Consider the following 112,488-nt stretch of genomic DNA (forward strand, 5'->3'; position numbering starts at 1 on the left):
GCCTGCGCCGAGGCTCAGAGGCGCTTCGCTTTGCCACATCGCCTCAGCGCAGGCCCCGCACACCATCTGGAGATTCGTCAGAGCTCATGGGCGCTTCGCTTGGCCTCATCACCCTGACACAGGCCCAGCCCCCAATTCTTCTCGGTCATTTTGGGGGCAACCCGGTACACAATCAGGGGATGAGCGAAAACACCTCCGAAACACCCAAACCAACCCTCTTGCTGGTCGACGGCTCCAGCTACCTGTACCGAGCCTTTCACGCCATGCCCGACCTGCGGGCCGTGCCCGGCGACCCGACGAGTGCCGCCACCGGCGCCATTCGCGGCATGATCAACATGATGGAGCGGCTGCGCAAAGACGTGCCCGCCGTCTATGCCGCCTGCGTGTTCGACGCCAAAGGCCCGACCTTCCGTGACGCGCTGTACCCCGAGTACAAGGCCAACCGCAGCCCCATGCCCGACGATTTGCGCAGCCAAATCGAGCCCATCCACGAGTTGGTGCGCCTGATGGGCTGGACCGTGCTGGACGTGCCCGGCGTGGAGGCCGACGACGTGATTGCCACGCTGGCCCATGTGGCCGCGCAGCAGGGCATCACCGTGACCGTGTCCAGCGGCGACAAGGATTTGAGCCAATTGGTGAACGAGCACATCACCATCATCGACACCATGAACGGCAAGGTGCGCGATGTGGCGGGCGTGACGGCCGAGTTTGGCGTGCCGCCTTCGCTCATGATCGACTACCAGACTTTGGTGGGCGACACGGTGGACAACGTGCCGGGCGTGGCCAAGGTGGGCCCCAAGACGGCCGCCAAGTGGCTGATGGAATACGGCTCGCTCGACAAGCTGATGGAAAACGCCCACGACATCAAAGGCGTGGCGGGCGAGAACCTTCGGCAAGCGGTGGATTGGCTGCCCAAGGGTCGTGCTCTGGTGTCCATGAAAACCGATTGCGACCTGATGGGCTGGGTACCCGATTTACCGTCGCTGGCCAGCTTGCACCTGCACGCGCCCGACAAGGACAAGTTGCTGAATTTCTATCAAACCTATGGTTTCAAGGGTCTGGTGCAGTCGCTGGGCGGGACCGTGCCTGCGCCTGTGGCCAAGGCCAAAGCGGTCAAGCCCAAAGACACGGGCATGGGGGATTTGTTTGGATCGGCACCTGACGAGGAACCTGCAGCTGCCCCTGTGCTCGACACCGCCGCCAGCGCCGTGCAGGGTGATTTGAAATACGACACGGTGCTCGATTGGGCGCTGTTCGACCAGTGGCTCGCCCGCATCGAGCAATCCCCGCTCACGGCCATTGACACCGAAACCACCTCGCTCGATGCCATGCGTGCCGAGATCGTGGGCATCTCGCTGAGCGTCAAGCCCGGCGAGGCGGCCTACATTCCACTGGCCCACAACGGCCCGGCTGCGCCCGAGCAGCTGCCTTTGGCACAGGTGTTGGCCAAACTCAAGCCCTGGCTGGAAAACCCGGCCCGCCACAAGCTGGGCCAGAACATCAAATACGACCGCCATGTGTTCGCCAACCACGGCATCGAGGTGCAGGGCTACGCGCACGACACCATGCTGGAGAGCTATGTGCTGGAAGTGCACAAGCCGCATGGCCTGTCCAGCTTGGCCGAGCGGCATGTGGGCCGCAAGGGCGTGACTTACGAAGACCTGTGCGGCAAAGGCGCCCACCAGATCCCGTTCGCGCAGGTGGACGTGGACAAGGCGGCGCACTATTCGTGCGAAGACTCGGACCAGTGCCTGGACGTGCATCTGGCTTTGTGGCCGCAGCTCCAAGCGCATGCGGGTCTCAAGTACGTTTACGAGTTGGAGATTCAAACCAGTGAAGCGCTGTACCGCATCGAACGCAATGGCGTGCTGATCGACGCGCCCACGCTGGCGACGCAAAGCCAAGCGCTGGGTGAGCGCATCGTGCAACTCGAAACCGAGGCCTACGACATCGCCGGCCAGCCCTTCAACCTGGCCAGCCCCAAGCAACTGGGCGAGATCTTTTTTGACAAGCTGGGCCTGCCGGTCATCAAGAAAACCGCAACTGGCGCACGCAGCACCGATGAAGAGGTGCTGGAAAAATTGGCCGAAGACTACCCGCTGCCCGCCCGCATCCTGGAGCACCGCAGCCTGTCCAAGCTCAAGGGCACTTACACCGACAAGTTGGCGCAACTGGCCTTGCCGCGCACGGGCCGGGTGCACACGCATTACGCCCAAGCCGTGGCGGTCACAGGCCGTTTGTCGAGCAACGAGCCGAACCTGCAAAACATCCCTGTGCGCACGACGGAGGGGCGCAAAGTGCGCGAGGCCTTTGTGGCACCTTCGGGTTGCGTGATCGCGAGTGCTGACTACAGCCAGATTGAGCTGCGCATCATGGCGCACCTCAGCGACGACCCGGCCTTGCTCAAGGCCTTTCACGAAGGCCTGGATGTGCACAAAGCCACAGCCGCCGAAGTGTTTGGCGCGACCCCCGACACCGTCAGCAGCGAGCAGCGCCGTTACGCCAAGACCATCAATTTCGGCCTGATTTATGGCATGAGCGCGTTTGGTCTGGCCAAGGCGCTGGGCATTGACAACACCGCCGCCAAAAATTACATCACCCGTTATTTTGAGCGCTTTGCAGGCGTCAAGCACTACATGGACGCCACGCGCGAACAGGCCAAGGCGCAGGGCTATGTCGAGACGGTGTTTGGCCGCCGCCTGATGCTGCCCGAGATCAACAGCCCCAACGGCCCGCGTCGCGCCGGAGCCGAACGCGCCGCCATCAACGCACCCATGCAGGGGACGGCCGCCGACCTGATCAAGCTGAGCATGGTCGCGGTGCAAAAAGCGCTGGACGAACAAGGCAAGGCGACCCAGGTCATCATGCAGGTGCACGATGAACTGGTGTTCGAGGTGCCACAGGCTGAGGTGGAATGGGTGCGCACCGAGATCCCGCGCATCATGGCCAGCGTGGCCAATTTGAAAGTGCCTTTGTTGGCCGAGGTTGGCTTTGGCCCGAATTGGGAGCAGGCGCACTGAGCGTCAAGTGGCTTGCCAAGGCGTGTGCTTGTGCATGATGGCCTCAAACAGCGCAGATCCCTCAAAAGCGGCCAGCCAAGTGGCCAAGGCAGCCCAGGGCTGCGCTGCAAACCATGCCGGGTCGGTGTGGGCGAATTGCCGCACAAAGGGGGCCACGCCCGCATCAGCCAAACCGAAGTGCTCGCCCGCCAAAAAAGGCTGGGCGCGAAGCCGTCCATCCAGCTTGTGTAACCAAAGCGCCGCCGCATCGCGGTCAGCAAGGCCGCTCTGCAAGCCCGATCTGTTGGGGTATTTGTAGCGGTCCAGTTGCTGCTTGAAAGGTCCGTCGTTGTGCGCGATCAAATCCAGCGCATCGGCCATGTCCGCATCTGCGCTTGGCAACCAGCCCAGCGGGTCGTGCTGGCGCAGGGCCCACAGCATGATGTCCAGACTTTGTTCCAGCACCTTTTCACCGTCTGGGCCGCGCAGCCACAAAACCGGCACCGTCCCTTTGGGCGACAGGGCCAGCAGGTGGACCGGTTTGTGTTTCAAAACCACTTCTCGGTGTTCAAAATCGATGCCACTGACCTGCAGCGCCAAGCGTGCCCGCATGGCGTAAGGGCAACGGCGAAATGAATAGAGAACGGGCAAAGTCGGGGGCATGCCGGCAGTTTAAATCGCCAAGCGCGTGCAAACCATAGGCGCCTGTGTCAAGATCAGCGTCCTCTGATATCTGGACCTGGAGACCTGCCTTGAACAACGACCTGATGAACGATGCACAAGCCCTTTTGGGAGGTCGGGTGGACGCCAGTGGCACCACCCGCCGAGTGGCTTTGAAAGCCGCATTGGGCGTGGGCTATGCCGCAGCGGCTGCCCCCATCATGGCCCAAACGGCCATCAAGACGCCCTCCACAGGCTTGGTTGCGGGGGAGGTGACCATTGACGTCAAGGGCTTCAAGATGCCGGCTTACCGGGCTGCGCCGGCGGGCAAGAAAGACTTGCCAGTGGTCTTGGTGATTTCTGAAATTTTCGGTGTGCACGAGTACATCGCGGACACCACCCACCGCCTCGCGCAAGCGGGCTATCTGGCCATTGCCCCCGAACTCTTTGTGCGCCAAGGGGACCCCAGTGAATACGGTGAATTGGCCAAACTCCAGTCCGAAATCATCGCCAAAGTGCCCGACGAACAGGTCATGGGTGACCTGGATGCGGCCGTTGCCTGGGCCGCGGCCAATGGCGGCAATGCCGACAAATTGGCCATCACCGGCTTTTGTTGGGGCGGGCGCATCACCTGGCTGTATGCCGCTCACCAACCCAGGCTCAAGGCTGGCGTGGCTTGGTACGGTCGCTTGGTGGGCAACACCACACCTCAGACCCCGAGGCACCCACTGGCATTGGCGGGCAGTTTGAAGGCGCCAGTGCTGGGTTTGTATGGCGGTGCAGACACAGGCATACCCCTGGAGACGGTGGATAAAATGAAAGCCGAACTGGTCAAAGGGCCGGCAGCTGCCAAGGCCAGTGAATTTGTGGTTTATCCTGATGCGCCACATGCTTTTCATGCCGACTACCGTTCCAGCTACCGCAAGCCTGCAGCAGACGATGGGTGGCAGCGCATGTTGGCTTGGTTCAAACGCTTCGGTGTGGCGTGATGTGTGAATGCTGAAAACGCCCTTCGGGGCGTGAGTTCTTTCAAACCGCCCATTGGGGCGCGAGTTTGGTAAAACCGCCCACAGGGGCGGTTTGTTTTGGGGTGCAGAGCACCCCGGGAAACATGATGACTTTATTGGCGATATTGGTGGGCACTTTGGTAGCTGGCATTGGCAGCGTTTGGGTGGCGGCATGGTTGAGTTTTGGCGTCTTGAGCCGCTACACCCAGCACATGTTGAGTTTGGCCGCCGGGGCCTTGATGGCCACCTCTTTCTTGCATTTATTGCCAGAGGCTTTTGAGAGCGGCGTGGGCCCACACGAACTCTTTTTGACTTTGCTGGTGGGTTTGGTGTTCTTCTTTTTGCTCGACAAGGCCGAGTTGTGGCACCACGGACACGAGCATGGACATGGGCACGATCACGCTCATGGGCATCACCACGGCCATTCAGACACGCCAAAGGGCCAATGGGCCATATTGGCCGGGGACAGTGTGCATTGCTTTGGAGACGGCATTTTGATTGCCTCGGCCTTCATGGCCGACATGCACCTGGGCATGATCGCTGCGCTGGCGGTGTTGGCCCATGAGATTCCTCACCACATGGGCGACTTGGCCGTTTTGCGGCAGGGCAGCAGCAGCCGCCGCGCTGCCATCGTCAAGGTGTCGATGGCCGGCGCCATCACTGCTTTGGGTGGTGCTGTGGGCTTTGTGCTGGTGGACGCCTTGCGCGAGGGCTTGCCCTTCTTTTTGGTGGTCGCCAGCAGCAGCTTTATTTATGTGGCTTTGGCCGACCTGATTCCGCAGCTGCAAAAGCGACTGTCAGCCCGCGAGACAGCGGCCCAGATCCTCTGGTTGGGCGTGGGCATCGGCATGGTGCTGCTGGTGAGTGCTTTGACAGGTCACCAGCACTGAACTTAGCCCTTGGCGCAGGGCAAGCCCGGTGTGTTGCACCACTCGCTCCAACTGCCTGCATACAGCGCAGTGACGCCCAAACCGGCCATTTCCATGGCCATCACATTGGGCACAGCCGTCACACCAGAACCGCAGTGGTGCACCACGCTGTTGGGCGTTCGGCCGGCGAGCACTTGGGACCACTCGGCGCGGAGCAACTCTGGGGATTTGAAGTGACCGTCTGCGTCAAAGTTCTCGGTGTAGGGCCGGTTCAAGGCGCCGGGAATGTGGCCCGCGACCGGGTCGAGCGGCTCCATCTCACCCCTGAAACGCGCCCCGGCTCTGGCATCGATGATGGTTTGATCGGGTCTGCCCAAGGCCGCTGACACCTCTGAGGTCAGCACCAACTGGCGCAGCGGTGCTTTCAACTCAAATGCAGCAGACGCAGGGGGCGAGAAAGGGCCTGATTCGGTGGCCCCGCCGGCGTCTTTCCAGGCTTGCAAGCCGCCGTCCAGCACAGCCACAGCCTCGTGGCCCAACCATTTGAGCATCCACCACAAGCGACCGCAGTAAGCGCTTTTGTTGCGGTCGTACACCACGATCTGCATGCCGTTGTGAACGCCCAGACTGCCCAGCCATTGGGCCACGGCTTCCCGGTGCGGCAAGGGGTGGCGTCCAGCGTTGACACCTGCCCCGGGCGTGTGCGTGCTCAGGTTTTTGTCCAGGTTGGCGGGCAAGGCACCTGCGATGCGCTCGTCTGCAAAAAAGCCACCCGCCAACTCGGGCTTCATCAGGTCAAAGCTGCAGTCGAAAATGGCGCAGGGGGTGCCTTGCGCCAGCAGGCTTTGCAATTGGTGGGGGGTGATCAGCAGGGTGTGCATGGGGGTCTCCAAGGTTCAATGGTCTTCAGCGGGGGCACTGGGCAGTGTACGGTTGCGCAGCACGGTGGAGGCGATACCGCTGGCCATGATGAGGGCCATGCCCACCCAGCCCATGAGCGGGATTTGGTCGCCAAACAGCATCAGGCCAAACAAGGCACCAAAGACAATGCCCGAATACTGCAGGTTGGCCACCACCAGGGTCGAGCCCCGGCTGTAGGCGTTGGTCATGCACAACTGCCCCAGTGCGGCCAGCACACCAATGGGCAGCAACCACAACACGCTGGGCCAAACCCATGGGCTCACACCGGTGACCAGCATGAGTGCGGCGCCCACCACAGCGGTGCCGATCGAGAAATAAAACACCGTGCGCGCTTCGGGTTCGTTGAGCTTCCCCAGCGCCGCGACCTGGATGTAGGCCAAAGCAGCGATCAGGCCCGAGAGCAGACCGACGAGGCCGGCAAACAACTGGTCTTGTTCGATGGTGGGGCGCAGCAACAAGATGACACCGCCAAAACCGGCGATCACCGTCAGCACGATGGGCCCTTGCCGGGTCGCCTCTTGCAGTTTGCCCATGACCAGGGTGCCACCCACCAGAAAAACCGCCACCCAGATGCCGCTCATGTAATTGAGCGTCATGGCGGTGGCCAACGGCAAGTGGGCAATGGCATAAAACCAGGCGGCCAGTGAAGTGACCCCCACCACCGAACGCCAGACATGCATCATGGGAATCGGGGTGCGCAAAGGGACACCTTGCATTTTGCAAAAGCTGGCCATGAACAACACGCCGATCAGACCCCTGAAAAAAACCAGTTCGGAAGTCTGGAAGTGGGCCGATGCGTATTTGATGCAAACCCCCATCAGCGAGAAGAACAAGGATGCCAGGATCATCCAAGAGGCTTGCATCGTCGCCTTCGCTTCAGAGGGCGCTCATCTGGCGGCGGTACCACTCGTGAAAGTGCTGCATGCCGTCTTCCATGGGGCTTTGGTAGGGGCCGACTTCGTTGTCACCGCGCGCCAGCAGTGCTTTGCGACCCGCATCCATGCGTTCGGCGATCTCGTCGTCCTCGAGGCAGGTTTCCATGTAGGCGGCTTGCTGGGCCTCGACGAATTCGCGCTCAAAGGCCACGATTTCCTCGGGGTAGTAGAACTCCACCATGTTCAGGGTTTTGTGGGGGCTGATCGGGTGCAGGGTCGACACCGTGAGCACATGGGGGTACCACTCGACCATGATGTGCGGGTAGTAGGTCAGCCAGATCGCGCCGCGATCGGGCAGTTGGCCGTTGCGGTATTTGAGCAGCACCTCGTGCCATTTTTTGTAGGTCTCCGAGCCGGGCTTGCCAAAGCCGCTCGACACACCCACGGTCTGCACCGAGAAGTGTTCCTTGAACTCCCAGCTCAGCTCGTCGCAGGTGACAAACTGGCCCAGACCCGGGTGGAAGGGGCCGACGTGGTAGTCCTCAAGGTAAACCTCGATGAAGGTCTTCCAGTTGTAGTGGCATTCGTGCAGCTCGACCCGGTCAAGCGCATAGCCATCAAAACTCAGCTGCGATCTGGGGCCCATGCCCGCCAGATCGGCGGCGATGTCGCGGCCATTGTCTTCAAAGAGCAGGCCGTTCCATTCCTGCAACTTGTAGTTGTTCAGGTTCAGGCAGGGGTCTTGGGCAAAGTGCGGAGCGCCGAGCAATTGGCCGTCCGGCGCGTAGGTCCAGCGGTGCAGCGGGCAGACGATGTTGCCGCCTGCGCTGCCTTTTTGCTGGGTTTGCAAATTGCCACGACCGTTCAGCATGATGGCTTGCCGGTGGCGGCAGACATTGGAGACGAGTTCGACCCCGCCCTGGGCGTTGCGCACCAAAGCGCGGCCTTCGGCCTCGTGGGGCAGGGCGCAGTAGTCGCCCGGGTGGGGCACCGCCAGCTGGTGGCCCACATACCGGGGGCCTTGCCGAAAGAGCGTGTTCAATTCGCGCTGAAACAGCGCCTCATCGAAATAAGTGGAAACTGGTAGTTGGCTTGCGGCCTGCTGCAGTTGAAGACTTAAATCAGACATGGGTGACCTGACCTAGAGACTCCCCCTATGAAGGGGCAGGGACAAAGCGCTGAATTCAAGGAAAACGGCGCAAAAAAATGACAGGGAATCCCTGCCGATGAGCCACGATTCTACCCTGTGCCACGTTGAATGGATGGGCGAGCCTGCTGCTTCTTGAGCGCTTGGACCCCATTGGCCGTCGGTGAAACTTGCCAGGACCTGTCGCGTCTTGTGGAGTTGACATGGCCAACTGTCAGCCAAGTCATGGCTTAAGGCCTAAAATCTGGTTTTTTCTCGGAATACCCCATGCCCAAGGCCGCTCCCCTCGACACCGCCGACACCGCTGCTGCGCCTTTGCCGCTCAGTTACGAAGCGGCTTTGGTGGAATTGGAGACTTTGGTGGCCCAGCTCGAATCGGGCCAGATGCCCTTGGACCAGCTCCTGACCGGTTACCAGCGTGGCGCTGCTTTGCTGGCCTTTTGCCGTGACAAACTCAAAGCCGTCGAAGACCAGATTCAGGTGCTGGACGGCGGACAACTCAAACCCTGGAGCGGTGCATGAGCCTGGACTTGAAAGCCTGGATGCTGCCGCATCTGGACCGCGTGGAACAGGCCTTGTCGTCGGGCATCGCGCACCATTCACCCGCCGATTTGGGTGCAGCCATGCGCTATGCCGTGCTGGATGGCGGCAAGCGATTGCGCCCCCTGCTGGTGCTGGCCACGGCCGAAGCGGTGGGCGTTGTGAGCAGCAGCCCCGCAGCCCTCAAGGCTGCCTGCGCCATCGAGCTGATCCACGCTTATTCATTGGTGCACGACGACATGCCGTGCATGGACAACGATGTATTGCGGCGCGGCAAACCCACGGTGCATGTGCAGTTTGGTCAAGCCCAGGCCTTGCTGGCAGGTGATGCCTTGCAAACCCTGGCTTTTGAGTTTTTAACCCCTCAGGACGCCAGCGTGCCTGTTGCGGTGCAAGCCGCTTGCGTGGGTTTGTTGGCGCGGGCTTCGGGTTACCAGGGCATGGCCGGAGGCCAAGCCATTGACTTGGCCAGCGTGGGCCAGCGCCTGACTGAAGACCAGCTGCGCCAGATGCACCGCCTCAAAACCGGGGCGCTGCTGCTGTGCAGCGTGCAGATGGGCGCGGCCTGCGTGCCCAGCGTTTCTGCATCGGTGCAAGAGGCGCTCAAGCGCTTTGGAGAAGCTTTGGGCCTGGCCTTTCAGGTGGTGGACGATGTCTTGGACGTGACGGCCGATTCGACCACCTTGGGCAAGACTGCAGGCAAAGACGAAGCGGCCGACAAACCCACGTATGTGGCCCTGATGGGACTGGACGCGGCCAAAGCTTTTGCCGATGCCTTGGCCGCTCAGGCCATGCAGGCCTTGGCCGATACCGGATTGCCCGATGACCGTTTGGCCGCTCTGCGTGCTCTGACCGCCATGGTGGTAGAAAGAAACAACTGACATGACCGATTTGCTCAAGAACATCGACTCCCCGGCCGATCTGCGCCGTTTGCAGCGCACCGACCTGCCCCAGTTGGCCGACGAACTGCGCCATTGCGTCCTTGACAACGTCTCCAAGACCGGCGGGCACCTCAGTTCCAACCTGGGCACCGTGGAGCTCACGGTGGCCTTGCACTATGTGTTCAACACCCCCGAAGACCGCATCGTTTGGGACGTGGGCCACCAGACTTACCCGCACAAAATCCTGACGGGGCGTCGTGACCGCATGCCCACGCTGCGCCAGTTCGGCGGCCTTTCTGGCTTTCCGCGCCGCGACGAGAGCGAATACGACACCTTTGGCACGGCGCACTCGTCCACCAGCATTTCGGCCGCTTTGGGCATGGCCGTGGCCGCACGCCAAAAAGGCGAGTCGCGCCACGCGATCGCGGTGATTGGCGACGGCGCCATGACCGCGGGCATGGCCTTTGAAGCCCTGAACAACGCGGGCGTCGAAGAATGCAGGCTGCTGGTGATCCTGAACGACAACGACATGTCGATCAGCCCGCCCGTGGGTGCGCTCAACCGTTATTTGGCCCAACTGATGAGCGGGCGTTTTTATTCGGCGGCCAAGGCCGGGGCGAAGAATGTGCTCAAAAACGCACCGCCCCTGTTTGAACTGGCCAAGCGCTTGGAAGAAACCGCCAAAGGCATGGTGGTGCCCGCCACTTTGTTTGAAAAATTCGGCTTCAACTACATCGGCCCGATCGACGGGCACGACTTGGAGTCGCTGATCCCGACGCTGGAGAACATCAAAAACCTGGACGGCCCGCAGTTTTTGCATGTGGTCACCAAAAAAGGCCAAGGCTATGAAAAGGCCGAAGCCGACCCGGTGGCTTATCACGGCCCCGGCAAGTTCGACCCGAATGTGGGCCTGGTGCCTGCGGCCACGCCCGCCAAAACCACCTTCACCCAGGTGTTTGGCCAGTGGCTGTGCGACATGGCCGACAAAGACATGCGCTTGGTCGGCATCACGCCCGCCATGCGCGAGGGCTCGGGCATGGTGGCGTTTCACCAGCGTTTCCCCAAGCGTTATTTCGACGTGGGCATTGCCGAGCAGCATGCCGTGACCTTTGCCGCCGGCATGGCCTGCGAGGGCCTGAAGCCTGTGGTGGCCATTTACTCCACTTTCTTGCAGCGCGGCTACGACCAGCTGATCCACGACGTGGCCTTGCAAAACCTGCCGGTGGTATTTGCTTTGGACCGTGCGGGTTTGGTGGGCGCCGATGGCGCCACCCACGCCGGGGTTTACGACATCGCTTACATCCGCTGCATCCCCAACATGAGCTTGGCCTGCCCGGCCGACGAGCGCGAGTGCCGCCAGTTGCTCAGCACGGCCTATGCGCAAAACCACCCGGTGGTGGTGCGCTACCCGCGCGGCTCGGGCGTGGGCGCCGAGCCCGGGCGCGATCTGGACACCTTGCCCTTTGGCAAAGGCGAAGTGCGCCGCCAGGGCGAAAAAGTGGCCATCTTGGCCTTTGGCACTTTGCTCGCCCCGGCTTTGCAGGCGGCTGAACAGCTCAACGCCACGGTGGTCAACATGCGCTGGGTCAAGCCGCTTGATGTGGAATTGCTCCAGCAAATCGCCCAAACCCATGAGCGCATCGTCACGGTGGAAGAGGGCTGCACCATGGGCGGCGCAGGCAGTGCCGTGGCCGAGGCTTTGCAGCAATTGCAGATCACCCGGCCCGTGTTGCACCTGGGTTTGCCAGACGAGTTCATCGAGCATGGTGACCCGGCCAAGTTGCTGGCCTTGCAGGGTTTGGATGCGGTGGGCATCGAGCGATCTGTGCGCCAACGTTGGAACGATTAAGCCGGTTTTCAAGCGGATTCGATTGAATTTCGTGGGATTGTTGGCTTTGCCAAACCCCTTTTTATTTAATGATTTAAAAAAGGGTAAACCCGCACGTCTTTGTGCATTTTGAATTCCTACAATACGGCATCCGACAATTCCAAAAATCCTGATCGTCGGGTGCATTTTTTTTCAACAAGGAGTCCTTCATGGATCGTCGTTCCGTCATTAAAAACGCCGGCATTGCTGGCGTTTTGGCTGCTGGTGCTGCACCTGCAGTCCAAGCACAGGCCGCCATTCGCTGGCGCCTCGCCTCCAGCTTCCCCAAAGCTTTGGACACCATTTTTGGTGCCGCTGAAGTGTTTGCCGAAAAGGTCAATGCCATGTCTGGCGGCAAGTTTGTCGTCACCGTGCACGCTGCCGGCGAATTGATGCCTGCTTTTGGCGTGGTGGATGGCGTTCAGCAAGGCACCGTTGAGGCTGCCCACACAGCCCCTTACTACTTCTTTGGCAAGGACGACACCTTCGCCCTGGGCACGGCCATTCCTTTTGGTCTGAACAGCCGCCAGCTCACTTCCTGGTTCTATGACGGCAACGGCATGAAGCTGTTCCGTGAGTTCTACGACAAGTACAACATCGTGAACTTCCCAGGCGGCAACACAGGCGCCCAAATGGGTGGCTGGTACCGCAAAGAAATCAAGACCTTGGACGACATCAAGGGCTTGAAGTTCCGCGTCGGCGGTTTCGCTGGCAAGGTTTTGACCCGCATGGGCGCTGTTCCACAGAACATCCCTGGCGGCGAGATTTACCAAGCCCTGGAAAAAGGCACGATCGACGCCGTCGAGTGGGTCGGTCCATACGATGACGAGAAGCTTGGCTTCCAAAAAGTGGCCAAAAACTACTACTACCCAGGCTTCTGGGAAGGCGGCGCACAGCTGGACTTCTACATCAACAAGACCGCTTTCAACGCCTTGTCTAAAGAGAACTAGGCCATCGTGGAAGCTGCTGCGTCTTATGCGCACACCGAAATGCAAGCGCGTTACGACAACCGCAACCCCGCAGCGCTGCGTCGCTTGGTGGCCGGTGGCGTCAAGCTTTTGCCTTTCCCCAAGGTGGTGATGGACGAGGCTTTCAAGCAGTCCATGGCCCTGTACGAAGAGCTGCGCCAGTCCAACCCGAACTGGAAAAAGATCTACGACGACTACTCCACGTTCCGCAGAGATCAAAACCAGTGGTTCCGTTTCACGGAAGCCACCTTCGATCGCTACATGCAAGCGGCCAAGCTGTAATCAGCAGGCATGCGTGCATGAAAAAAGGCCCTTCGGGGCCTTTTTTCATGGGGCGCTACGGTTCCACCCGTTGTCGTGCAAACTCGCCACCATGCAACACATCGAGCTTTCTTACCAATGGGCAATACCGGGCGCTGAACCGGTGCGCAACCGCCAAAGTCCGCTGCGCAACCCGCTCATGGACTTGTTGCAAGCGGTGCGCGATGCCGGGTCGATTGGCGGGGCGGCCAAGGCCATGGGCCTGTCTTACCGCCATGTCTGGGGTGAACTCAAACGCTGGGAGCAGCGGCTGGGCCAGCCCTTGATCCTTTGGGAAAAGGGCCAGGCGGCCCGGCTCACAGGCTTTGCCGACAAGTTGCTCTGGGCAGAGCGTCAAGCGCAGGCGCGGCTCTTGCCCCAAATCAGTGCCTTGCATGCCGACTTGGAAAAAACATTTGCGGTGGCATTTGACCCTGCCCACTTGGCCCTGCCGGTCTTTGCCAGCCATGACGCGGCCATGGACTTGCTGCGCGAAGAGGCCGCAGCCACCGCTTTGCACTTGGACTTGCGGTTTTGCGGCAGCGTGGACGCGATCCGCGCCTTGAACGAGGGGCGATGCCATGTGGCAGGTTTCCATGCCCCTTGGCAACCTGACGCCGAGTCCTTGGTTGCACGGACCTACAAGCCCTTGCTCAAAACGGGTCAGCACAAATTGATCGGTTTTGCCCAGCGGTCGCAGGGGCTGATGGTCGCCAAGGGGAACCCCCTGGGCTTGCACGGTTGGGCCGACCTTTACCAAACGGGCGTGCGCTTTGTCAACCGCAGCCCCGGTACCGGGACCCGCTTGTTGTTGGACCAATCTTTGCAAGAAAGAGGCCTGCTGGCCTCGGCGCTACAGGGTTATGGGCATGAGGAAAACTCCCATGCTGCTGTGGCCGCGCGCATCGCGGCGGGCCAGGCCGATGTGGGTCTGGGCATCGCCCACGCCGCCCATGTTCATGGCCTTGATTTTGTGCCCCTGCACCAAGAGCATTATTGGCTGGTGTGCTTGGCCTCGGCGCTCGACACCCCACCCGTGGTGCAGCTGCGGCGCTTGCTGGGCAGTTCGGCTTGGCAAGCCAGGCTGCAGGGTCTGGGCGGCTACAGCCCGACACCCCAGACCGGCCAGGTGCAGTCTTTGCGCAGCATGCTGCCTTGGTGGCAATTCAGGTCTTCAAGGTCCGGCGCAGCCGCTTGACCGGTGCCCGCTGGGCCGATTGAACGGCCTTCATGCCGAGCGTCAAAAATATCAACCTGAGTTTTTGGGGCTTGATCCCGGAACCTACCAACACAGACTTACAATCGCGCAAGTTTTTTGGAGTTCAGATGTCATCTTTATTGAAACTATCGAGCGGCATTGACCGTTTGAACAAGGGGGTGGGCAAATTCACCACCTGGCTGATCTTGATCGTGACGCTCATCAGCGCTGGCAACGCCATTGTCCGTAAGGCGTTCAATGTCAGCTCAAACGGTCTGCTGGAAATCCAGTGGTACCTGTTTGCAGCCGTGTTCTTGTTGGGTGCTGGCTATGGCTTCCTCAAAAATGCCCATGTGCGCATCGACTTCATCTCTGGCAAGTTGTCCGCCCGTGCCCGCAACTGGATCGATGTCGGCGGCATTGTGTTGGCGCTGTTTCCGTTTTGTTTCTTGTGCATTTATTTGTCTTGGCCCTTGTTCATGCAGGCCTTCAACAGCGGCGAGATGTCTTCCAATGCAGGCGGCCTGATCCGCTGGCCGGTGTACGCCTTGGTGCCCCTGGGTTTTGGCTTGCTGATGCTCCAAGGCGTGTCCGAGTTGATCAAGCGTCTTTCTTTCTTGACCGGCGCGGGTGAAGACCCCTTGTCGTCTGAAGACACCATGTCGGACGAAGAAAAAGAACTGCTGGAACTCGAAAAAATCGCGCTGCAAGCGCAGGGAGCACGTTGATGGAAGCGACTTTTTTGGCACAGAACTTTGTGCCCATCATGTTTGCCGGTTTGTTTGTGCTGCTGCTGACCGGTTTTCCGGTGGCTTTCGCGCTGGCCGCTTGCGGTTTGGGCTTTGGCTTCATTGGCATGGAGGCCGGGCTGTTTCCGCCCTCTTTGTTCCAGGCCTTGCCGCTGCGCATCTTTGGCATCATGCAAAACGACACCTTGCTGGCCATTCCGTTTTTCACCTTCATGGGCATCATCTTGCAAAAATCCGGCATGGCCGAGGACTTGCTTGAGACAGTGGGCCAGGTGTTTGGTCCGGTTCGCGGTGGCGTGGCCATCGCGGTGATTTTGGTGGGTGCCTTGCTGGCAGCCACCACCGGTGTGGTGGCTGCAGCCGTGATCTCGATGGGCTTGATCTCTTTGCCCATCATGTTGCGCTACGGCTACAGCCGTGTCATTGCCACCGGGGCCATCACGGCTTCGGGCACCTTGGCGCAAGCCATCCCACCTTCCTTGGTGTTGATTGTGCTGGCCGACCAATTGGGCCGTTCCGTGGGTGACATGTACGCCGGTGCTTTGGTGCCTGGCCTGATGCTGGTGGGTCTGTACATCTTGTTCATCGTGGTGGTGGCCATTTTCAAGCCGGCTTTGGTGCCGGCCCTGCCGCCCGAGGCCCGCATCTACCGCGAGGCCAATGGCAAATCAGGCCATGTGTCCTTGATGTTCCTGTTGATCGTGTGCACGGTGGTTGGTTTTTCATGGGCTTCGTCCCACGACGCCATCATGACCGCTTGGCTTGACCGCACCCAAGAGTCACCTGGCGATGAAATGGTCATCATGTCCCTGACTGTGGCGTCCTTGGTGGCTTTGGCCTTGGCCATTGTGAACCGGATCACCGGCATGGGCTTGCTGTCGCGTTTGGCCGAGCAAGTGACCTTTGTGCTGATGCCGCCCCTGATCCTGATCTTTTTGGTCTTGGGCACCATCTTCTTGGGCGTCGCGACACCCACAGAGGGCGGCGCGATGGGTGCTTTGGGGGCCTTGATTTTGGCGATCAGCCGAAAGCGCCTGGACAAGAAATTGATGAACCAGGCGCTGGAAAACACAGCCAAGCTGGCGTCGTTTGTGCTGTTCATTTTGATCGGCTCCACCGTTTTCAGCTTCACCTTCAATGCGGCCGACGGTCATATTTGGGTTGAGCACTTGTTCTTGGACATGCCTGGTGGCGCGATCGGTTTCTTGATCGTGGTGAACATCCTGATTTTCATCTTGGGCTGTTTCATCGATTTCTTTGAAATTGCCTTCATCGTGATCCCAATCCTGGCCCCTGTGGCTGAGAAAATCTTGCCCGGTTTGGTGCCCGGTATGACGGCAGACCAGGCCATGATCTGGTTTGGTGTGATCGTGGCGATGAACCTGCAGACCTCGTTCTTGACGCCGCCCTTTGGCTTTGCCCTGTTCTATTTGCGCAGCGTGGCACCCAAAAACGATTACAAGGACCGCATCACGGGGGAGAACATTCCATCGGTCAAGACCTCTGAAATCTACAAAGGCTCAATCGCGTTCATTGTTTTGCAGTTGATCATGGTGGCGGCCATCATCGTCTTCCCCAATTTGGTCACAGGTGGCCTCAAGGAGGGTGTCAAGATCGATGCCGATGCCGCATTCGAGCAAATGCTCAACCAAGCAGGTGAAGACGAAGACAAGGACAAGGACGACGCAGTCAACATGGACGACATGAAGCCCGCTGCAGACGCTCCGGCCGAGGACCCCGCCAAGGCCTTGGAAGCCGAGATGAAGGCGAACAAGAAGTAAATCCTGTCGCCCCACGAAGAGCCCGGTTCGCCGGGCTTTTTTCATGGCGATGGCCTATGCAAACTTGTTCATAGTGGACACCCCTCATGCCTTGGAGGGTGCTTGTGCCGTAGCATCCACAGCGCTGTATGAACACCTTCTCCGACAGCGTCTTGACGGCGCTGAATCTCGTCATTTCTCTCGATCCTGCCCTGTGGGTGGTGGTGAGCCGGTCTCTGGCCGTCAGTGCCACGGCCTGCCTGCTGGCATATGGCGTGGGCGTGGCCTTGGGGGCTTGGTTGGCGGTGTCGCGTTTTCGCGGCCGGGGCACGGTGTTGGTGGGCCTCAATACCTTGCTGGCGCTGCCCTCGGTGGTGGTGGGCTTGGTGGTGTATCTGATGCTCTCGCGCACCGGGCCCTTGGGTTTTCTGGGTTGGTTGTTCAGCTTCAAAGCCATGGTGTTGGCCCAGTTTATTTTGGTGGTCCCGGTGGTCACGGCCCTCACCCGTCAAGTGGTCGAGGACGTCGAGCGCCAGCACGGTGAGCAGTGGGCCTCATTGGGCGCAGGCCCTTGGGTGCGGGGTTTGCTCTTGGCTTGGGATGAGCGTTTGGCTTTGCTCATGATTGGCGTCACAGCCTTCGGCCGCGCCATCTCTGAGGTGGGCGCGGTCATGATCGTGGGCGGCAACATCGACGGCTTCACGCGTGTCATGACCACCGCCATTGCCTTGGAGACCAGCAAGGGCGATTTGCCGTTGGCGCTGGGGCTGGGCATGGTGCTGCTGGCGGTGGTGTTGCTGCTCAACGCCTTGGTGGCGGGTCTGCGGCGCTGGGGTGAGGTACACCATGCGCGGCCAGTGTCGGCCGATGGTCGGGTGGGTGCGCAGCCATGAGCGCCGTGCAGATCACGCTGGACACGGTGAGTGTGCAGCTGGGCGCGCAACAGGCCTTGAAGGGCGTGAGCTTGTGCATTGCGGCAGGCGAACGCGTGGCGCTGGTGGGTGCCAACGGCTCGGGCAAAAGCAGCTTGCTGCGCACACTGCATGGTTTGCTGCCGCCCACACAAGGTCAGGTGACTCAAACGCCAGGTGTGCGTCAGGCCATGCTGTTCCAAAGGCCGCACATGCTGCGCCTGTCGGCCTTGAACAATGTGGCGCTGGGTGTGTGGCTGGACCGTTCGCTGGCTTTGAACTGGCGCGCAGCGCAAATCTTGGCCCTGCAGGCTTTGCAGCGCGTGGGCTTGCAAGCGGTGGCAGGGCAAAGTGCGCGCCAGTTGTCGGGCGGGCAGCAGCAGCGCTTGGCCTTGGCCCGCGCCTGGGCGCGCCAGCCCGATGTCTTGCTGCTCGATGAGCCCACGGCCAGCCTGGACCCGCATGCCAAACGCGAAGTCGAAGCCTTGATGGCCGACTTTGCGAGCAACCAAGATCGCCCGCTGACCCTGGTCTGGGCCAGCCACAACCTGGGCCAAGTCAAACGCCTGGCCACCCGGGTGGTTTATTTGGAGTTCGGCCGCGTTTTGGCCGACATGCCTGTTTCTGATTTTTTCAATGCCGAACTGTTGGCCGCGCTCAGCCCTGCAGCCCATGCTTTTGTTCAAGGAGAGCTTTCATGACCTTTAAAACTTTCACCCGTCGCGCCTTGGTGTGTGCGGTTTTGGCCACCACCTCGGTCGCCTCGGTGTGGGCGCAGGCCCCATCGATCGTGATGTCGTCCACCACCTCGACCGAGCAATCGGGCTTGTTTGCACACTTGCTGCCAGCGTTCAAAAAAGCCAGCGGGCTGGATGTGAAAGTGGTGGCCTTGGGCACCGGTCAGGCGCTGGACATGGCGCGGCGCGGTGATGCCGATGTGGTGTTTGTGCACGACCAAGCGGCCGAAGAAAAGTTTGTGGCCGATGGCTTTGGCCTCAAGCGACTGCCTGTGATGTACAACGACTTTGTGCTGATTGGCCCCAAGGCCGACCCGGCTGCCACCAAAGGCAAAGACATTGTGGCGGCCTTGGCCAAATTGTCGGCAAGCAACGCGGCCTTTGTGTCGCGGGGTGACAAGAGCGGCACGCACGCGGCCGAGCTGCGCTTTTGGAAAACCGCCAACCTGGAGGCCGCCAAAGGCAAGGGATACCGTGAGTGCGGCTGCGGCATGGGCCCGGCTTTGAACATCGCGGCGTCTTCTGGCGCCTATGTGCTGGCCGACCGTGCCACCTGGCTCAACTTCAAGAACCGCGCTGATCTGGCCATTTTGGTGGAGGGCGATAACCGCTTGTTCAACCAGTACGGCGTGATGGTGGTCAACCCTGCCAAACATGCGCACGTCAAACAAGCCGATGCACAGAAGTTTGTCGACTGGATCACCTCGGCCACAGGGCAGGGCGTGATTGCCGATTACAAGATCGGCGGCGAGCAGCTGTTTTTCCCGAACGCGGGCAAGTGAGTCGAGGCATGGTGTGGATCAACTTTTGGGCATCACGAGCTTGCGGTAGACCGTGGCACGGCTGATGCCCAAAGTGCGCGCCGCTTCGGCCACGTTGCCACGAGCCTGGTTGACCGCCTCGCGGATCATGTCGGTTTGCACATCCTTCAGCGGTTTGGGCGCGATGTCTGGGGTCGGCCTTGGCGTTGTCGGATGAGTTGCCAAAGGACCTGCTTGCAAAGCCTGGGTCTGCAGGCGCAGGCCTGACCAGAGCGGCAGTTCCTGCGTTGGGCCCCGGCGGTTGGCCGCATCGAACAGGCTTTCCCAAGACGATGCAAACACTTCGCTGGCGTGCAGCGTTTGGCCTGGTGTGGCGGGTGACAGGGACAGCATTTGCCGTGCGGTCGGATTGGCCCCCACGATGTGCCCATCGCTGTCCAGCGTGAGCAAGCCGTCGCTGTCGTCGCCGGGCTGGTTACCGGGCCAGTTCAGGCGCAGCACCAAGGCATGGGCGGTGGACAGCAGCCAGCTGTTTTCGATGCTGCGGGCTGAGCGTCGCACCAGGTGTTTCAAAGCGGGGCGCTCGGTGGTCTCGATGCCCGTGAGGTCGAGCATGCCAGCGCACAAACCATCCGGCCCAAACACGGGGGCCCCGGCGCAGCTGTAAATACCGGTGTCTTGGAAAAAATGCTCGCCCCGGTGCAGCCAAACAGGCTGTAACTCGCTCAAGGCGGCGCTGATGGCGGTGGTGCCCACGGCTTTTTCAGACAGGTCTACCCCCACACGGGCGATCACGTCAGCGCGGCGGTCTTGTCGGTCCACCTGGCCGTGCACGTCCACCACGATGCCCTGGGCATTGGTCAAGATGGCGAAGTAACGGATGTCAGCAATGGCGCGCGCCAGTTCCACCAGCACAGGTTGGGCCGCCTGCACCAGAGGGCGACTGGCTTCTTGCACCCGGCGCATTTGTTGCGCGGACACGGCATCAAAGCCAACCGCTTGGTGGGGTTGCAAGCCCATGGCGAGGCAGCGTTGCCAAGACTGCGCGATCCCGGCAGACACACCGGCGCCCCATCCGGCGGGTGAGTGGCGCTTGTTGCCCTGAAAAACCAGTTCACGGGCTTGAGCAATGCGCGCTAGGCGGTCGCTGCTGGGGGCAATCGTTGGCATGTCAGATGTGTATCAAGCTGAGAATTTTTGCGTCGACCCTGATGAACCTAGGGTTAATCCGAATCGATTGGTGGTTTTTAGCGCCAACAATGGCTATGCATTTTGATTCATAAGCGCGGGCTTGAAAAGTCCGACACCTCACAGGAGATACACATGCAGAAAGTCCTGCACATCAATCCGGACAAATGTACCGGCTGCTTGCAGTGCGAAATGGCCTGTTCCTTCGAGAACTACGGCACATACGCCACCTCCAAATCGCGCATCAAGGTGTTTGACTTCCACCACACCGGCAAAAAAGTGCCCTACACCTGCACCCAGTGCGACGAAGCCTGGTGCCTGCATGCCTGCCCTGTGGAGGCCATCACGGTCGACAAAGCCACAGGCGCCAAAGTGGTCAACGAATCCACCTGCGTGGGCTGCAAGGTTTGCACCATCGCTTGCCCCTTCGGCACCATCAACTATGTGCAGGAAACCGGCAAGGTGCAAAAGTGCGACCTGTGCGGCGGTGACCCGGCTTGCGCCGACGCTTGCCCAACGGGCGCCATCACATTCGTGGATGCCAACTGGACTGGCATCGACAAGATGAAGCAGTGGGCTGACAAGTTGGGCAATCAGCCCTCGGCCTCTTAAATCCCCCCACAAGGAGCATCAACATGTCTTGGGCTGGAAAAATTCTCCGCGTCAACCTCACGGCTGGCACCGTCAAATCCGAACCGCTGAACATGGAGTGGGCCAAAGCCTACCTCGGCTCACGCGGTCTGGGCAGCAAATACCTGATCAGCGAGATCGACCCCAAAGTCGACCCGCTTTCAGCTGACAACAAAATCGTCTGGGCCACAGGCCCGCTGACCGGCACCATGGCCTCCACCGGTGGCCGCTACACCGTCATCACCAAGAGCCCGCTCACTGGCGCGATCGCTTGCTCCAACTCGGGTGGCTATTGGGGCGCTGAGCTCAAAATGGCCGGTTGGGACATGGTCATTTTTGAAGGCGCATCGGCCAAACCGGTCTACCTGCACATCAACGATGACGAAGCCGAGTTGCGCGATGCAAGCCACCTCTGGGGCCAAAGCGTCTGGAAGACCGAGGAAATCCTCAAGTCCAGCTTGCAAGACCCCTTGCTGCGCGTTTGCAGCATCGGCAAGGCCGGTGAAAACGGCGTGCTCTACGCCGCGGTGGTGAACGACCTGCACCGTGCGGCTGGCCGCTCGGGCGTGGGCACCGTCATGGGCAGCAAGAACCTGAAAGCCATCGCGGTGCGTGGCACCAAAGGCGTGGGCAACATGAAAGACCCCAAGGCGTTCATGGCTGCGGCCAAGGCCGCCAAAAAGGTGCTGGCTGACAACGCGGTCACGGGCCAGGGCCTGCCCGCTTACGGCACCCAGGTGCTGATGAACGTGATCAACGAAGTGGGCGGTTTGCCCACACGCAACCACCGCGACGTGCAGTTTGAAAGCGCCAAAGACATCTCGGCCGAAGCCATGGTCACGCCCCGCGAGACCGATGGCAAAAAGCACCTGGTGACCAACCAAGCTTGCTTTGGTTGCACCATCGCTTGCGGCCGCATCAGCAAGATGGACGAAGGCCACTTCTCGGTCAAGAACAAGCCTGAGTACTGGGGCGCCAACGGCGGCCTGGAATACGAAGCGGCTTGGGCGCTGGGCGCAGCCAACGGCGTGAAAGACCTGGAAGCCCTGCAGTACGCCAACATGATCTGCAACGAAGAAGGCTTCGACCCGATCAGCTTCGGTGCCACCATCGGTGCCGTGATGGAGCTCTATGAAATGGGTGTGCTGACCAAAGAGCAAATCGGTGTGGAAGCACCGTTTGGCTCGGCCGAAGCGCTGTGCGAGTTTGTCGACATGACCGCCAAGGGCATCGGTTTTGGCAAAGAAATTGGCATGGGCTCCAAGCGCCTGACCGCCAAATACGGCCACCCCGACCTGTCCATGAGCGTCAAGGGCCAAGAGTTCCCAGCCTATGACGGTCGTGTGATCCAAGGCATTGGCCTGGCTTACGCCACGTCCAACCGTGGTGCTTGCCACCTGCGCGGCTACACCATCGCTTCTGAAGTGCTGGGCATTCCGGTCAAGACCGAGCCCACCGAGCACGAAGGCAAGCCTGAATTGGTCAAGGCCTTCCAAGACGCGACAGCCGCTTTTGACTCGGCCGGCATTTGCGTCTTCACCAGCTTTGCCTGGACCTTGGCTGACGTGGCCCCTCAGGTGCAAGCCGCTTGCGGCGAAGAGTTCACCATGGAACACTTGAACCACATTGGCGAGCGCATCTGGAACATGGAGCGCGACTTCAACAACGCCGCTGGCTTCACCAAGGCCGACGACAACCTGCCCAAGCGCCTGATGACCGAAGCCGCCAAAACCGGCCCCGGCAAAGGCATGGTCAGCAAGTTGGACGACATGCTGCCCAAGTACTACGACGCCCGCGGCTGGGATGGCGAAGGCCGTCCGACATCGGCCACCCGGGAACGTCTGGGTTTGTGAGTTTGCCCCTGTAGGAGCGAGCGCCTGCTCGTGAAGCCTTCACCGTAGGGGTGCGCTTCTACAGGAATTCAAGCGGCCTGCGGGCCGCTACCTGTTTCTGGAGTCCGATTCATGACCCACCACGTCATCTTGGGCGCAGGCCCTGCCGGTGTCATCGCCGCTGAGACCCTGCGCAAACACGCCCCCGCCGACACCATCACCTTGGTGGGTGACGAGCCTGATGCGCCGTATTCGCGCATGGCCATCCCTTACCTGTTGATTGGCAACATCGACGAGCGTGGTACATACCTGCGCAAGAGCGCTTCACACTTCGATGAGTTGTGCATTACCCAGGTCAAGGCCAAAGTCATCCGTGTGGACGCCGCGGGCAAAACCGTGCATTTGGACAACGGTCAGTCGCTGGCGTTTGACAAGTTGTTGATCGCCACCGGCTCGCACCCCGTGCGGCCACCGATTGCGGGCATGGACTTGCCTGGCGTGCACCCGTGCTGGACGCTGGAAGACGCCCGCGCCATCCAGGCGCTGGCCAAGCCGGGTGCCCGTGTCTTGCAAATGGGCGCTGGCTTCATTGGCTGCATCATCATGGAAGCCTTGGCGGCACGCGGCGTCAAGCTCAGCGTGGTGGAGATGGGCGACCGCATGGTGCCCCGCATGATGGGCCCCGTGGCGGGCGGCATGATCCGCGACTGGTGCGAAGCCAAAGGCGTGCAGGTGTTCACCGGCACCAAGGTCGAAGCCATCGGCCGTGGCGCAGAAAAAGGCTTGCTCGGCAAATTGGCCGCAGCGGTGGGCTTGGCCTCTGACGAGACTGGCGGTCCGCTGCAGGTGCGTTTGTCCAATGGCCAAACCGTCGAGGCCGATCTGGTCATCAGTGCTACGGGCGTGCGCCCAGCGATTGGCTTTTTGAAGGACAGCGGCATCACCTGCCTGCAAGGCGTGTTGACCGACGAGCACCTGCAAAGCAATGTGCCCGGCATTTATGCGGCAGGCGACTGTGCTGAAGCTTTTGACATGGTCAGCGGCAAAACCATTGTGAGCGCCATCCAGCCCAACGCCGCTGAACAGGCCCGCGTGGCCGCGCTCAACATGCTGGGCCAAAAGGCTGTCCTCAAGGGCGTCACACAAATCAACGTGCTCGACACCTTGGGTTTGATCTCCACCAGTTTTGGCAACTGGGAAGGCGTGGCCGGAGGCCAGTCGGCCGTGTTGACCGACAAGGCGGCGGGTCGTCACCTGAGTCTGCAATTCAAAGACGATGTGATGGTCGGCTGCAACAGCGTGGGCTGGACCGAGCATGTGGGTGTGATGCGCGGCCTGGTCGAAGGCCAGGTGCATCTGGGCGACTGGAAAGACCGCCTGATGCACGACCCGACCAAGCTGGTGGACGCCTACCTCGATTGCGCACAGGGTCAAGGCCGATGGAGCGGTGCCCAAGACGCACGCCGCCGATGAAGTGACAATCTGCGCATGAACATCACTTTCAAACTGTTTGCAACGCTGACCGATTACTTGCCCCCTGAAGCCCGGCGCAGCAACCAGGTGACGCTGGATGTGGCGCAGGACGCCAGCATCAGCCAAATCATCGAGCCCTTTGGCATGCCGCCCAAGCTGGTGCACTTGGTGCTGGTGAATGGCAAATACATCCAACCCGAAGACCGGGGCACCACCACCTTGGTCGAAGGCGATGTGTTGGCCATCTGGCCCCCCGTGGCTGGCGGCTGAGGCGGTCCATGCTTTCGAGCTACGACGAGCAATTTGTTCGCGACATGGGGTGCACAGAGGCCGAGTGGCTGGGGTGGTTGCCAGTTGCCATGGGCCAATGCTCTTGGCAGCGCTCAGGCAACACCATGGTGGCCATCATCGGACAAGGTCAATTGAATGTGCAATGGCAAGTCATGCCGCCGCGCGTGATTGCGCTCCTGCGCATGCCGGTGCTTCGGGTGAATTTTGATTTTCAGGGCGTGAACGCCGGCGAGCGTCACGCCTTCATGCGACCTTTTGATCTGTGCATGCAGCGTGGCGGCGGTTAAACCATGCTGACGGTCGATGTGCTGATCGCAGGCGGTGGGCCTTTTGGCTTGATGCTGGCCATTGAGCTGGGGCGCCGTGGGGTACGGACTTTGTTGGTCGATCCCAAACCGGGCACGGCTTTCAACCCCCAGGCCAACGCCACGCAGGCGCGCACCATGGAGCATTTTCGGCGTTTGGGCTTTGCTAATGAGATCCGGGCGCAGGGCTTGCCTGCCGATCACCCGACGGACATCGCTTACTTCACCCGTTTCACAGGCCACGAATTGGCGCGCTTGCCCTTGCCTACAGCTGCGCAAGCGACCCAGGCCATCAAGACGATGCAAGGCTCGTGGAGCGCTGCCGAACTGCCGCACCGTGTATCACAAAAATTTGTTGAAAAAACCTTGCTTCGACATGCCCAAGCTTGTACCGCGAACGATTTGCGCTACAGCTGGACGCTCACCCACTTTGCGCAGGATGAAGCCGGTGTCGATGCCTGGATCAGCCCGGTCGACGGGGATGCAGCTGTCCAGGTGCGTGCGCGCTATCTGGTGGGGGCCGATGGTGCGCGCAGCCCGGTTCGTCACCAGTTGGGCATCGCTTGGGGTGGCAGCACCGGGGCCAAACGCGGGTTCATGGGAGGCAAGATGTTTGCCGTGTATTTGCGCGCCCCCAACTTTGACCAACTTTTTGAACACAGCAAAGCCTGGATGTATGTGACGGTGAACGCGCAGCGCCGCGCCTTCATGGCCACCGTGGATGGTGCGGGTGAGTTCGCTTTCCATGCGGCGGTGCACGAGGACGAAGATGCCGACGCCTGGACCGCCGTGGACGCTCAGCGCATCTTCAACCAAGCCATGGGCTGCGATGTACCGATTGAGGTTTTGTCGGTGGGCACCTGGATGGCCGGGCATGCTTTGGTGGCCGAATCGTTTCAGCAAGGGCGCGTGTTCATTGGGGGCGACGCCGCGCACCTGTTCACGCCCACGGGCGGCCTGGGCTACAACACGGCCGTGGAGGATGCGGTCAACCTGGGCTGGAAGCTGGCCAGCGTGGTTCGGGGCATGGCGCCTGCGCGCTTGCTGGACAGTTATGCCCAGGAGCGCATGCCCTTGGCGCACCGCAACACCGCTTATGCACGCCAGTTTGCCGACTCGGTGGGCCTGTTTGCAGCCACCCCTGAGTTGGAAGAAGCATCAGAGCGGGGCGATCTCACACGTCAAATGGCGTCAAAACATCTGAACGGGCATGTGCGCCTGGAGTTCAATATTCCCGGGGTGACGTTTGGCGGGCGCTACGACGGTTCTGCGATCGTGGTCGCCGATGGCAGCTTGCCGCCGCCCGATGCGGCCAACAGCTACCAGCCCAGTGCCAGCCCAGGGGGACGGCCACCGCACGCTTGGTTGGCCGATGGCCGCTCGCTCTATGACACGTTTCACACCGAGTGGACTTTGCTGCACTTGGCGCCCACCAACACAAGCAGCACGGTGTTTGAGACTGCGGCCTTGAGTTTGGGCATTGACTTGAAGCGGGCCCACCACAGCGCCCCAGAATTGCTGGCTTTGTACGAGGCGCCGTGGGTGCTGATTCGCCCGGACCAAGTGGTCGCTTGGCGAGGGCAGGACGATCGGCAGGCCTTACAGGTTTTGCAGCAGGCGCTGGGGTGTTGAGTTGTCCCGGTCGCTCATTGGCGCGCCCACAACAAGCCCACCGTTTTGAGCCCAAGCAGTGTCAGGCCCAGCGAGCCCAACAGGTGAAGTGAGGCCGTGCCTGCGGCCAGCGCAAAGCGGCCTTGCTGCAGCATGGCCACGACTTCGGCAGAAAAGCTGGAGAAGGTGGTCAGAGCCCCTAAAAAGCCGGTGACCAAGGCCAGTCGCCAGACCGGGTCCAGCTCGGGCAGTTGCTGGAACACGCCGACGCACACACCCACCAAGTAGCCACCGATCAGGTTGGCCGCTAAGGTGCCCCAGGGCAAGAGGCTGCCGCTGGCGGGGCTGGGGTTGAGCCACAGGCCCAGCTGCCAGCGGGACAGCGCACCCACACAAGCTCCGATGCAAATGGCGATCACGGTGAGCATGGCGTGGTTCCTTTGTCTAGAGGCTTACCGACCCTTAAAACGGCGGGTCTTCGCCGGCCGCCGCAGCGCCCAATTCCATCTCGCCACCCAAGGCGTCGATCAGGCTGTCGATCAGCGGCCCGAGCAAGCCGGTGGACAAGGCCACGTCGGCGTCAAAGCGGTCTTCGTTTTTGTCGGTGCCCGACTCGTCCATCACGCCGTCAAGGTATTGCACCTTTTTCAGCTGCAGGGTGTCGGTCAGCACAAAGGCCACGCGGCCGTCCCAGCTCAGCGCCAGCTGGGTGGGCAGCTTGCCTTCCAGCACATGTTTGCGCACATCGTCGTTGGCCAAGTGGTGGCGCGTGAAGCGCACGCTGGCCGCGTCTTCGCCGGTGGACTTGAGCACGGTTTCGCGCTCCACCGTCAAGTCTGAGGGCCATTCCTCAGGGGTGGGGGCCAGCAGCCACTGCGTCATGGCCGCTTGTGGGGAGGTCACGGTCTGGATCAAGGACACCGACAGGCCGCCCATCACGTTCATCAGCGCCGACATGACCTCGTCGGCCTTGCCCTGACTGCCTGCGTTGAGCACCAGACGGCGGTTTTCCAAGTCCATCCACACCAGCACGGTCGATTCGCGGGCAAAGGCCTGCGGCAACAGCGACAGCAGCACGTCGTCCATCAGCTCGCGTTTTTCTTTTTTGCCAGGCTTGCGGCCGGTGGCCGCTTCGATTTCGGCGATGCGTTCTTCGGCTTTGCGCCGCACCACGTTGCCGGGCACGGCCTTGGACTCGATCATGAGTTTCATGATCCATTGGCCCGAGACCGATTCAACCAAGGGCCCGTGGGCTTCGCCCCGGGGCGGGACCCAGCCAATCGACTTGTCTTGGCTGGCGCCACATGCCACAAACTGCACCGGCGCGAGTGCCGCCTGCACATCGGCCAAAGTGGGCGCAAAGCCCTCGCCGATGCGGTAAACCATCACATTTTTAAACATCCGTCACTCTTTCATGCCTTGTCAGGCCAGCGCGGCATCTTACCGGAGTGGGTGGACGGCTTTACTTGGCAACGCCCATCAAAAGATTGGGCACGCTGGTGACGATGGACGGGAAAACGGTGATCAGCACAATGCCCAGGATCAAGCAGCCGAAAAAGGGCAAGGTCACGGTGGCAATCCGGTTGCTGTCGATGCCGGTCATGTTTTGCAACACGAACAGGTTGAAGCCCACGGGCGGCGTGATTTCCGCGATCTCGATCAACATGATGATGAAGATGCCAAACCAAACGAGGTCGAAGCCGGCTTTCTGAATCATGGGCAGCACCACCGCGCTGGTCAGCACGATCATCGAGATGCCATCGAGCGCCGTGCCCAAAATCAAATACACCACCACCAAAATCGCAATCAGGCCATAAGGCGAGAGGTTCATGGCGTGGACAAACTCGGCCAGCTCTCGCGGGATACCGGTGAAGGCCATAGTTTTGGTGAGAAACGCCGCGCCCGCCAGGATGAACATGATCATGCAGCTGACCCGGGTGGCGCTCACCAAGCCTTGCCAGAAGTTCTGCCATGTCAGGCTGCGGCCTGCAGCGGCAATCGCCAGCGAGCCCAGCACGCCATAGGCCGCACATTCGGTGGCGGTGGCGATGCCCGCCACCAGCACCCACACGATGAAGACAATCAGCAAACCACAAGGAATCAAGCTGCCCGAGCGGCGCATTTTCTCCATGAAGGTGGTTGGCGCTTCGGGGGGCGGTACTTTGTCAGGATTGCGCAGGCTCCACCAGATGATGTAGCCCGAAAAAAGCCCCATCAGCAAAAAGCCGGGCAAAAAGCCTGCGAGGAACAGGCGAATCACACTGGCGTCGGCCGCCACGGCATACACCACCATGGTGATGGACGGCGGAATCAAAATGCCCAGACCGCCTGCCGCGGCCAAAGAGCCCAGCGCGATGTTGCGGTCGTAGCCGCGCTTTTCCAGCTCGGGCAGCGCCACCTTGGCGATTGTGGCGCAGGTGGCTGCAGAGGAGCCTGACACCGAGCCGAAAATGCCGCAACCCAAAATGGTGGTGTGCATCAGGCGGCCCGGCACTTTGGACAACCAGGGTGACAGGCCATCGAACATTTGCTCGGACAGCTTGGTGCGGTACAAAATCTCGCCCATCCAGATGAACATGGGCAATGCCGCCAACTCCCAGCTGGCCGAGGTTTCCCAAAACGAGGAAAACAGGTTTTTACCGGGCAGGGTGTTGGTAAAGAAGGCCTGACCGACCCATCCGACAATGGCCAGTGTCATGGCGATCCACACGCCACCACTGAGCATCAGCAACATCAAAAAGAGGAGAAGGCCTCCGATTTCAAGCAGGCCCATCAAAGCTCCTCAGAAAAATCACCACGGGCATGGCGCTCTTCAACGCGCGCCACATAACTGGGTTTGCCACCTTGAAACACGCAAACGCATTCATCGATCACGGCAATCACCAAAATCGCTGAGCCAATGACGAAGCTCATCTGCGGAATCCAGATCGGGATCGCCACCATATTGCCTGCGATGTCGTTGAATTCGTAGCTTTCCCAGGTGAAGCGCGCCGCCCAGTAGCCCAAGTAGCCGATGGCCACGGCAGCCACCGTGAGCGAGATCAACTCCAGCCAGCGGCGCACGGGGGCTGACACCGATTCAAGAACCAGTGTCACCCGTACAAAGTCACCATTGCGAAAACTGTAGGCCATGCCCAAGAAAGCAGCGGCGGCACACAGCCAAGCCACGATGTCGTTGACCCAGGAAACACGCCAGTTCAGCACACGCCCCACCGAGGCGCCGATCATCAAAACCAGAATGGACAACACGCACAGGGCGGCCAGTTGACCCCCCATCAGGTACAGACCATCCAAGATGCGACGCGTTGGTGAAGCGCGTGGAGGAAAACTGGCGTTCATCCGGGCTTATTTTTTGTTGTAAGCGTCGACCAGAGCCCTGCCTTCGGCACCGGATCTGTCCAGCCATTCTTTGAGCATGGTGTCGCCCACCTTTTTCATGTCAGCCTTGAGTTGAGCCGATGGGGGGGTGACCGTCACGCCGTTGGTTTTGAGAATTTCCAAGGTGGTGGTGTTGACCTTGCGCGATTCGGTCCAGCCTCGGACTTCGGCATCCGCTGCGGCCTTCATCACCGCGTCTTGGCTGGCTTTGTCCAGCGCGTCGAAAGCTTTCTTGTTGGCGATCACTGCATTTTTGGGCAACCAAGCCTGCACATCGTAGTAGAACTTCAGGTGCTCGAACAATTTGCTGTCCACGCCGGTCGCGCCGGAGGTCATGGTGGATTCGACCACGCCGGTCGCCAGTGCCTGTGTGAATTCAGCCGCTTGCACCGTGACAGGCTGTGCGCCCACCAACTCGGCAATGCGGGCTGTGGCTGGGCTGTAAGAGCGCCACTTGATGCCCTTCAAATCTGCAGCGCTGTTGAGGGGCTTCTTGCTGTAAATACCCTGCGGTGGCCAAGCCACCGAATACAGCAGCACCATGCCCTGCTCGGCCAGCTTTTTTTCCATCAGCGGTTTTTGCGCCCTGTACAGCTTCATGCTCTCGTCATAACTGTTTGCCAGAAAGGGCAGGCCGTCCGCTGCGTAAATGGGCCACTCATTGCTGAAGTTGGCCAGCAAAATTTCACCCAGCTGGGCTTGCCCGCCTTGCACAGCGCGCTTGATCTCGGGCGCCTTGAACAGCGAGGCGTTGGCATGGACCGTGATTTTCAGCTTGCCCGCTGTGGCCTTGTCGACATCGGCCGCAAACTGGCTCATGTTGACCGTGTGGAAGTTGGTGGCCGGGTAGGCTGCGGGCAGGTCCCACTTGGTTTGGGCCGACACAAAACCGGATACTGCGAGCAGACCAGCCAGCAGGCTGAGGTGAAGGGCGCGACGTTGCATGAGAACTCCTGTGAAAGATGGTGATGAATGGTTCACTGGGCAGTGCAAGAAAGGTGCCCGCTTCAAGCGCGCATCGGGTGCATCTGTCAGATGACCACTGTAGGCATGCTGGCACTGATTCGTGCTCGGTGTTTTCCCTTAACGTCAACAATTTGTTGGTAAATTGTCGGCATCGGACATAGACTTTCTGGTCTTCCAAACCTGGATGGAATCCATGCCGCGCAAAAATGCTCTCAGTCTTTCGGCCGCCAGCCCCATCGTGTCATCGGCCCACTTGGTCTCGCCCGACAGCGCCGAGATGAGCGAGTTCGAGTTCGGTCTGATCGTGGCGGGCAATGCCTTTCACCGCTGGATCATCCACTGCATGGCGGCCGCGGGCTTGAAGGATTTGACGCCGCTGGATGTGCTGGTGCTGCACCACGTCACGCACCGTGCGCGCGACAAGCGACTGGCCGACATCTGTTTCATCATGAACATCGAAGACACACATTTGGTGAACTACGCCCTGAAAAAGCTGCAAGGCTTGGGGGTGGTGGTGTCGCAAAAAAATGGCAAAGACGTGACTTATGCCGCCACCGATGAAGGTCGCGCCTATGTCCAGCGCTACCGAGACATCCGCGAGAGTTGCCTGATCGATGCCCTGAAAGCCGACGATGGCCTGAACCGCGACATTGGCGAGTTGGCCCGGTTGCTGCGCGTGCTCTCCGGCATGTACGACCAAGCGGCGCGTGCTGCAGCTTCTCTGTGACCCCTTTTCTCAATCGCTATATGACCGACGCCAACAACACCCTCTCTGGCCAACAACGCTGGCAATTCTGGATCGACCGCGGTGGCACGTTCACCGATGTGGTGGGCAAGCGACCCGATGGTTCCTTGGTCACGCACAAGCTGCTGAGCGACAACCCCGAGCAGTACCGCGATGCAGCGGTGGCGGGTATTCGGCATTTGCTGGGCTTGAAGGCCGGAGAACCGGTCACACCCGAACAGGTGGCCTGCGTGAAGATGGGCACCACTGTGGCCACCAATGCGCTGCTCGAGCGCAAAGGCGAGGCCACCTTGCTGGTGACCACGCAGGGCTTTGGCGATGCGTTGCGCATCGCTTACCAAAACCGCCCGCGTTTGTTTGACCGCCAAATTGTGTTGCCCGAGTTGTTGTACAGCGCCGTGGTGGAGGCACAAGAACGGGTGACGGTAGACGGCGAGGTCTTGCAAGCACTCGATGAGGTGCATTTGCGCACCCAATTGGTGAATGTGCATGCGCAAGGCGTGCGCTCGGTGGCGGTGGTGTTCATGCACGGCTGGCGTCACACAGCACACGAGCAAGTGGCCGCGCGTTTGGCGCGTGAAGTGGGTTTCACGCAAATCAGTACCTCGCACCAAACCAGCCCCATGATGAAGCTGGTCAGCCGGGGCGACACCACGGTGGTGGACGCTTACTTGTCACCCATCCTGCGCCGATACGTGGACCAAGTGGCCAGCGAGATGCCGGGTGTGAAACTGATGTTCATGCAGTCTTCGGGTGGCCTCACAGACGCGCAGGTGTTTGCAGGCAAGGACGCGATTTTGAGTGGCCCTGCGGGTGGCATCGTGGGCATGGCCCGCACCGCGCAGCTGGCGGGGCACGACAAGGTGATTGGCTTTGACATGGGCGGCACTTCCACCGATGTGTCGCATTTTGCCGGGCAATTCGAGCGCGAGTTTGAAACCCAGGTGGCGGGGGTGCGCATGCGTGCGCCCATGATGAGCATCCACACCGTGGCCGCAGGGGGCGGCTCGCTGCTGGCCTTTGACGGTGCGCGCTTTCGGGTGGGGCCGCAAAGCGCGGGGGCCAACCCAGGCCCGGCCAGTTACCGACGCGGCGGGCCACTGGCCGTGACCGATGCCAACGTGATGGTGGGCAAGGTGCAGCCGAAGTTTTTCCCTTCGGTGTTTGGGCCAGAAGCCAACCAGCCGCTGGACGCCGAGGTGGTGCATGGGCATTTTGCAAAATTAGCCGCACAAACCGGGCGTGCCGCTGAAGACGTGGCGCATGGCTTCATCCAGATCGCGGTGCAGCAGATGGCCAACGCGATCAAGAAAATTTCGGTGGCACGGGGCTACGACGTGACGCGTTACACCCTGCAGTGCTTTGGCGGCGCGGGTGGGCAGCACGCTTGTTTGGTGGCTGACGCTTTGGGCATGTCGCAGGTGCTGGTGCACCCGTTGGCGGGTGTGTTGTCGGCTTATGGCATGGGTCTGGCCGACCAGAACGTGATGCGTGAGGAGTCGGTCGAACGCCGTCTGGAGGCTGCGACCATGCCTTGGATGGCCGAGCGCTTGCAGGCTTTGGGCGAATCCACCCGTCAGGCTTTGCTGGCGCAAATGGGCGGGGATGCGGTCAGTGCGCAGCGCATCGAGCTGCGCCAACGCGTGCATCTGCGCTACGAAGGCACCGACTCGGCGCTGGTGGTGCCTTGGGGTGATCAAGCCCAGTTGGTGGCGGGTTTTGAAGCGGCCTATCGCCAGCGCTTTGCCTTCTTGATGCAGGGCAAAGCCTTGGTGGTTGAAGCCGTGTCGGTCGAGGCCGTGTTGCCTGGCGACGCACCCGAAGAAGCCCTCCACAAGCTGCACCCTGAGCGCGAAGTGCCCCGCCGTGACACCGTGCGTGTGTATGCCGCCAACGCGCAAGGTGTGGCCCAGTGGCAGGATGCTGCGTTGGTGGTGCGCGAAGACATGCGCCCCGGCGACATGATCGATGGCCCGGCCATCATTGCCGAGAAAAATGCCACCACCGTGGTCGAGCCCGGCTGGCAAGCGCGATTGACGGCGCTGGACCACTTGCTGCTGGTGCGCGTACAGGCGCGCGCGGTGCAGCATGCCGCTGGCACGCAGGCCGATCCGGTGCTGTTAGAGGTGTTCAACAACCTGTTCATGAACATTGCCGAGCAAATGGGCCTGCAGCTGCAAAACACCGCCTACTCGGTCAACATCAAGGAACGCTTGGACTTTTCGTGTGCGCTGTTCAGTGCCGAAGGCCATTTGATCGCCAACGCGCCGCACATGCCGGTGCATTTGGGCTCGATGGGCGAGAGCATCCAGACCGTCATTCAAGAGAACAAAGGCCGCATGCAGCCGGGCGATGTGTTCGTGCTGAACGACCCCTACCACGGCGGCACGCACTTGCCTGACATCACGGTCATCACGCCGGTGTACCTGGACGGTCACGCCGATCCGGTGTTCTATGTGGGCTCACGCGGGCACCATGCCGATGTGGGCGGACTCACACCTGGCTCTATGCCACCGTTTTCCACGCGCATCGAAGAAGAGGGCGTGCAGATCAACAACGTCAAATTGGTGGAGGCAGGCCGCCTGCGTGAAGCCGAGATGGTGGCCTTGCTGCAAAGCGGTGAATACCCCTCGCGCAATCCGGCGCAAAACATGGCCGACCTGAAAGCGCAAATCGCTGCCAATGAAAAAGGCGTGCAGGAGTTGCGCCGCATGGTGGATCAGTTTGGCTTGGGCGTGGTACAGGCTTACATGCGCCATGTGCAGGACAACGCCGAAGAGTCCGTGCGCCGCGTCATCACCAGCCTGAAAAACGGCGCTTTCACTTTGCCGCTGGACAATGGCGCGCAGATCCAAGTTGCGGTGCGCGTGAACGCGGAGCAGCGCACGGCCGAGATCGACTTCACCGGCACCAGCGCCCAGTTGTCCAACAACTTCAACGCGCCCCGGGCGGTGTGCATGGCGGCCGTGCTGTATGTGTTTCGCAGCTTGGTTCAGGACGACATCCCATTGAATGCAGGATGCTTGAAGCCGCTGAAGGTCATCATTCCGGCCGGCTCCATGCTCAACCCCAATCCGCCTGCTTCGGTGGTGGCGGGCAATGTGGAAACCTCCACCTGCATCACCAACGCGCTGTTTGGCGCCTTGGGTGTGATGGCAGGCAGCCAGCCCACCATGAACAACTTCACCTTTGGCAATGCGCGGGTGCAGTATTACGAAACCATCTCCGGCGGCAGTGGTGCGGGTGGGCGATTTGATGCGCACGGCGACTTGGTGGGTGGCTTTGATGGCACCTCTGTGGTGCAAACCCACATGACCAATTCACGCCTGACCGACCCCGAGGTGCTGGAGTTCCGCTTCCCGGTGCGGCTCGAGAGTTACGCGATTCGCCAAGGCTCAGGCGGTGCAGGGCGCTGGCAGGGTGGTGATGGCGGTGTGCGCCGCGTGCGCTTTTTGGAGCCGATGACGGCGGGTATTTTGTCGAATGGGCGGGTTCACCCGGCCTTTGGCATGGCGGGCGGGCACAGCGGCTTGCCGGGCATCAACCGCGTGGTGCGTGCCGATGGCACGGTGCAGGAACTGGCGCACATTGGCCAGGTCGAAATGCAGACAGGCGATGTGTTTGAAATTCACACACCCGGCGGCGGTGGTTTTGGCAAGGCCTGAACGCCGATACAGGGTTGAAAAACACGGGGCCAGGGCGAGGCTGGCCGAATCGATCGAGTCGGCAGGCGGGTGAGGCCATCTTCAGTTTTTGGCGGGCGCAGGCTTTGGATTGGCCACCTTGGCGTTGTAAGCACTGCCTTGCACCCGTACCCCTTGCTCGGACAAGCTGCTGGCCTTTTGGGGGCCTAAACCTTTGACCCGGCTGGTGGCGTCTTCCCAGTCTTTGAACGGGGCCTTTTTGCGCTCGTCCATCACCGCCTTGCTCAGCACCGGCCCCACACCCTTGAGGGCGTCGAGTTCGACCTCCGTGGCCTTGTTCAAATCAATGTGTTGGGCCCAGGTCAGGCCAGCGAATCCGAAAGCCAGCAATGCCGCTGTGATTTTTTTCAACATGTCTGCGCTCCTTGGGTTGACTGCAAAAATGTGCAGCAAGGTGCATTGTCAAAAGCCTGTGACGCGGGATGAAGGGTGATAACCCTGAATTTCTAAAATAAAAGCATTAATTTTAGATTTCTTCGACGCGCTTGGGGGGGTAGCTGTCCCAAGCTTGGCAACCGGGGCAGTGCCAAAAATGCTCTTTGGCCTCAAAGCCGCAAGCGGCGCAGCGGTATCTGGCCAAGGGCTTGGTGGCATGTTCCAGGGCCTTTTGCACGGGTTCTGGAAGCGCTGGCTGCCCCTGTCGTGCGCCAGTCAACCATCGGCTTGCAGCCATCAAGGAGGGCTGCTTTTGCAAATGGCCGAGGTAGCGGTCGAGCGCCTCAGAATCGGCCGTCGTGTGGGTGGCTGTGCCCGTTTGATGGATTTCGGTGATGGCGTTCAGCACATCGATGCAGGGCAGCTTTTGGTAATGGGCCTCCAGCAAGCGCTGGGCATCCGTGCCCATGCCGCAGCCCAGGGCCGCTTTCACCAAGCTGGCTGCAGCCAAAGGTGCGGCGTTGTCTTGGCGCTCAAAGAGAAGTGCCAACGTGTCAAAGGCTGCCCGGGATTGGCCTTGGTTCAATTGCAATTGGCCCAACAAAATGCGGGGTCTCGCGGCATGGGGGTGGCTTTGAAGCGTGGCCTGCAGCAGCTCAATGGCCGCTGTCGGGTCGCCTTTTTGGACCCATTCTCTGGCCTGTTCACACTGGTAATGCGCCATGCGGACACTGAAGTCCACTTCGCCTGTTTTTTCAAGCAAAAGCGCGACTGCCGCGGCTTCGGGCCATTCACGAGAACGTTCGTAAATGGCCATTCTGGCCATGCGCGCCTGGCCTTCATAAGAGGTGCCTTCGAGTTTGCGCAGTGCTTCTTCGGCGCGGTCGAGCAAGCCGGCCTTCAGGTAGTCCAGCGCCAAGCCGTGTTGAGCCCTTTGCCGGTCAGCGTTGCTCAGATCCGCACGGGACAACAGGTGTTCGTGCACCCTGACCGCGCGGTCGTACTCACCACGACGACGGAACAAATTGCCCAGGGCAAAGTGCAGCTCGGAGGTGTCGGGGTCGTTTTGAACGGCCTCAATGAAAGCGTCAATCGCCTGGTCTTGTTGCTCGTTCAGCAGGTAATTCAGGCCCTTGAAATAAGCGCGTGGGGCTTGACGGTTGGCCAAACGCATTTGGCGCAGATCCAGGCGTGAAGCAATCCAACCCAAGGCAAAGGCAATGGGCAAGCCCAATAAAATCCAGGTGAAGTCAAATTCCACGGGGCACCTCTGGCGTTGTCGAAGGGGTGACCGGTGGGGGTGCACTGGCAGCAGCAGGGCCCATTTGTTTCACGGCTTGTCGCTCACGCCACCAACGGGGCACCATGCCCAAAACGCCGACCACCACGCCCAAGGTGAAAGCGCACAAGACCACCAAAACGGTGGGTGCAGACCAATAAGTGCTGAAAAAGAAGTTCACACGGGTTTCTTGCTGGTTGTTCACCGCGAAAGCAAAGAGTGTGAAAAAAACAGCCGCTTTCAGTAACCACTGCAGCAGCCGAAGCAGACGTTTCATGGGGCGACCTCGAAAGATGAATTCATTCTAACGACCTGTCACCGTACCAGGAAACCCGTGCAAAAACCACCGTGAAAGGGCGTCATGCCTTGGCGTCTGCCGCTTTTTGGGCATGGGCCAAAGTGCCTGCATCCACGGCCTCGCGCAAGGCTTTGCCGGGCTTGAAATGGGGGACCCGTTTTTCGGGAATCTGCACGCTCTCTCCCGAGCGCGGGTTGCGGCCGACACGCGGTGGACGGCGGTTGATCGAGAAACTGCCAAAGCCGCGAATCTCGATGCGGTGGCCCTTGACCAGCGCATCGCTCATGGCGTCCAGCACCGTTTTGACCGCCAATTCGGCGTCACGGTGGGTCAATTGCGCAAAGCGGGCGGCGAGTTCTTCAACCAGATCAGAGCGGGTCATGGGAGCCATTCGTTGTTCGAGTCACTTGCCGGGGCCAAGCACCGATCTGAAAAAAGCCTGCCCCCATGACAGGGGCAGGCTTTTCAGACAGCAAGCGTCTTCAGATCAAAAAGATCAGTTGTTGTCGAGCTTGGCACGCAACAATGCGCCCAGGCTGGTCGTGCCAGCGTTTTCGCTCTTGGCTTGGCTCGACAAAGAAGCCATGGCTTCTTGTTGGTCCACAGCGTCTTTGGCTTTGATCGACAACTGGATGTTGCGGGTCTTGCGATCCACATTCACCACCACAGCGGTCACTTCGTCGCCAACTTTCAACACGTGGCTGGCATCTTCCACGCGGTCACGCGAGATTTCGCTGACGCGCAGGTAGCCGATGATGTCTTCGCCCAGGTCGATTTCAGCGCCCTTGGCATCCACAGTCTTGACCTTGCCGGTAACGGTTTGGCCTTTGTCGTTGATCGACACGAAGGTGGTGAAAGGATCGGAGTCGAGCTGTTTGATGCCCAAGCTGATGCGCTCGCGGTCCACGTCCACAGCCAAGACCAAGGCCTCGACTTCTTGACCCTTCTTGAACTCGCGCACGGCGTTTTCGCCGGTTTCGTTCCAAGACAGGTCAGACAAGTGCACCAAGCCGTCGATGCCGGCAGCCAAGCCCACGAACACGCCGAAGTCGGTGATCGACTTGATCGGGCCCTTGACGCGGTCGCCGCGCTTGGTGTTCTGAGCAAACTCTTGCCATGGGTTAGCACGGCACTGCTTCATGCCCAAGCTGATGCGGCGCTTGTCTTCGTCGATCTCCAGGACCATGACTTCGACTTCGTCGCCCAAAGCCACGATCTTGGAAGGCGCCACGTTCTTGTTGGTCCAGTCCATTTCAGACACGTGCACCAAGCCTTCGATGCCGGGTTCGAGTTCCACAAACGCGCCGTAGTCGGCGATGTTGGTGATCTTGCCGAACATGCGGGTGCTTTGTGGGTAGCGGCGGTTCACGCCCATCCATGGGTCGTCGCCCATTTGCTTGAGGCCCAAGGACACGCGGTTCTTTTCGGTGTCGAACTTGAGGATCTTGGCGGTGATTTCTTGACCGGCCGTGACCACTTCGGAAGGGTGACGGACACGGCGCCATGCCATGTCGGTGATGTGCAGCAAACCATCGATGCCGCCCAAGTCCACGAACGCACCGTATTCGGTGATGTTCTTGACCACACCGTGAACGATGGAGCCTTCGCGCAAGGTTTCCATCAGCTTGGCGCGCTCTTCGCCCATAGAAGCTTCCACCACAGCGCGGCGTGACAACACGACGTTGTTGCGCTTGCGGTCGAGCTTGATGACCTTGAATTCCAAGGTCTTGTTCTCATAGGGTGACAGGTCTTTGGTGGGACGTGTGTCGACCAAAGAGCCGGGCAAGAAAGCGCGGATGCCATTGACCAAAACGGTCAGGCCGCCTTTGACTTTGCCGCTGGTCACGCCAGTGACGAACTCGCCGGATTCCAGGGCTTTTTCCAAAGACATCCAAGAAGCCAAACGCTTGGCGGTGTCGCGGGACAAGATGGTGTCGCCGTAGCCGTTTTCGATGGAGCCGATGGCCACAGAAACGAAGTCACCCACTTGGACTTCGATTTCGCCCTGGTCGTTCTTGAATTCTTCGAGGGGAACGTAGGACTCGGACTTGAGACCCGCGTTGACCACCACAAAGTTGTGCTCGATGCGCACGACTTCAGCGGTGATGACTTCACCTGGGCGCATTTCGGTGCGCGTCAGTGATTCTTCGAACAGGGCGGCAAATGATTCAGACATGGTATTTCCTCATCCACAAATTCAGGACTGACGAGCGCGACATGCGTCGTTTCCAGGAGCTGACAGTGGCGATTGGTTTGCGGCGTGAGCCGCGGTTGGTTTGTCAAAAACCACCAGGCCAGTGTGCAAGCTGCACGAAGAGAGCCGGGTGGAGCTTCAATTCAGCCTGCTCAGGGCAAGCTGGGGTGGCCGTGTTCGGTCGATCAACTCAGGTTGGTTAACCGAAAACCTGCCGACTTTGCCACCAGACCATCACCTGTTCCACCGAGTCTTCGATGGTCAAGGACGAGTTGTCCAGTTGCAAGGCATCTTGTGCCGGCTTGAGGGGCGCCACGCTGCGGGACATGTCCCGAGCGTCGCGTGCTTCCAAGTCAGCGCGAAGAGTGTCGATATTAGCCGAAAAACCCTTCAAAATCAACTGCTTATGCCGTCTTTCAGCACGTTTGGCGGCGCTGGCGGTCAAAAACACCTTCAAGGGCGCGTTCGGGAAGATCACCGTGCCCATGTCGCGGCCGTCTGCCAGCAGCCCTGGCAGACGCTGAAAACTGTGTTGCAGATCGACCAAGGCCTCTCGCACGGCGGGCAAGACGGAGACTTTGGAAGCGTTCATGCCGCCTTGCTCGCTGCGGATGGCATCGGTCACATCCAGCTTGTTCAGCAAAACCTGCTCACCTTCAAAGCGCACGGGCAGGCTGCGGGCCAGGTCAGCGATCTTCGCTTCATCAGCGGCTTCCAGCGTGAGGCCTGCTTGCAAAGCAGCGTGGGCCGTGACGCGGTAAAGCGCACCCGAGTCCAGGTAGTGGTAACCCAAAGCAGTGGCCACACGGCTGGCCAGTGTGCCTTTGCCCGAGGCGGTGGGGCCATCGATGCAGATCACCGGAATACTGGGGGCTGACGTGTGCGCCACCGAGAACAAAGCTTCGAAGTAGTCGGGGAAGGTCTTGGCCACGCACTTGGGGTCTTCGATGCGCACCGGAATCTGGTCGGCGTTGAAGGCTGCCAGCGAGAAGCACATGGCCACGCGGTGGTCGTCGTAGGTGTGGATGCTGGCACGTTGCCACTGGCCTGGCGCAAGGGGGTGGATGGTGATCCAGTCCGGGCCTTCTTCGACGGTGGCGCCCAGCTTGCGGCTTTCGGTGGCCATGGCCGCGATGCGGTCGGTTTCTTTCACGCGCCAGCTGGCGATGTTGCGCAGGGTGGTGGGCCCGTCGGCATACAGCGCCATCACGGCCAAGGTCATGGCCGCGTCGGGAATGTGGTTGCAGTCGAGCGTGATGCCCTTCAGAGGCCAGGCTCCGCGTTGGATTTCAAGCCAGTTGGGGCCGCTGGCGATCTTTGCGCCCATTTGGGCGGCGGCGTCCATGAAACGGATATCGCCCTGGATCGAGTCTGCGCCCACCCCTTGGATGCGGATGCCCTCACCTTGGGCCATGGCGCCGAGTGCGATGAAGTAGCTGGCTGACGACGCATCGGCCTCGACGTGGATGCTGCCGGGTGACTGGTAGCGGCTGCCAGCGGGAATCACAAAACGTTCCCAGCCTTGGCGTTCAACCGCGATGCCGTAGCGTGCCAGCAGGTTGAGCGTGATCTCGATGTAGGGCTTGCTGATGAGTTCGCCCACCACCTCGATGGTGATGGCGCGGTCGCTGGCCGCCAAAGGCAATGCCATCAAAAGTGCAGTGAGGAACTGGCTGGACACATCCCCGCGCACGGGGATGGGCTTGTCCAGCTGAAGTGAGGGTTGGCGCACGCGCAACGGTGGGTAGCCATCGTTGCCCAAATAGTCGATGGCGCAGCCCAATTCACGCAAGGCATCCACCAGATCGCCAATGGGCCGCTCGTGCATGCGCGGCACACCCTTGAGCGTGAAGTCCCCGCCATGCACCGCCAGCGCAGCCGTGAGTGGGCGCATGGCTGTGCCCGCATTGCCCATGAAAAATTCAATCGCATCGGTGGGCCAAGCGCGTCCACCCAAACCGGTGATGGTCACCGTGGTGCCATTCACCTGAACGCCGCAGCCCAACTGGCGCAGCGCGGCCAGCATGACTTGGGTGTCGTCCGAGTCCAACAGATCATGGACCACGGTGGTGCCTTGGCACAGCGCCGAGAGCAGCAGCACGCGGTTCGAGATACTTTTGGAGCCGGGCAGGGTGACGGTGCCGGATGCGCCTTGCAGCGCTGGGATGTCAAGGAATGCGGTGGAGAACATGGGTCAGTCTTCAGAAGTGGTGTTGCAAGCGTTGCCTGCCTGCAAGGTCCACGCCGAGCGCACATCGCTGGCCAGTTGAATCAGGTGACGCAGCTCGGCGGTGTCGTTGGATTTCAAGGCGTTTTCAAACTGGTCGAGTGCGGCGCGATAGTGCGCCATTTGCGAGAGCACTTCTGACTTGTTGGCGCTCAAAATGTCGCGCCAGACCGAGGCATCGGAGGCGGCGATGCGGGAGAAATCTCGAAAGCCTGGCCCCGCCATCTCCAAAAACGCAGCACCTTGGGGCTGCGCCGTGAGCGCATTCACGGCCGCAAAGGCCAGCAAATGAGGCAGGTGGCTGACCGCCGCAAAAGTGGCGTCGTGCGCCTCAGGTGTCATGTGGCTCACATGGCTGCCGATGGCGGTCCATAGCGCGCTTGCCGTTTGTATTTGGCGAATCGTGTTTTGCGGCAAAGGCGTGAGGATGGTGCGGCGCTCTTGGTAAAGCGTGCCTTCGGCGTGATCAATGCCCGCCACTTCTTTGCCTGCTATGGGGTGCGCGGGCACCAAGCAATGGAGGCGCTCGCCCAAAGCGGATTTTGCCGCTGCGATCACATCGCATTTGGTGGAGCCTACGTCCATCAGCAAGGCTGTCGGTGAAAGGCTGTCGCGCAGCGCAACAAAGCTGCTGTGCATCGCCCCCACGGGCACCGCCAACAAAACCAAATCAGCACCCAACACCGCCTCGGCAACGCTGCTGCAGGCTTGGTCGATGACACGCAGCTCGACGGCGCGTTGACGGGTTTTTTCGGACGCGCTGAAACCGGTGATGTGCTGCACCAAGCCCGCTTGACGCAAGGCGAGCGCAAACGAGCCGCCCATCAGGCCGCAACCAATCAGGGCCAGGCGTTGGAAGTTCACGGCGTGTTCACTCGGGCGTCATTCCGAGATGGGGTAAGAACCCAGCACCTTGTAGAAAGCGCACAGGCCTTGCAACTCTTGCAGGGCCGCAGCCACATGGGGCTCGCTGATGTGGCCTTGCAAGTCGATGTAGAAGTAATACTCCCATTGGCCCGATTTGGCCGGGCGCGACTCAAAGCGGGTCATGGACACGCCGTTGTTTTTGAGTGGCACCAACAAATCGTGCACCGCACCTGGGCGGTTGGGCACCGACACCACCAGGCTGGTGCAGTCTTTGCCCGAAGCCGGAGGTGTGGCCAGCGTCTGGGGCAAACTGATCACGGCAAAGCGCGTGCGGTTGAAGGCTTCGTCTTGGATGGCGTGGTGCACGATGTGCAAGCCAAATTGGCTGGCGGCACGTTCGCTGGCCAAGGCGGCCCAAGCGGGGTTGGTGGCCGCCAAGCGGGCCCCTTCGGCGTTGCTGGATACGGCCCGGCGCTCCACATGCGGCAGGTGCTTGGACAGCCAGCCTTGGCATTGGGCCAGCGCTTGGGGGTGGGCCATCACCACTTCGATGTTGGCATCTGAATTGACTTGTCGCAGCAAATTGAAGCGCACCTGAAGACTGACTTCGCCCACCACATGCACGGGCGAGCGCAAGAACAAATCGAGCGAACGTGCGACCACGCCTTCGGTGGAGTTCTCCATGCCGACCACGCCATATTGGGCCGAGCCTGCAGCGGTGGCGTGGAAGACCTCGTCAAAATTGGCGCAGTAAATCAAGTTGGCAGCACTGCCAAAAAATTCGATGGCGGCCTGTTCGCAAAACGTGCCCTGAGGCCCGAGGACTGCCACGCGTTGCGGGGCTTCAAGCGCCAGGCAAGCCGACATGATCTCGCGCCAGATGGAGGCGACGTGTTCGTTTTTAAGAGGCCCGGGGTTGGCTTGGGTGATCTTGTCGATGACCTGTGCCACGCGATCAGGCCGGAAGAAAGGCGAGCCTTCGGCGCGTTTGATCTCCCCCACTTTTTCGGCCACATGCGCGCGTTGGTTGAGCAGTTGCAGCAGTTGCTTGTCCAGCGCGTCAATCTGGACACGCAAAGCGCCCAGGGCGTCCGACTGAATGGGTTGTTGGCTCATGTCCGCAAGTCTTTCAGAGGGCCGGCTTCAGGCCTGTGTTTTTTCAAATTCGCGCATGTACGCGACCAAGGCCTGCACGCCTTCGAGGGGCATGGCGTTGTAGATGCTGGCCCGCATGCCACCCACCGACTTGTGGCCCTTGAGTTGCAGCAAGTTGGCCGCTTTGGCACCCGCTAGAAATGCGTCGTTGCGCGATTCGTCGCGCAAAAAAAAAGGCACGTTCATGCGCGATCGGCAGTCTTTGGCCACACGGTTTTCAAACAAGCTGGAGCTGTCCAGAAAGTCATACAGCAGTTGGGCCTTGGCGACGTTGCGTTGCGCCATGGCAGCGATGCCGCCGTGTTGTTTGAGCCACTGGAACACCAAGCCTGCGATGTAAATGCTGTAAGTTGGCGGGGTGTTGTACATCGACTGGTTGTCGTTCACCAGTTTGTAATCAAAGGCACTGGGGCAATGGGGCAGTGCATGCCCGATCAGGTCTTCGCGCACGATGACCAAGGTCAGACCCGCAGGGCCCAAATTCTTTTGCGCACCACCAAATGCCAGGCCCACACGCGACCAATCCACCGGGCGCGAGGCCACATGGGAAGAAAAATCGACCACCAGCGGGGCGTCACAACCCAGAGCTTTGAGGTCCGGCAGTTCATGAAACTCCACGCCGTGGATGGTTTCGTTGCCGCAAATGTGAACGTAGCGGCTGTCCGCGCCGATCTGCCAGGTGGCAGGAGCCGGTAGGGTGGTGAACCCATCGGTTTGGGCACTGGCAGCCACGCGGGCTGGCCCGTATTTGCCCGCTTCTTTGAGCGATTTTTGGCTCCAACTGCCCGTGAGCACAAAGTCCATCGCCCCGCCTTGCGACAGGTTCAAGGGCACGATGGCGTTTTCGGCCAGTCCGCCGCCTTGCATGAACAAAATTTTGAAATGGGTGGGCACGGCCAGCAACGCGCGCAGGTCGGCTTCGGCCTGCTCGTAAATGCTGATGAACTCCTTGCCGCGGTGGCTCATCTCCATCACGCTCATTCCCGAGCCATGCCAGTCCAGCATCTCAGCAGCGGCTTGCTGCAGCACAGCCTCGGGCATGACGGCGGGACCCGCCGAGAAGTTGAAAGCGCGCCCCATCACTTATTCCGCTGCAGGTGCGCTGTCGTCCGTTGGGGCTTCGGCATCGCCCTCAGCCGCATTCGCGTCGTTTTCCACGATGCGTTGCAAGCCAGACAGCTTGGCGCCTTCGTCCAGACCAATCAAAGTCACGCCTTGTGTGGCGCGACCCAATTCGCGAATTTCAGACACGCGGGTACGCACCAAAACACCGGTATCGGTGATCAGCATGATCTCATCATCGGCTTGCACCAAAGTGGCGGCCACGACTTTGCCATTGCGCTCAGACTGCTGGATGGCAATCATGCCTTTGGTGCCACGGCCGTGGCGGGTGTATTCGGTGATGCTGGTGCGTTTGCCGTAGCCGTTTTCTGTGGCCGTCAGCACGCTGGCGCGGGCTTTGGTCTCTTCTGCGGGCGCATCGGGTTTTTCTTGCTCCGACACCAACATGGCGATCACGCTCTGGTGGTCTTCGATCATCATGCCGCGCACGCCGCGGGCACTTCGGCCCAATGGGCGCACATCGTTTTCGTCAAAGCGCACAGCTTTGCCGCCGTCGCTGAACAGCATCACATCGTGCTTGCCGTCCGTGAGGGCTGCACCAATCAAAAAGTCGCCTTCGTCCAAGTTGACAGCAATGATGCCGCCTTTGCGGGGGTTTGAAAATTCGTCCAGCGAAGTCTTCTTGACCGTACCCATGGAAGTGGCCATGAACACATATTGGTTTTCGGGGAAGGTCCGGGCTTCGCCCGTCAAGGCCAAGACCACGTTGATTTTTTCGCCCTCTTGCAGCGGAAACATGTTGACGATCGGGCGGCCGCGTGAGCCACGCGAGCCTGCGGGCACTTCCCAAACTTTCAACCAGTACAAACGGCCCCGGTTAGAGAAGCACAGCAAATAGTCGTGCGTGTTGGCGATGAACAGCTGGTCGATCCAGTCGTCTTCTTTGGTGGCGGCGGCTTGCTTGCCACGGCCACCGCGCTTTTGCGAGCGGTACTCGCTCAGTGGCTGGCTCTTGATGTAGCCGCTGTGTGACAAGGTCACCACCATGTCGGTGGGCGTGATCAGGTCTTCGGTGGACAGGTCTTGCGCACTGTGCTCGATCTCGCTGCGGCGTGCGCCGATCTTGGTTTGGCCAAATTCCTGGCGCACCGTGCCCAACTCGTCGCTGATGATGGTGGAGACGCGCTCTGGCTTGGCCAAGATGTCCAGCAGGTCTTCGATCTCGGACATGACCTCTTTGTACTCGGCCACGATTTTGTCTTGCTCCAGCCCGGTCAAGCGCTGCAGACGCATCTGCAAAATCTCTTGCGCTTGTGTGTCCGACAAACGGTACAGCCCGTCCTGGCCCAGACCGTATTCGCGCTCCAAGCCTTCTGGGCGGTAATCGTCGGCATTGACCACCGAGCCATCGTCACGGGCGCGGGTCAGCATGGTGCGCACCATCTGGCTGTCCCAGGCGCGGGTCATCAGTTCGGCCTTGGCCACGGGTGGCGTGGGTGCGCCGCGGATGATGGCGATGAAGTCGTCGATGTTGGCCAAAGCCACGGCCAAGCCCTCGAGCACATGGCCACGGTCACGCGCTTTGCGCAGCTCGAACACCGTGCGGCGTGTCACCACTTCGCGGCGGTGCTGCAAGAAGACCTGAATCAGGTCTTTCAGGTTGCACAGCTTGGGCTGGCCGTCGATCAAGGCCACCATGTTCATGCCAAAGGTGTCTTGCAGCTGGGTCTGCTTGTACAAGTTGTTCAGCACCACTTCGGGCACCGCGCCACGCTTGAGCTCAATCACCAAGCGCATGCCGGACTTGTCGGACTCGTCCTGGATGTGGCTGATGTCTTCGATTTTCTTCTCGTGCACCAGCTCGGCCATGCGTTCTTGCAAGGTCTTTTTGTTGACCTGGTAGGGCAACTCATCGACCACGATGCATTGGCGTTGGCCTTTGTCGATGTCCTCGAAGTGGCACTTGGCCCGCATGACCACTCGGCCCCGACCTGTGCGGTAGCCGTCCTTGACGCCGGTCATGCCGTAAATGATGGCGCCTGTCGGGAAGTCTGGCGCGGGCACGATCTCCATCAGTTCGTCGATCGAGGCTTCGGGGTTGCGCAGCAAATGCAAGCAAGCGTCCACCACTTCGTTCAGGTTGTGCGGCGGGATGTTCGTGGCCATACCGACCGCGATACCGCCAGAACCGTTGATCAGCAAGTTGGGCAGGCGCGAGGGCAGGACCAGGGGTTCTTTTTCGGAGCCATCGTAGTTGGGGCCGAAATCAACGGTTTCCTTGTCGATGTCGCCCAGCATTTCGTGGGCGATTTTGGCCAGACGGATTTCGGTGTAACGCATGGCCGCAGCGTTGTCGCCGTCCACCGAGCCGAAGTTGCCCTGGCCATCCACCAGCATGTGGCGCATGGAAAAGTCCTGCGCCATGCGCACGATGGTGTCGTACACCGACTGGTCGCCGTGCGGGTGGTATTTACCGATCACGTCACCCACGATACGGGCCGACTTCTTGTAGGGGCGGTTCCAGTCGTTGTTCAGCTCGTGCATGGCGAACAAGACCCTGCGGTGCACGGGTTTGAGGCCGTCGCGCGCATCAGGCAAGGCACGACCGACGATCACGCTCATGGCGTAATCGAGGTAGCTGCGCCGCATTTCCTCTTCCAGACTGATGGGCAGTGTTTCTTTGGCGAACTGAGTCATATATAGAGGGGGGGAAAGTGACGCTATGGAAAGCGATCATTTTAGTTGCATGGCACTGTGGCGTCCATGCAACATTTGTGCTGCATTTGAAAGAGAGCTTTAGGCTCAGTCTTCCAATTGACAGACGCGTGCATGGTCTATGGCACAATAAAACTCAACGCATCAGATGACGGTCATTTGATGCGTCCTTTTCACGCAGCGAGTCTGCGGCTTTATCCCCTAAGAGGAAGACCATGAAGAAACTGAACAAAGTGGCGATGTTGTTGGCCTCCGCAGCTCTCGCAACCGCCGCTGGCGCACAAACTGTTGACAACTGGCGCGACAGCGCTGGCACGGTTTGGAAAAACGGTACCAACGAACAATGCTGGCGCAATGCCAGCTGGACACCCGCCACTGCTGGCACGGGTTGCGACGGCGCCATCGTGGCTCCTAAGGCAGCTCCTGCACCGGCCGCCGCTCCAGCGCCTGCTGCACGTCCAGCTCCAGCTCCAGCTGCTGCTCCAGCACCTGCACCTCGCCCAGCTGCTCCAGCTCTGCCACCCGCAGCAGCCACCAAGGTCACTTTCGCCGCTGACGCGTTCTTTGACTTCGACAAGTCCGTTCTGAAGGCCGAAGGCAAAGCCAAGCTGGATGATCTGGTTGGCAAGGTCAAGGGCATCAACCTGGAAGTCATCATCGCTGTGGGTCACACCGACTCCGTGGGCTCCGATGCTTACAACCAGAAGCTGTCGGTCAAGCGTGCTGACGCTGTCAAGGCTTACTTGGTGACCAAGGGCATCGAAAAGAACCGCGTTTACACCGAAGGCAAAGGCGAGAAGCAAGCCGTTGCTGACAACAAAACAGCCGCTGGCCGTTCCAAGAACCGCCGCGTTGAAATCGAAGTGGTCGGCACACGCCCTAACCGCTGATCCTTCACCGGATGGCCAAAAAGCCCCAGCAATGGGGCTTTTTTTCGTCTGTCGTTCATGGCCTGAGGCCTGTTCACCGACAATCAGACCCCATGACTACAAGCACTTCCAACGTCGATCCGGCCGAACTGGCCAAGTTTTCTGACCTGGCCCACCGTTGGTGGGACCCCGAAAGCGAATTCCGTCCCCTGCACCAGATCAACCCGCTGCGCCTGGAGTGGATCAACGGCTTGGTGCCCTTGAACGGTTTGAAGGTGGTGGACGTTGGTTGCGGCGGCGGTATTTTGGCCGATGCCATGGCGCGCAAAGGGGCGCAGGTGCTGGGCATTGATCTGGCCACCAAGTCGCTCAAAGTGGCGCAATTGCACGCGCTCGAAGCGGGCACCCAAGGTTTGCAATACCGCGAATCCAGCGCCGAGGCCCTGGCGGCTGAACAGCCCGCACAGTTTGACGTGGTCACCTGCATGGAAATGCTCGAACATGTGCCTGACCCCGCCGCTGTGGTCAGGGCCTGTGCCCAAATGGTCAAGCCTGGCGGCTGGGTGTTCTTTTCCACGCTCAACCGCAACCCCAAGTCCTTTTTGTTTGCGATCGTCGGGGCCGAATACATCCTCAACTTGCTGCCCAAAGGCACCCATGAATTTGCCCGCCTGATCAAACCCAGCGAACTCACCGCTTGGGCGCGTGAAGCCGGGCTGGACGCCCAAGGCTTCAAAGGCATGGCCTACAACCCTTTCACCAAGCGCTATTGGCTGAGCCAAGACACCAGCGTGAACTATCTGCTGGCCTGCCGGAAAGCCTGACCATGTTCCAAAGCGCACAAGCCGTCTTGTTTGATCTGGATGGCACCCTCATTGACAGCGCGCCTGACCTGGGCGCCGCAGTGGACCAAATGCGTGTGGCACGCGGGTTGCCGTCCCTTCCACTCGAGCACTACCGGCCCATGGCCGGCGCCGGAGCCCGCGGCATGCTGGGCCTTGCTTTTGGCATGACACCCGAACACCCCGACTTCGAGGCCATGAAAGAAGAGTTTTTCGTCACCTACGAAAACTGCATGACCGAGCGCACCCGCATCTTCGATGGCGTGGTCGACATGATCGCCCAATTGGTGGCACTCGGCATTCCTTGGGGCGTGGTCACCAACAAATCCAGCCGATTCACCGACCCCTTGACCGCAGCCATGCCTTTGTTTGCCACGGCCGGTGCCATCGTCAGCGGCAACACCACACCCCACGCCAAACCGCACCCCGAGCCTTTGTTCGAGGCCGCACGGCGTTTGTCGATAGACCCGGCGCAATGTGTGTACGTGGGCGACGACGAGCGTGACATCGTCGCGGGCCTGGCCGCGGGCATGGGCACCGTGGCCGCTACCTACGGTTATTTGGGTCAACAGAGCGATTTTTCGCGTTGGAACGCCCATTTGCACATTGATTCGCCCATCGACCTCTTGAAATTTCTCAAGAGCGCCTAAAATAGGTCTTGAGGGGCTGCACTGGTTTCGACATGGGTTCGGACGCGTGGCAGGGCATGTCGAGGTTCTGATCCTCGTTAATCTTCGGAAAAAAAACTAACTGCAAACGACGAACGTTTCGCACTCGCCGCTTAATCCGGTGAGCCTTGCAACAGTTGGCCGATAGGCTGGGCAAGGGCGGTCGCAAGACCGTCCAGGCTGCAAGGTAAAACATATGGGCTGGCACCACCTCGGGTACCTTGAGGTGGTGTGAGAAAAAAGGGTGCTGGCTGGGTGTTCAGCGTGTCGCTGCGCGGTTCATTTGGCGAGACTCAAATCAGACGACTACACATGTAGAACTGTACGAAAAAGGCTTATGGACGGGGGTTCAAATCCCCCCAGCTCCACCAAACCGCAAAAAGCCAACTTTCACAGGTTGGCTTTTTTTTGCCTGATCAATTTCAGACAAACGACAAGTCCAGGAGAGCGCTGGCAAGCGCCAGTCGCCTTAGGCACCAAGTTGAATGCGCCCAAACGGAACAATAGACCCATCAGGCAAGGAGGGCCGCAATGACTTTGGCAATGAATTGGCACGAATGGGTTCAGCACGACGCGGTGGGCTTGGCCGAGCGGGTGCGCCGTGGCGATGTGACGCCCGCTGAATTGGCCGCACAGGCCGCGGCGGGGGCGGCCAAAATCAACCCGGCGGTCCATGCGGTGGTCGAGGTGTTTGACGATGTGGTGGCCGACCCGCTCAAAGACGGGATGAACCCGGCAGGGCCTTTTGCCGGTGTGCCTTTTTTCATGAAGGACCTGGGGCCCACGATGAAGGGGCGCTTGCAGGAAATGGGCTCCTTGATGATGCGCGGCAACCGCGCAACGGCCGACACTTTCCTCACCTCGAAAATGCGCAAAGCCGGCCTGAACATCATGGGCCGCACCACCACGCCAGAGTTTGGGGTGTGCAGTTCGGCCGAAAACCCGGCGGTCTATGTCACGCGCAACCCTTGGAACCCTGAATACACCAGTTACGGCTCTTCCGCGGGCACGGCGGTGGCGCTGGCCGCAGGCGTGCTGCCGCTGTCGCACGCCACCGATGGCGGCGGCTCGATCCGCATTCCGGCGGGGGCCAATGGCAACATCGGTTTGAAGCCCTCGCGCGGGGTGTTTTCTATCGCGCCAGCGGCGTCTGACTTGACCGGTTTGGTGTCCACCCAGGGCTGTCAAAGCCGCACGGTGCGCGACACGGCCGCTTTCGTGGACCATTGCCGCGGCGGTGCGCCGGGCGAGTTCATGCCCTACTGGATGCCGCCAGAGCCTTACAGCGCCTTGATTCAGCGTGACCCGCCGCGTCTGCGCATTGCGCTGTCGCACGAGTGGGGAGAGTACCGGGCGGTGCCGCATTTTGTGGATGAGCTGCAGCGTGTAGGGCGTTTTCTGGAGGGCTTGGGCCACCAGGTCGATTGGGCCTTGCCCGAGGTGGATTTTCGGGCGGCATTTGAGGCGCAGACCACTTGCTACATCAGCAATTTTGCGCAGACCATCTCCAACTTGCTGGCCCCAAGGGGCCTGACGCGTCCGCCGGAGGGGCTGGTTGAACCGATCAACATCCAGATCTGGGAGATGGGCCTGAACACCACCTTCACCGAGCGGGCCCGCATGCAGGCGGTGTTCAATACCACCTCGCGGGCGTTTGGTCGGTTTTTTCAAGACTGGGACATCATTCTCACGCCCATCACCGCTGTGCCCACGCCCAAGTTGGGCACCACCGAATACCTGACCACCAGTGACAACCCCAGCGTGCTCGATTGGTTTGCCAACCTCTGGCGCAATTTCGCCTACACCCCCTTGACCAATTTGTGCGGCATGCCCGGCATCTCTTTGCCCATGGCCACACAGCAAAACGGTTTGCCATTGGGCATCCATGCACAGGCCCAACAGGCCAACGACGGGGTGCTGCTGCAATTGGCAGCGCAGATCGAGCGGGCGCTGGGTGGTCAGTGGCATGCGGGTCGCGTGCCCCAGGTGCATGTCTGCCACACGCCAGAGGCATGAAAAAAGCCACTCCACGAAACGTGGAGTGGCTTCATTGGCCGTTTTATTGACCGGTGCATGAGCCCCCGAGAGGGCAGAAAGCTCAGCGGCCGGCAGCGGCCTTCAGTGCAGCAGCGCGGTCGGTGCGCTCCCAGGTGAAGTCGGGCTCGTCGCGGCCAAAGTGGCCATAGGCAGCGGTCTTGCTGTAGATGGGGCGCAGCAGGTCCAGCATCTGGATGATGCCCTTGGGGCGCAGGTCAAAGTGCTCGGCCACCAAAGCGGCCAGTTGGTCGTCGGAAATCACGCCTGTGCCTTCGGTGTTTACCGTGATGTTCATGGGGCGTGCCACGCCGATGGCGTAAGCCACCTGGATTTGGCACTTGGTGGCCAAGCCAGCAGCGACGATGTTCTTGGCCACATAACGCGCAGCATAAGCGGCAGAACGGTCAACCTTGGAAGGGTCCTTGCCCGAGAACGCGCCACCACCGTGCGGGCAGGCGCCGCCGTAGGTGTCCACAATGATCTTACGGCCCGTGAGGCCGCAATCGCCCTGGGGGCCGCCAATGACGAAACGGCCTGTGGGGTTGATCAAATACTTGGTGTCTTGCAGCCACTCTTTGGGCAGCACAGGCTTGATGATTTCTTCGATGATGGCTTCGGTGAAGCTGGCTTTCATCTTGGTCGATGTTTCCGACTGGTCGGGGCTGTGCTGGGTGGACAGCACCACGGTGTCGATGCTGTGGGGCTTGCCGTCCACATAGCGCATGGTCACTTGGCTCTTGGCGTCGGGGCGCAAGAAAGGCAGGCGGCCGTCTTTGCGCAGTTGGGCTTGGCGCTCAACCAGACGGTGTGCGTAATAAATGGGCGCGGGCATCAGCTCAGGCGTTTCAGAGCAGGCGTAGCCGAACATCAGGCCTTGGTCGCCGGCGCCGATGTTGAGGTGGTCGTCTGAGGCGTGGTCCACGCCCTGTGCGATGTCGTTGGATTGCTTGTCGTAGCAAACCATCACAGCGCAGCCTTTGTAGTCGATGCCGTAGTCGGTGTTGTCGTAGCCGATGCGCTTGATGGTGTCGCGGGCGACCTGGATGTAGTCCACGTGCGCGTTGGTGGTGATCTCACCGGCCAAGACCACCAAACCGGTGTTGGTCAGGGTTTCGGCGGCCACGCGGCTGCGTGGGTCTTGCGCAAAAATGGCGTCGAGGATCGCGTCAGAAATCTGGTCGGCGACCTTGTCGGGGTGGCCTTCGGAGACGGATTCCGAGGTGAAGAGGAAGTTCTGAGACATGAAAAAAGCTCCTTGGTTAAAGTGGATTTCGGCGTTGCCGACCCTTTAACTTTGGAGCCTGGCGAACGCTTTAGCAGAATTTATGAATCGCCCTGCAAGTAGTTCAGATAACTCGGCGAACTCAAATTATAAAAGAAGCCCTAAACCTTGCAATTTCGGGTCCAATATGCGGCATGGACATTCCAACCCCCATTGAAAACCGTTTGGTCGAGCTGGAGATCAAGGCGGGCTTTACCGAAGACCTGCTGGACCAGCTCAACGCCCAGGTGTACCGCCAACAGCAACACATCGATGCGCTCATTCAAGAGCTGCGCCAGCTGCGTGACCGCCTGCCTGAATCCGGTGGGGGTGCCGAGACGCGCAACCCGCGTGACGAAATTCCACCGCATTACTGAAAGCGGTTGATGACGGCCATGCACAGCGTTCAAAACATTCGCGACCACTTGCGCGCTTTGGGTGCCAACGCCCTGCACGAACAACGTGTGCTGCGTTTGTGGGCCCAAGCCAAAGCGCAAGACAGCGGACGCAGGCCACTGCACAGCTTCATGCCCACTGCCGTGCGCGAGGCTTTGCCAGCGCTCAGCCAAACGCTGGCCGGCTTGGCCACTTTGCGCGAGCAGCATCCGGGGCAAGACGGTTCGGCCCGCTTGTTGGTGGGCCTGCAAGATGGCCAAACCGTAGAAAGCGTGCTGCTGCCACGAGACGGCTTGTGTGTTTCAAGCCAAGTGGGCTGCGCAGTCGGTTGCGTGTTTTGCATGACCGGGCGCGAAGGCCTGATCCGGCAGGTGGGCAGCGCCGAGATCGTGGCGCAAGTGGCGCTGGCCCGCACGCTCAGACCGGTGAAAAAAGTGGTCTTCATGGGCATGGGTGAGCCTTCGCACAACCTGGATGCTGTGATGGAAGCCATCGACTTGCTGGGCACGTTGGGCAACATTGGGCACAAGAATTTGGTGTTTTCTACGGTGGGCGATGTGCGGGTGTTTGAGCGTTTGCCACAAGGCCGCGTCAAGCCTGCCTTGGCCTTGTCGCTGCACAGCACCCGCGCTGACTTGCGGGCGCAACTGCTGCCGCGTGCCCCGCGATTTGATCCGCAGGATTTGGCAGAGGCGGGCGAGGTGTATGCGCGTGCCACGGGTTACCCGGTCCAGTACCAGTGGACTTTGATCGAAGGGGTGAACGACAGCGATGAAGAGGTCGAGGGCATCGTGCGTTTGCTGAAAGGCAAGTACGCGCTGATGAACATGATCCCTTACAACGCGGTGCCCGATTTGCCTTTTGCTCGCCCCACTTGGGAGAAGGCGGCGGCCATTGCCCGAACCCTGCACCAGCGTGGCGTGTTGACCAAACTGCGCCAGTCAGCGGGCCAAGATGTGGATGGGGGCTGTGGGCAACTCAGGGCCAGGGATGTGTTGCAGCGGGAGCAGCGTGTGGTCATTCAGCCCCGCTTCACCCCCGCGTTAGCGCCCCGGCAGCTTGACCAAGCCGCTCGACAGGGCCGTGCCCAATAAAACCACGGCCCCGCAGCCCAGCATCCAGGGGGTGATTTGCTCGCCCAGCAAAATCACACCGTAAACCAGTGCGAAGACCGGGATCAAAAAGGTCACCGTCAAGGCGCGCGCCGGGCCTGCGCGTTCGATCAGCCGGAAATAAACCACGTAGGCAATGCCGGTGCACACCACACCCAAGACCAGCAAAGCACCCCAAGACGCAGCCGAGGGCATGTGGTCTGGGCGAAACCACAGCGCTGGCAAAGCCAGAGCGAGCGTGGCACCCATTTGACTGCCGGTGGCTGCCACCAAGGGCGGCATGCTGGGCAGGTGCTTTTTGGTGAAGCTGGCCGAGAAGGCATAGCAGGTGGTGGCCAACAAACATGCCAGCACCGCCCACACGGGGGCCACGCCCGAGGCATTTGGCTTGAAACTGGCCTGCCCACCGACCAGCAGCACCACGCCACCAAAGCCAATGGCCAACCCGACGGTGCGCGACAGGCTGGGTCGGTCTCGGAGCCATAGCCAAGCCACCAGCGCCCCAAACAGCGGCACCGTGGCGTTCAAGATGGCCGACAAACCGGTGCTGATGTGCATGACCGCAAAGGCATACAAGGCAAACGGGATGGCGCTGTTGAGCAGCCCCACCGCAAACACGGTTCGCCAATGCTGACGCAAGACAGGCCAATGGCCCTTGGCCACCAACAGGGGCAGCAAAAACAAGGCAGCGATGGCCACGCGCATGGCGGCCGTGGGCAGGGCGCCCAGATCCAGGGCGGCCAAGCGCATGAACATGAAAGAAGCCCCCCAGATGGCGGCCAGCATCAAGAAGTCGGCCAGCCAGGCGCGGGTTGGGGTCGCGTTCATTCAGAAAACAGGGCAGAGGCGCGTTGGGCAAAGGCATGGCCTTCCAGCTTCAAAAGCGCTTGTTTGCGCCACAGCCCGCCCGCATAGCCGGTGAGTTGACCGCCTGCCCCCATGACGCGGTGGCAAGGCACCAAGATGCTCACCGGGTTGCGCCCCACAGCCGCTCCAACGGCCCGGACCGCCAGGGGCTTGCCCAGCTGCCTGGCCAAATCGCCATAGGTTTGGCTTTGCCCCGCCGGGATGTGCAGCAAAGCCCGCCAGACCGATTGTTGGAAGGCCGTGCCCGCCGACAAATCGAGTGGGCCAGGCCATGGCAAAGCCTGCCCACTCAGATGAGCCTGTACATGGGCGGCGGCGCTTTGCAACACGGGGTGTTGTGCTTCCTCGGTCCATTGTTGGCGCTGGGCTTCGGTGGGCCCGTGTTTTTGGTTGTCAAACCACACACCGCACAGACCCAGAGCGCTGGCCGCCAAAGTGATGGGTCCCAAGGGGCTGTCAGTGCGCAGTGTATGAATCATGGGGGGATGTTAGCGCGGCCCGCCTACAATCTGTTGAAAGAATCAACCGGGCCACCCTGGCCCTCAGTCAGGCGCAGCGCATGCAAATCACCCCCTCCATTTTCAAAGCCTATGACATCCGTGGTGTGGTGCCGTCCACCCTGAACGAAGCCGTGGCGGAAGGCCTGGGCAAGGCGTTTGGCACGCACGCATTGGCGCAAGGCCAAACCACCGTGGCTGTGGGGCGCGATGGCCGCCTGAGCGGCCCTTCTTTGTCGGCAGCGCTCGTTCGCGGCTTGGTGGCCGCAGGCATTCAGGTGATCGACATTGGCCTGGCCACCACGCCCATGTTGTACTTTGCAGCCAGCACTTTCTGCCAAAGCGGCATCCAGGTCACGGGCAGCCACAACCCCAAGGACTACAACGGCTTCAAGATGGTGCTGGGCGGACGCGCCATTTATGGCGACGAAATCCAGTTGTTGCGCCAAATGATGGAAGCCGAAACCTGGCAGCTGCAGGGCGGTGGGGGCGTGACGCACCAAGACGTGCTGGCCGACTACACCCAACGCATCGTGGGTGACATCCGTTTGTCCCGTCCGATGAAGATCGTGATCGATTCGGGCAACGGCATTGCGGGGGCTTCGGCCCCGGGCATCTTCCGGGCCTTGGGCTGCGAGGTGATTGAGCTGTTCAGCGAAGTGGACGGCAACTTTCCAAACCACCACCCCGACCCAAGCAAGCCTGAAAACCTGCAAGACCTGATGCATGCCCTGAAAACCTCGGGCGCCGAGTTGGGTTTGGCCTTTGACGGCGACGGCGACCGCTTAGGCATCGTCACGGCCGATGGCCACAACATTTACCCCGACCGCCAGATGCAGCTGTTCGCGCAAGACGTGCTCAGCCGCGTGCCGGGCGGCACCATCTTGTTTGATGTGAAGTGCTCGCAGCGCTTGGCGCCGGCCATCGAGGCCGCAGGCGGCCAGCCGCTGATGTACAAAACCGGCCATTCGCTCATCAAGGCCCAGATGCGGGCCATCGAAGCCGCGGGTGGCCAAGCGCCTTTGGGGGGCGAGATGAGCGGCCACATCTTTTTCAAAGAGCGCTGGTACGGCTTTGACGACGGCACTTATGCAGGTTGCCGTTTGCTGGAGATCGTCAGCCGCGCGCCCGATGCCAATGTGGTGCTCCATGCTTTGCCCACCAGCTTCAGCACGCCCGAGTTGAACGTGGTCTGCGCCGAAGGCGAGCCGCACAGTGTGACCCGCGCCTTGCAGGCCCAGGCCGCCAATGCCTTCAGTGCGCCGGCCCAGGTGTGCGACATCGATGGCCTGCGCGTGGACTGGCCTGATGGGTTTGGCCTGATTCGGGCGTCCAACACCACACCCGTGTTGGTGCTGCGCTTTGAGGGGCAAACCCCCGAGGCCCTGCACCGCATCAAGGCCGACATGCTGGCGCTGTTGCGCTCGGTCAAGCCCGACGCGCAGATTCAGGCTGCGGCGCACTGAACGCGCTCAGAGAAAGCCCAGCATGAATCCCGCCAACGCCGTGCTCAGCCCAGACCCAGAGGTCATCGTCTTCAACCTCAAAGAGCGTTACACCGGGGTGTCGGCCACCATCAATGCGCTGGTGCCTTTGCAGGCGCATCAGTGGCGCTTGGGTTTTTGCGGCACGCGCATGTCCAACGGCATCGATGGCATGGGTTTGCGCGAAGCGATTCGCTTGTCGCGAAAGCCGCCAGAGGGCCGTGCGTTTCGCATTTGGCATGTACGCCGCGACCCGGAAATGATGGCGGCGATTTTTGCGCGCGATGTGCTGGGCCTGCCCATCAAACTGGTGTTCACCTCGGCTGCGCAACATTTGCACGGCGCGTTTCCACGGTGGTTGATTTCCAAAATGGATGCGGTCATCTCGACCACCCCATTGGCGGCTTCTTTTGTGCCCAACACCACGGCGGTGGTGCCACATGGCATCGACTTGTCGCGTTTTTCACCGCCGCCCGATAAACGCACGGCCTGGAAAGATGCCGGATTGCCGGGCGAGTACGGCATTGGGGTGTTCGGTCGGGTCAGGCCCGACAAAGGCAGCGATGTGTTCGTCGACGCGATGATCGAGGCCTTGCCTCACCTGCCTGGCGCTACGGCCGTGATCGCCGGCCTGGCCCAGCCCAAACACCAGGCTTACCAAGACGCGCTCAAGGCCAAGATTGCGGCTGCAGGGCTGACAGAGCGCATTGTCTTTTTGGGCGAAGTGCCTGCGGGGCAGGTGCACCTGTGGTACCAGCGCTGCCTCTTGTGTGTGGCCTGCCCGCGCTATGAGCCTTTTGGCCTCACCCCCTTCGAGGCGGCAGCCACCGAGTGCGCTTTGGTGTGCTCGCGCACGGGGGCGTTTGACCAACTCAGCATCCCGGGTTTGACGGGCGAGATGGTGGACACGGGCGACGCCCCCGGTCTGGCGCAAGCGGTCTTGCGGGTCTTGTCTGACCGCGAACAAGCGCTGCGCATGGGGCAGGCGGCGCGTCAGCGCGTGTTGGCGCAATTTTCTTTGGCCCAAGAGGCCGAGGGCATTGGCCGCGTGTACGCGCAGCTGTTTGCCCAGCCTTAAGCCGAGATGTCTCGTTCATCCATGCCCCTGCGTTGGTTTGAGCGCTGCACCTTGTGGCTTTATGGCCAGTTCATGCGCTCGCTGCAGCCTTTCTTGATGCGCAAGCTGCAGCGGCGAGGGCAGCAAGAACCGGGCTACTTGCACCAAGTGCCGCAACGTTTGGGCCGCTATGACAGCCCGGCTTTGTTGCCCGGTGCTGTGTGGGTGCATGCGGTGTCTTTGGGCGAAACCCGTGCAGCCGCTTTGTTGATCGAGGCCTTGCGCCAGCGCTGGCCTGGCATGCGTTTGGTCTTGACCCACAGCACAGCCACAGGCTGGGCGCAGGGACAAAGCCTGTTGCAACAGGGCGATGTGCAGGTCTGGTTTCCGTGGGACACACCTCAGGCTACACAACTTTTTTTGCAACAACACCAACCTGCTTGGGGGGTGCTGATGGAAACCGAAGTCTGGCCGGTCATGGTGCAAGCCTGCCAGCAAGCCCGGGTGCCATTGTTCTTGGTCAATGCGCGGCTGAACCTTGCCTCGCAGCGTTCGGCGCAGCGCTGGTCTTGGTTGTCCGGACCTGCTTATCGGGGTTTGAGTGGGGTCTGGGCGCAGTCAGAGGCCGACGCCCAAGGCCTGAGTTCTTTGGGGGCCAGCATCGAGGGCGTGTTGGGCAACCTCAAGTTCGATGTGCAAGACCAACCGCAGGCGCTGGTGCAAGCGCAGTTTTGGCGGTCGCACTGGACGCTGGGTGGTCGCCCTCGGCCGGTGGTCATGCTGGCGAGCACCCGCGAGGGTGAAGAAGCCGAGTGGCTGGACGCGCTGGCGGCCAAGCCCGAGCGCGAACAAGCTTTGCGCGACGCCGGTGTGCTGTGGCTGTTGGTGCCCCGCCACCCGCAGCGCTTTGAAGAAGTTCACGCGGTTCTCAAAGCCAGCGGCATGGCCGTGTTCAGGCGCAGCAGCTTGTTGCTGGACGATGGCGTTTGGCCCCAGGCTGCGGTCCAAGCAGAGGTTTTTTTGGGCGACAGTGTGGGCGAGATGCCGGTGTATTTTCAGGCGGCCGACATGGCCTTGCTGGGCGGCAGTTTCAAACCCTTGGGTGGGCAAAACCTGATCGAGGCGGCCGCTTTCGGGTGCCCTGTGATCATGGGTCCGCACACTTTCAATTTTGCGCAAGCTGCAGAGTGGGCTGAAAACGCGGGCGCGGCAAGCCGCGTGGCCGACATGGATGCCGCCTTGGACCAGGTTTTGGTTTGGTCAACGCATGCGGCTGACTTGGCCCGGGCCAAGCAACAAGGTTTGCAAATGGTGGCGCAAAGCCGGGGTGCGGCCGACCGTTACGCGCAGGCCATCATGGCTTTTGGGGATTCTGGGGGTCAGGGTGCTGAAGAGGCTTGGGCGTCACCCACAAACTGAGCACGCCCCACAGCGTCAGGCTGAGGGCGATGCTGGGGCCGCTGGGCGTGTCCAGCCACCAAGACACCGACAAACCCAACAAGGCGGCTGCCCAGGCCGCCACCACAGCGGCCCATTGGCGCATGCCTCTTTCGATCCACAACGCCGGTGCGATCAAGCAGCTGAAGACCAAAAACAAACCCAGTGCAGGCACCGCCAGACTCGTCACCACAGCAAACAGGGCATAGAACGCGTTGTCGTTCGCCAGCCAGCGGGTCTGGCGCAGCCAGCCCACCAGAGCCGCGCACAACACCAGGGCCAGCACGCTGGGGGCGTTGACCCACAGCACATCGGCGGCCAGCAGTTGCATCAGTTTTTCTTTGCCATGCGGGTGCGCGCTGGCACCCAACATGGCCAGGCAGGCGCCCGCCACATACAGCAAGCCGATCAGGGCTTCGCGCTGGGCGGGCCAGCGCCGGGTGATGCCGGCAATGGCCAGGCTCACGAACAGTGCGCCTGCGGTGGCGGCCAGTTGATCGAGCCAAACAGATTCCAGATGCAGCACGAAATGGATGCCGATGACCGCCGCGGCGGCAGCTTGTGCCACCGCCAAATCAATGAACACCACGCCGCGTCGCAGCACTTGGCTGCCCAAAGGCGACAGCGCCAACAACCCGCCCAACAGGGCCAGCATCGGCAGCGCAAGCCAGGCCTGCATCGAGATCAAGGCGCCACCTGCACCAAGCGGTTGACCATCAGGTCAAACCAGGCGAACAAGGCCTCAGGTCCATCGCTGGTGACGGTGGCCGGTAGAACGACCATTTTTTGAGGCGTCCCCAACTGGCCGCTCAGCCATTGGGCCGGACGGGGGTCGTGGTGTTGGGCGATCACGATGGCCATGGGGGGGGCAGCTCGGCTCAGTTCCAGCGTTCGCGCCAGGTGGGCGGGCGTGGGCGGCACACCGGGTTTGGGTTCTAGGTCGGCCACTGGGGTGAGGCCCAACCAAAGCCAAAGGTAGCCAAAGTTGGCGTGCTGCGTCACCACAGACCGGCCCCGCAAGGGTTTGGCCAATTGCTCCCAAGCTTGGATTTTGTCGGTCAAGGTCGTTTCGAATTGCTGGAGCTGCCGATCGATGCGCGCTTTTTCTGCCGGGACGATGGCTGCGAGTCTGGGGGCCAAGGCGCGTGCCACTGCCATCAAGCGACGGGGGTCGGCGTGCACATGCGGGTTGCCCAGCACATGCACATCGCCAGAATAAGGCGTGACCTTGCCTTTGTAGGGGTTCACCAAGGTGACGTGGTCGGCGGCATAAAACATGCCGGGTTGGCCATTTTGGATTTTGGGGTTGCTGGCCTTGGCCTGCAACATCGGCAGCCAGCCTGCTTCGAGTTCGGCCCCGGTGCAAACCGCCATGTCGGCATTGCGCAATTGGGCGATCAGCGAGGGACGGGCTTCGATGTGGTGAGGGTCTTGCAGGTGGTGTGTGGCGCTGTAGACCTTGGCGCTGGGCAGCAAGCTGTGGGTCAAGGCGGCCCATTCGGGTTCGCACGCGAACACCGTGAGGGCCAGCGCGTGTCCTTGGGCCAGAGTGATGGCCAGGGACAGGGCCAGCTTAGTAAGCGTGCGCACCATGGGCACCGAAGGCCACCACATACTGCAACTGAATGCTGCGCTTGGCTGGGTTGCCAAAAACGGCATGGTCTGCATCGCCATTTCGGGCTTTTTGCTGGGTCAGCTGCAGACGAAGCGTTTGTTGGTGAGAGGGTTTGTAGGCCAACATGATGGCATTTTCTTTCAAACGGCCCTGAGAGGCTTTCACTTCATCGCCGTGATCTTCATCGTGATGCAACTCAGCTTTGTTCACCCGTGCCAAGTCGGTGCGCACCCCCACTTCCCAGGCGGGATGAAAGCGCCACACAGCACCCAAGGACGAGGCGGTGTGCTTGAGGGCCGGGTCGAGCAGTGGGTGGATGCGGCTGACTTGGGCGTATTCCCAGTTCACGCGCACTTGCTGGTTGCGGTTGTTGCCCTGGGGCGACCACTTCCAGACCAAATCGCTGACCTGCATTCTTTGGCCGGTGAATCGGGCCGCATGGCTGTGGTTGTGGGCATGGCCATGGCCCGGTTCCTCGTGCTCGGCCAAAGGGGCGACGCGCTGGTTGTTCAAGGCGGACAAGCCCCATTGCCAGCTGCTGTTGCGACCAATGTCATTGCCCACTTTCAGGTTCAAAGTGGTGACGCGGTTGCCTGATTCGGCCATGGCTTGAGGCACCAGTTTTTTGCCCCCAAACACCTCGGCGCCCAAGCGCAAGTAAAAAGGCGTGGGGGCGGTCCAGTTCATGCGCAGGCCGTCGTCGTACCAGTGCCCTCCCAAAAAGGCCCGGTACAGCAAGGGCCGCTCGGCAAATTCGTCGGTGTGCGGGTGCAGCTCATTGAGGTAACCAATTTGCGAAGCAAAGCGACCGGCCCGGACCTGAAGCCCTTGGGGCAGGCTGCGGGTTTGCACCCAAGCGTTTTCAAGGTGGTGCTCCAGTTTGCGGTCAGCACTGTGAAAGCCCAGGATCGCCTCGCCACTCAGGTGCTCATTGAAGGCGCCGCGCAAGAGCACATCGCTGTGGCCCAGGCCCACACCTTGGTCGCGCGCGCCCAGTTCCAAGCCCCGTGAGGTGCTGGCGGCATCCAAGACCACGCCGGCTTGCCAGCGCTCAGGGGGTGGGGTTTTTTGGGCCCAGGTGCTCATTGGCACAGCGCTCAGCGCCCCAGCGAGGGCTGAAAGGGCGATCAGTGGGTTTTTAGCGGTCATGGATTGGCGCTCATCAAAAGTTGCAATACTCTAATGATAATGGTTTATCAGTAGCAAAATCAAATTTTTTTGCAGTAAGCTCGCGGCGTGGAAAGATCAACCCGTCAACGAACCGCGATTGCGCAAGCCCTGGCTGCTGTGGGGCAACCGCTGCTGCCCCAAGAACTGCTGCTGGAGGCGCAAAAAAGTGTGCCCAGCCTGAGCTTGGCCACGGTGTACCGCAACCTCAAGGGCTTGGTTGAAGACGGTGTGGTGGATGTGGTGGCATTGCCCGGTGAGGCCACCCGGTATGAATCACACCGGCACCACCACCACCACCATTTTCATTGCAGCAGTTGCCAAAAGGTGTTTGACATCGATGCCTGCCCGGGCGACCTGGGTCACTTGCTGCCCAAAGGGTACGAGCTGGCCTCTCATGAGCTGACCTTCTATGGCCGCTGCGCGGGCTGCGTGGCTTGAGCCCTTGAGCTTGATCAGGGACGCAGCAGGCCATCCAGGTTCTTCACGTCGTCCGCTTTGAGCACGCCAGCCGCTTGGCGCAGGCGCAGTTGCCCCACCAACACGTCATGCCGCGCTTTGGCCAGATCCCGTTTGGTTTGGAACAGCTGGCTTTGGCTGTTGAGCACATCGATGTTGATGCGCACACCCACTTGGTAACCCAGTTTGTTGGCATCCAAAGCGCTTTGGCTGGAGGCCTCGGCGGCTTGCAGGGCCTTGATCTGGCTTAAACCCGATTCGACGCCAAAAAATGCGGTGCGTGTGGACTGGGCCACATTGCGTTGGGCGGCTTCCAGGTCGTTGCGCGCTTTTTCTTCCAGGGCCACTGTTTCGCGGATGCGGTTTTGACTGGCCTGCCCGGTGTACAGCGGCATGTTGAAGGCCACACCAATCGTGGCGGTGTTGTTGTTGACTTGCACTTGTGAGCCGTTTTGGAAACGGGCCATGCCATAACTGGCATTGAGGTCCAGCGTGGGTTTTTCGGCGGCCCTGGCTTTTTCGATCTCCAGGCGTGCCACCTCGAGGGCAATGCGGGCTGCCGTGAGGTTGCCATTGTCCTGGCTTGATTGCGCCACCCAAGACTGAACCGTGCCGGTTTGCAAGCGGTCGATGTTGGCGGCCACCAGCAAGGGCTGTGGCTTGACTTGCGGCTGGCCCACGGTGTCGGCCAAGATGCCTTGTTTGACGCGCAAATCGTTGTCGGCGGCAATTTCTTGGGCAGTGACCAAGTCAAAACGGGCTTGGGCTTCGCGGGTGTCGGTGATGGTGGAGGTGCCCACCTCAAAATTGCGTTTTGCCGCGGCCAGCTGTTCTGACACCGCTGATTTTTGGGCCTTCACAAAGTTCAGGCTTTCCTGAGCGGTCAACACATCGAAGTAGGCCTGGCTCAAGCGCACGATCAAGTCTTGTTCAGCGATTTTGAGTTGGGCCTCGCCCAGTGCCACTTGCTTCATGCCCTGCTCGTAGCTGGCCTTGTTGCCCGGGCGGTACAGGGGCTGGGTGCCGCTGAACGTCATGTTGCGGGCGCCAGTTTGTCGGTTGAGCGTGGGGAGCTCGATGTTGCTTTCGGACACGTTGGCCCCCAAGTTGGCCGTGGGGCGCAAGAGGGCCTTGGCCTGCTCTGCGCGGGCCAAGCTGGCATCGAACTGGGAACGGGCCGATTTGTACGTGGCGTCGTGCCCTTTGGCCGCCTCGAACAACTGGGACAAGCTTTGGGCGGTGGCAGGGCCAGTGAAGGCGGCCATCAGGGCCAAAGTCAGGGGCAAGGTTCGCAGTGTCATGGCTTTTTTCTTCATCAAAGACGGCCCATCATGGGTCCAGGGTGAGCCCAGGGGCGGCACAAAGGGGCTCAATAAACCGGGATGCTGGGGTCGACTTGCGCCGACCAAGCATGGATACCCCCCGCCACATTCACGACCTGAAAGCCGTGTTGCAACAAGAAGCTGGCCACCTGCATGCTGCGGCCACCATGGTGGCAAAAGCAAGCGATGGGGCGTGTTTTGTCGAGTTCATCCAAGCGGGCCGGGATGGACTGCATGGGCATGTGCACCCAGTCTAGAGCCTCGGGCTTGGCGCAGGCGGTTTGCACCTCCCAGGCTTCGCGCACATCCAGCAAGACCGGGCGTTGCGTCTGTTGGCTGGCCCATTCGGCGATTTGAGAAGGGTAGAGCTGTTCCATGGCGATCTCAAAATTTGAAGCGTGAGGGCTCGGCAAAACCCGTCAAGCGCGGGGCGTTGCAATCCCAGGGCTCCGTGGTGCTCCAGCTATTTTCGCCGTTGCGGGTGATCAAGGTGGTGCGCATCATGGGCTCATCGCCCACGATGGCGACCAATCGACCGCCAATGCTCAATTGTTTGAGCAAAACCGCTGGGACTTCGGCCACCGAGCCGCTGAGCAAAATCGCGTCAAAGGGGCCATCTGCGGCCGCGCCCTGGCTGCCATCGGCTTGGCGCACCGTGACGTTGTGCACGCCCGCTTTTTGCAAATTGCTTGGGGCTTGGGCGGCCAGTGTGGCGTCCAATTCGAGGCTCAGCACGCTGGCGGCTTGGTGGCCCAGCAAGGCCGCCATGAAGCCAGAGCCCGTGCCAATGTCCAGCACTTTGTCGGTGGGGCGCACGGCCAAGTCTTGCAGCATTCGGGCTTGCACGCGGGGGGCCAGCATGACCTGGTTGGGGGCTTTGCCCAGGGGAATTTCCATGTCCACAAAGGCCAGTGCTTTGTGTGCCAATGGAGCGAAGTCCTCGCGCCGAACGGTGGACAGCAGGGCCAAAACATTCGGATCCAGCACTTCCCAAGGGCGGATTTGCTGTTCAATCATGTTGAAGCGGGCTTGGTTCAGATCCATTTGCGGTAACTCCTGCGGGGCTTGATCGGGTAACGGGTTCAAAACAACATTTTAAGCGGCGTGGGTGTCTTGACTCTGACGCGCAGGGGCCAGTCCCACTTTGCGCCGCAACCATTGCGCCAAGTCGTCCAAATAGCAATAGACCACGGGCACCACCACCAAGGTCAGCAGCGAAGAGGTGATGACCCCGCCAATGACCGCTTGACCCATGGGGGCGCGCTGCTCCGAGCCCTCGCTCAGGGCAAAAGCCAAGGGCACCATGCCAAAAATCATCGCCAAAGTGGTCATCAAAATGGGGCGCAGACGCACCTTGGCCGCCATCAGCAAGGCTTCGTTGCGCGGCAGTCCTTGGGTCAGGGTGCCGTGTTCATCGGTCTGGTCGGCACGGGCTCTGATGGCGAAATCGATCAGCAAAATCGCATTTTTGGTGGCCAAGCCCATCAGCATGATCACGCCAATGATGGAGAACATCGACAAGGTGGACCCAAACACCATGAGGGCCAGCACCACACCGATCAAGGTCAGGGGCAAGGAAGTCATGAGGGCCAAGGGCTGGAAAAAGCTCTTGAACTGGCTGGCCAGAATCATGTAGATGAAGATCACCGCCATCAACAGGGCCGACAAGGCGTAGCCAAAGGACTCGGCCATGTTTTTGGTGGCGCCGCCAAAACTGTAGTGGTAACCAGGGGGCAGGTTCAAGCTGTCCATGGCGGCACGCACGTCGGCAGACACTTCGCCTGCTGAGCGCCCGAACACGTTGGCGTTGATGGCCACTTCGCGCGACATGTCGCGCCGGTTGATCTGGTTGGAGCCGGTGGTCTCGGTGACGTGCGCCACCTGACCCAAGCGCACGATGCGCGGGCTGCCATCGGCTGCGCTGGCCAGCACAAAGGGCAGGCGCTCCAGATCTTGTGGGCTGTTGCGGGCTTCTGGTGAGAGGCGCACATTCACGTCGTAGGTTTGGTCGTCGGGCGCGCGCCAATTGCCCACAATTTGTCCGGCCACCAGGGTTCGCAAAGGACCGGCCAGCTGCGCTGTGCCCAACCCCAAGTCGGATGCGGCGTCGCGTTGGATCTCAATCTTGACCATGGGCTTGAACGGTTTCACGCTGGAGTCCAAATCGACCAAGCCGGGAATGGCGCGCACTTTGTCCAGCGCCAACAAGGCCAGGCGTTCGAGCTCTTGCTGGTCGGGGCCTTTGAGGGAAAACTCGATTTGTTTGTTGCCACCCACTGCGTCGAGCAAGCCCGCATGCGTCACGGCCACGCCGGGCACTTGCTTCAGGCGGTCGCGCAGGACGGCTGACATTTGGTCCGCATTGCGGTCGCGTTTTTTGCGCTCCACCAAGCGGATGTAAAGGTTGACGTTGTTTTTGCCTTGCGCGTTGGCGGTGTTGATGGTGCTGAGGGTGTAGACCACCTCGGGAAACTCGCGCAAGATGGCTTCGACCTGCCGGGCTTTGGCTTCGGTGGCTTCGAGCGATGTGCCCACCGGGGTTTCAAACTTGAGCGAGGTCTCTGAAAAGTCGGCTTTGGGGACGAACTCGGTGCCCAACAAGCGGATCATGAACAAGCTGGCCACAAAGATGGCCAAAGCCAAAAAGACGGTGGCTTTTTTGTACACCAAGGCCCATCGCAACAGGGCTTGGTAGCCATCGGCCAGACGCTCGGTGCCTTGGTCAAACCAGCCGGTCACACGGCCAATGGTCTTGTCGTACAAACTCACGGGGGCTTGGTTTTTACCGTGCGTGTCGATGGCCGGGTCATGCCAGATGCTCGACAGCATCGGGTCCAGCGTGAAGCTCACAAACATCGAGATCATCACCGCCGCCACGATGGTGATGCCGAACTCGTGGAAGAACTTGCCGATGATGCCTTCCATGAAGCCAATCGGCAAAAACACCGCCACGATGGACAAGGTGGTGGCCAGTACAGCCAAGCCAATTTCTTGCGTGCCGTCCATGGCGGCGCGGTAGGTGGTCTTGCCCATCTGCACATGGCGCACGATGTTCTCGCGCACCACGATGGCGTCGTCGATCAGCAGACCCACGCAAAGACTCAGCGCCATCAGCGTGATCATGTTGATGGTGAAGCCAAACATCTGCATGAACATGAAGGTGCCGATGATGGAAATCGGCAGCGTCAGCCCGGTGATCACAGTCGAGCGCCATGAGTTGAGGAACAAAAACACAATCAACACCGTGAGGACGGCGCCCTCAATCAGGGTTTGGCGCACGTTGTTGACCGACAAACGGATGGGGCGTGAGTTGTCGGTGATGGGCTCCAGCCTGAGACCCTTAGGCAGTTGGGCCTGCATGTCGGCCACGGCCTTGACCAGACCGTCCACCACTTGGATGGTGTTCTCGTCTTGTGACTTTTGCACCGACATCAAGAGGGTGCGCTGGCCGTTGTAAAGCGCCAGGTTTTCCAGCTCTTGTGCGCCATCTTGCACGGTGGCCACTTGCGACAGGCGAATGGGCGTGCCGTTTTTGCGCGCCACGATGATGCGCCCAAAGTCTTCGGGTCTGGCCATGCGTGAGCTAATTTGTACCGCGCTTTCTTGCTGCAGCGAGCGGATGGCGCCAACCGGCAAGTCTTGGTTTTCGTTGCGCACGGCGGCCACCACCTGCTCGGCCGTGATGCCCAGGGCCTCCATCTGGGCCGGTTGCAGGTACAGGTTGATCTCGCGTTTGCTGCCACCGACCATGGTGACCGAGCCCACGCCACGCACGTTTTCCAAGCGCTTTTTCAGCACCTGTTCGGACCAATTGGTCAATTCCACCGCGTTGAGTTGCTTGCCCTCGGGGATCACGGCCAGTGACCAGACCGCACGGCTGGCCGGGTCGAATCGGAGCACCCGGGGCTCTTTGACTTCGGTGCGCAGCAATGGGCGCAGTGAGGCGACTTTTTCGCGCACATCTTCGGCGGCTTTGCGGCCATCGATGTGCAGCTGAAACTCGATGATCACCAAGGACTGGTTTTCGTAGCTGCGTGAGGTCAGGGCGCTGATGCCAGCGATCGAGTTGACGCCTTCCTCGATCTTTTTAGAGACTTCACTCTCCACAATCTCGGGGGATGCACCGGGGTATTCGGTGCTGATGACCACCACCGGGAAATCGATATTGGGAAACTGATCGACCTTCAGGCGTTGGTACGAAAAGAGGCCCATGACCACAATGGCCAACATGACCATGGTGGCAAAAACTGGGTTTTGCAGACTGACGCGGGTGAACCACATGCGCTCAATTCCTCAAGGTGTGGATTTGGCCGCTGCGGTGAACACCACGGCAACGCCTTCGCGCACCGGGCCGACACTGCCTGCCAAGACCTGCGCACCGGCCGTCAGGCCGCTGACGGCGATCAGACTTTCTCGTCCGCCTTCGCTGCGCGCGCCCGGTTGCACCGTGAGGTGCTGGATGACACCGTCTTGCACCACCTGCACATAGGGCTGGGGTTTGTCGGTGCGCACGCTGCTGACGGGCACAGCCAGCACCTGCACGCTTTGTGTGCCCAGACTGCCTTGGGCAAACAGACCTTGGCGCAAGCCCTCGCGGCCTTGCATGCCCAGGTACACCACGATGCTGCGGCTGCCCATCTGGGCGCTGGGGTTGATACGCACGACCTTGGCAGGCATGGGTTCTGCCAGGCCTTCAATGCGCAGTTGCGCGGTCATGCCCACTTTGACGCGGCTGGCTTCTTCGGTGCTCAGCGCTGCTTCCAACTCCAGCCGTGACAGGTTGATCACTTCGATCAAGCGGGCTTCGATGGCCACACGCTCACCGGGCTGGGCCAGGCGCTGCGCCACCACGCCGGACAAGGGGGACCGCAGGGTGGCGTCTGCGAGCGACTTGTTGGCCAAGTCCAGGGCCGCCAGCGCCGCCATGTGGGTGGCTTTGGCACCATTCAAGCTGGCTTGCGAGGCGAGCAAGGCGGTTTGTGAGATGAAGCCTTGGTTCACCAGCGCTTGGTTGTTGTCAAACTGGCGCTGTGCAATGTCCACTTGGGCCTTGGCCGCATCGGCTTGCTGCTGGGCTTGCCTGACGCGGGCTTGGAATTCGCTGGGGTCGATGCGTGCGACCACTTGACCAGCCTGCACCGTGTCCCCCTCTCGCACCGACATGTCTTGCAACTCGCCGGCGACCCTGGCCTTGATGATGGCGCTGTCGCTGGCTTTGAGAGGGCCTGACACCGCGATGCCCAGGTTCAAGGTTTGGATTTCGGCGGTGAAGACGTCGGTGCGGGCCAATTCGATGCGGGGCACAGCGGCGGTCAATGTGGGGGCGGGCGTCTTGGCCGCTTGGCGCTGTTGCATCCAGCGGGCAGCGCCTGCGACCAGTGCGGCCAAAGCCACAGCAGAAATGATCCAGAGGGTCGTTTTTTTCATGGGTTCAAAGAAGGGCGGTTCGGTGCGGATCAGCCTTGTGACAGGCCTCGTGCCAACAATTGGGCGTGCTGTGAGATGAAGGCTTCGGGGTCGATTTGCTCATGGCTGGGGCAGCAAGGCCCCATGGAGTGTTTCCACATGATCAAAAACAGCAAGGGGGACATGACCGAGTGCAGCGTCAAGTCGACATCGACGGCGCGAAATTCGCCTTGGTCGATGCCGCGCTGCAAAGCGCTGCGCACCAAGGCATGCGCTGGCGTGATGACCTCGGTGCGAAAAAAATCAACCAAGTCGGGGAAGTTGCTGGCTTCGCTCATCACCAATTTGGAAATCCCCGAAGCTTTGGTGGCGCCATAGCGCCGCCACCACTGCAGCATCATCCATTCGACCAAGGCGCCGCTGCTGCCCTGAAACTGCGCCACTTCGGCGGCACCTTGGGTCACGGGGGCAACCACGTTGTGGCGCACCACCGCCTTGAACAGGTCTTCCTTGCTGGGAAAGTACAAAAACAGGGTGCCTTTGGACACGCCAGCTCGGGCCGCTACTTCTTCGACACGGGTGGCGGCGTAGCCTTTTTCCACGAACAGATCCAAGGCCGCTTCGAGCAATTCACCCGGACGGTCTTGTTTGCGGCGTTCGCGCTTAGGGGGAGCGTGGGGGTCGGCGAGGTTCAAATGTCGGGGTTTAATGACTGACTGGTTATTAATGTACGCCGTGGGCGGCATGATCGTCAAGGCATTGGCGCACACAGGCCATCAGACGGCGCAAAAAAGGGGCCGAAGCCCCTTTTATAGATCTGCCAACAGACCATTGGCCATGCGGATGCGCCGCAGACTGTGTCATAAGGGCGCAGGGCCTCAATTCGAGAAAGCAGGAATCCCGGTGATCGCGCGTCCCAAAATCAAAGCGTGCACATCGTGCGTGCCTTCGTAGGTGTTGACCACCTCCAGGTTCACCAGGTGGCGGGCCACGCCGTATTCGGCGCTGATGCCGTTGCCGCCCATCATGTCGCGTGCCATGCGGGCGATGTCGAGGGCCTTGCCGCAGCTGTTGCGCTTGAGGATGGAGGTCAGGTCCACCGAGGCGGTGCCTTCGTCCTTCATGCGGCCCAAGCGCAAGCAGCCTTGCAGGCCCAGGCTGATCTCGGTCAGCATGTCGGCCAGTTTCTTCTGGATCAGTTGGTTGGCGGCCAAGGGGCGGCCAAACTGCTGGCGGTCCATCACGTATTGGCGGGCGCGGGCGTAGCAGTCTTCGGCGGCGCCCAGTGCACCCCAAGCGATGCCGTAGCGGGCGCTGTTGAGGCAAGTGAAGGGGCCTTTCAAGCCGCGCACTTCAGGGAAGGCGTTTTCTTCGGGGCAAAACACCTCATCCATGACGATTTCGCCAGTGATCGAGGCACGCAGGCCGACCTTGCCGTGCACGGCTGGTGCCGACAGGCCTTTCCAGCCTTTTTCGAGGATGAAGCCACGGATCTGACCGCCGTCGTCCTTGGCCCAGACCACGAACACGTCGGCGATGGGGCTGTTGGTGATCCACATCTTGGCGCCGGACAGGCTGTAGCCACCGTCCACCTTTTTGGCGCGGGTGATCATGCTGCCGGGATCTGAGCCGTGGTTGGGTTCGGTCAGGCCAAAGCAGCCGATCCACTCGCCACGGGCCAGCTTGGGCAGGTATTTTTGCTTTTGGGCTTCAGAGCCAAAGTCGTTGATGGGCAACATCACCAAGGAAGACTGCACGCTCATCATGGAGCGGTAGCCCGAATCGACGCGCTCGACTTCGCGCGCCACCAAGCCGTAGCAAACGTAGTTCAGGCCTGCACCGCCGTATTGCTCAGGGATGGTGGCCCCCAAAAGGCCCAGCTCGCCCATTTCGCGGAAGATGGCCACGTCGGTGGTTTCGTTCAAAAACGCGTCTTTCACGCGGGGCAACAGGCGTTCCTGGCAGTAAGCGCGGGCCGCTTCTTGCACCTGACGCTCGTCGTCGGTCAATTGCGCGCTGAGGTTGAAGGGGTCTTCCCAGCTGAAAGTGTTTTTGGGGGTGGCCATGTGGGGTGTCTCCGTTAAAAATCTAAAGCCGATTGTCAGGCCGAGATAAATAGTTGTCTAATATTGATTGCCTATACATCAATACATAATTTTAATTCATGGAATTCCGACACCTGCGCTATTTCCTGATGTTGGCCGAAGAGCTGCACTTTGGCCGCGCCGCGCAGCGCCTGTCCATTTCGCAGCCACCCTTGAGCTTGAACATCCAGCAGCTCGAAGCCTCGGTGGGGGCCCAGTTGTTCACCCGCAACAGCCGGGGCGTGCAGCTCACGGCGGCAGGTTCGGCGTTTGTGCCTGCGGCGCGGGCTTTGTTGGCGCAGGCCAGTGCGGCTTCCCGTGAGGCCCGCGATGTGGCCGAGGGCCAATCCGGTCAACTCCAAATCGGTTTTGCCGGGACCATGTTGTATTGCGGCTTGCCGCAAATCCTCAGTGGCTTTCAGGCCAGCCACCCGCGTTTGCGTATGGAGCTGCGGGAGCTCAGTTCCGCCGAGCAGCTGTCCGAGTTGCTGCGCGACCGGCTGGATGTGGGCTTTGTGCACACGCCTCGGGTACCGCCGGGGTTTGAGCAGATTCTGGTGGCCAGCCAACCTTTGGTGGCCTGCTTGCCTGCCAACCATCCTTTGGCCCATGAGGGCAGTCTGGGCTTGGCGGCATTGGCTGGTCAGGATTTGGTGGTGGTGTCCCGCACGGTGTCGCCCGATTACAACGAACGCATTTTGCAGTGGTGTGAACAGTCGGGCTGGATGCCGCCTGTGGTGCATGAGCTGCGCCACTGGTTGAGCGTGGTGTCCTTGGTGTCTCAGGGTTTGGGCGTGGCGCTGGTGCCCCAAGCGCTGCAGCAGTCAGCCCTGTCTGGCGCCGTGTTCGTGCCGCTGCGCGAGGTGGATGTGCGCTACGACACGCGCTGCCTGTGGCGCAGCGACCGAGACCAAACCGCGTTGGGGGATTTTGTCCAGGCGGTGCAAGCGGGCTTGGTGGGCAAACGATAATGCAGCGCAGATTTCACAAGGACGGAACATGACAGAAACTTTGGTTTTGGGGGGCGGTTGCTTTTGGTGCACCGAAGCGGTTTTCGTCAAAGTGCGCGGCGTGACCGATGTCGAGTCGGGTTACTGCAACGGCCAGACCGTGGACCCCACGTACGAGGAAGTCTGTACCGGTCGCACCGGCCACAACGAGGTGGTCAAGCTCGATTACGACCCGGCGCAAATCAGCACCCGTGAGCTGCTGGAGATCTTTTTTGTCATTCATGATCCCACCACCTTGAACCGCCAAGGCAACGACGCGGGCACGCAATACCGCAGCGGCATTTACTTCACCACCCCCGAGCAGGCCGAAGAGGCCCGAGCCATGATCGCCGAGCTGACCGCCGCCAGGGCGTTTGGCCAGCCCATCGTGACCGAGGTGCTGGCGCTGGCCAACTACAGCGCAGCCGAGGCCTACCACCAAGACTTTTTTGAGCGCAACCCCTACCAAGGCTATTGCATGGCCGTGGCTGCGCCCAAGGTGGCCAAGTTCAAGAAAACCTTTGCGCGTTTGGTGCGTCCTTGACCTTTGCACGGATGGCGCGATGAACGAGCGCGCCCCCTCCGGCTCATGCCCGCCATGAATTTTGACCATCCTGTTTTGTCTTCCCTGTTGCCCGTGGTCTTGTTGATTGCGGTGGGCTTTGTGGCTGGGCGTGTCCGATGGATGCGGCCCGAGTCGGTGCGCGATCTGTCCAACCTGGTTTTTTTGGTGCTGACACAGGCCCTGCTTTTCCGCACCATGAGTTCGGTGCACCTCGAGCGCTTGGACATGCGGCCGGTGTTCCAATACTTTGTGGTCGCTGCCGTGCTGTTTTTCGGCATGTTGTTGGTTTATGGCCGCGATGCGCGCGCTTCGGTGTTGGCTTTGGCAGGCATTTTCAGCAACACCTTGATGATCGGTGTCCCCTTGATCGGTTTGGCCTACGGTGAAGCGGGGCAAGTCTTGTTGTTCACGCTCATTTCGCTGCACGCCTTGGTGCTTCTGACCATGGCGACCTTGGTGCTGGAGTTGCAAATCGCCCGCGAACAAGCCGCCGCGACGGGTCAGCAACGGCAGCTTTGGCGCACGGTGGGTCAAGCGATTCGCAGTGCCTTGCTCCATCCGGTGCCTTTGCCCATCTTGGTGGGTTTGCTGTATGCGCAGACGGGCTGGGGCTTGCACCCGGTGGTCGACAAACCCCTGCAGTTGTTGGGTAACGCTTTTGGCCCGATCGCGCTGGTGCTGGTGGGCATCACCCTGTCGCAAACCCCCATGGGTCAAAATCTGATGGCGGCGGTTCGCTTGTCCTTGGTCAAAACGGTGCTGCATCCTGCACTGATGCTGGCCGTGGGCTGGGCGCTGGGTTTGCGTGGGCTGGCCTTGTCAGTGATGGTGGTTGCCGCTGCTTTGCCCATTGGCGCCAATGTGTTTTTGTTTTCGCAGCGTTACCAAAAAGAAGAAGATACCGTCACCGCTGCCGTGGCCGTGTCTACCTTGATGTCCATGGTGGGGATTTCATTGACCATGGGATTTTTGGCCTGGTTGCCCGCTTGACTTGCCTGCCTGATCACACTCGGCCCTGTGCCCAACCCCCAGACCATGAACACCACGCTGCCACCCGCGCTTGACGCCGATTCACACACCTTGCATGCCCTCCATGGGGCGTGCGGTCGCATCGCGGTGTATGCCGGCGGGGCGGGGCCCCCTGTGCTGCTGGTGCACAGCATCAATGCACTGGCTTCGGTGGCCGAAGTGCGCCCATTGTTTGAGGCTTTGTGTCAAGACCACAGCGTGTACGCGCTCGATCTGCCCGGTTACGGCTTGTCAGACCGTTTGCCGCGTGCTTACACCGTGGGCGACATGTGCGCCGCCGTCTTGCAGGTGGCGCAATGGGTGTCAGAGCAGCACCCGGGGCAGCCGCTGCAGGTGCTGGCTGTTTCCTTGTCGTGTGAATTTGTGGCCCGTGTGGCCCAGCAGTCGCCGGCCACCTTTGCCAGTTTGGCCTTGGTGAGCCCAACAGGTTTTCGGGGTGGCAAGTCGCTGCGCAAGCTTGCGGGCAGCACGCTGTTCATGGGCGGTTTTGACCGCTTTTTGCGCCGCCCGGGACCCGCGTGGGGCCGTTTTTTGTTCCGGCAGTTGTCACGGCCTTCGGTGGTGCGTTACTTTTTGCAGCGCACTTGGGGTGGGAAAAACATTGACGAAACCCTGTGGGCCTATGCGGTGCGCTGCGCCCATGTGGACAACGCCGAGCAGGCGCCGCTGTCGTTTTTGAGCGGCGGCTTGTTCAGTGCTGACATGCACAACGTTTACGAAAGCCTGAGTTTGCCGGTGTGGGTGGTGCATGGCACACGGGGTGATTTCACCGACTACCGGGCATTGAGTTTGGTCCGTGGCCGCCCCAATTGGCAAGTGACTGTCCTGCAAGCTGGGGCCATGCCTTACTTTGAAGACATCGATACTTTCATGGCCAGTTACCGGGCCTTTCTGACTCAGGGCGCCAAGCGTTCACGCAGCCAACCGCTGGCATCGGGCGTGTAACGCAGCCGGTCGTGCAAACGGCTTTTGCGGCCTTGCCAAAACTCCCAGCGGTCGGGTACCAAGCGAAAGCCTCCCCAGTGCGGCGGGCGCGGGGGCTGCAGCATGAATTGCGCGGCGTATTTGGCGGCGTTGGTCACCAGCACCGTGCGCCCGTCGATCACCTGGCTCTGAGGCGAGGCCCAAGCGCCGATGCGTGAATCGAGTGGGCGGCTGTGGAAGTAGGCGTCGCTCTCTTCGGTGCTGACCTTTTCCACCCGGCCTTCGATGCGCACCACGCGCTCGAGCTCAACCCAATGGAATTGCAAAGCTGCAAAAGGGTTACCTGCCAACTCTTGGCCCTTTTGGCTCTCGTAGTTGGTGTACCAAACGATGCCGCGCTCATCGCAGCCCTTGATCAAGACCACCCGCGTGCTGGGACGCAGCTGGCTGCTCACGGTGGCCAATGTCATGGCGTTGGGCTCGGGCACTTCGGCGGCCATGGCTTCTTGCAGCCACTGTTCAAATTGCTTCAACGGGTCGGCATGGGAGGCGTTTTCGTTGAGCTCGGCTTTTTCGTAGCTCTTGCGCAGGTCGGCGATGTTCATGCATCAAGTATAGGCAGGCCCTCCTGTGCGCTGGCCCTCAGCCAGGTCTTGGGCCTGAGCAGGGCAGGGGCTTGGTGCCCAAGACAGGGCCTCAGTCTCGGGCGTGGCGCAACAAGGCGGCCAAAGCCCGGTCGTCGATGCCGTGCGAGCGCAGGCTGTCGTAGGTCTGCTGGGCGTAGTCGAGCGTGGTGCCAAAGCGGCCACTGGCGTTTCTGAAAATGTGTCGGTAGGTTTCGGGTGTCAAGTGGCCGGTGAAACTGGGGCTGCTGCGTGGCAATGTGAAGGCCAGTGCCTTGACGGGACCCTGAGGTGTGCTGCAGGGCAGCCACACGGGGGTGTAAACGTCCATGGGCATTTCGCGCGCCCACAAACGTTGCAAAACTTCATCGGCATCGCTTTGGCCCACCCGGTAGACGACGCCTTGGCAACTGCCGCCGGGCAGCAAAGCGAACACCAAGCCCGGGCATTCTGGGCTGCCCCGGTTCAGACGGCTCCACATTTTCAGCGCCCGGTGCCAGCCCCAAACCCGGCTGGCATGTTGCTCTTGTGCCTCAAATTCGGGCCGCCAAAGCAGCGACGCATAGCCGAACACCCACAAGTCTTGACCGGCGGTTTGCGCTCTGAAGCGGTCCAGCAAGTCGCCCCTGAAGGCCACGCGCGCCGCATCGGCCGTTGGGCTGGGTGTGCTGAACGCCCGGGCGCTGGCGGGTGTGTCGGTCATGTGCAATCGGGTCCTATTACAATCTGCCCACTATTTTCGGAGAAAACAAACATGTCAAACAATGAAGATGAGAATCAACCCGTGGTCTTGGCCATTTTGGTCGGCGTGATCGTGCTGGTCATTGGGCTGGCCGTGGGGATTGGCATCGCGAAGAGCCAAAAAGCAGCGCCTGCTGCACCAGCCGCCGTGACAGCGCCTGCGGACCCCGCAACAGCGCCGGCAGCGGCCCCGGATGCTGCAGCGCCAGCCACAGCGGCTGCACCCGCTGCGGCAGATGCCCCTGCGGCCAACACGGCTACCCCAGCGGCCAAGTGAGACGCTTTGTGCCTATGGATGAACCCGCTTCGGCGGGTTTTTTTACACCTTCAAATATCCCTCGGCCCACGTACCCTTTTGGTAACTTGGCCATTGCAGCCAAAGACAGGAACACGGTTACCATCGTCGATGTAATTTAGTTACCACGTGCAGCCAGGAGGCCAGACATGACACTTCATCCCACCGTGGCCGCGGTCACGGCCCGCATCACCGAACGCAGCCGCTCGACTCGCCTGGCCTATTTGCAGCAACTCGACGCTGCAGCCCAGCAAGACCCGGGCGCCCAGCGTCTGGGCTGCGCCAACGTGGCCCATGCCTTTGCCGCCATGCCGCCAGGTGACAAAGACCGCGCCACTGCGCTCGACAAAATCAAAGTGGTCGCTCCGCGTGCGCCCAATATTGGCATCGTCAACGCCTACAACGACTTGCTGTCTGCCCACGCGCCGCTGCAGCATTACCCCGACCTGATCAAAGACGAGGCCCGCAAGCGGGGCGCCACCGCGCAGGTGGCTGGTGGCGTGCCCGCCATGTGCGATGGCGTGACGCAAGGCACGCCGGGCATGGAACTGAGCCTGTTCAGCCGCGATGTGATCGCCATGGCCACAGCGGTGTCGCTGAGTCACGATGTGTTTGATGCCGCCTTGATGCTGGGCGTGTGCGACAAGATCGTGCCGGGTCTGCTGATTGGCGCGTTGCACTTTGGCCATTTGCCCACGGTGTTTGTGCCGGCTGGCCCCATGACCAGCGGTCTGTCCAATACCGAAAAATCCAAGGTCCGAGAGCAAGCTGCACAGGGCTTGGTGGGCCGCCCCGAATTGCTCGAAGCCGAGTCCAAGGCCTATCACGGCGAAGGCACGTGCACCTTTTATGGCACGGCCAACAGCAACCAGATGCTGCTCGAAGCCATGGGCCTGCATGTGCCGGGCACGGCTTTCATTCCCCCGGCCGACGGCCTGCGCCAAGACCTGACCCGAGAAGCTGCCCGCACCGTGTTGGCGCTGGTCCAGGGACAGAACTTCACGCCCATTGGCCGTTTGGTCGATGAGCGCAGCATCGTCAATGCCATGGTGGCGTTGTTGGCCACCGGTGGCTCCACCAACCACTTGATCCATTGGGTGGCCGTGGCCCGCGCGGCGGGCATCGTGATCGATTGGGACGACTTCTCTGCCCTGTCCGATGTGGTGCCCTTGTTGTCGCGTGTCTATCCCAATGGCACGGCCGATGTGAACCAGTTCCAGGCCGCAGGCGGGCCGGGCTATGTCATCCGCGAGCTGCTGGACGCCGGCTTCATGCACGCCGATGTGCTGACGGTGCGCCCCGGCGGTCTGCGCGAGTTCACGCGCAAGCCCGGTACAGCCGATGGGCAATTGGTCTGGCGTGAGATTGGGGCCAGCCAAGACGACACCGTGGTGCGCCCGGCCAGCCAGCCCTTCAGTGCCACTGGCGGCCTCAAGTTGTTGCAAGGCAATCTGGGGCGCAGTGTGATCAAGGTGTCTGCCGTGCCCGAGGCTTTGCATGTGATCGAAGCCCCCGCCCGCGTGTTCAATTCGCAAGAAGCCTTGCTGGCCGCCTTCAAGGCCGGTGACATGGACCAAGACCTGGTCTGCGTGGTGCGCTGGCAAGGCCCGCAAGCCAACGGCATGCCCGAGCTGCACAAACTCACCCCGCCGTTGGCCGTCTTGCAAGGCAAGGGTTTCAAGGTGGCGCTGGTCACCGATGGCCGCATGAGCGGTGCCTCGGGCAAAGTGCCGGCAGCCATCCACGTCTCGCCCGAAGCCGCAGCCGGAGGTCCGCTGGCCAAGGTGCAAGACGGTGATGTGATCCGCCTGGATGGCGTGGCGGGCACCTTGCAGGTGCTGGTGAGCGAGGCCGAATGGGCGGCCCGCCCGCTGGCCCCCATGCCTGCCGAGCTGCGCGCTGCCAACGGCGTGGGCATGGGCCGAGAACTGTTTGCCAACATGCGCCGCCACGCGCTCAAAGCCGAAGAAGGGGCCTGCACATGGCTGTGAACTCCAATACCCCGCTGACGGCCTTGCAGGTGATGCAAGACGCCCCGGTGATCCCCGTGATCGTGCTCCATGATGTGGCCCACGCCGTGCCCATGGCCCGCGCCCTGGTGGCGGGCGGCATCCGCATGCTGGAGGTCACGCTGCGCACCCCTCAGGCGCTCGCCTGCATGGAGGCGATTGCCAACGAGGTCGAAGGCGCCGTGGTGGGTGCAGGCACCGTGCGCAGCGCCGCCGATGCGGCCGCAGCGGCCAAAGCGGGTGCCCGTTTTGCAGTGAGCCCTGGATACACCAAAACGGTGGGACAGGCCTGCCGTGACCAGGGTTTGTCACTGTTGCCTGGTGTGGCCACCGGCAGTGACATCATGATGGCCCAGGAAGACGACTACACCGAACTCAAGTTCTTCCCGGCCATGCAAGCGGGCGGCCCCGCCATGCTCAAGGCTTGGGGCGGTCCGTTTTTTGATGTGAAGTTTTGCCCCACGGGCGGCGTCACGGTGGGCAATGCCGCTGAGTTTTTGAGCTTGCCCAATGTGGCCTGCGTGGGCGGCTCGTGGCTGGTGCCTGCTGATGCCTTGGCTCAAGGCGACTGGGCGCGCATCGAAGCGCTGGCGCGAGAGGCGAGTCGGTTGCCTCGTTGATCAGCGCACTGCCCAACCGCCAGACATGGGGAAGACTTGCCCCACAAAGCAGCTGGCCGCGTCGCTGCAGAGGTAGGCCACAAAGCGGGCGTCCTCTTCGGCCTTGACCAGGCGGCCCAGCGGCACTTCGCGTTTCAATCGTTCCTGAAAACGCGGGTTGGCCTGCACCTCGGGCGGAAAGTAGGTGGGGTTGTCGACAAAGTTCTGCGCCACGGCATTGAGCTGGATGTTGTCGGGGGCAAGTTCCACGCCGGCCGCCTGCACATAGGCCAGCTGCGCACCACGCGCCGCGCTGTAGCTGGCGGCGCGCTTCATGCCGCGCAAGGCCGAGGCACTGCCCATCACCACGATTTTGCCGCCGCCGCGGGCCTTCATGCCGGGCACCACCGCCCGCACCAGCCGGGGCAGGGGGTCGACCATGACTTCAAACACCTGATGCCATTCAGCTTCGTCAATCTGCGTGACAGGCGTCGACGGCGCAGGCAGCGCGAGGTTGATCACCAAAGCGGCGAGTGGCCCAGCCTCTTTGATCATGGCCTGGGCGTCTTGCGGGGCCGTCAGCACGCGATCGTCAGCGATCACTTCGGCGCCACAGGCCCGCAGCTCCTGGCACAGGGCTGGCCCCATGAAATCTTGGGCCTGGGTCACCAGGATGCGTTGTCCGCGCAGGTCGATCATGTTCATCCTCGGGTTGTTCAGCGCAAGCCCTGACCCGCAGCGTATTCGGCCCGCTGGATCAGCTCGACTTTGTAGCCATCGGGGTCGGTCACGAACGCGATCACGGTGCTGCCGCCTTTGACGGGGCCGGCTTCGCGTGTGACTTTGCCGCCAGCGGCTTTGATTTTTTCGCAAGCGGCATAGGCATCGGGCACGCCCAAGGCGATGTGGCCGTAGGCCGTGCCCATCTCGTAGCTTTCTGTGCCCCAGTTGTAGGTCAGCTCCAGCTCGGCGTGGTCCGGGTTGTGGCCGTATCCCACAAAAGCCAGCGAGTATTTGTACTCGGGGTTTTCCGAGGTGCGCAGCAGCTTCATGCCCATCACCTGGGTGTAGAAGTCGATCGAGCGTTGCAGGTTGCCTACGCGCAGCATGGTGTGAAGAAGTCTCATGGTTGATTTCCGGTGGGTGAGGGCATTTCAAAAACAAGGCAGGCCGTGCTGGCGTGGGCATAGAGCGTGCCATCGGGCCCGACCAGTTGGGCTTCGGCGGTGGCCAGCTGGCGGCCGCAGTGCAGCACTTTGGCAACGGCCCGCACACGCTGCACTTTGGGGGTGATGGCCTTGACCAGTTTCACGCTCAAATCGGCCGTGGTGTAGCCCCGGCCAGGCGGCATCATGGTGTGCACCGCGCAGCCCAGCGCCGAGTCGAGCAGGCTGGCAAACCAGCCGCCGTGCACCGTGCCCAGCGGGTTCAGGTGCTGCACACCGGGTGTGCCTTGAAAAATGGCCAGACCCGGGCCGACCTCGATCAGCATGAAGTCCAGCGTCTTGGCCATGTGCGCATGAGGCAGCTCGCCTGAAAGCAGGCCTTGCATGACCTGTAGGCCGGTTTTGCCAGCCACCTGTTCGGGGCGGGCCACACCGGGGCCGACCCCGGCATCCAGGCGTGCGCGCACGTCGCGCTCTTGGGCCAGCCAGGCCTCTAAATGGTTGGGGCGTGTGTCGCTTGTGGTGCTCATGAAATCGAACGCTTTCAGACGGGTACGGTGTAGTTGAGCGCCATGCGCCCGCCGTCCACCGTGACGATCTCGCCCGTGATGTAGCTGGCCGCATCGCTGGCCAAAAAGGCCACCACCTTGGCCACTTCGTCGGGCTCGCCCAGGCGCTTCATGGGCGTGCGCATCATGATTTTCTTTTCGGCGGCCTCGCTGGTCAGCACCGCCTGGCGGGCCAGTTCGGTGGCAATCGTGCCCGGGGCCACGGCGTTGACGCGGATGCCAAAGTCGGCCAGCGCCAAAGACATGGCGCGGGTGAGCTGGTTGATGCCGCCTTTGCTCACGTTGTAGCTGGCGATGTTGGGGATGGCCAGCACCGCGTTGACCGAGCTCATGTTGACAATCGCGCCGCCCCCGGTGCTTTTCATGGCACGGGCTGCGGCCTGACCCATCAAGAACGAGCCCTTGATGTTCACGTTGATGACGGCGTCAAAGTCTTCCTCGGTCACATCCAGAAAATCGGCGGCCCTGAAGATGCCCGCGTTGTTGACCAGCACGTCCACGCGGCCAAAGGCCTGCAGCACATGGTCCACCAGGGCGTCCACATCGGCCTTGCGCGAGACGTCGCAGGCCATGAAACCGGCGCTGTGGCCTGCGCTGCGCAATTCGGCGGCCACGGCCGCGCCGCGTTCACTGTTCACGTCAGACAAGATGACATGGGCCGACTCGGCCGCAAAGCGGCGTGCGCAGGCTTCGCCAATGCCATTGGCCGCGCCAGTGACGATGACCACGCGGCCTTGCAGGCCAAAGGAGAGCTGGTGAGAGGGCAAAAGGGGGGATGTCATGGTCCGTTCTCCAGGGTGGGGTTGGGGGTGCGCCATGCTGCCACAGCGACCCAAAAATGCCTGTCGCCAGAATGCACATCGGTACAGCGACAATGCAAGCATCGCAAAATACCGCATTGTCCAAGAATTAAGCCATGACCACGAACGCTCAAGCCCCCCAAAAACCGAACTCACCGGACTTGTGCGAGCCCTGCGCTGGCATCCAGCGCCATTGGCGCAAAGCCCCTGGCCACGCCGAATTGGTGCAAGGCACCCACCAGCGCGAAGACCGTGGCAACGGTCAAGCCAGCTTCACCCGTTACCGCTGTGACCGCTGCGGTGCGGCTTGGGAGTACGAAAACAACAAAGCCAACCAGCACGCCGGTTGGGCCTTGCTTCAGCATTGAAGCCGCATGAAAGCGCCTCCTAGACTGCAAAACCTCGTTGAAGAAGGCCTGATCGACACTGTGGTGCGTCAGCTCATGAGTGGCAAAGAGGCCATGGTGTTTGTGGTGCGCTGCGGGGACGAAACCCGCTGCGCCAAGATCTACAAAGAGGCCACCCACCGCAGCTTTCGGCAAGCGGTGGACTACACCGAAAACCGCAAGGTCAAGAACTCGCGCTCGGCCCGTGCCATGGCCAAAGGCAGCAAGTTTGGCCGTCAAGAACAAGAAGCCGCTTGGCAAAGCGCTGAGGTGGACGCGCTCTACCGACTGGCCGCAGCCGGTGTGCGCGTGCCCCGGCCCTTCAACTTCTTTGATGGTGTGCTGCTGATGGAGCTGGTCACCGACGCCCATGGCGACGCTGCGCCGCGCCTGAACGATGTGGCCTTTACCCCCGAGCAAGCCCAGCAACACCACGCCACCTTGATTGGCGAAGTGGTGCGCATGCTGTGCGCGGGCGTGGTGCACGGCGATTTGTCGGAGTTCAACATTTTGTTGGCGCACATTCCCGGCGAGGGCGACCTGCCCGGCGTGGACGAACCGGTCATCATCGACTTGCCGCAGGCTGTGGACGCGGCCGGCAACAACCACGCCCAGCGCATGCTGCTGCGCGATGTGGGCAACCTGCGCGACTTTTTTGGGCAGTTTGCCCCCGAGTTGCGCCAGACCGACTACGGCCCCGAGATCTGGAGCCTGTACCAAGCCGGGTTGCTGAGCAACGAGACCGCGCTCACGGGTCGCTTTGAGCGCTCGACGGCCAGTGTGGACATGGCGGCCGTGCTGCGCGAGATCGACGATGCGCGTGACGAAGAAATTGCGCGGCGTTTGCGCATGGCCACACCCTCCGCTTGATGTCTGCGCCGCACCTGAAATTGCCCCATGCTGTGTCGCGTCTGCGCACCGAGCGCCTGGCCCGCAGCGCCAAGCCCTTTTTGGCCCGTGGCGGCATCAAGGGCGAGCGTTGCCCCGGCTGCCGTCTGGTGCCCAGCCATTGCATTTGCGAATTGCGCCCGGAGGTGCCCACGCCAGTGGGCATGTGTTTGCTCATGGCCGACATCGAACCCCTCAAGCCCAGCAACACTGGTTGGCTGATCGCCGATGTGGTGCCAGATACCTTCGCATTTGGCTGGACCCGCACCGAGGTGGACCCGGCCTTGCTGGCGCTGCTGGCCGATCCGCAGTGGCAGGCCTTTGTGGTTTTTCCGGATGAATTTGTGGCGCCTGAGAGGGTGGTGCACGCGGTGCCCACCCTGTCAAAAAACTTGCCCTCTGCCCAGCGCCCGTTGTTCATCCTGCTCGACGCCACCTGGCCCGAAGCCCGCAAGATGTTCCGCAAAAGCCCCTACCTGAACTGCTTGCCTGTGCTCAGCCTGGCCCCCGACCAGGTCTCGCGCTACCAACTGCGCCGCTCCAAACGCGATGACCACTTTTGCACCAGCGAAGTGGCTTCGCTGTGTCTTGAACTGGCAGGCGAGCCGCATGCCGCCGATACCCTGCAGGCTTATCTGGACGTCTACACCCACCATTACCTGCAGGCCAAACACCAACTGCCGCCCGACCTGCTAGGCGTTGCACATGCGCATTGGCGTGCTTTGAAACTGGCATGACGCCTTTGTGTTGTTGAAAGGAAATTGCTGTGTCCAACACCCCGTTTACGCCTCTTGTTCCAGCTGCGAGCCACGCTGTTTTGAGTTCACGCACCATCGAACGTCTGGTCACCGGCCAGGCCACCTCGGACGGTGCAGGCGTCAAGCTCAGTCGCATCCTCACGCAAGACCTGCAGCACCGGCTGGATCCGTTTTTGATGCTGGACGCCTTTGGCAGCGACAAGCCGGACGACTACATCGCCGGTTTCCCGGACCACCCGCACCGGGGTTTTGAAACCGTGACCTACATGATTGCCGGGCGCATGCTGCACCGCGACAGCGCGGGCAACGAAGGCCTGCTGCAAAACGGCGGCGTGCAATGGATGACCGCAGGCCAAGGCGTGATCCATTCCGAAATCCCGCAGCAAGCCGATGGCGTGATGGAGGGTTTCCAGCTGTGGCTCAATTTACACAGCTCTGAAAAAATGCAGGTGCCCTGGTACCGCGATTTTCAGAATGCGCAACTGCCGCAGTTGGAGACGCCCGAAGGCGTCGCCGTCACGGTGATCGCCGGCAGCAGCCATGGCGTGCAGGGCGCAGTCCATCGTGAGATCACGCAACCGGTTTATCTCGACGTGAGCATGCCGCAGGGCGCACGTTTTGAGCAAACACTGCCTCCAGGACACAACGCCTTTGTGTACGTCTACCGGGGCGAGGCGCGCATCGCAGGGCAGGCCGTGCCCCTGCAGCGCATGGCCATTTTGAAAAACACAGCCCAAGCCGATGGCGTGGTGGTCGAGGCCCCTTCAGATACCCGATTGATCCTGGTGGCGGGCAAGCCGCTCAAAGAACCCATCGTGCAGTACGGCCCGTTTGTGATGAACACCAAGGAAGAGATCTACCAAGCGCTGGCCGATTTCAGGGATGGGCGCTTGGGTGAGCGGGCTTGATCATCCCCTGAAAACCTTGACAAAGTTTTGCGCTGCTGCCCGCACTTGTTCGGCACTGCGCCCCGGCGCATACAAGGCAGAACCCAGGCCAAAACCGCTCGCGCCTGCCTGACGGTAAGCCGCCATGTTGTCGGGCGTGATGCCCCCCACGGGCATGAGGGCAGCCTCAGGAGGCAACACGGCGCGCAGGGCTTTGACGGTGGCGGGTGAAATCATCTCGGCGGGGAAAAGCTTGAGGCCGTGCGCTCCTGCACCGAGCGCGGCAAAGGCTTCGGTGGGCGTGGCCACGCCGGGCAGCACCACCATGTTCAGGGCCAAGGCTTTTGCCACCACGCCGGGGTTGAAGTTGGGGGCCACGACCAAGCGCCCGCCTGCCGCGTGAACGTCTTTGACCTGCTGGGCGTTCAGCACCGTGCCTGCGCCGATCAGGGTGTTGGGGAAAAGCCGGCTGAGCGTGGCGATGCTGTGCAAGGGCTCGGGCGAGTTCAGCGGTACCTCTATGATGGCAAAGCCGCTGTCCACCAACGCTTGGCCGATGGCCGGCGCTTCGGTGGGGGTCAGGCCGCGCAAGATGGCGATCAAGGGCAGCTGGGCCAAGGCCTGGTTCAGGACAGGGGCGGGGTTTGTGGGCTGTGTCATGGCTTGAAGGTCCAAGGGTGTGAGCAGGCGCTGGCCAGCGCGAACAGGCCTGCCCAAGTGGCTTGCGCGCCATGGCTTTGGCAGGCTATGCCCAAGTGTTGCAGGGCCAGGCTGTAGCGCTGGGTGAGGGTGTCACTGCCGATCAAGACCACCGGTCCCTGCGCTAAGGGCACGCTTTGGGTGCGCAGCTCTTCGCCGATCAGCAGGCCCGACAAGTAACTGGGCAATTGGGCTGCGCTCAGGCGGTCAAACAAGCCCAGTGTGCGCACGGCAAACAGGTGGTGCAGCACGCTGCCCGCTCGCTGGCTTTGGCCCACGCCTTGCAAAAAAATCGCTGGGTCGAAGGCCCCGTTCAGGTCCAGGGTCTTGCCCAAAATCGAGTGCTGGCTCATCAACGCAAACACCTCGCCGGTCATGAAGGTCTGAAACTGCATGACGCGTCCGCTGTGGACTTGCACCCATTTGCTGTGCGTGCCCGGCAGCACCAAGGTGGCGTTGTCGCGCCCGGTCAATTGCAGCGCGCCAAAGATCTGCACTTCTTCGCCACGCATCACGTCGGGCGTGTGCAGCGTGTCGGCACTTGTACAGCTCAAACCCGGCACCAGGGCCATGCGATCGGGCTGCAGCCACAGCAGGTGTTGGCTCAGCTCGGCAAAGCCCGCAGGGCAGGGGCAGTAGGGCGCCTCTTGCCAGCCTTGGCGGCTACCGGCCATGCCAGAGATCAGGCACAGCGCGCCCTCGGCTTGCATCCAGTCTCCAAAGAGTTCGTCGAACACCGCTTCAAACTGGCCCGGCGGCACGGTGAGGATGCCGCGTGGAAATTCGCGTGATTCGAGCACCTGGCCGCTGGTGCCCAGCCGTGCGCCACGCAGCGAAGAGGTGCCCCAGTCGATGGCGATCAAAGGTCTCTTCATGCTCATGAGGCGGTGCCTTTCGATGGCGCGTTCAACACCTTCAGCACGGTGTCGCGAGAGGGCAAGGGGCCGACCGCGCCGAAGCCTTGCACCGACAGTGCGGCTGCGGCATTGGCATAAGCGCAGGCCGCCCACAAGTCGTCTCCAGCCGACAAACGCGCCAGCAGGTTGCCTGCAAAACAGTCTCCCGCGCCCGTGGCGTCTAAGGCCGTGACCGCATGGCCCGGTATGCGGTGTTGGTTCTTGCCGTCACTGGCCAGCGCGCCGTCGCCGCCCAATTTGAGCACCACTTGCGCTGCCCCCTGGGCGTGACTCCAGGCAATGATGTCGGCCGCTTTGGTGAGGCCCGTGAGTGCGCTCATGTCTTCGAGGCTGGGCAAAAACAGATCACACAGACCCACCGCTTGGCGGATGCAGGCCTGCGCCCGGGCCAGTGGCCACAGCGACAAACGCAAGTTCGAGTCGAGCGCCACCCGAGTGCCAGCGTTGCGTGCATGCGCCATGGCGGCAAAAGCCGTGTCGCAAGCCGAGGCGGAAATCGCCAAAGAGATGCCCGACAGGTGCAGCCACTGGCTGCAGGCAATGGCGTCTTGCCAGTGCGCCAAGTCTTGTGGCTGCATGCGGCTGGCCGCCGATCCGGCACGCGCATAGCTGAAGTGGTGACCTTGCGCATCGTGGCTCACAAAGTACATCCCGGTGGGCGCTTGTGCATCTCGCAGCACGGTGGTGCTGCCCACGTTTTCGCGTTGCCACAGGTCCATGAGGCACTTGCCCCAACGGTCGGTGCCCAGACGCGTCAGGTAGGCTACCCGCGCACCGGCCCGTGCCGCAGCAATCGCGGCGTTGCTGGTGTCGCCACCAAAACCTTGGGCATAGAGCGGGGCGTCGTTTGCGTCTGAATGGGGGCCTTGGTTGAACTCGACCATGGCCTCACCCAAGGCCACGATGTCGAGGGTTTTGGATGGCTGTGTCATGTGAACAAAAAGAGCAAGGACTCAGTGTGCGGTGGGAGAATCAGCGCAAAACGGTCCACGCGGTGAATGGAGCAAAGCGAGATGAAAGACGATTTTGTACTGAACGCGGCTTGCAAGGGCTTCCCCTTGGCGGCTGAGCCCTGCGCGGTGTCCCAGTTGGGCGCACGCAACTGGAACCTGCTGGACGATGCGCTGGCTTACCCGGTGGCCGTGTTGCGCCGCCCAGCACTCGCGCACAACCTGGCCTGGATGCAAGACTTTGTGCAGCGCAAAGGCGTTGCCTTGGCGCCGCATGGCAAGACCACCTTGTCGCCGCAGTTGTTTCGCATGCAGTTGCAAGCCGGCGCTTGGGGCCTGACCTTTGCCAACGTGCACCAGCTGCGCGTGGGTCTGGCGGCCGGGGTGCAGCGCGCCATCATCGCTAACCAATTGGTGTCGGATGCCGACTTGGACGGATTGGATCTGTTGTTGCGCCAGCACCCGCAGGCCCAGGTGTGGTTTTTGGTGGACGCTGTGGCGCAGCTCGATCAGCTGGCCGAGTGGGGGCGTCGCCGGGAGAGCCCCCGTTGCTGGGACGTGTTGTTGGAGCTGGGCATTGCGGGGTATCGCACCGGCTGCCGCACGCACGAACAGGCCTTGGTATTGGCGCAGGCCATGGCTGCATCGCCTTGCGTGCGCTTGGGCGGCGTGGAGTGTTACGAAGGTGGACTGGGCCAATGCGACAGCGCCCACGACATCGAGGCCGTGAGCGGTCTGGTGCGCAGCGTGCAGGCTTTGGTGCAGCAGATCGATGCGCAAAACCTGTGGGGTGGTGACGAAGTTTTGCTGTCGGCGGGCGGCTCGGCGGTGTTCGATTTGGTGATCCCCATGCTCAAAACGCAGGTCAAAAGCCGACCGGTGCAAGGCGTTTTGCGCTCGGGTTGTTATGTGACGCACGACCACTGGAATTACGCCCGTTACCTCAAACTGGTGGAAGCGCGCGAGGGTCTGAGCGCTTCGCTGCAACCCGCGCTGGAGATCTGGACCCGGGTGCAATCGGTGCCCGAGCCAGGCTTGGCCATTTTGACGGCAGGGCGGCGCGACCTGTCCTTTGACCAGTGCATGCCCATGCCGGTGCGCTGGGCGGCTCGCGGGCAAAGTGGTCAAGATGCCATGCAAGCCACGCCCGCTGCCTGGAAAGTCAAGGCGCTCAGCGACCAGCACGCGCACATGGTGTTTGATGCCGAGGGCGTCTGGCCGCAAGTAGGTGACCGCGTGGCTTTGGGCATTTCGCACCCCTGCACCACGTTTGACAAGTGGCGCTGGATGGCCATCATCGAAGACGATGGCCGCATCAGTGGGGCAATCAGCACACATTTTTAAATGGCGAACCCGTGTCAAAAAAGAAAAGGTCGCCACGCAGCCTCCGCGTGGCGACCTTTTTGAAGTTCACTTCAAACCGTTCAAGGCCTCGGCCGGGTAGCCTGGGCGGGTCTTGCAGTCCTCGATGTACTGCTCAATGATGGCCTCGTAGCTGGCATCGGCGCGCAAGCCCAGGGCATGCGCCCGCTCAAAGGTGCAGCCCTTGGCCCAGTTGTCCACGATGGCGGCGATGCGTTCGTCTTTTTGGAAAGTCACGCGGGCACGCACGGCAGGTCCACCGACCTTCTCGAGGGCTGCCAGCATCTCGCTCACCTTCACATTCAGGCCCGGCAGGTTCAGCGCCATGCGGCCGCCGAAGGCTTCGCGGCTGGCTTCGAACACGGTGATCAGGCCGTGCACGGTGTTTCCCGGCGAAGAAATGGGGTGCGACACGGTGGCATCCACTGGGCAGGTGGTGGCGGTGCCGGCCAAGGGCTCACGGATGATGCCGCTGAAAAACGAGGAGGCTGCGCCATTGGGCTTGCCGGGGCGCACGGCCACGGTCATCAAGCGTGCAGCGCGGCCGTCGATGTAGCCCTTGCGGGTGTAATCGGCCACCATGTACTCGATCATCAGCTTGTGCGTGCCATACGAGGTTTGCGGCGTGGGCAAGGTGGTGTCTGCCACCAGCGTGGGCATGGGGTTGGCCGCATCGGGGCCGAACACCGCGACCGAGCTGGCAAACACCAGGCGCGAAACTTTGCCGCTGGCGCGAATGCCGTCGAGCAGCAAGCGCGAGCTGTCCACGTTGGAGCGCAGGCCCAGGTCAAAGTCCAGTTCGCATTCGCCCGAGACGGCCGATGCCAAATGGAACACGCCATCGAAGCCACTCTTGAACAAGTCACCCTGTTCCAGCATGGGTCCAGCGTGGCCCTGGACCCGTGGGTCGGCCAGCAAATCTGCCGGGGCAGGGAACAGGTCGGCAATCACCAACTCGCGCACGCTTTGGCCATGGAGCTGTCCGCGCTTCAAAATCTCGCGGGCCAGCCGTGCACCCAAAAATCCGGCACCGCCGGTGATCAAAATTCGCATGTGTTTTCCTTGTCCATCAGTGGTTGTCTTTGGGCACAGCCGAACCGCGTTGACCCACCAAAAAGTCCATGTCCGCGCCTTCGTCGGCTTGCAGCACATGGTCGATGTAGAGCTTCCAGTAGCCAGAATTCATGGCCGGTGCGGGTTTTTCCCACAGGTTCAAGCGGCGTGCCAGTTCCTCGTCGCTGATCATCAGTTGCAATGTGCGTTCAGGGACATTGAGCGAGATCATGTCACCGTTTTGAACCACCGCCAGCGGGCCGCCTGCAGCGGCTTCGGGGCTGGTGTGCAAGACCACCGTGCCGTAGGCGGTGCCGCTCATGCGGGCATCGCTGATGCGGACCATGTCGGTGATGCCTTTGCGCAGCACTTTGGGTGGCAGGGGCATGTTGCCCACCTCGGCCATGCCGGGGTAGCCCTTGGGGCCGCAGTTCTTCAGGACCAATATGCAGGTCTCATCGACATCCAGATTTTCGTCGTCGATGCGTTTGTGGAAATCGTCGCTGTCTTCAAACACCACGGCGCGGCCGGTGTGCTGCATGAGCGCGGGCGTGGCCGCGCTGGGCTTGATCACCGCGCCGCGTGGCGCCAAGTTGCCGCGCAGGATGGCGATACCGGCTTTTTCTTTGAAAGGCGCATCCAAGGTCTTGATCACACGGGGGTCATAGTTCACGGCCGCAGCGTTGTTCTCGCGCACGGTTTTGCCGCTCACGGTGATGATGTTGGTGTGCAAGAGATTTTCGATTTCCTTCATGACCACCGGCAAGCCCCCTGCGTAGCAGAAGTCTTCCATGAGGTGCTCGCCAGAAGGCTGCATGTTCAAGATGCAGGACATTTCACTGCCCAATCGCTCAAAGTCATCCAAGGTGAGTTTCAAGCCCAGGCGACCCGCAATCGCGATCAGGTGAATGACGGCGTTGGTCGAGCCACCGATGGCGGCCAGTGTGCGGATGGCGTTTTCAAAAGCTTCGCGGGTCAGCACTTTGCTGATGGTCTGGTCGGTGTGAACCATCTCCACAATCCGGCGACCCGAGTCGCGCGCCAACACATTGCGACGACCATCCACAGCTGGGAAAGTGGCATTGCCCGGCAAACCAATGCCCAGTGCCTCGACCATGCAGGCCATGGTGCTGGCCGTGCCCATGGTCATGCAGTGGCCATGGCTGCGGTGCATGCAGCTTTCGGCATCAAAGAAGTCGGCCAACTTCAAGGTGCCCGCACGCACCTGTTCGCTCATGCTCCAGACGCCCGTTCCTGAGCCGAGTTCTTGTCCGCGCCACTTGCCGTTGAGCATGGGGCCACCGCTGATGCCAATGGTGGGCAGCCCAACACTGGAGGCGCCCATCAGCAAGCTGGGGGTGGTTTTGTCGCAACCCATGAGCAGGACCACGCCGTCGATCGGGTTGCCTCGGATGGATTCCTCGACGTCCATGCTGGCGAGGTTCCGGTAGAGCATGGCGGTGGGGCGCAACAGCGTTTCACCGAGCGACATCACGGGAAACTCAAGAGGGAATCCGCCAGCCTCGTAAACCCCGATCTTGACCTGCTCGGCCAAAGCGCGGAAGTGCGAGTTGCAGGGCGTCAGTTCGCTGAAGGTGTTGCAGATGCCGATGACTGGGCGCCCGTCAAACTGGTCATGAGGAATGCCCTTGCCCTTGACCCAGCTGCGGTAGGCAAAGCCGTCGCGGTCTTGGCGTCCAAACCATTGCTGGCTGCGCAGGTCTTCGGGTTTTTTACGAGGGGTATCGCTCATGGGGTGTTTCCGTGGGTAGGGCGGTTAGGGATGCTGAAAATCCTATCGTATGACGATAGAAAAAAAAGCCGTGCTTGTAAAGCCAGTGACACGCGGGCAAACCCTAGATGCCAAAACGACCGATCCTAGGGTTTACCAGAGTCTGTCCCGGGCCTTCAATCATCATATGATAGGTCGCTGAATGCAGACGTCATGACGAACAATTTCCACAAAAATTCTCTTGATTTATTGGGCCAGGCTATTTTGTCTGGCCGCTATGCTGTGGGCGCGAGTCTGCCCCCTGAGCCCATCTTGTGCGAAGCCTTGGGTGTGAGCCGTACCGTGGTGCGCGAGGCCATCAAGTCCCTGGTGGCCAAAGGATTGTTGGTCACCGGTCCCAAAGTCGGTACTCGGGTCATGCCCGATGCCCACTGGAATTGGTTTGACCCCGATGTGGTGGCTTGGCAGTCGGCCTGTGGTTTGACGCCTGATTTCTTGAAAGATTTGCAAGAGCTGCGCCGAGTGGTCGAGCCTGCTGCTGTCCGTTTGGCCGCTGAGCGGGCCACGCCCGAAGACATTGCGCACATCGAAGCCGCTTACGCTGGCATGAAACAAGCGGTGGAGCAGGGGGGCGATTACGTCACGCACGACCTGCGTTTTCATGAGGGTTTGCTACAGGCTTCGCACAACCGCATGCTGGTGCAAATGAGCAAGGCGCTCAATGCTTTGCTGCGCACCAGTTTCGAAATCTCCACCCGCATCGAGGATGGCACCAAGACCTCCTTGCCTTTGCACCGGGCGGTGCTCAACGCCGTGATCGCGCGCAACCCTGCCAAGGCCGAACGGGCCGTGATGGTCCTGATCGAAGGGGCTCGGCAAGACATTGAGCAGGTGTTGGCCTCGCGCCGCAAGTTGCCGATGGTCTCGGGCGTGGCCACGCCCATCAAATCGAAAGTCCGGTCTCATCCGTCAGCCGCCAAGAAAGCGCTTAAAAAAGTAGTCAGGGCAATGGCCTGAGCCGAAAGACACGCATGCAAACAACCATCCATGTTTTTTTCAAACTGCTGGAGTTCCTGGTGGTGACGTGCCTGGTGGCCATGGTCATCATGGTCTTTGGCAACGTGGTGCTGCGCTACGGTTTCAACTCGGGCATATCGGTTTCGGACGAGATGTCGCGCTACTGCTTCATCTGGCTGACCTACATCGGAGCGATGGTGGCCATGCGCGAAAAAGGCCACTTGGGTGTGGACACCCTGGTGCGGCGTTTGCCCCTGGGCGGCAAAAAGCTGTGCTTTTTTCTCAGCGAAATCCTGATGCTGCTTTGCAATGCTTTGTTTTTTTGGGGCACTTGGAAAATGCACGACTTGCAAGTGACCAATATCTCGGTGGTGGTGGGCATTTCCATGATCTGGATTTATGGCATCGGTTACGTCACAGCCAGCGTCATGGCGGTGATGAACCTCAACCAACTGCGCTTGCTGCTGACCGGTCGCCTGAAAGAGGAAGACTTGGTGATGGTGGTGGAGTCTGAGGACACCGTGGTGCTCGAAGACCTGGAACCCAAAGCGGTGACACCTGAAGGGCGGGGGCGCGCATGACCATCGCTGTTTTTGTGTTCAGTCTGCTCGGGGCCATGGCCTTGGGCATGCCCATTGCCTATGCCTTGCTGGTGTGTGGTTTGAGTTTGATGGCCTACATGGCCAGCAACGGCATGATCAATGCGTTCGACAGCCAAATCCTGGCGCAGCGCTTTGTCGATGGGGCCGACAACTTCCCCTTGCTGGCTGTGCCCTTTTTCTTGTTGGCCGGTGAGTTCATGAACGCGGGGGGCTTGAGCCGCCGCATCGTCAACCTGGCCATGGCCTGGGTGGGACATTTCAGGGGCGGTTTGGGTTATGTGGCTGTGATGGCCGCGGTCATCATGGCCTCGCTGTCGGGCTCGGCCGTGGCCGACACGGCGGCGCTCGCGGCCTTGTTGATTCCGATGATGAAGCGGGCAGGCTACAACGTGGGCCGTTCTGCCGGTTTGATCGCATCGGGCGGCATCATCGCGCCGGTGATCCCGCCTTCGATCGGTTTCATCATTTTTGGTGTCGCAGCCAACGTCTCCATCACCAAGTTGTTTTTGGCGGGCATCGTGCCAGGCCTGTTGATGGGTGTGGCCATTGGCTTGACGTGGTGGTGGGTGGCCAAGCGCGAAAACGTGCAGCCGGGACCACGCATGAAGCTGGCCGAAAAACTGCAGGCCACCCGTGAAGGCATCCTGGCCCTGGGCTTGCCGGTTTTCATCATCGGGGGCATGAAGTTTGGCGTGTTCACCCCAACCGAGGCCGCTGTGGTCGCGGCCGTGTACAGCTTTGTGGTGGGGGTGTTCATTTACCGTGAGTTGGAGTGGTCCAAGTTGTACGGATTGATTTTGGCGGCCGGTAAAACCACCTCGGTGATCATGTTCCTGGTGGCTGCCGCCATGGTCAGCGCTTGGTTGATCACGGTGGCCAACATCCCGGCCGAGGTGGCCCGGATGATGGAGCCACTCATGCACAACAAAACCTTGCTCATGGTGGTGTTGATGCTTTTGGTCATTGTGGTGGGCACGGCGCTGGACTTCACACCCACCGTGTTGATCCTGACCCCGGTGTTGATGCCTTTGGTCATCAAGGCGGGCATCGATCCCGTTTATTTTGGTGTGTTGTTCATCATGAACAACGCCATCGGCCTGATCACACCCCCCGTGGGCACGGTGCTCAATGTGGTGTGTGGTGTGGCCAAAATCAACATGGACACGGCCTTTAGAGGGGTGCTGCCATTTTTGTGGGCGCAACTCGCTGTGCTGGCCTTGTTGATTGCTTTTCCATCCATCGTCATCGAGCCGATGAAATGGATGCTGCGATGATTTTTTAACCCCGTGTATTTTTTAAAGGAGACAAGCATGATGAAACGCAGAAATTTGGTGGCCCTGATTGCGGGCACTTTCTTGGTGGCCTCCAGCGCCATGGCCCAGTTTGCCGACCGCAACATCAAGTTCACCAATGGCGTGAACGAAGACCACCCTGTCGGTGTGGGCGTGAAGAAAATGCAAGAAGTTTTGGCGGCCAAAACCGGCGGCAAGATGAAGATCACCGCCTTCTGGGGTGGTGCAGCGGGCGGCGATTTGCCCGCCACACAGGCTTTGCGTGCAGGTACGCAAGAGATGGTTTGCACCTCCAGCTCACCGCTGGTGGGCATCATCAAAGAGTTGGGTGTGTTCGACTTGCCTTTCCTGTTTGCCAATGAAAAAGAAGCCGATGCGGTCCTGGATGGTGCAGCTGGCAGGTACTTCAATGCCAAGCTCGAAGCCGCAGGCCTGGTGAACCTGGCGTATTGGGAAAACGGTTTCCGTAACCTCACCAACAGCAAGCGTCCCGTCACCAAGTTGGAAGATTTTGAAGGCGTCAAAGTTCGCGTGATGCAGAACAACATCTTCTTGGACACCTTCAGGACACTGGGCACCAATGCCGTGCCCATGGCTTTTGGCGAGGTGTTCACCGCACTGGAAACCAAGACCATCGACGGTCAGGAAAACCCCTTCGTGACGATTGAGACGTCCAAGTTCAACGAAGTGCAGCGTTTCTTGAGTGTGACGCGACATGCCTACACGCCTTTCCTGATTCTTTACAGCAAAAAGCTGTGGGATCAGCTGAACCCACAAGAGCAGGCGGTGTTGCGTGAAGCCGCCCTGGAAGGCCAAAAGGTTCAGCGTGCCGCCAACCGTGCACTGAACGAAAGATCTTTGGCTTCTCTCAAAACCAAGGGCATGCAGGTCAACGAAGTCAGCGCTGCTGAGCAAAACCGCATCCGCGCACGCGTGGCTTCGGTGTATGACAAGCACAAAGACTCGATTGGCGCCGATGCCATCAAGGTGGTGCAAGACGAGCTGCGCAAGTCACGCGGCGGTTGATTGTCAACCCCGTCTCGATGCCACGTTTGCAGTGCATTGGGTCCACGAGCTCCACAGCCACAAGCTGTGGGGCTTTTTTAACGACGGAACAGGTGTTCACATGAAAATCACGCAGCTTGAGACCATCCGTCTGGGCGAGTTTCCCAACATCATCTGGGTGCGCGTGCACACCGATGAGGGCTTGGTGGGCCTCGGTGAAACTTTCATGGGCGCGCAAGCGGTGGAGGCTTATCTGCACGAATGGGTGGCCCCCAAATTGGTCGGCCAAGACCCTCTGGCCATCGAGTCACGCCAGCGCGACATCACCGGCTATTTGGGCTGGCGTGGGTCCGGGGTCGAGACTCGTGGCAACTCAGCGGTGGACATCGCGCTGTGGGACATTTTTGGCAAAGCCGCGGGCATGCCGGTGTACACGGCTTTGGGTGGTAAGAGCCGAGATGAGATCCGCGTGTACAACACCTGCGCGGGTTACCAATACATCCGCAGCAACGTCAACCAGACCAGCAGCAACTGGGGTTTGGGCAACAACGCCGGGCCTTACGAAGACCTGCAAGGCTTTTTGCACCGCGCCGACGAGGTGGCCGAGTCGCTGCTTTCCGAGGGCATCACGGGCATGAAGATTTGGCCTTTTGATGTGGCTGCAGAAAAGTCGCACGGCCAGTACATCAGCCCGCAAGACCTGAACACCGCCTTGGAGCCATTCCGCAAGATCCGCCGTGCGGTGGGCGACAAGATGGACATCATGGTGGAGTTCCACAGCCTGTGGCGTTTGCCGATGGCGCAAAAGATTTCAAGGGCCTTGCAGGAGTTCGACACCTTCTGGCATGAGGACGCGATCCGCATGGACAGCCTCGATTTGCTCAAGCAATACGCGGTGGACTGCAAGGCGCTGATTTGTGCGAGCGAGACGCTCAGCTACAAATGGGGTTTCAAGGATTATTTGCAAACCGGTGTGGCGGGTGTGGCCATGCTCGACCTGAGTTGGTGCGGTGGCCTGACCGAGGCCCGCAAGATCGCCGCCATGGCCGACGCTTGGCAATTGCCCGTGGCCCCGCACGACTGCACTGGGCCTGTGGTGTGGGCCGCGTCTACACACCTGTCGCTGCACGCGCCCAATGCGCTCATTCAAGAGAGCGTGCGTGCCTTCTACAGCGGCTGGTACAAAGAATTGGTGACCGAGTTACCGCAAGTGAAGAACGGCATGATCAGCCTGAATGACAAGCCGGGTTTGGGGCTGGAGTTGTTGCCCGACTTGCACAAGCGGGCTGATGCGGTGATGCGCATCAGCGCTTGATCAACCGCGACCCACAAACGGCATGTTGGTCGCCATCACGGTGGTGAACAAGATGTTGGCCGACAGAGGCAGGCGGGCCATGGTCAGGAAGGTCTCGACCACGGCGCTCATGTCCATGCGCGGTTCGGCCTTGATGGTCAGGTCGGCCTGGTGGACGCCAGAAGCCATTTTGAGGGTCATGTCTGAGGCCACGTTGCCGATGTCGATTTGACCCACCGCGATGCTGTACGGGCGGCCATCGAGCGAGGCTGCGCGGGTCAGGCCCGAGACGGCGTGTTTGGTTGCCGTGTAGGCAATGGAGCCCGGGCGAGGTACATGGGCCGAGATCGAGCCATTGTTGATGATGCGGCCGCCTTGTGGGCTTTGCGCTTGCATCAGCTTGAAGGCATGCGACAGGGTGTAGAACGCGCCATTCAGGTTGATGTCCACCGCACGGCGCCATTCGTCACCCGACAGGTCGCCTGGCAAGGTGTAGGGCAGCGAGATGCCCGCATTGTTGAACACCAGATCGAGGCGGCCAAAGCGCGAGCGAACCTGCTCGAACAGGGCTTTGACTTCGGGCTCTTTGGACAGATCGGTCGGGATGGCGTGGGCGTGGCCAGCGTTGGGGCCTGCTTCGGCCACGGCAGCCGCCAGCGCGTCGGCACGGCGACCAACCAGAACCACTTGCCAGCCTTCTTGGAGCAGGGCCAGGGCGCAGGCTTTGCCAATACCTGAGCTGGCACCGGTGACGAGGGCGATTTTGGACATGGTGTGAACTTTCTTGTGAGGGCTGGAAAAACCAGTGATTTTCAGGCGTTTTGAAAAGAAATCTGTACCTTGAGCGACTGGCTTTTGTCGGCGGCCAGATCAAAGGCTTCGATGGCGCGCTCCACCGGCAAGATGCCGGTGATGACGGGCTTGCCGTTGACCAGGCCTTCGTTCAAAAAGCGCACGGCGGTGGCGAATTCGGCGTGAAAGCGGAAGGTACCGCGCAGGTCCACCTCTTTGGCCACGATCTGCGTCATGGGCAGGCTGATGTCGCCGCCCATGCCCACGGTGATCAGCACGCCACGCGGCACGATGGTGTCCAGGCCTGCGCGCAAAGCGGCCTCACTGCCGGAGGCTTCAAACACCACATCGAATTGACCTTTGTCCAACTTGTAGGCGTCCAGCGCTTGGGGCTGTGTTTTCAGGTTGATGGTCTCGTCTGCGCCCATCGCTTTGGCGCATTTCAAAGGCAAGTCGGCGATGTCGGCAGCCACGATGCGCGCTGCACCGGCGCGGCGCAAAGCGCCAATGAGCAGCGAGCCAATCGGGCCGCAACCCGTCACCAAGACGTGCTTGCCCAGCACGTTGCCTGCGCGTTGGATCGCGTGCAAGCCCACCGACAAAGGTTCGGCCAGTGCGGCCTCAGACAGACTCAGGTGGTCAGCAATCGGGTGGGCTTGGTAAGCCTCGATGATGATTTGCTCGCTGAAAGCCCCCTGGATGTGTGGGAAGGGCATGGCGCTGCCGTAAAAACGCATGTGGAGGCAATGGTTGTGCTGGCCCGCTTGGCAAAAGCGGCAGTGGCCGCAAGGCCGCGAAGGCGAGATGGCGATGCGCTGGCCTTTGGCGATGCCGTTGGCTTGGCTGCCTAAACCGTCGACCACGCCCGAAACTTCGTGCCCCAGGGCAATGGGTTGCTTGATGCGCACGGTGCCAAAACCGCCGTGCTGGTAGTAGTGCAGGTCCGAGCCGCAAATGCCGCCATAGGCCACATTCACGCGCAGCTGGTGCTCACCCAAAGCGGGCAGTTCGGTGTTTTCAATGCGCAGGTCTTGGGCCGAGTGGCAAACAACGGATTTCATGGCAAGTCTCTTGTGTTGAATCAGGAAAGCATCTTAGAGGGTCGCGGTCACGCCACCATCGACATAGAGAATGTGGCCGTTCACAAAGCGTGAGGCGTCGCTGGCCAAAAAGACCGCCGCGCCGCCCAGGTCTTGCACATCACCCCAGCGGCGGCTGGGTGTGCGGCCCACCAGCCAGCTGCTGAACGTGGGGTCATCAACCAACTTTTGGTTGAGTTCGGTCTTGAAGTAACCCGGTCCAATGCCGTTGACCTGAATGCCAAACTGGCCCCAATCAATCGCCATGCCTTTGGTCAGCATTTTCACCGCGCCTTTGGTCGCGGTGTAGGGCGCGATGCCGGGGCGACCCAGCTCACTTTGCACCGAGCAGATGTTGATGATCTTGCCGCGACCGCGTGGGATCATCTTTTTAGCCACCGCCTGGCCCACGAAATACACGCTGTCCAGGTTGGTCTTCATGATCGTGTGCCAGTCTTCATCCTGGTATTCGTGCAGCGGTCCGCGAATTTGCATGCCTGCGTTGTTGATCAAAATATCGATGGGCCCTTCGGTCTCGATGTGCGCCACCGCCTCGCGCACTGGGTTGGCCTCGGTCACATCAAATACCGCCGTGCTGACCGAGAAGCCTTGGGTTTGCAGCGCTTGTGCTGCGGCCTCTACCTTGCTGGCCGTGCGGCCATTCAAGATGACATGGGCTCCCGCTTGTGCCAAGGCCTCTGCCAAGGCCAAGCCAATGCCGGCGGAGGAGCCGGTGATCAAGGCGCGGCGGCCGGATAAATTGAAGGCGTCCAGAACATTCATCGCATCAGCATCCATTTGAGCGGCACCATCACCAAGCTGGGGAAGGCGATCAGCGAGCCCATCACCACCACCTGGGATATCAAGAAAGGCATGACACCACGGATGACGTCGTGCATCGGAATGCGGCCTACGCCGCACACCACGTTGAGCACCGTACCCACCGGCGGGGTGAGCAAGCCGATGGCGTTGTTCATGATGAACAGCACGCCAAAATACACGGGGTCAATGCCTGCTTCGCGCACCAGGGGCATCAGCACGGGCGTGAGGATCAGCACCGTGGGCGCAAAGTCCAGCGCGGTGCCCACAATCATCACCAGCAACATCAGCATGACCATCAGCAGGGTTTTGTTGTCGATGAACGGCCGCAAAATTTCGACAATTTGAGCCGGAATATTGGCCACTGTGATGAGCCAAGCCGATACCAGCGCTGCGGCCACGAGGAACATCACCACGGAGGATGTTTTGGCCGCTGACAGGATGATGCGGTACAGGTCTTTGACCTTGATCTCGCGGTAGATGAACAGGCCGACAAACAGGGAATAGACCACCGCCACCACCGCCGCCTCGGTGGGTGTGAAGACGCCCATCTTCATGCCGCCGATGATGGTGATGGCCAGCAGGTAAGACCAAAACGCGTTGATGGTCACCGAGATGCGTTCTTTGAACGGCACTTTCTCGGCCACCTCCACCTGGTCCTTGCGGGCCACGATCCACCAGGTCACGATCAGGGCAAAACCCATCATGAGCCCTGGAAAAATGCCTGCCATGAACAGCTTGGAGATCGACACGCCGCCGATCACGCCAAACAAGATGAAGCCAATCGAAGGCGGAATCACGGGTGCGATGATGCCGCCCGCTGCGATCAGTCCAGCCGATCGGTCCATCCGGTAACCGGCTTTGCGCATCATGGGCAGCAAGACGGCGGCCAGCGCTGCCGTGTCGGCCACGGCCGAGCCCGATAAGCTGGCCATGACGATGGCCGCAAACACCGCCACATAACCCAAGCCGCCGCGGAAGTGGCCGACCCAGACCATGGCCGAATTGACAATGCGCCGGCTCATGCCGCCTGCATTCATCAACTCACCGGCCAGCATGAAAAAGGGCACGGCCATCAGCGGAAAGTTGTCGGCCCCGTTGATCAGGTTTTGCGACACGATTTGTGTGTCGAAATTGTCCATGTGCAACATCAAAGCCACGCCTGAGACCAGCAGTGAGAAGGCCAGTGGCATGCCCAGCGCCATGGCAGCGAGCAGCGAAACAATGAACACCAGCACGGTCATTTTTGGGCCCCTTGGGTGTGGGCGGTCACGACCTCTTCAGAGTCTTGTATCTGGATCAAGTCGCTCTCCTGGAAGTTGCCCTTGGCCAGCTTCACCAGCTTGCCCAAAATCATCAGGCCCATGGCGACGCTGGTGATGTAGCCCACGCCATAGACCCAGCTCATGGGAATCTCGGTCACGGCCGAGCGCGTGGTGGCGTTGATGCCGTGTTGTTTGAAAGTGCCGTAAAACATCAGCACACAGCAGCCCAGCATCAGCAGGTTGGAGACCGTGAAAGCCACTTTTTTGCCGCGAAGGCTGAGCTTGCGCACGATGGAGTCCAAGCCCAGGTGACCGTTTTCACGCATGGTCACGATGGCACCCAAAAAGGTGATCCAGATGAACAAAAACCGCGACAACTCTTCGGAGCTGATGATCCCGTCGTTGAAGCCGTAGCGCAGCACCACATTGCCAAACACCATGATCACCATGGCCGACAACATGATGACCAGCGTGACTTCGGCCAGCTTGAAGAAAAGGTCGTTGATTTTTTTCATACGTCATTCACAAAAAAGCCCCCTCCTAAGAGGGGGCGTGATGTCACTCAAACCATCACTTGGTGTCTTCGATGGCCTTGAGCAAAGCCGGGCCGTTTTTCTCACCAAAAGTCTTGGCGATTTCTGCCGACACGATCTTCTGGAACGGGGCCATGTCCACCTTCTCGATCACCTGCATGCCGGACTTCTTCAGATCGGCCACCACCTTGCCCGCGTTGGAGGCATTCAAATTGCGTTGGAAAGTGGCCGCTTCGCGAGCTGCATCGACCATGACTTTTTGGTAGTTGGCGGGCAGGCTGTCGAACTTGGCCTTGTTCATCGCCACCACCAGGGGCGAGTACACGTGGTTGCTCACCGTCAGGTGCTTTTGCACTTCGTAAAACTTGGACGACCAGGTCACGTTGATCGGGTGCTCTTGGGCGTCAAAGGTGCCGGTTTCCAGGGCGGTGTACAGCTCGGCAATCGGCATGGGCGAGGGGTTCATGCCCAGCAGACGGAAGGCCTGGATGTGGTAGGGGTTGGGTGTGGAGCGGATCTTCAGGCCCTTCAAGTCCTCGGGCTTGTTGACCGGGCGCTTGTTGTTGGTGAAGGCGCGCCAGCCGTTTTCCCAATAGGCCAAGCCTTTCAAGCCGTGGGGTGTCAGCTCATTGAGCACGCTGGTGCCGACCGCACCATCCAGCACGTTGTAGGCGTGTTGCGCGCTGCGAAATACAAAGGGCAATTCCATGGCCGCGGTGTTGGGCACGATGCCATTGAAGTTGGAGGCACCGCTGGAGACGATGTCGATCGTACCGCCGCGTGTACCGTTGATCATGGCCGCGTCGTTGCCCAATTGGTTGGCTGGGAACACGGTGATTTCGACGTCGCCATTGGTGCGTTGCTTGACGAGTTCAGCCAGCTTCAGGGCGGCGGCGTGCTGGCCGTCGGTGGGGTTGACCGCGTGCCCCATTTTCAGGTTGAACTTGGCGGCGTAAGCGCTGGAGCCGACGGCGGCCACAAGGCAGGCGAGAAGGATGCGGGAAAGTTTCATGGTGTTGTCTCCTGGTTGAAAAGCGGGGTTGAAAAAGCTCAATCGGTGGGCAGCGCGAATTCTTGGGCGCTGAAGACGGTATGGAACACGGTGCCATCGAACATGGCGATCATGTCTTTGGACACTTCTTTGCTCTTCAGGCGCACCTCGGAGGCCAGGGCGATCTCGATCGCCTCGCGGCTGGGGTAGCGCACGGCCAACACCATGCCGAAGTGCGGGTCCTGGGTGTCGCTTTCGACCTGCCGCAACACGCGCACTTCTTGGGCGCCGGGAAAACGTGTCCACAGGGGCACCAGGTTCTCTCGGATGTAGCGGTTGAAGGCTTCTTCAAGACCGGGTTTGACTTGGCCTTGGAAAAATGCACAGCGGATGAACATGAGGAATCCTTGTTGAAAATCAAATTGCCGGGTGCAGGCGGCTGCGCAAAGCCTGAAGCGCTTGCGCGACGATCTCGTGCACAGGTTCGGTGATGGGCAGGCGAATGACATCGGTTTCATCGGCCTGGGGTTTTTCAAGGGCGAGGAACTGGCTGTCGAGCAAGTCTGGCTGCATGTAGTGGCCCACGCGTTGGCGCATGCGCTGCGCAATCAAATCAACAGCCCCGTCGAGAAAGACAAAACACACATCGCCCGCTTGGTCCCGGATGCGGTCGCGGTACGCCCGCTTGAGGGCCGAGCAGGCCACCACGCGCCCTCGCGGGTGTTCTTGCGCCAGGTACTTCCCGATGCGGTCAAGCCAGGGCCAGCGGTCAAGGTCTTGCAGGGCAATGCCCGCCCTCATCTTGGCCACGCTCTCAGGCAGGTGCAGGTCATCGCCGTCCACCATGTCCAAGTTCAGGCTTTCGCTCAAGGCGGCAGCCATGGTCGATTTGCCGCAACCGGAAACGCCCATGACGATCAGTCGCAAAGGTGGGGTGTTCATGCCGTGCCGTCAATCATGTGCCCAGAAAGGTCTTGAACTCGGGCACCGGCGTGCGCAGGGGCTGGCCCGAAATGCCTGCCTGCATGTTGGCAAAAGCCAGATCGGCCATGGCCTGGCGAGTCTCTGTGGTGGCACTGGCCATGTGCGGGGTCAGCACCACATTGCGCAGGCGCCACAGCGCTTCGGGCACGTTCGGCTCGTTGGCGAACACATCCAGGCCTGCGCCTGCGATGGTGCCGTTTTGCAAGGCGGTGATCAGGGCTGCTTCATCGACGACGCTGCCACGCGCCACGTTGATCAAAAAGCCGCGCGGCCCCAATGCCTTCAACACCTCGGCGTTGATCAGGTGTTGGGTCCCTGCGCCGCCAGGCGTGATGGCCACCAAAAAATCCACGTTTGCCGCCAGCTCGGCCGCATGGGGGTAAAACTGAAAACCCGAATCGGGTTTTTCGCCGCGGGCGGTGTAGGCGATCGACATGCCGAAAGCCTGCGCCCGTTGTGCGATGGCCTTGCCAATGCGGCCCAGGCCCAAGATGCCCATGCGTGCCCCCGAGACCTTGCGGCCCAAAGCCATGGGTCCGCCAGGCCACTGTCCTGCACGCACAAACTGGTCCGCTTGCGGAATGGCCCGTCCCACCGACAGCACCAGACCCATGGCCAGGTCAGCCACATCGTCGGTCAGCACATCTGGGGTGTGTGTCACGGGAATGCCGTGTTCGATGGCCGCAGGCACGTCCACACCGTCGTAGCCCACACCAAATACCGCCACCACTTTGGCGTTGGGCAACTGCGCGAGCAAGCTGCGCGGCACGCTGGCCTCTCCTGTGCCCGCCACACCCACGATGCGTGGTGCCAGCGCAGCAAATGCGGCGGGATCGGTCACATGGGTGCGGTCGTGCACGGTGTACAGCGTCTCTAGGGCTTTTTGGTAGAAGGGGTGCAGTTTGGCCACAGCCAGCACATCGGGTTTGGACAATTCACAACTCCTGCTTTTGAGTTTTGGACAGCGCTGTCCAAAAGGATTAAAAAAACGCCACACTGGATGAGGGCCTATTCCTGAGCCTGTCCGGACGATGGAAACTCGGCCAAAATCAGCCCTCAAAATCTGTGGGATAGCGCTATCCTATAGATTTTGTGGCCCATCATTTCTCCGCATAAACCCTTGCCAAGTCCACTTGAACAGACCAAAAAACACCGCGCTTCCGGTCGCATCACCCTGAGCGATGTGGCCCGCGCCGCGGGTGTCAGCCCCAGCACCGTGTCGCGGGCGCTGCGGGGAGAACGGGCGGTGGACCCGGCCCTGATCGAGCGGGTGAGGACTGTGTCGGACATGCTCGGCTACGTACCCGACCCTGCGGCTCGGGCGCTGGCCTCTCAGCGCAGTGACCACGTGGGCATCCTGATTCCACTGCTGTCCAATGCTTTGTTTGTGGACCTGCTTGACGCCGCACAAACCAGTTTTCGCGCAGCCGGTTACCAGACCCTCATGGGCGTGACGCACTACAAGTCCAGCGAAGAAGAACAACTGCTGCGTGAGCAATTGCTGCACCGACCGGCCGGTTTGCTGGTCACTGGGTTGGATCACAACCCGGCTACGCGACAGTTGATGGCCCGCAGCCAAGTGCCCTGCGTGCACCTGATGGATTTGCCTGCCAGCGACGGCGATGCCTTGTATTGTGTGGGTTTTCGTCAAACCGATGCTGGCGCAGCCATGACGCGGCATCTGTTGGCGAGCGGCCGCCGCCGCATCGCTTTTGCCGCAGCGCAACTAGATCCACGGGTGATGCAGCGACTTTATGGATGGCGTCACGCCTTGCAAGAGGCCGGAGCCTTCGATCCCACGCTGGAATTCCTCAACCCCGCGCCCTCATCGTTGGCTTTGGGGGGCTTGATGTTCGAGCAAATCATGCAGCAGCGTCCAGCCGTGGACGCCATCTTTTTTTGCAACGACGACTTGGCCCAAGGCGCTTTGATGGCGGCGTTGCGAAGGGGGGTATCGGTCCCGCAGCAAGTGGCCATTGCTGGTTTCAACGACCTGACCGGTAGCGACCAAATGCTGCCCACCTTGACCACCGTGCGCACGCCGCGTGCCCGCATTGGCCAGGCGGCCGCCGAAATGCTGCTGACCCTGATGCGCGGCGAGGAGCCCGCTCAACCCCAACTCGACTTGGGCTTTGAAATCGTGCTGCGCCAGAGCAGCTGACAGACCGACACTTTTGTGCCAGCCCCTGCGCGCTTGTTCAGCGGGGGCCATGCAGCACATTGGCCAGCGCTTCCCCCCGGCTCAGGCGGGCAATGTTTTCTGCCAGTGTTTCCTGGCGGCGGCGCACAGTGCCTGCAGTCCAACCCGACATGTGGGGCGTCATGAGCACATTGTCCAGCGCCGCGAAATCGAACTTCGAGGGTGTGCATGTCTTGTGTGTGGGTGTGGGTGTGGGGTATTGGTACCAGGTGTCAATCACGGCACCACCTATTTGGCGCGCCATCAGTGCGTCATAGAGCGCTTTTTCTTCGATCACCGCGCCGCGTCCCACATTCATCAGCACGGCATCAGGTCGCATGGCTGCGATCGCGCGTGCATTCACCAAGCCCGCCGTGTTGTCGGTCAATGGCAGGCTGACCACCACCGCATCGGCGCTGGCCATGAAGGCCTGCAAACCATCCAGCGTCCAGCTTTGGTCCACCAAGGGGTGGCTGATGGGGCTGCGGTTGGCCACATGGATCCGCATGCCAAAGCTTTTGGCGCGGTGCGCTACGGCCTGCGCGATGTGCCCAAAGCCCAGCAGACCCAGGGTTTGGGTGCCCATTTCAGAGCGCAGCGCCGACGGGCGACCGGCCCAAAACGTCCATCGCCCTTGGCGCAGGTCTTGGTCAGCACGGGTCAGTGGCACATGGCGCATCAGCAAGGCCGCCATCACGTATTCGGCGATCGCTCTCTCGTGCCCAAAACAATTGGCCAGCACACATTGCGCGGGCAGCAGCGCGGTAGCGATGGCATCGGTGCCAGCAGCCGGAGCGTGGAACAAACGTGCCTTCAGGGGTTGGGGCATGGCGCTGTTGAGCTGGATGCCGATGACCACGTCCGCGTTTTCATACAACGTTCGCTCGCCTGGCTGGTCCAGGCCATCGCTCAGGTCGCTGATGCGGTGATGGGGTGCTATCAATGCCTCAAAACCTTGGCGAAAATTGGCCGCATTTTGGCCGTGAAAAACGATGTTCAAAGGTGCAGTGTTCATAGCGGCTCGAATTGGCAAAAGGTGCGAGGCCAGGCGCTGAGGGTCTGGCCTGCTGGCTCAGCGACAATCGGACCTTCATTTTGATGGAAGAACAGCCCCATGACCCCGCTGAAAAAAGTCATTCTCTTCACCGACACCGATGGCCGTGCCCGTTTTCGCGATGAATGGGTGCCCCTGACCGAAGGCACGCCCCAAAGCCAGTTGTCGGCCCTGATGGCGGCCAGCGCCTGCCAGTTGCGCCAAAGCCCGGTGGGTTTTCGCAGCAGCTTTCATTGCACCGGCAACCCGCAGTGGCTGTTTGTGTTGGGCGGCCAGATGGAGATTTTTTTGCAAGATGGCAGCTCGCGCACCTTTGGCCCGGGTGAGTTTTTTTACTCGGCTGATACCTTGCCTGAAGGGGCCACGTTTGACCCTGCTGTGCACGGCCACTGGAGCCGCCAAGTTGGGCCAGACCCCCTGGTGACCTTGTTCGTGCGGGACTGATTCAGCCTGTCCATCAGGCAAAAAAAGAGCCCGCGTTGGGCGGGCTCTGTTCATGGGGAAGGGGGCCGATCAGCGACCGAAGCCACGGCCGCCGCCGCCGCCACCGTTGCCACCCCGGTTGCCGCCGCCATAACCGCCGCCACCGCCACGGCGGCCGCTGCTGGCCAAGCTGTCGATGCTGGTGCGTGTTGGGTCAGGCTGGCCGCTGCTGCGCACGGGCTTGCGGTTGGGCAAGTCCAGTCGCGCAAATTGCGTGGTTTTCAGGGGGTCAATGTGGCGCGGCAACTCGTCACCGTCGTTGCGGTGGCGGTCCTGCCCACCCTGACCACCTTGTGGGCCGCGACCAGGTCCACGGCCGTCATGACGTGGACCGCGTGGCGCGGGACGGCCTTGGCCATCGCCGCGGTTGTCGAAACGTGGATCGCCGCGTTGCTCTTGGCCTCGTCCGCCATCACGTCCACCCTCTCGGCGTGCATCGCCTTGGCCTTCAAATCGGGGCGCACCTTGGGGGCTGTTGCGGCGTGAAGGTGCTGGACCGTTGCGCGGCGCACGCGCTGGGCCTTGGCCCTCGCCCCGTGCTTGGCGCTGACCTTGGCCGCCACCACCCCCTACGGCGACTTTGTTGTCGCGGATGCGTTGCATCATGTCCTGGCGAGCGGCCTTGGCGGCTGCGGCCATCACATCTCGGCTGGGGGGCTTGCCTGCACCGCCCCAAAGGGTCTGGCGACCCATGGCGATGGGCTCGGCCACTTCCCCTGGCTCGGGACCAAAACCTTCGAGCAACTGGACTGGAATCTCTTGCTTGGTGAAGCGTTCGATGTCCATCATGAAGCCTTCTTCATCCAGGCACACCAGGCTCACGGCTTCGCCGCTGGCGCCCGCACGACCTGTGCGGCCAATGCGGTGCACGTAGTCTTCCGACACGTTCGGGATTTCAAAGTTGACGACGTGCGGCAAGTCTTCGATGTCGATGCCGCGTGCGGCAATGTCGGTGGCCACCAAAGCGCGAATCTCACCGCTCTTGAAACCGGCCAAAGCCTGGGTGCGCGCTGTCTGGCTCTTGTTGCCGTGCAGGGCCATGGCCTTGACGCCGTTTTTGGTCAAGAAATCGGCCACGTTGTTGGCGCCGAACTTGGTGCGCGTGAACACCAACACCTGGCTCCAGTCGTGCTTTTGGATGATGTGCAACAACACGTCTTTTTTCTTGCTGCGGCCCACGGGGTGGATCACTTGTGTGATGCGTTGTACCGTGGTGTTGCTGGGCGTGACCTGAATGCTTTGCGGGTCTTTGAGCAAGTTGGCCGCGAGTTCGCGGATTTCGTCACTGAAGGTGGCCGAGAACAACAAGCTTTGCTTGTCTTTGGGCACCAAGGCCAGCACTTTTTTCACGTCGTGGATGAAGCCCATGTCCAACATGCGGTCGGCTTCGTCGAGCACCAGCATTTCGATGCCGGACAGGTCCAAAAAGCCTTGGCCTTGCAAGTCCAGCAAGCGGCCGGGTGTGGCCACCAAGATGTCCACACCTTTTTTGACTTTGCTGATTTGAGGGTTCATGCCCACGCCACCAAAAATCACGGTGGAGTCGAGCTTCAGGTATTTGCCGTAATCGCGCACAGACTCTTCGACCTGCGCGGCCAATTCACGGGTGGGCGTGAGCACCAAAGCGCGGATGGCTTTGCCGCCAAAGCGGTTTTGGCCGGGCTCACTCAGGCTCAGCTTGTGCAGCATGGGCAGGGTGAAGGCGGCGGTTTTGCCGGTGCCGGTTTGGGCGCCGGCCAGCAAGTCTTGTCCAGCCAGAACGGCGGGAATGGCTTGGGCCTGGATGGGGGTGGGGGTGTCGTAGCCGAGCTCGCGCACAGCTTGCATGATGGCCGGAGCCAGGTTCAATTCTTCAAAGTTCATTTTCTGAGCGCCATGTCCGGCGCTGGGTGTCGACTCAATCAATGCTGTTGGCAGTGACCAGTGTGGGTCGACAGGTCTTAGGGTGGGCATGGAAACCGCAGGCGCTTGTTTTGAGCGTTGCCCGGGTCAGGCCCCAGCAGAAGTGCTGATGTTGGAGCAACTGGAGGCCTCAACGAGTTGGATTGTCTCACAAAGCCAGCAAGGCGTTGCCAAGCACTGCTTTGACCGCCCAGAACCGTTCTTTGTACGTCATGGGTTCAAACCCCAATTCAATGCGCCAGCAGACCCGCCTAGACTGTTGGGCACCTGCATCCAATAACACTCGGGAGACCCCATGTCCATGAAAACCCCCAACACACGCCGCCATTGGTTGATGGCATCCACTGCCTTGGCCGCCGGCTTCGCCAGTTTGGCCATGGGCCCCGTCCATGCTCAAACGGCCACATGGCCGGCCAAGCCCATCAAAATCGTGGTGGCCTTTCCACCCGGCGGTCTGACCGATGCCATTGCCCGCAACTATGGTGACTTTCTGAGTGGCCGCTTGGGGGTACCGGTGGTTGTCGAAAACAGGCCCGGTGCAGGCGCCATCATCGGCATCGATGCGGTGGCCAAATCCGCAGCGGACGGTTACACCTTTGGCATGAGCACTTCGGGCACGTTTTGGCAAAACCGGGTCTTGTACGCCAAGTTGCCCCATAACTTGGACAAAGACCTGACCCCCGTGACCGTGTTCCCATCGGGCCCATTGGTCGTGGGCATCAACGACAAGATTCCGGCCAAAACCATGGCCGAGTTCGTGGCTTGGGCCAAAAAGAACAACACCTCCATGGGCACCTACGCCCCAGGCTCTTACCCGCACATGCTGGCCGACCAAACCAACCGCCAACAAGGTACTGCCATCCAATCGGTGCACTACAGGGGTGAGGCGCCCATGTGGCTCGATGTGGCGTCAGGGCAATTGCAAATCGCCGTGGGCAGTTTTCAGGCCTTCAATGCCGTGTCTACCCGGGGCGTGCGCGCCATTGGCGTGACTGGCAGCTACCGCTCTCCCAAGCTGCCCGATGTGCCCACCTTGACCGAGCAAGGCAATACCGAAAAGCTGGTCACGCTTGAAGGTGGCCTGCCTCTGGTGGCCCCAACAGGCACGCCCGAAGCCGTGCTCAAGCGCATGGCCGATGAAGCGGTGGCTTGGTCCAACACCGACAAAGCCGCCAAGCTGCGCGAAACCTTTGCCATCCCGAACAAGCCCAAAAACCTGGCGGCCACCCGCAAAGACTGGGAGGCCGAAGTGCCTGTCTGGATCAAGCTGGCGGTGGACTTGGGCATCAAGCTGGATTGAGAGGAAGCTTGGGGATCCCCAATTGCTGGTGCGGTGGTCTTGAAGTCGCGGTTTAATCACGCCTTATGAAAAAGACCGATCAAATGAGTTTTTTCGACGCCCCTGTCGATTCGCCTTCTGACCCCGAAGCCATGGCCCAAGCCCTGGCGCAACACCCCGACTTTCGGGTGTTGCGTCGCTTGGTGCCGCACAGCGATTACGGGCCCGTGAATGGGCAGTCCACCCGGCGAGTGATCGTGCTGGACACCGAGACCACGGGGCTGGACAGCAAGAGCGAAAGCATCATCGAGCTGGCCATGTTGTCGGTGTTGGTGGACACCGCAACCGGTTTGCCCGTGGGGCCGGTCACCATTTTCGAATCCTTTGAAGACCCGGGCAAACCGATTCCGCCGCAGATCACCGAAATCACAGGCATCGACGACAGCATGGTCAAGGGCTTGCGCATCGACGACGCGGCCGTGGACGAGTTGGTGGCGCAGGCCGATCTGGTGGTGGCGCACAACGCTGGGTTTGACCGGCCGTTTGTCGAGGCGCGTTTTCCGGTGTTTGCGGCCAAGGCCTGGGGGTGTTCCTTCATGGGCATCGACTGGAAAAAAGAGGGCAGCGGCTCAGCCAAGCTGGAGTTTTTGGCGTCTGAGCGTGGCTGGTTTTACGACGCGCACCGGGCGCAAGTCGATTGCCATGCCTTGTTGCTGGTGCTGGCCTCGCCCTTGGCCGATGGTCAAACCGGTTTGTCGCGGCTTTTGGCCGGGGTGGGGCAGACCCGTTACAAATTGAGGGCCACGGGTGCGCCTTTTGAGTCCAAAGACAAACTCAAAGCCCGCGGGTACCGCTGGGACGGCGAAGGCCGGGTCTGGTGGTGCAGTTTGGCCTCGGACGTTTTGCTGGACGCCGAGTGCGAATGGCTGCGCGATGAGGTTTATGGCCGCCGCAGTGCCCGGGTGCAACTGGAGGCCCTAGACAGCCGGGTGCAATATTCGTCGCGATCAGGGCACTTGTCGGAGCGGACCGTCTGAGTTTTTTACCTTCAAACCCTGGCAAGCGGGGATAATGTCTGGTTGCACGCGCTGCAACCGCGCTTTTTATATTCAGGTTTACACATGGCTCAATACGTATTTTCGATGAACCGGGTGGGCAAGATCGTGCCCCCGAAGCGTCACATCCTCAAAGACATTTCGCTGTCTTTCTTCCCCGGCGCCAAGATTGGCGTGCTGGGCACCAACGGCTCGGGCAAGTCCACTTTGCTCAAGATCATGGCGGGCATCGACAAAGAGATCGAGGGCGAAGCCATTCCGATGGCGGGCCTGAAAATTGGTTATCTGCCCCAGGAGCCTGTGATGGACCCCGAGCAGACCGTCCGTGAAGCGGTTGAAAGCGGCATGGGCGAAGTCAAGGCCGCGCAGGCTCGCCTGGAGGAGGTTTACGCCGCCTACGCCGAAGAAGACGCTGACTTTGACGCCTTGGCCGCTGAGCAAGCCAAACTCGAAGCCATCATCTCCACCGCTGGCGATGCATCCGAGCATCAACTTGAAATCGCCGCCGATGCGTTGCGCCTGCCGGCTTGGGACGCCATCATCGGCAAACTCTCGGGCGGTGAAAAGCGCCGTGTGGCCTTGTGCCGTTTGCTGCTGTCGCGCCCCGACATGTTGTTGCTCGACGAGCCGACCAACCACTTGGACGCTGAAAGCGTGGACTGGCTGGAGCTGTTCTTGCAGCGTTTCTCGGGTACGGTGGTGGCCATCACCCACGACCGTTATTTCTTGGACAACGCCGCCGAGTGGATTTTGGAACTCGACCGGGGCTCTGGCATTCCTTACAAAGGCAACTACTCCAGCTGGTTGGAGCAAAAAGACGCCCGTTTGGCCACTGAGCAGCGCACCGAAGATGCGCGTTCCAAAGCCATGAAGAAAGAATTGGAATGGGCCCGTGCC

General features: G+C 60.8%; 107 protein-coding genes, 1 other RNA gene and 1 pseudogene (1 of these 109 only partly in view). 54 read left to right on the forward strand and 55 right to left on the reverse strand.

Translation table 11 applies throughout. The features are described 5' to 3' along the window. Positions 1-179: 179 nt before the first annotated feature. The gene (gene polA, locus B472_RS11910; protein ID WP_019427631.1) at positions 180-3,020 is read left to right on the forward strand and encodes a DNA polymerase I; all 2,841 of its coding nucleotides are present in this window, start codon (positions 180-182) and stop codon (positions 3,018-3,020) included. Positions 3,021-3,023: 3 nt separating this feature from the next. Here the strand turns inward: polA and B472_RS11915 are convergent, their stop codons facing one another. Next, complete coding sequence (locus tag B472_RS11915; RefSeq protein WP_040506022.1) at positions 3,024-3,662, reverse strand: glutathione S-transferase N-terminal domain-containing protein; 639 nt, start codon at positions 3,660-3,662, stop codon at positions 3,024-3,026. Between the two features lie 104 nt (positions 3,663-3,766). On the opposite strand from B472_RS11915, the gene B472_RS11920 reads away from it, so the two are divergent. Together B472_RS11920 and B472_RS11925 are read left to right on the forward strand one after the other, a co-directional pair. Beyond that, a complete protein-coding gene (locus tag B472_RS11920) occupies positions 3,767-4,648 on the forward strand; it encodes a dienelactone hydrolase family protein (protein ID WP_081504985.1) in 882 nt (293 codons plus the stop codon). A 125-nt stretch (positions 4,649-4,773) separates the two neighbouring features. Next, the gene (locus B472_RS11925) at positions 4,774-5,556 is read left to right on the forward strand and encodes a ZIP family metal transporter (RefSeq protein ID WP_026039675.1); all 783 of its coding nucleotides are present in this window, start codon (positions 4,774-4,776) and stop codon (positions 5,554-5,556) included. 2 nt (positions 5,557-5,558) lie between these two features. On the opposite strand, the gene B472_RS11930 is transcribed toward B472_RS11925, so the two are convergent. From B472_RS11930 to B472_RS11940, 3 genes are read right to left on the reverse strand one after another with little or no spacing between them, the layout of a single operon-like run. After that, on the reverse strand, positions 5,559-6,416 hold the full coding sequence (locus tag B472_RS11930) for a sulfurtransferase (RefSeq protein ID WP_019427635.1): 858 nt from the start codon (positions 6,414-6,416) through the stop codon (positions 5,559-5,561). Positions 6,417-6,431: 15 nt separating this feature from the next. Further along, positions 6,432-7,319 carry a DMT family transporter gene (locus B472_RS11935; protein ID WP_019427636.1) on the reverse strand — a complete coding sequence of 296 codons (888 nt, stop codon included), beginning with the start codon at positions 7,317-7,319 and terminating at the stop codon, positions 6,432-6,434. Positions 7,320-7,332: 13 nt separating this feature from the next. After that, positions 7,333-8,460, reverse strand: coding sequence for an aromatic ring-hydroxylating dioxygenase subunit alpha (locus B472_RS11940; RefSeq protein WP_026039676.1), 1,128 nt, complete (start codon positions 8,458-8,460; stop codon positions 7,333-7,335). 285 nt (positions 8,461-8,745) lie between these two features. Here B472_RS11940 and B472_RS11945 point away from each other — a divergent pair, with 285 nt between their 5' ends. The 10 genes and pseudogenes from B472_RS11945 (at position 8,746) to B472_RS11990 (ending at position 19,171) form a co-directional block, all read left to right on the forward strand. Beyond that, positions 8,746-9,000, forward strand: a complete 255-nt coding sequence (locus tag B472_RS11945; RefSeq protein WP_019427638.1) for an exodeoxyribonuclease VII small subunit — start codon at positions 8,746-8,748, stop codon at positions 8,998-9,000. Further along, on the forward strand, positions 8,997-9,899 hold the full coding sequence (locus B472_RS11950; RefSeq protein ID WP_019427639.1) for a polyprenyl synthetase family protein: 903 nt from the start codon (positions 8,997-8,999) through the stop codon (positions 9,897-9,899). The genes B472_RS11945 and B472_RS11950 overlap by 4 nt, the downstream gene beginning before the upstream one ends. Before the next feature lies 1 nt (position 9,900). Continuing rightward, a complete protein-coding gene (gene dxs, locus B472_RS11955) occupies positions 9,901-11,748 on the forward strand; it encodes a 1-deoxy-D-xylulose-5-phosphate synthase (protein ID WP_019427640.1) in 1,848 nt (615 codons plus the stop codon). Between the two features lie 188 nt (positions 11,749-11,936). Next, positions 11,937-13,016 (forward strand): annotated as a pseudogene (locus B472_RS11960) (TRAP transporter substrate-binding protein). Positions 13,017-13,107: 91 nt separating this feature from the next. Next, on the forward strand, positions 13,108-14,232 hold the full coding sequence (locus tag B472_RS11965; RefSeq protein ID WP_026039677.1) for a substrate-binding domain-containing protein: 1,125 nt from the start codon (positions 13,108-13,110) through the stop codon (positions 14,230-14,232). Positions 14,233-14,360: 128 nt separating this feature from the next. Then, positions 14,361-14,960 (forward strand): TRAP transporter small permease subunit, encoded by a 600-nt coding sequence (locus tag B472_RS11970; protein WP_026039678.1) that lies wholly within the window; start codon positions 14,361-14,363, stop codon positions 14,958-14,960. Then, a complete protein-coding gene (locus B472_RS11975) occupies positions 14,960-16,762 on the forward strand; it encodes a TRAP transporter large permease subunit (protein WP_019427645.1) in 1,803 nt (600 codons plus the stop codon). Before B472_RS11970 ends, B472_RS11975 begins: the two co-directional genes overlap by 1 nt. A 128-nt stretch (positions 16,763-16,890) precedes the next feature. After that, positions 16,891-17,634, forward strand: a complete 744-nt coding sequence (locus B472_RS11980) for an ABC transporter permease (RefSeq protein ID WP_019427646.1) — start codon at positions 16,891-16,893, stop codon at positions 17,632-17,634. Continuing rightward, positions 17,631-18,353 carry an ATP-binding cassette domain-containing protein gene (locus B472_RS11985; RefSeq protein WP_019427647.1) on the forward strand — a complete coding sequence of 241 codons (723 nt, stop codon included), beginning with the start codon at positions 17,631-17,633 and terminating at the stop codon, positions 18,351-18,353. The genes B472_RS11980 and B472_RS11985 overlap by 4 nt, the downstream gene beginning before the upstream one ends. After that, complete coding sequence (locus B472_RS11990; RefSeq protein ID WP_019427648.1) at positions 18,350-19,171, forward strand: substrate-binding domain-containing protein; 822 nt, start codon at positions 18,350-18,352, stop codon at positions 19,169-19,171. Before B472_RS11985 ends, B472_RS11990 begins: the two co-directional genes overlap by 4 nt. Before the next feature lie 18 nt (positions 19,172-19,189). Here B472_RS11990 and B472_RS11995 read toward each other — a convergent pair whose 3' ends face one another. After that, a complete protein-coding gene (locus tag B472_RS11995; RefSeq protein WP_019427649.1) occupies positions 19,190-20,320 on the reverse strand; it encodes a helix-turn-helix domain-containing protein in 1,131 nt (376 codons plus the stop codon). A gap of 153 nt (positions 20,321-20,473) precedes the next feature. Here B472_RS11995 and B472_RS12000 point away from each other — a divergent pair, with 153 nt between their 5' ends. The 6 genes from B472_RS12000 (at position 20,474) to B472_RS12025 (ending at position 26,501) form a co-directional block, all read left to right on the forward strand. After that, entirely contained in the window at positions 20,474-20,950 is a 477-nt protein-coding gene (locus B472_RS12000) for a 4Fe-4S dicluster domain-containing protein (RefSeq protein ID WP_019427650.1), read from the forward strand. 23 nt (positions 20,951-20,973) lie between these two features. Beyond that, positions 20,974-22,821, forward strand: coding sequence for an aldehyde ferredoxin oxidoreductase family protein (locus B472_RS12005; protein ID WP_019427651.1), 1,848 nt, complete (start codon positions 20,974-20,976; stop codon positions 22,819-22,821). A 111-nt stretch (positions 22,822-22,932) separates the two neighbouring features. Further along, positions 22,933-24,273 carry an NAD(P)/FAD-dependent oxidoreductase gene (locus B472_RS12010; protein WP_019427652.1) on the forward strand — a complete coding sequence of 447 codons (1,341 nt, stop codon included), beginning with the start codon at positions 22,933-22,935 and terminating at the stop codon, positions 24,271-24,273. Between the two features lie 15 nt (positions 24,274-24,288). Beyond that, entirely contained in the window at positions 24,289-24,543 is a 255-nt protein-coding gene (locus tag B472_RS12015; protein WP_019427653.1) for a MoaD/ThiS family protein, read from the forward strand. Positions 24,544-24,551: 8 nt separating this feature from the next. Further along, positions 24,552-24,851 carry a hypothetical protein gene (locus B472_RS12020; RefSeq protein ID WP_019427654.1) on the forward strand — a complete coding sequence of 100 codons (300 nt, stop codon included), beginning with the start codon at positions 24,552-24,554 and terminating at the stop codon, positions 24,849-24,851. 3 nt (positions 24,852-24,854) lie between these two features. Next, a complete protein-coding gene (locus B472_RS12025; protein ID WP_019427655.1) occupies positions 24,855-26,501 on the forward strand; it encodes an FAD-dependent oxidoreductase in 1,647 nt (548 codons plus the stop codon). 14 nt (positions 26,502-26,515) lie between these two features. Here B472_RS12025 and crcB read toward each other — a convergent pair whose 3' ends face one another. The 5 genes from crcB to B472_RS12050 form a co-directional block, all read right to left on the reverse strand. Continuing rightward, positions 26,516-26,908 (reverse strand): fluoride efflux transporter CrcB, encoded by a 393-nt coding sequence (gene crcB / locus B472_RS12030; RefSeq protein WP_019427656.1) that lies wholly within the window; start codon positions 26,906-26,908, stop codon positions 26,516-26,518. Positions 26,909-26,942: 34 nt separating this feature from the next. Continuing rightward, a complete protein-coding gene (locus B472_RS12035) occupies positions 26,943-27,881 on the reverse strand; it encodes a recombination-associated protein RdgC (protein ID WP_019427657.1) in 939 nt (312 codons plus the stop codon). 61 nt (positions 27,882-27,942) lie between these two features. After that, positions 27,943-29,253, reverse strand: a complete 1,311-nt coding sequence (locus B472_RS12040; RefSeq protein WP_019427658.1) for a TRAP transporter large permease — start codon at positions 29,251-29,253, stop codon at positions 27,943-27,945. Next, on the reverse strand, positions 29,253-29,819 hold the full coding sequence (locus B472_RS12045; protein WP_050995468.1) for a TRAP transporter small permease: 567 nt from the start codon (positions 29,817-29,819) through the stop codon (positions 29,253-29,255). The genes B472_RS12040 and B472_RS12045 overlap by 1 nt, the downstream gene beginning before the upstream one ends. A 6-nt stretch (positions 29,820-29,825) precedes the next feature. Then, positions 29,826-30,803 carry a TRAP transporter substrate-binding protein gene (locus B472_RS12050; RefSeq protein WP_019427660.1) on the reverse strand — a complete coding sequence of 326 codons (978 nt, stop codon included), beginning with the start codon at positions 30,801-30,803 and terminating at the stop codon, positions 29,826-29,828. Between the two features lie 205 nt (positions 30,804-31,008). Here B472_RS12050 and B472_RS12055 point away from each other — a divergent pair, with 205 nt between their 5' ends. Then, entirely contained in the window at positions 31,009-31,551 is a 543-nt protein-coding gene (locus tag B472_RS12055; RefSeq protein ID WP_019427661.1) for a winged helix DNA-binding protein, read from the forward strand. 20 nt (positions 31,552-31,571) lie between these two features. Then, positions 31,572-35,234 (forward strand): hydantoinase B/oxoprolinase family protein, encoded by a 3,663-nt coding sequence (locus tag B472_RS12060; protein ID WP_019427662.1) that lies wholly within the window; start codon positions 31,572-31,574, stop codon positions 35,232-35,234. An 81-nt stretch (positions 35,235-35,315) separates the two neighbouring features. On the opposite strand, the gene B472_RS12065 is transcribed toward B472_RS12060, so the two are convergent. The 10 genes from B472_RS12065 to gyrA all read right to left on the reverse strand — a co-directional run bounded on the left by B472_RS12065 (position 35,316) and on the right by gyrA (position 47,427). Then, positions 35,316-35,627, reverse strand: a complete 312-nt coding sequence (locus B472_RS12065) for a helix-hairpin-helix domain-containing protein (RefSeq protein ID WP_019427663.1) — start codon at positions 35,625-35,627, stop codon at positions 35,316-35,318. Positions 35,628-35,739: 112 nt separating this feature from the next. Then, positions 35,740-36,909, reverse strand: coding sequence for a lipopolysaccharide assembly protein LapB (gene lapB / locus B472_RS12070; protein ID WP_019427664.1), 1,170 nt, complete (start codon positions 36,907-36,909; stop codon positions 35,740-35,742). Beyond that, positions 36,899-37,204, reverse strand: a complete 306-nt coding sequence (locus B472_RS12075; RefSeq protein WP_019427665.1) for a lipopolysaccharide assembly protein LapA domain-containing protein — start codon at positions 37,202-37,204, stop codon at positions 36,899-36,901. The genes lapB and B472_RS12075 overlap by 11 nt, the downstream gene beginning before the upstream one ends. Positions 37,205-37,286: 82 nt before the next feature. Next, the gene (locus B472_RS12080) at positions 37,287-37,607 is read right to left on the reverse strand and encodes an integration host factor subunit beta (protein WP_040506027.1); all 321 of its coding nucleotides are present in this window, start codon (positions 37,605-37,607) and stop codon (positions 37,287-37,289) included. A 114-nt stretch (positions 37,608-37,721) separates the two neighbouring features. Next, positions 37,722-39,401, reverse strand: a complete 1,680-nt coding sequence (gene rpsA, locus B472_RS12085) for a 30S ribosomal protein S1 (protein ID WP_019427667.1) — start codon at positions 39,399-39,401, stop codon at positions 37,722-37,724. Positions 39,402-39,618: 217 nt separating this feature from the next. Further along, a complete protein-coding gene (locus B472_RS12090) occupies positions 39,619-41,610 on the reverse strand; it encodes a bifunctional 3-phosphoshikimate 1-carboxyvinyltransferase/cytidylate kinase (protein ID WP_019427668.1) in 1,992 nt (663 codons plus the stop codon). 3 nt (positions 41,611-41,613) lie between these two features. Next, complete coding sequence (locus B472_RS12095; RefSeq protein ID WP_019427669.1) at positions 41,614-42,510, reverse strand: prephenate dehydrogenase/arogenate dehydrogenase family protein; 897 nt, start codon at positions 42,508-42,510, stop codon at positions 41,614-41,616. Positions 42,511-42,528: 18 nt separating this feature from the next. Beyond that, positions 42,529-43,629: a prephenate dehydratase gene (pheA, locus tag B472_RS12100; protein ID WP_019427670.1), complete on the reverse strand. Its 1,101-nt coding sequence runs from the start codon at positions 43,627-43,629 to the stop codon at positions 42,529-42,531. 27 nt (positions 43,630-43,656) lie between these two features. Continuing rightward, positions 43,657-44,748, reverse strand: a complete 1,092-nt coding sequence (gene serC / locus B472_RS12105; RefSeq protein WP_019427671.1) for a 3-phosphoserine/phosphohydroxythreonine transaminase — start codon at positions 44,746-44,748, stop codon at positions 43,657-43,659. A gap of 3 nt (positions 44,749-44,751) precedes the next feature. After that, positions 44,752-47,427, reverse strand: coding sequence for a DNA gyrase subunit A (gene gyrA / locus B472_RS12110; protein WP_019427672.1), 2,676 nt, complete (start codon positions 47,425-47,427; stop codon positions 44,752-44,754). 233 nt (positions 47,428-47,660) lie between these two features. Here gyrA and ompA point away from each other — a divergent pair, with 233 nt between their 5' ends. From ompA to B472_RS12135, 5 genes are all read left to right on the forward strand, one after another. Beyond that, on the forward strand, positions 47,661-48,335 hold the full coding sequence (gene ompA, locus B472_RS12115) for an outer membrane protein OmpA (RefSeq protein ID WP_019427673.1): 675 nt from the start codon (positions 47,661-47,663) through the stop codon (positions 48,333-48,335). Positions 48,336-48,427: 92 nt separating this feature from the next. Further along, positions 48,428-49,138: a bifunctional 2-polyprenyl-6-hydroxyphenol methylase/3-demethylubiquinol 3-O-methyltransferase UbiG gene (gene ubiG, locus B472_RS12120; protein WP_026039680.1), complete on the forward strand. Its 711-nt coding sequence runs from the start codon at positions 48,428-48,430 to the stop codon at positions 49,136-49,138. 2 nt (positions 49,139-49,140) lie between these two features. After that, on the forward strand, positions 49,141-49,806 hold the full coding sequence (locus B472_RS12125; protein ID WP_019427675.1) for an HAD family hydrolase: 666 nt from the start codon (positions 49,141-49,143) through the stop codon (positions 49,804-49,806). 12 nt (positions 49,807-49,818) lie between these two features. Continuing rightward, positions 49,819-50,195: a transfer-messenger RNA gene (gene ssrA / locus B472_RS12130) on the forward strand. Between the two features lie 172 nt (positions 50,196-50,367). Continuing rightward, positions 50,368-51,840, forward strand: a complete 1,473-nt coding sequence (locus B472_RS12135; RefSeq protein ID WP_019427676.1) for an amidase — start codon at positions 50,368-50,370, stop codon at positions 51,838-51,840. 82 nt (positions 51,841-51,922) lie between these two features. Here the strand turns inward: B472_RS12135 and metK are convergent, their stop codons facing one another. Continuing rightward, positions 51,923-53,104 (reverse strand): methionine adenosyltransferase, encoded by a 1,182-nt coding sequence (gene metK, locus B472_RS12140; RefSeq protein ID WP_019427677.1) that lies wholly within the window; start codon positions 53,102-53,104, stop codon positions 51,923-51,925. 173 nt (positions 53,105-53,277) lie between these two features. Between metK and B472_RS12145 the strand changes: the two genes are divergently transcribed. Continuing rightward, on the forward strand, positions 53,278-53,499 hold the full coding sequence (locus tag B472_RS12145; protein WP_019427678.1) for a SlyX family protein: 222 nt from the start codon (positions 53,278-53,280) through the stop codon (positions 53,497-53,499). Positions 53,500-53,517: 18 nt separating this feature from the next. Further along, positions 53,518-54,612, forward strand: a complete 1,095-nt coding sequence (locus B472_RS12150; RefSeq protein ID WP_116798671.1) for an RNA methyltransferase — start codon at positions 53,518-53,520, stop codon at positions 54,610-54,612. Here B472_RS12150 and B472_RS12155 read toward each other — a convergent pair. Both B472_RS12155 and B472_RS12160 read right to left on the reverse strand, forming a co-directional pair. Beyond that, positions 54,562-55,458 carry a DMT family transporter gene (locus B472_RS12155; RefSeq protein ID WP_019427680.1) on the reverse strand — a complete coding sequence of 299 codons (897 nt, stop codon included), beginning with the start codon at positions 55,456-55,458 and terminating at the stop codon, positions 54,562-54,564. The genes B472_RS12150 and B472_RS12155 overlap by 51 nt on opposite strands. Beyond that, the gene (locus B472_RS12160; protein WP_019427681.1) at positions 55,455-55,976 is read right to left on the reverse strand and encodes a methylated-DNA--[protein]-cysteine S-methyltransferase; all 522 of its coding nucleotides are present in this window, start codon (positions 55,974-55,976) and stop codon (positions 55,455-55,457) included. Before B472_RS12160 ends, B472_RS12155 begins: the two co-directional genes overlap by 4 nt. An 80-nt stretch (positions 55,977-56,056) precedes the next feature. On the opposite strand from B472_RS12160, the gene B472_RS12165 reads away from it, so the two are divergent. The 3 genes from B472_RS12165 to B472_RS12175 are packed head-to-tail and all read left to right on the forward strand — an operon-like array spanning position 56,057 to position 59,954. Next, positions 56,057-57,460 (forward strand): phosphomannomutase/phosphoglucomutase, encoded by a 1,404-nt coding sequence (locus B472_RS12165; protein WP_019427682.1) that lies wholly within the window; start codon positions 56,057-56,059, stop codon positions 57,458-57,460. 22 nt (positions 57,461-57,482) lie between these two features. Then, a complete protein-coding gene (locus B472_RS12170; RefSeq protein WP_019427683.1) occupies positions 57,483-58,556 on the forward strand; it encodes a glycosyltransferase family 4 protein in 1,074 nt (357 codons plus the stop codon). A 6-nt stretch (positions 58,557-58,562) separates the two neighbouring features. Further along, positions 58,563-59,954: a 3-deoxy-D-manno-octulosonic acid transferase gene (locus B472_RS12175; RefSeq protein ID WP_081504984.1), complete on the forward strand. Its 1,392-nt coding sequence runs from the start codon at positions 58,563-58,565 to the stop codon at positions 59,952-59,954. Here B472_RS12175 and B472_RS12180 read toward each other — a convergent pair. From B472_RS12180 to B472_RS12190, 3 genes are read right to left on the reverse strand one after another with little or no spacing between them, the layout of a single operon-like run. Further along, positions 59,890-60,651 (reverse strand): metal ABC transporter permease, encoded by a 762-nt coding sequence (locus B472_RS12180; protein ID WP_019427685.1) that lies wholly within the window; start codon positions 60,649-60,651, stop codon positions 59,890-59,892. The genes B472_RS12175 and B472_RS12180 overlap by 65 nt on opposite strands. A 5-nt stretch (positions 60,652-60,656) precedes the next feature. Beyond that, entirely contained in the window at positions 60,657-61,565 is a 909-nt protein-coding gene (locus B472_RS12185; RefSeq protein WP_116798672.1) for a metal ABC transporter solute-binding protein, Zn/Mn family, read from the reverse strand. Beyond that, entirely contained in the window at positions 61,546-62,736 is a 1,191-nt protein-coding gene (locus B472_RS12190; protein ID WP_019427687.1) for a hypothetical protein, read from the reverse strand. Before B472_RS12190 ends, B472_RS12185 begins: the two co-directional genes overlap by 20 nt. An 87-nt stretch (positions 62,737-62,823) precedes the next feature. Here B472_RS12190 and B472_RS12195 point away from each other — a divergent pair, with 87 nt between their 5' ends. Continuing rightward, positions 62,824-63,195: a Fur family transcriptional regulator gene (locus tag B472_RS12195; RefSeq protein ID WP_019427688.1), complete on the forward strand. Its 372-nt coding sequence runs from the start codon at positions 62,824-62,826 to the stop codon at positions 63,193-63,195. 14 nt (positions 63,196-63,209) lie between these two features. On the opposite strand, the gene B472_RS12200 is transcribed toward B472_RS12195, so the two are convergent. From B472_RS12200 to B472_RS12230, 7 genes are all read right to left on the reverse strand, one after another. Continuing rightward, positions 63,210-64,514: a TolC family outer membrane protein gene (locus B472_RS12200; RefSeq protein WP_238147442.1), complete on the reverse strand. Its 1,305-nt coding sequence runs from the start codon at positions 64,512-64,514 to the stop codon at positions 63,210-63,212. Between the two features lie 68 nt (positions 64,515-64,582). After that, on the reverse strand, positions 64,583-64,912 hold the full coding sequence (locus tag B472_RS12205; RefSeq protein ID WP_019427690.1) for a rhodanese-like domain-containing protein: 330 nt from the start codon (positions 64,910-64,912) through the stop codon (positions 64,583-64,585). A 7-nt stretch (positions 64,913-64,919) separates the two neighbouring features. After that, positions 64,920-65,579, reverse strand: coding sequence for a protein-L-isoaspartate O-methyltransferase (locus B472_RS12210; RefSeq protein WP_026039683.1), 660 nt, complete (start codon positions 65,577-65,579; stop codon positions 64,920-64,922). A gap of 51 nt (positions 65,580-65,630) precedes the next feature. Further along, on the reverse strand, positions 65,631-68,816 hold the full coding sequence (locus B472_RS12215; RefSeq protein WP_019427692.1) for an efflux RND transporter permease subunit: 3,186 nt from the start codon (positions 68,814-68,816) through the stop codon (positions 65,631-65,633). 12 nt (positions 68,817-68,828) lie between these two features. Next, positions 68,829-69,962 carry an efflux RND transporter periplasmic adaptor subunit gene (locus B472_RS12220; RefSeq protein ID WP_019427693.1) on the reverse strand — a complete coding sequence of 378 codons (1,134 nt, stop codon included), beginning with the start codon at positions 69,960-69,962 and terminating at the stop codon, positions 68,829-68,831. Between the two features lie 29 nt (positions 69,963-69,991). Then, positions 69,992-70,636, reverse strand: coding sequence for a TetR/AcrR family transcriptional regulator (locus tag B472_RS12225; protein ID WP_040506030.1), 645 nt, complete (start codon positions 70,634-70,636; stop codon positions 69,992-69,994). A gap of 183 nt (positions 70,637-70,819) precedes the next feature. After that, positions 70,820-72,007, reverse strand: coding sequence for an acyl-CoA dehydrogenase (locus tag B472_RS12230; protein WP_019427695.1), 1,188 nt, complete (start codon positions 72,005-72,007; stop codon positions 70,820-70,822). 98 nt (positions 72,008-72,105) lie between these two features. On the opposite strand from B472_RS12230, the gene B472_RS12235 reads away from it, so the two are divergent. Genes B472_RS12235 through B472_RS12250 form a run of 4 tightly spaced genes read left to right on the forward strand, consistent with a single transcriptional unit; the run spans position 72,106 to position 75,553 of the window. Beyond that, entirely contained in the window at positions 72,106-72,996 is an 891-nt protein-coding gene (locus tag B472_RS12235) for a LysR family transcriptional regulator (RefSeq protein WP_019427696.1), read from the forward strand. Between the two features lie 28 nt (positions 72,997-73,024). Next, positions 73,025-73,558: a peptide-methionine (S)-S-oxide reductase MsrA gene (gene msrA, locus B472_RS12240; RefSeq protein WP_019427697.1), complete on the forward strand. Its 534-nt coding sequence runs from the start codon at positions 73,025-73,027 to the stop codon at positions 73,556-73,558. Positions 73,559-73,603: 45 nt separating this feature from the next. Beyond that, positions 73,604-74,569 (forward strand): AEC family transporter, encoded by a 966-nt coding sequence (locus B472_RS12245; RefSeq protein ID WP_238147443.1) that lies wholly within the window; start codon positions 73,604-73,606, stop codon positions 74,567-74,569. Between the two features lie 45 nt (positions 74,570-74,614). Continuing rightward, on the forward strand, positions 74,615-75,553 hold the full coding sequence (locus B472_RS12250; protein ID WP_040506032.1) for an alpha/beta fold hydrolase: 939 nt from the start codon (positions 74,615-74,617) through the stop codon (positions 75,551-75,553). Here the strand turns inward: B472_RS12250 and pdxH are convergent. Both pdxH and B472_RS12260 read right to left on the reverse strand, forming a co-directional pair. Continuing rightward, complete coding sequence (pdxH, locus tag B472_RS12255) at positions 75,505-76,137, reverse strand: pyridoxamine 5'-phosphate oxidase (RefSeq protein WP_019427700.1); 633 nt, start codon at positions 76,135-76,137, stop codon at positions 75,505-75,507. The two genes, B472_RS12250 and pdxH, sit on opposite strands and share 49 nt — an antisense overlap. 91 nt (positions 76,138-76,228) lie before the next feature. Next, positions 76,229-76,858 carry a gamma-glutamylcyclotransferase gene (locus tag B472_RS12260; RefSeq protein WP_019427701.1) on the reverse strand — a complete coding sequence of 210 codons (630 nt, stop codon included), beginning with the start codon at positions 76,856-76,858 and terminating at the stop codon, positions 76,229-76,231. Positions 76,859-76,909: 51 nt separating this feature from the next. On the opposite strand from B472_RS12260, the gene B472_RS12265 reads away from it, so the two are divergent. The 3 genes from B472_RS12265 to eda all read left to right on the forward strand — a co-directional run bounded on the left by B472_RS12265 (position 76,910) and on the right by eda (position 79,820). Next, the gene (locus tag B472_RS12265) at positions 76,910-77,173 is read left to right on the forward strand and encodes a hypothetical protein (RefSeq protein ID WP_019427702.1); all 264 of its coding nucleotides are present in this window, start codon (positions 76,910-76,912) and stop codon (positions 77,171-77,173) included. Positions 77,174-77,340: 167 nt separating this feature from the next. Then, positions 77,341-79,182, forward strand: coding sequence for a phosphogluconate dehydratase (edd, locus tag B472_RS12270; RefSeq protein ID WP_019427703.1), 1,842 nt, complete (start codon positions 77,341-77,343; stop codon positions 79,180-79,182). Further along, a complete protein-coding gene (gene eda / locus B472_RS12275; RefSeq protein WP_019427704.1) occupies positions 79,173-79,820 on the forward strand; it encodes a bifunctional 4-hydroxy-2-oxoglutarate aldolase/2-dehydro-3-deoxy-phosphogluconate aldolase in 648 nt (215 codons plus the stop codon). The genes edd and eda overlap by 10 nt, the downstream gene beginning before the upstream one ends. Here the strand turns inward: eda and B472_RS12280 are convergent, their stop codons facing one another. The 4 genes from B472_RS12280 to B472_RS12295 are packed head-to-tail and all read right to left on the reverse strand — an operon-like array spanning position 79,821 to position 82,316. Continuing rightward, positions 79,821-80,504, reverse strand: a complete 684-nt coding sequence (locus tag B472_RS12280) for an SDR family oxidoreductase (RefSeq protein WP_019427705.1) — start codon at positions 80,502-80,504, stop codon at positions 79,821-79,823. A gap of 11 nt (positions 80,505-80,515) precedes the next feature. Further along, positions 80,516-80,926, reverse strand: coding sequence for a lactoylglutathione lyase (gloA, locus tag B472_RS12285; RefSeq protein WP_019427706.1), 411 nt, complete (start codon positions 80,924-80,926; stop codon positions 80,516-80,518). Then, complete coding sequence (locus B472_RS12290; RefSeq protein WP_019427707.1) at positions 80,923-81,495, reverse strand: PaaI family thioesterase; 573 nt, start codon at positions 81,493-81,495, stop codon at positions 80,923-80,925. Before B472_RS12290 ends, gloA begins: the two co-directional genes overlap by 4 nt. 14 nt (positions 81,496-81,509) lie before the next feature. Then, positions 81,510-82,316, reverse strand: coding sequence for an SDR family NAD(P)-dependent oxidoreductase (locus tag B472_RS12295; protein ID WP_026039687.1), 807 nt, complete (start codon positions 82,314-82,316; stop codon positions 81,510-81,512). 134 nt (positions 82,317-82,450) lie between these two features. Here B472_RS12295 and B472_RS12300 point away from each other — a divergent pair, with 134 nt between their 5' ends. The 4 genes from B472_RS12300 to B472_RS12315 are packed head-to-tail and all read left to right on the forward strand — an operon-like array spanning position 82,451 to position 85,274. Further along, positions 82,451-82,702 carry a hypothetical protein gene (locus B472_RS12300; RefSeq protein ID WP_019427709.1) on the forward strand — a complete coding sequence of 84 codons (252 nt, stop codon included), beginning with the start codon at positions 82,451-82,453 and terminating at the stop codon, positions 82,700-82,702. Positions 82,703-82,708: 6 nt separating this feature from the next. Beyond that, the gene (locus B472_RS12305; protein ID WP_019427710.1) at positions 82,709-83,590 is read left to right on the forward strand and encodes a PA4780 family RIO1-like protein kinase; all 882 of its coding nucleotides are present in this window, start codon (positions 82,709-82,711) and stop codon (positions 83,588-83,590) included. Next, positions 83,590-84,345 carry a tRNA-uridine aminocarboxypropyltransferase gene (locus B472_RS12310; protein ID WP_019427711.1) on the forward strand — a complete coding sequence of 252 codons (756 nt, stop codon included), beginning with the start codon at positions 83,590-83,592 and terminating at the stop codon, positions 84,343-84,345. The genes B472_RS12305 and B472_RS12310 overlap by 1 nt, the downstream gene beginning before the upstream one ends. Before the next feature lie 29 nt (positions 84,346-84,374). Next, positions 84,375-85,274, forward strand: coding sequence for a pirin family protein (locus B472_RS12315; protein ID WP_026039688.1), 900 nt, complete (start codon positions 84,375-84,377; stop codon positions 85,272-85,274). On the opposite strand, the gene B472_RS12320 is transcribed toward B472_RS12315, so the two are convergent. Genes B472_RS12320 through B472_RS12330 form a run of 3 tightly spaced genes read right to left on the reverse strand, consistent with a single transcriptional unit; the run spans position 85,275 to position 87,801 of the window. Next, positions 85,275-85,913: a 2-dehydro-3-deoxy-6-phosphogalactonate aldolase gene (locus tag B472_RS12320; protein ID WP_019427713.1), complete on the reverse strand. Its 639-nt coding sequence runs from the start codon at positions 85,911-85,913 to the stop codon at positions 85,275-85,277. It abuts the gene before it with no gap. Further along, entirely contained in the window at positions 85,910-86,833 is a 924-nt protein-coding gene (locus tag B472_RS12325; RefSeq protein WP_019427714.1) for a 2-dehydro-3-deoxygalactonokinase, read from the reverse strand. The genes B472_RS12320 and B472_RS12325 overlap by 4 nt, the downstream gene beginning before the upstream one ends. After that, complete coding sequence (locus tag B472_RS12330; protein ID WP_019427715.1) at positions 86,830-87,801, reverse strand: sugar kinase; 972 nt, start codon at positions 87,799-87,801, stop codon at positions 86,830-86,832. Before B472_RS12330 ends, B472_RS12325 begins: the two co-directional genes overlap by 4 nt. Positions 87,802-87,882: 81 nt before the next feature. On the opposite strand from B472_RS12330, the gene B472_RS12335 reads away from it, so the two are divergent. After that, positions 87,883-89,163, forward strand: coding sequence for an amino acid deaminase (locus B472_RS12335; protein ID WP_116798675.1), 1,281 nt, complete (start codon positions 87,883-87,885; stop codon positions 89,161-89,163). Between the two features lie 66 nt (positions 89,164-89,229). On the opposite strand, the gene denD is transcribed toward B472_RS12335, so the two are convergent. Then, positions 89,230-90,234, reverse strand: coding sequence for a D-erythronate dehydrogenase (gene denD / locus B472_RS12340; protein WP_019427717.1), 1,005 nt, complete (start codon positions 90,232-90,234; stop codon positions 89,230-89,232). Between the two features lie 16 nt (positions 90,235-90,250). Beyond that, positions 90,251-91,987 (reverse strand): IlvD/Edd family dehydratase, encoded by a 1,737-nt coding sequence (locus tag B472_RS12345; protein ID WP_019427718.1) that lies wholly within the window; start codon positions 91,985-91,987, stop codon positions 90,251-90,253. Between the two features lie 192 nt (positions 91,988-92,179). Here B472_RS12345 and B472_RS12350 point away from each other — a divergent pair, with 192 nt between their 5' ends. From B472_RS12350 to B472_RS12370, 5 genes are all read left to right on the forward strand, one after another. Beyond that, complete coding sequence (locus tag B472_RS12350; protein ID WP_019427719.1) at positions 92,180-92,983, forward strand: FadR/GntR family transcriptional regulator; 804 nt, start codon at positions 92,180-92,182, stop codon at positions 92,981-92,983. A 14-nt stretch (positions 92,984-92,997) separates the two neighbouring features. After that, positions 92,998-93,564 (forward strand): TRAP transporter small permease, encoded by a 567-nt coding sequence (locus B472_RS12355; RefSeq protein ID WP_019427720.1) that lies wholly within the window; start codon positions 92,998-93,000, stop codon positions 93,562-93,564. Beyond that, a complete protein-coding gene (locus tag B472_RS12360; protein ID WP_019427721.1) occupies positions 93,561-94,859 on the forward strand; it encodes a TRAP transporter large permease subunit in 1,299 nt (432 codons plus the stop codon). Before B472_RS12355 ends, B472_RS12360 begins: the two co-directional genes overlap by 4 nt. 36 nt (positions 94,860-94,895) lie before the next feature. Beyond that, complete coding sequence (locus tag B472_RS12365) at positions 94,896-95,903, forward strand: TRAP transporter substrate-binding protein (RefSeq protein WP_019427722.1); 1,008 nt, start codon at positions 94,896-94,898, stop codon at positions 95,901-95,903. Between the two features lie 100 nt (positions 95,904-96,003). Beyond that, the gene (locus tag B472_RS12370; RefSeq protein ID WP_019427723.1) at positions 96,004-97,197 is read left to right on the forward strand and encodes a mandelate racemase/muconate lactonizing enzyme family protein; all 1,194 of its coding nucleotides are present in this window, start codon (positions 96,004-96,006) and stop codon (positions 97,195-97,197) included. On the opposite strand, the gene B472_RS12375 is transcribed toward B472_RS12370, so the two are convergent. The 9 genes from B472_RS12375 to B472_RS12415 are packed head-to-tail and all read right to left on the reverse strand — an operon-like array spanning position 97,198 to position 104,573. After that, positions 97,198-97,947 (reverse strand): SDR family oxidoreductase, encoded by a 750-nt coding sequence (locus tag B472_RS12375; RefSeq protein ID WP_019427724.1) that lies wholly within the window; start codon positions 97,945-97,947, stop codon positions 97,198-97,200. A gap of 41 nt (positions 97,948-97,988) precedes the next feature. Beyond that, entirely contained in the window at positions 97,989-99,029 is a 1,041-nt protein-coding gene (locus B472_RS12380; protein ID WP_019427725.1) for an L-idonate 5-dehydrogenase, read from the reverse strand. A 33-nt stretch (positions 99,030-99,062) separates the two neighbouring features. Next, complete coding sequence (locus B472_RS12385) at positions 99,063-99,845, reverse strand: glucose 1-dehydrogenase (protein ID WP_019427726.1); 783 nt, start codon at positions 99,843-99,845, stop codon at positions 99,063-99,065. Then, entirely contained in the window at positions 99,827-101,110 is a 1,284-nt protein-coding gene (locus tag B472_RS12390; RefSeq protein WP_019427727.1) for a TRAP transporter large permease, read from the reverse strand. The genes B472_RS12385 and B472_RS12390 overlap by 19 nt, the downstream gene beginning before the upstream one ends. Next, positions 101,107-101,646: a TRAP transporter small permease gene (locus B472_RS12395; RefSeq protein ID WP_019427728.1), complete on the reverse strand. Its 540-nt coding sequence runs from the start codon at positions 101,644-101,646 to the stop codon at positions 101,107-101,109. Before B472_RS12395 ends, B472_RS12390 begins: the two co-directional genes overlap by 4 nt. A gap of 55 nt (positions 101,647-101,701) precedes the next feature. Continuing rightward, positions 101,702-102,676, reverse strand: a complete 975-nt coding sequence (locus B472_RS12400) for a TRAP transporter substrate-binding protein (RefSeq protein ID WP_026039690.1) — start codon at positions 102,674-102,676, stop codon at positions 101,702-101,704. 38 nt (positions 102,677-102,714) lie between these two features. After that, positions 102,715-103,053 carry a hypothetical protein gene (locus B472_RS12405; RefSeq protein ID WP_019427730.1) on the reverse strand — a complete coding sequence of 113 codons (339 nt, stop codon included), beginning with the start codon at positions 103,051-103,053 and terminating at the stop codon, positions 102,715-102,717. A gap of 19 nt (positions 103,054-103,072) precedes the next feature. Then, on the reverse strand, positions 103,073-103,597 hold the full coding sequence (locus tag B472_RS12410) for a gluconokinase (RefSeq protein WP_019427731.1): 525 nt from the start codon (positions 103,595-103,597) through the stop codon (positions 103,073-103,075). 13 nt (positions 103,598-103,610) lie between these two features. Then, positions 103,611-104,573, reverse strand: a complete 963-nt coding sequence (locus B472_RS12415; RefSeq protein WP_019427732.1) for a 2-hydroxyacid dehydrogenase — start codon at positions 104,571-104,573, stop codon at positions 103,611-103,613. Between the two features lie 186 nt (positions 104,574-104,759). On the opposite strand from B472_RS12415, the gene B472_RS12420 reads away from it, so the two are divergent. Beyond that, the gene (locus B472_RS12420; protein WP_019427733.1) at positions 104,760-105,800 is read left to right on the forward strand and encodes a LacI family DNA-binding transcriptional regulator; all 1,041 of its coding nucleotides are present in this window, start codon (positions 104,760-104,762) and stop codon (positions 105,798-105,800) included. A 37-nt stretch (positions 105,801-105,837) separates the two neighbouring features. Here the strand turns inward: B472_RS12420 and B472_RS12425 are convergent, their stop codons facing one another. Then, positions 105,838-106,833 carry a 2-hydroxyacid dehydrogenase gene (locus B472_RS12425; protein ID WP_019427734.1) on the reverse strand — a complete coding sequence of 332 codons (996 nt, stop codon included), beginning with the start codon at positions 106,831-106,833 and terminating at the stop codon, positions 105,838-105,840. Positions 106,834-106,932: 99 nt separating this feature from the next. On the opposite strand from B472_RS12425, the gene B472_RS12430 reads away from it, so the two are divergent. Next, positions 106,933-107,316 carry a hypothetical protein gene (locus B472_RS12430; protein ID WP_019427735.1) on the forward strand — a complete coding sequence of 128 codons (384 nt, stop codon included), beginning with the start codon at positions 106,933-106,935 and terminating at the stop codon, positions 107,314-107,316. 69 nt (positions 107,317-107,385) lie between these two features. Here the strand turns inward: B472_RS12430 and B472_RS12435 are convergent, their stop codons facing one another. Then, on the reverse strand, positions 107,386-109,218 hold the full coding sequence (locus tag B472_RS12435) for a DEAD/DEAH box helicase (RefSeq protein ID WP_019427736.1): 1,833 nt from the start codon (positions 109,216-109,218) through the stop codon (positions 107,386-107,388). A gap of 334 nt (positions 109,219-109,552) precedes the next feature. Here B472_RS12435 and B472_RS12445 point away from each other — a divergent pair, with 334 nt between their 5' ends. The 3 genes from B472_RS12445 to ettA form a co-directional block, all read left to right on the forward strand. Further along, entirely contained in the window at positions 109,553-110,557 is a 1,005-nt protein-coding gene (locus tag B472_RS12445; protein WP_019427738.1) for a tripartite tricarboxylate transporter substrate binding protein, read from the forward strand. A 65-nt stretch (positions 110,558-110,622) separates the two neighbouring features. Continuing rightward, a complete protein-coding gene (locus B472_RS12450; RefSeq protein WP_019427739.1) occupies positions 110,623-111,573 on the forward strand; it encodes a 3'-5' exonuclease in 951 nt (316 codons plus the stop codon). Positions 111,574-111,657: 84 nt separating this feature from the next. Further along, positions 111,658-112,488, forward strand: the 5' end (the start) of a protein-coding gene (ettA, locus tag B472_RS12455) for an energy-dependent translational throttle protein EttA (RefSeq protein WP_026039691.1). It continues 831 nt past the right edge of the window; only the first 831 of its 1,662 coding nucleotides appear in the window; its start codon is at positions 111,658-111,660; its stop codon lies off the right edge, out of view.

Source organism: Limnohabitans sp. Rim28 (assembly GCF_000293865.2).
Taxonomy (GTDB): Bacteria; Pseudomonadota; Gammaproteobacteria; order Burkholderiales; family Burkholderiaceae_C; genus Limnohabitans_A.

Coding starts and splice junctions, on each gene's coding strand:
- polA (WP_019427631.1), top strand. CDS start 180: ATGAGCGAAAACACCTCCGAAACACCCAAACCAACCCTCTTGCTGGTC.
- B472_RS11915 (WP_040506022.1), bottom strand. CDS start 3,662: ATGCCCCCGACTTTGCCCGTTCTCTATTCATTTCGCCGTTGCCCTTAC.
- B472_RS11920 (WP_081504985.1), top strand. CDS start 3,767: ATGAACGATGCACAAGCCCTTTTGGGAGGTCGGGTGGACGCCAGTGGC.
- B472_RS11925 (WP_026039675.1), top strand. CDS start 4,774: ATGACTTTATTGGCGATATTGGTGGGCACTTTGGTAGCTGGCATTGGC.
- B472_RS11930 (WP_019427635.1), bottom strand. CDS start 6,416: ATGCACACCCTGCTGATCACCCCCCACCAATTGCAAAGCCTGCTGGCG.
- B472_RS11935 (WP_019427636.1), bottom strand. CDS start 7,319: ATGCAAGCCTCTTGGATGATCCTGGCATCCTTGTTCTTCTCGCTGATG.
- B472_RS11940 (WP_026039676.1), bottom strand. CDS start 8,460: ATGTCTGATTTAAGTCTTCAACTGCAGCAGGCCGCAAGCCAACTACCA.
- B472_RS11945 (WP_019427638.1), top strand. CDS start 8,746: ATGCCCAAGGCCGCTCCCCTCGACACCGCCGACACCGCTGCTGCGCCT.
- B472_RS11950 (WP_019427639.1), top strand. CDS start 8,997: ATGAGCCTGGACTTGAAAGCCTGGATGCTGCCGCATCTGGACCGCGTG.
- dxs (WP_019427640.1), top strand. CDS start 9,901: ATGACCGATTTGCTCAAGAACATCGACTCCCCGGCCGATCTGCGCCGT.
- B472_RS11965 (WP_026039677.1), top strand. CDS start 13,108: ATGCAACACATCGAGCTTTCTTACCAATGGGCAATACCGGGCGCTGAA.
- B472_RS11970 (WP_026039678.1), top strand. CDS start 14,361: ATGTCATCTTTATTGAAACTATCGAGCGGCATTGACCGTTTGAACAAG.
- B472_RS11975 (WP_019427645.1), top strand. CDS start 14,960: ATGGAAGCGACTTTTTTGGCACAGAACTTTGTGCCCATCATGTTTGCC.
- B472_RS11980 (WP_019427646.1), top strand. CDS start 16,891: ATGAACACCTTCTCCGACAGCGTCTTGACGGCGCTGAATCTCGTCATT.
- B472_RS11985 (WP_019427647.1), top strand. CDS start 17,631: ATGAGCGCCGTGCAGATCACGCTGGACACGGTGAGTGTGCAGCTGGGC.
- B472_RS11990 (WP_019427648.1), top strand. CDS start 18,350: ATGACCTTTAAAACTTTCACCCGTCGCGCCTTGGTGTGTGCGGTTTTG.
- B472_RS11995 (WP_019427649.1), bottom strand. CDS start 20,320: ATGCCAACGATTGCCCCCAGCAGCGACCGCCTAGCGCGCATTGCTCAA.
- B472_RS12000 (WP_019427650.1), top strand. CDS start 20,474: ATGCAGAAAGTCCTGCACATCAATCCGGACAAATGTACCGGCTGCTTG.
- B472_RS12005 (WP_019427651.1), top strand. CDS start 20,974: ATGTCTTGGGCTGGAAAAATTCTCCGCGTCAACCTCACGGCTGGCACC.
- B472_RS12010 (WP_019427652.1), top strand. CDS start 22,933: ATGACCCACCACGTCATCTTGGGCGCAGGCCCTGCCGGTGTCATCGCC.
- B472_RS12015 (WP_019427653.1), top strand. CDS start 24,289: ATGAACATCACTTTCAAACTGTTTGCAACGCTGACCGATTACTTGCCC.
- B472_RS12020 (WP_019427654.1), top strand. CDS start 24,552: ATGCTTTCGAGCTACGACGAGCAATTTGTTCGCGACATGGGGTGCACA.
- B472_RS12025 (WP_019427655.1), top strand. CDS start 24,855: ATGCTGACGGTCGATGTGCTGATCGCAGGCGGTGGGCCTTTTGGCTTG.
- crcB (WP_019427656.1), bottom strand. CDS start 26,908: ATGCTCACCGTGATCGCCATTTGCATCGGAGCTTGTGTGGGTGCGCTG.
- B472_RS12035 (WP_019427657.1), bottom strand. CDS start 27,881: ATGTTTAAAAATGTGATGGTTTACCGCATCGGCGAGGGCTTTGCGCCC.
- B472_RS12040 (WP_019427658.1), bottom strand. CDS start 29,253: ATGGGCCTGCTTGAAATCGGAGGCCTTCTCCTCTTTTTGATGTTGCTG.
- B472_RS12045 (WP_050995468.1), bottom strand. CDS start 29,819: ATGAACGCCAGTTTTCCTCCACGCGCTTCACCAACGCGTCGCATCTTG.
- B472_RS12050 (WP_019427660.1), bottom strand. CDS start 30,803: ATGCAACGTCGCGCCCTTCACCTCAGCCTGCTGGCTGGTCTGCTCGCA.
- B472_RS12055 (WP_019427661.1), top strand. CDS start 31,009: ATGGAATCCATGCCGCGCAAAAATGCTCTCAGTCTTTCGGCCGCCAGC.
- B472_RS12060 (WP_019427662.1), top strand. CDS start 31,572: ATGACCGACGCCAACAACACCCTCTCTGGCCAACAACGCTGGCAATTC.
- B472_RS12065 (WP_019427663.1), bottom strand. CDS start 35,627: ATGTTGAAAAAAATCACAGCGGCATTGCTGGCTTTCGGATTCGCTGGC.
- B472_RS12075 (WP_019427665.1), bottom strand. CDS start 37,204: ATGAAACGTCTGCTTCGGCTGCTGCAGTGGTTACTGAAAGCGGCTGTT.
- B472_RS12080 (WP_040506027.1), bottom strand. CDS start 37,607: ATGACCCGCTCTGATCTGGTTGAAGAACTCGCCGCCCGCTTTGCGCAA.
- rpsA (WP_019427667.1), bottom strand. CDS start 39,401: ATGTCTGAATCATTTGCCGCCCTGTTCGAAGAATCACTGACGCGCACC.
- B472_RS12090 (WP_019427668.1), bottom strand. CDS start 41,610: ATGTTCTCCACCGCATTCCTTGACATCCCAGCGCTGCAAGGCGCATCC.
- pheA (WP_019427670.1), bottom strand. CDS start 43,629: ATGAGCCAACAACCCATTCAGTCGGACGCCCTGGGCGCTTTGCGTGTC.
- serC (WP_019427671.1), bottom strand. CDS start 44,748: ATGGGGCGCGCTTTCAACTTCTCGGCGGGTCCCGCCGTCATGCCCGAG.
- gyrA (WP_019427672.1), bottom strand. CDS start 47,427: ATGACTCAGTTCGCCAAAGAAACACTGCCCATCAGTCTGGAAGAGGAA.
- ompA (WP_019427673.1), top strand. CDS start 47,661: ATGAAGAAACTGAACAAAGTGGCGATGTTGTTGGCCTCCGCAGCTCTC.
- ubiG (WP_026039680.1), top strand. CDS start 48,428: ATGACTACAAGCACTTCCAACGTCGATCCGGCCGAACTGGCCAAGTTT.
- B472_RS12125 (WP_019427675.1), top strand. CDS start 49,141: ATGTTCCAAAGCGCACAAGCCGTCTTGTTTGATCTGGATGGCACCCTC.
- B472_RS12135 (WP_019427676.1), top strand. CDS start 50,368: ATGAATTGGCACGAATGGGTTCAGCACGACGCGGTGGGCTTGGCCGAG.
- metK (WP_019427677.1), bottom strand. CDS start 53,104: ATGTCTCAGAACTTCCTCTTCACCTCGGAATCCGTCTCCGAAGGCCAC.
- B472_RS12145 (WP_019427678.1), top strand. CDS start 53,278: ATGGACATTCCAACCCCCATTGAAAACCGTTTGGTCGAGCTGGAGATC.
- B472_RS12150 (WP_116798671.1), top strand. CDS start 53,518: ATGCACAGCGTTCAAAACATTCGCGACCACTTGCGCGCTTTGGGTGCC.
- B472_RS12155 (WP_019427680.1), bottom strand. CDS start 55,458: ATGAACGCGACCCCAACCCGCGCCTGGCTGGCCGACTTCTTGATGCTG.
- B472_RS12160 (WP_019427681.1), bottom strand. CDS start 55,976: ATGATTCATACACTGCGCACTGACAGCCCCTTGGGACCCATCACTTTG.
- B472_RS12165 (WP_019427682.1), top strand. CDS start 56,057: ATGCAAATCACCCCCTCCATTTTCAAAGCCTATGACATCCGTGGTGTG.
- B472_RS12170 (WP_019427683.1), top strand. CDS start 57,483: ATGAATCCCGCCAACGCCGTGCTCAGCCCAGACCCAGAGGTCATCGTC.
- B472_RS12175 (WP_081504984.1), top strand. CDS start 58,563: ATGTCTCGTTCATCCATGCCCCTGCGTTGGTTTGAGCGCTGCACCTTG.
- B472_RS12180 (WP_019427685.1), bottom strand. CDS start 60,651: ATGCAGGCCTGGCTTGCGCTGCCGATGCTGGCCCTGTTGGGCGGGTTG.
- B472_RS12185 (WP_116798672.1), bottom strand. CDS start 61,565: ATGGTGCGCACGCTTACTAAGCTGGCCCTGTCCCTGGCCATCACTCTG.
- B472_RS12190 (WP_019427687.1), bottom strand. CDS start 62,736: ATGACCGCTAAAAACCCACTGATCGCCCTTTCAGCCCTCGCTGGGGCG.
- B472_RS12200 (WP_238147442.1), bottom strand. CDS start 64,514: ATGACACTGCGAACCTTGCCCCTGACTTTGGCCCTGATGGCCGCCTTC.
- B472_RS12205 (WP_019427690.1), bottom strand. CDS start 64,912: ATGGAACAGCTCTACCCTTCTCAAATCGCCGAATGGGCCAGCCAACAG.
- B472_RS12210 (WP_026039683.1), bottom strand. CDS start 65,579: ATGGATCTGAACCAAGCCCGCTTCAACATGATTGAACAGCAAATCCGC.
- B472_RS12215 (WP_019427692.1), bottom strand. CDS start 68,816: ATGTGGTTCACCCGCGTCAGTCTGCAAAACCCAGTTTTTGCCACCATG.
- B472_RS12220 (WP_019427693.1), bottom strand. CDS start 69,962: ATGAAAAAAACGACCCTCTGGATCATTTCTGCTGTGGCTTTGGCCGCA.
- B472_RS12230 (WP_019427695.1), bottom strand. CDS start 72,007: ATGGCCACCCCCAAAAACACTTTCAGCTGGGAAGACCCCTTCAACCTC.
- B472_RS12235 (WP_019427696.1), top strand. CDS start 72,106: ATGGAATTCCGACACCTGCGCTATTTCCTGATGTTGGCCGAAGAGCTG.
- msrA (WP_019427697.1), top strand. CDS start 73,025: ATGACAGAAACTTTGGTTTTGGGGGGCGGTTGCTTTTGGTGCACCGAA.
- B472_RS12245 (WP_238147443.1), top strand. CDS start 73,604: ATGCCCGCCATGAATTTTGACCATCCTGTTTTGTCTTCCCTGTTGCCC.
- B472_RS12250 (WP_040506032.1), top strand. CDS start 74,615: ATGAACACCACGCTGCCACCCGCGCTTGACGCCGATTCACACACCTTG.
- pdxH (WP_019427700.1), bottom strand. CDS start 76,137: ATGAACATCGCCGACCTGCGCAAGAGCTACGAAAAAGCCGAGCTCAAC.
- B472_RS12260 (WP_019427701.1), bottom strand. CDS start 76,858: ATGACCGACACACCCGCCAGCGCCCGGGCGTTCAGCACACCCAGCCCA.
- B472_RS12265 (WP_019427702.1), top strand. CDS start 76,910: ATGTCAAACAATGAAGATGAGAATCAACCCGTGGTCTTGGCCATTTTG.
- edd (WP_019427703.1), top strand. CDS start 77,341: ATGACACTTCATCCCACCGTGGCCGCGGTCACGGCCCGCATCACCGAA.
- eda (WP_019427704.1), top strand. CDS start 79,173: ATGGCTGTGAACTCCAATACCCCGCTGACGGCCTTGCAGGTGATGCAA.
- B472_RS12280 (WP_019427705.1), bottom strand. CDS start 80,504: ATGAACATGATCGACCTGCGCGGACAACGCATCCTGGTGACCCAGGCC.
- gloA (WP_019427706.1), bottom strand. CDS start 80,926: ATGAGACTTCTTCACACCATGCTGCGCGTAGGCAACCTGCAACGCTCG.
- B472_RS12290 (WP_019427707.1), bottom strand. CDS start 81,495: ATGAGCACCACAAGCGACACACGCCCCAACCATTTAGAGGCCTGGCTG.
- B472_RS12295 (WP_026039687.1), bottom strand. CDS start 82,316: ATGACATCCCCCCTTTTGCCCTCTCACCAGCTCTCCTTTGGCCTGCAA.
- B472_RS12300 (WP_019427709.1), top strand. CDS start 82,451: ATGACCACGAACGCTCAAGCCCCCCAAAAACCGAACTCACCGGACTTG.
- B472_RS12305 (WP_019427710.1), top strand. CDS start 82,709: ATGAAAGCGCCTCCTAGACTGCAAAACCTCGTTGAAGAAGGCCTGATC.
- B472_RS12310 (WP_019427711.1), top strand. CDS start 83,590: ATGTCTGCGCCGCACCTGAAATTGCCCCATGCTGTGTCGCGTCTGCGC.
- B472_RS12320 (WP_019427713.1), bottom strand. CDS start 85,913: ATGACACAGCCCACAAACCCCGCCCCTGTCCTGAACCAGGCCTTGGCC.
- B472_RS12325 (WP_019427714.1), bottom strand. CDS start 86,833: ATGAGCATGAAGAGACCTTTGATCGCCATCGACTGGGGCACCTCTTCG.
- B472_RS12330 (WP_019427715.1), bottom strand. CDS start 87,801: ATGACACAGCCATCCAAAACCCTCGACATCGTGGCCTTGGGTGAGGCC.
- B472_RS12335 (WP_116798675.1), top strand. CDS start 87,883: ATGAAAGACGATTTTGTACTGAACGCGGCTTGCAAGGGCTTCCCCTTG.
- denD (WP_019427717.1), bottom strand. CDS start 90,234: ATGCGAATTTTGATCACCGGCGGTGCCGGATTTTTGGGTGCACGGCTG.
- B472_RS12345 (WP_019427718.1), bottom strand. CDS start 91,987: ATGAGCGATACCCCTCGTAAAAAACCCGAAGACCTGCGCAGCCAGCAA.
- B472_RS12350 (WP_019427719.1), top strand. CDS start 92,180: ATGACGAACAATTTCCACAAAAATTCTCTTGATTTATTGGGCCAGGCT.
- B472_RS12355 (WP_019427720.1), top strand. CDS start 92,998: ATGCAAACAACCATCCATGTTTTTTTCAAACTGCTGGAGTTCCTGGTG.
- B472_RS12360 (WP_019427721.1), top strand. CDS start 93,561: ATGACCATCGCTGTTTTTGTGTTCAGTCTGCTCGGGGCCATGGCCTTG.
- B472_RS12365 (WP_019427722.1), top strand. CDS start 94,896: ATGATGAAACGCAGAAATTTGGTGGCCCTGATTGCGGGCACTTTCTTG.
- B472_RS12370 (WP_019427723.1), top strand. CDS start 96,004: ATGAAAATCACGCAGCTTGAGACCATCCGTCTGGGCGAGTTTCCCAAC.
- B472_RS12375 (WP_019427724.1), bottom strand. CDS start 97,947: ATGTCCAAAATCGCCCTCGTCACCGGTGCCAGCTCAGGTATTGGCAAA.
- B472_RS12380 (WP_019427725.1), bottom strand. CDS start 99,029: ATGAAATCCGTTGTTTGCCACTCGGCCCAAGACCTGCGCATTGAAAAC.
- B472_RS12385 (WP_019427726.1), bottom strand. CDS start 99,845: ATGGATGCTGATGCGATGAATGTTCTGGACGCCTTCAATTTATCCGGC.
- B472_RS12390 (WP_019427727.1), bottom strand. CDS start 101,110: ATGACCGTGCTGGTGTTCATTGTTTCGCTGCTCGCTGCCATGGCGCTG.
- B472_RS12395 (WP_019427728.1), bottom strand. CDS start 101,646: ATGAAAAAAATCAACGACCTTTTCTTCAAGCTGGCCGAAGTCACGCTG.
- B472_RS12400 (WP_026039690.1), bottom strand. CDS start 102,676: ATGAAACTTTCCCGCATCCTTCTCGCCTGCCTTGTGGCCGCCGTCGGC.
- B472_RS12405 (WP_019427730.1), bottom strand. CDS start 103,053: ATGTTCATCCGCTGTGCATTTTTCCAAGGCCAAGTCAAACCCGGTCTT.
- B472_RS12410 (WP_019427731.1), bottom strand. CDS start 103,597: ATGAACACCCCACCTTTGCGACTGATCGTCATGGGCGTTTCCGGTTGC.
- B472_RS12425 (WP_019427734.1), bottom strand. CDS start 106,833: ATGAACACTGCACCTTTGAACATCGTTTTTCACGGCCAAAATGCGGCC.
- B472_RS12430 (WP_019427735.1), top strand. CDS start 106,933: ATGACCCCGCTGAAAAAAGTCATTCTCTTCACCGACACCGATGGCCGT.
- B472_RS12435 (WP_019427736.1), bottom strand. CDS start 109,218: ATGAACTTTGAAGAATTGAACCTGGCTCCGGCCATCATGCAAGCTGTG.
- B472_RS12445 (WP_019427738.1), top strand. CDS start 109,553: ATGTCCATGAAAACCCCCAACACACGCCGCCATTGGTTGATGGCATCC.
- B472_RS12450 (WP_019427739.1), top strand. CDS start 110,623: ATGAAAAAGACCGATCAAATGAGTTTTTTCGACGCCCCTGTCGATTCG.